General features: G+C 35.2%; 118 protein-coding genes and 2 pseudogenes. 89 read left to right on the top strand and 31 right to left on the bottom strand.

Features of this window, described 5'->3' with window-relative positions; translation table 11 throughout:
• Window positions 1–326, top strand: a pseudogene (locus MV589_RS08305) (insulinase family protein); the annotation flags it as partial.
• Between the two features lie 4 nt (window positions 327–330).
• A complete protein-coding gene (locus tag MV589_RS08300) occupies window positions 331–2571 on the top strand; it encodes an AAA family ATPase (protein ID WP_297433791.1) in 2241 nt (746 codons plus the stop codon).
• On the opposite strand, the gene MV589_RS08295 is transcribed toward MV589_RS08300, so the two are convergent.
• The gene (locus MV589_RS08295) at window positions 2564–3064 is read right to left on the bottom strand and encodes a hypothetical protein (RefSeq protein ID WP_297433790.1); all 501 of its coding nucleotides are present in this window, start codon (window positions 3062–3064) and stop codon (window positions 2564–2566) included. The genes MV589_RS08300 and MV589_RS08295 overlap by 8 nt on opposite strands.
• Before the next feature lie 270 nt (window positions 3065–3334).
• On the opposite strand from MV589_RS08295, the gene MV589_RS08290 reads away from it, so the two are divergent.
• Together MV589_RS08290 and aguB are read left to right on the top strand one after the other, a co-directional pair.
• A complete protein-coding gene (locus MV589_RS08290; RefSeq protein WP_297433787.1) occupies window positions 3335–3613 on the top strand; it encodes a peptidylprolyl isomerase in 279 nt (92 codons plus the stop codon).
• Window positions 3614–3616: 3 nt separating this feature from the next.
• Window positions 3617–4465, top strand: coding sequence for an N-carbamoylputrescine amidase (gene aguB / locus MV589_RS08285; RefSeq protein WP_297433785.1), 849 nt, complete (start codon window positions 3617–3619; stop codon window positions 4463–4465).
• Here aguB and miaA read toward each other — a convergent pair.
• From miaA to MV589_RS08265, 4 genes are read right to left on the bottom strand one after another with little or no spacing between them, the layout of a single operon-like run.
• Window positions 4462–5352 (bottom strand): tRNA (adenosine(37)-N6)-dimethylallyltransferase MiaA, encoded by an 891-nt coding sequence (gene miaA, locus MV589_RS08280; RefSeq protein WP_297433783.1) that lies wholly within the window; start codon window positions 5350–5352, stop codon window positions 4462–4464. The two genes, aguB and miaA, sit on opposite strands and share 4 nt — an antisense overlap.
• 17 nt (window positions 5353–5369) lie before the next feature.
• The gene (locus MV589_RS08275; protein WP_297433781.1) at window positions 5370–6107 is read right to left on the bottom strand and encodes an endonuclease/exonuclease/phosphatase family protein; all 738 of its coding nucleotides are present in this window, start codon (window positions 6105–6107) and stop codon (window positions 5370–5372) included.
• A gap of 2 nt (window positions 6108–6109) precedes the next feature.
• Window positions 6110–7525: a cardiolipin synthase gene (gene cls, locus MV589_RS08270; RefSeq protein ID WP_297433779.1), complete on the bottom strand. Its 1416-nt coding sequence runs from the start codon at window positions 7523–7525 to the stop codon at window positions 6110–6112.
• On the bottom strand, window positions 7525–8061 hold the full coding sequence (locus tag MV589_RS08265) for a hypothetical protein (RefSeq protein ID WP_297433777.1): 537 nt from the start codon (window positions 8059–8061) through the stop codon (window positions 7525–7527). Before MV589_RS08265 ends, cls begins: the two co-directional genes overlap by 1 nt.
• A gap of 109 nt (window positions 8062–8170) precedes the next feature.
• Here MV589_RS08265 and MV589_RS08260 point away from each other — a divergent pair, with 109 nt between their 5' ends.
• The 13 genes from MV589_RS08260 to bcp all read left to right on the top strand — a co-directional run bounded on the left by MV589_RS08260 (window position 8171) and on the right by bcp (window position 20263).
• Entirely contained in the window at window positions 8171–11272 is a 3102-nt protein-coding gene (locus MV589_RS08260; protein ID WP_297433775.1) for an FIST N-terminal domain-containing protein, read from the top strand.
• Between the two features lie 63 nt (window positions 11273–11335).
• Complete coding sequence (gene mqnP / locus MV589_RS08255; protein WP_297433774.1) at window positions 11336–12196, top strand: menaquinone biosynthesis prenyltransferase MqnP; 861 nt, start codon at window positions 11336–11338, stop codon at window positions 12194–12196.
• Window positions 12193–12717 carry a hypothetical protein gene (locus MV589_RS08250; protein ID WP_297433772.1) on the top strand — a complete coding sequence of 175 codons (525 nt, stop codon included), beginning with the start codon at window positions 12193–12195 and terminating at the stop codon, window positions 12715–12717. Before mqnP ends, MV589_RS08250 begins: the two co-directional genes overlap by 4 nt.
• Window positions 12714–13244, top strand: coding sequence for a hypothetical protein (locus MV589_RS08245; protein ID WP_297433770.1), 531 nt, complete (start codon window positions 12714–12716; stop codon window positions 13242–13244). The genes MV589_RS08250 and MV589_RS08245 overlap by 4 nt, the downstream gene beginning before the upstream one ends.
• Window positions 13245–13250: 6 nt before the next feature.
• Window positions 13251–14435, top strand: a complete 1185-nt coding sequence (locus tag MV589_RS08240) for an FtsW/RodA/SpoVE family cell cycle protein (protein ID WP_297433768.1) — start codon at window positions 13251–13253, stop codon at window positions 14433–14435.
• Window positions 14432–15460 (top strand): undecaprenyldiphospho-muramoylpentapeptide beta-N-acetylglucosaminyltransferase, encoded by a 1029-nt coding sequence (gene murG, locus MV589_RS08235; protein ID WP_297433766.1) that lies wholly within the window; start codon window positions 14432–14434, stop codon window positions 15458–15460. Before MV589_RS08240 ends, murG begins: the two co-directional genes overlap by 4 nt.
• A 29-nt stretch (window positions 15461–15489) precedes the next feature.
• Window positions 15490–15798, top strand: coding sequence for a nucleotidyltransferase family protein (locus MV589_RS08230; protein ID WP_297433764.1), 309 nt, complete (start codon window positions 15490–15492; stop codon window positions 15796–15798).
• The gene (locus MV589_RS08225; RefSeq protein ID WP_297433762.1) at window positions 15791–16138 is read left to right on the top strand and encodes a HepT-like ribonuclease domain-containing protein; all 348 of its coding nucleotides are present in this window, start codon (window positions 15791–15793) and stop codon (window positions 16136–16138) included. The genes MV589_RS08230 and MV589_RS08225 overlap by 8 nt, the downstream gene beginning before the upstream one ends.
• On the top strand, window positions 16131–17267 hold the full coding sequence (locus MV589_RS08220) for an McrC family protein (RefSeq protein WP_297433760.1): 1137 nt from the start codon (window positions 16131–16133) through the stop codon (window positions 17265–17267). The genes MV589_RS08225 and MV589_RS08220 overlap by 8 nt, the downstream gene beginning before the upstream one ends.
• A complete protein-coding gene (locus MV589_RS08215; protein ID WP_297433758.1) occupies window positions 17264–18697 on the top strand; it encodes an McrB family protein in 1434 nt (477 codons plus the stop codon). Before MV589_RS08220 ends, MV589_RS08215 begins: the two co-directional genes overlap by 4 nt.
• On the top strand, window positions 18687–19286 hold the full coding sequence (locus MV589_RS08210) for a DedA family protein (protein WP_297433756.1): 600 nt from the start codon (window positions 18687–18689) through the stop codon (window positions 19284–19286). The genes MV589_RS08215 and MV589_RS08210 overlap by 11 nt, the downstream gene beginning before the upstream one ends.
• Before the next feature lie 3 nt (window positions 19287–19289).
• Window positions 19290–19769 carry a DUF420 domain-containing protein gene (locus tag MV589_RS08205; protein WP_297433754.1) on the top strand — a complete coding sequence of 160 codons (480 nt, stop codon included), beginning with the start codon at window positions 19290–19292 and terminating at the stop codon, window positions 19767–19769.
• A 23-nt stretch (window positions 19770–19792) separates the two neighbouring features.
• Complete coding sequence (gene bcp / locus MV589_RS08200) at window positions 19793–20263, top strand: thioredoxin-dependent thiol peroxidase (RefSeq protein ID WP_297433752.1); 471 nt, start codon at window positions 19793–19795, stop codon at window positions 20261–20263.
• A 22-nt stretch (window positions 20264–20285) separates the two neighbouring features.
• Here bcp and MV589_RS08195 read toward each other — a convergent pair whose 3' ends face one another.
• Entirely contained in the window at window positions 20286–21818 is a 1533-nt protein-coding gene (locus MV589_RS08195) for a DUF3373 family protein (RefSeq protein ID WP_297433750.1), read from the bottom strand.
• Window positions 21819–22099: 281 nt separating this feature from the next.
• Here MV589_RS08195 and rpsB point away from each other — a divergent pair, with 281 nt between their 5' ends.
• Complete coding sequence (rpsB, locus tag MV589_RS08190; protein WP_297433749.1) at window positions 22100–22858, top strand: 30S ribosomal protein S2; 759 nt, start codon at window positions 22100–22102, stop codon at window positions 22856–22858.
• A 2-nt stretch (window positions 22859–22860) separates the two neighbouring features.
• Window positions 22861–23916: a translation elongation factor Ts gene (gene tsf / locus MV589_RS08185; protein ID WP_297433747.1), complete on the top strand. Its 1056-nt coding sequence runs from the start codon at window positions 22861–22863 to the stop codon at window positions 23914–23916.
• Window positions 23917–23948: 32 nt separating this feature from the next.
• Here the strand turns inward: tsf and MV589_RS08180 are convergent, their stop codons facing one another.
• On the bottom strand, window positions 23949–24377 hold the full coding sequence (locus MV589_RS08180; protein ID WP_297433746.1) for a hypothetical protein: 429 nt from the start codon (window positions 24375–24377) through the stop codon (window positions 23949–23951).
• Window positions 24378–24519: 142 nt separating this feature from the next.
• On the opposite strand from MV589_RS08180, the gene MV589_RS08175 reads away from it, so the two are divergent.
• The 7 genes from MV589_RS08175 (at window position 24520) to MV589_RS08145 (ending at window position 30603) form a co-directional block, all read left to right on the top strand.
• The gene (locus MV589_RS08175) at window positions 24520–25164 is read left to right on the top strand and encodes an ABC transporter ATP-binding protein (protein ID WP_297433745.1); all 645 of its coding nucleotides are present in this window, start codon (window positions 24520–24522) and stop codon (window positions 25162–25164) included.
• A gap of 9 nt (window positions 25165–25173) precedes the next feature.
• A complete protein-coding gene (gene fliR / locus MV589_RS08170) occupies window positions 25174–25938 on the top strand; it encodes a flagellar biosynthetic protein FliR (RefSeq protein WP_297433743.1) in 765 nt (254 codons plus the stop codon).
• A 46-nt stretch (window positions 25939–25984) separates the two neighbouring features.
• Window positions 25985–27151 (top strand): hypothetical protein, encoded by a 1167-nt coding sequence (locus MV589_RS08165; RefSeq protein ID WP_297433741.1) that lies wholly within the window; start codon window positions 25985–25987, stop codon window positions 27149–27151.
• A gap of 2 nt (window positions 27152–27153) precedes the next feature.
• A complete protein-coding gene (gmk, locus tag MV589_RS08160; RefSeq protein WP_297433739.1) occupies window positions 27154–27774 on the top strand; it encodes a guanylate kinase in 621 nt (206 codons plus the stop codon).
• A 60-nt stretch (window positions 27775–27834) separates the two neighbouring features.
• The gene (locus MV589_RS08155) at window positions 27835–28074 is read left to right on the top strand and encodes a twin-arginine translocase TatA/TatE family subunit (RefSeq protein WP_297433737.1); all 240 of its coding nucleotides are present in this window, start codon (window positions 27835–27837) and stop codon (window positions 28072–28074) included.
• A gap of 3 nt (window positions 28075–28077) precedes the next feature.
• Window positions 28078–29685, top strand: a complete 1608-nt coding sequence (gene argS / locus MV589_RS08150; protein ID WP_297433735.1) for an arginine--tRNA ligase — start codon at window positions 28078–28080, stop codon at window positions 29683–29685.
• Between the two features lie 294 nt (window positions 29686–29979).
• Window positions 29980–30603, top strand: a complete 624-nt coding sequence (locus MV589_RS08145) for a GNAT family N-acetyltransferase (protein WP_297433733.1) — start codon at window positions 29980–29982, stop codon at window positions 30601–30603.
• Between the two features lie 115 nt (window positions 30604–30718).
• Here MV589_RS08145 and MV589_RS08140 read toward each other — a convergent pair whose 3' ends face one another.
• Window positions 30719–31459 carry an exonuclease domain-containing protein gene (locus MV589_RS08140; RefSeq protein ID WP_297433731.1) on the bottom strand — a complete coding sequence of 247 codons (741 nt, stop codon included), beginning with the start codon at window positions 31457–31459 and terminating at the stop codon, window positions 30719–30721.
• The gene (locus tag MV589_RS08135) at window positions 31459–32748 is read right to left on the bottom strand and encodes a DUF4139 domain-containing protein (protein WP_297433728.1); all 1290 of its coding nucleotides are present in this window, start codon (window positions 32746–32748) and stop codon (window positions 31459–31461) included. The genes MV589_RS08140 and MV589_RS08135 overlap by 1 nt, the downstream gene beginning before the upstream one ends.
• Window positions 32749–32801: 53 nt before the next feature.
• Between MV589_RS08135 and MV589_RS08130 the strand changes: the two genes are divergently transcribed.
• The gene (locus MV589_RS08130; protein WP_297433726.1) at window positions 32802–33935 is read left to right on the top strand and encodes a DUF819 family protein; all 1134 of its coding nucleotides are present in this window, start codon (window positions 32802–32804) and stop codon (window positions 33933–33935) included.
• Between the two features lie 44 nt (window positions 33936–33979).
• Here MV589_RS08130 and MV589_RS08125 read toward each other — a convergent pair whose 3' ends face one another.
• Complete coding sequence (locus tag MV589_RS08125) at window positions 33980–36811, bottom strand: methyl-accepting chemotaxis protein (protein ID WP_297433724.1); 2832 nt, start codon at window positions 36809–36811, stop codon at window positions 33980–33982.
• A 2-nt stretch (window positions 36812–36813) separates the two neighbouring features.
• A complete protein-coding gene (locus MV589_RS08120; RefSeq protein WP_297433722.1) occupies window positions 36814–37221 on the bottom strand; it encodes a PAS domain-containing protein in 408 nt (135 codons plus the stop codon).
• A 137-nt stretch (window positions 37222–37358) separates the two neighbouring features.
• On the opposite strand from MV589_RS08120, the gene MV589_RS08115 reads away from it, so the two are divergent.
• Together MV589_RS08115 and MV589_RS08110 are read left to right on the top strand one after the other, a co-directional pair.
• Window positions 37359–37589: a hypothetical protein gene (locus tag MV589_RS08115; RefSeq protein WP_297433720.1), complete on the top strand. Its 231-nt coding sequence runs from the start codon at window positions 37359–37361 to the stop codon at window positions 37587–37589.
• Window positions 37586–38626, top strand: coding sequence for a dipeptide epimerase (locus MV589_RS08110; RefSeq protein ID WP_297433718.1), 1041 nt, complete (start codon window positions 37586–37588; stop codon window positions 38624–38626). Before MV589_RS08115 ends, MV589_RS08110 begins: the two co-directional genes overlap by 4 nt.
• Here the strand turns inward: MV589_RS08110 and nhaA are convergent.
• The gene (gene nhaA, locus MV589_RS08105; RefSeq protein WP_297433716.1) at window positions 38518–39870 is read right to left on the bottom strand and encodes a Na+/H+ antiporter NhaA; all 1353 of its coding nucleotides are present in this window, start codon (window positions 39868–39870) and stop codon (window positions 38518–38520) included. The genes MV589_RS08110 and nhaA overlap by 109 nt on opposite strands.
• An 87-nt stretch (window positions 39871–39957) precedes the next feature.
• Here nhaA and MV589_RS08100 point away from each other — a divergent pair, with 87 nt between their 5' ends.
• The 3 genes from MV589_RS08100 to MV589_RS08090 are packed head-to-tail and all read left to right on the top strand — an operon-like array spanning window position 39958 to window position 43363.
• Window positions 39958–41202 carry a hypothetical protein gene (locus tag MV589_RS08100; RefSeq protein ID WP_297433715.1) on the top strand — a complete coding sequence of 415 codons (1245 nt, stop codon included), beginning with the start codon at window positions 39958–39960 and terminating at the stop codon, window positions 41200–41202.
• A 3-nt stretch (window positions 41203–41205) separates the two neighbouring features.
• The gene (locus MV589_RS08095; protein ID WP_297433799.1) at window positions 41206–42201 is read left to right on the top strand and encodes an AAA family ATPase; all 996 of its coding nucleotides are present in this window, start codon (window positions 41206–41208) and stop codon (window positions 42199–42201) included.
• A 4-nt stretch (window positions 42202–42205) separates the two neighbouring features.
• Entirely contained in the window at window positions 42206–43363 is a 1158-nt protein-coding gene (locus MV589_RS08090; RefSeq protein ID WP_297433713.1) for a vWA domain-containing protein, read from the top strand.
• On the opposite strand, the gene MV589_RS08085 is transcribed toward MV589_RS08090, so the two are convergent.
• Window positions 43360–44616, bottom strand: coding sequence for a GGDEF domain-containing response regulator (locus tag MV589_RS08085; protein ID WP_297433711.1), 1257 nt, complete (start codon window positions 44614–44616; stop codon window positions 43360–43362). The two genes, MV589_RS08090 and MV589_RS08085, sit on opposite strands and share 4 nt — an antisense overlap.
• 57 nt (window positions 44617–44673) lie before the next feature.
• On the opposite strand from MV589_RS08085, the gene MV589_RS08080 reads away from it, so the two are divergent.
• The 4 genes from MV589_RS08080 (at window position 44674) to MV589_RS08065 (ending at window position 50335) form a co-directional block, all read left to right on the top strand.
• The gene (locus tag MV589_RS08080) at window positions 44674–45942 is read left to right on the top strand and encodes an ATP-dependent DNA helicase (RefSeq protein WP_297433709.1); all 1269 of its coding nucleotides are present in this window, start codon (window positions 44674–44676) and stop codon (window positions 45940–45942) included.
• On the top strand, window positions 45936–46820 hold the full coding sequence (locus tag MV589_RS08075; RefSeq protein ID WP_297433707.1) for a DMT family transporter: 885 nt from the start codon (window positions 45936–45938) through the stop codon (window positions 46818–46820). The genes MV589_RS08080 and MV589_RS08075 overlap by 7 nt, the downstream gene beginning before the upstream one ends.
• Window positions 46821–46890: 70 nt before the next feature.
• The gene (locus tag MV589_RS08070) at window positions 46891–48993 is read left to right on the top strand and encodes a GGDEF domain-containing protein (RefSeq protein WP_297433704.1); all 2103 of its coding nucleotides are present in this window, start codon (window positions 46891–46893) and stop codon (window positions 48991–48993) included.
• Between the two features lie 61 nt (window positions 48994–49054).
• On the top strand, window positions 49055–50335 hold the full coding sequence (locus MV589_RS08065) for a GGDEF domain-containing protein (protein WP_297433702.1): 1281 nt from the start codon (window positions 49055–49057) through the stop codon (window positions 50333–50335).
• Between the two features lie 162 nt (window positions 50336–50497).
• On the opposite strand, the gene MV589_RS08060 is transcribed toward MV589_RS08065, so the two are convergent.
• The gene (locus tag MV589_RS08060) at window positions 50498–51094 is read right to left on the bottom strand and encodes a peroxiredoxin (RefSeq protein WP_297433700.1); all 597 of its coding nucleotides are present in this window, start codon (window positions 51092–51094) and stop codon (window positions 50498–50500) included.
• A gap of 167 nt (window positions 51095–51261) precedes the next feature.
• On the opposite strand from MV589_RS08060, the gene metK reads away from it, so the two are divergent.
• The 7 genes from metK (at window position 51262) to MV589_RS08025 (ending at window position 55989) form a co-directional block, all read left to right on the top strand.
• Complete coding sequence (metK, locus tag MV589_RS08055; RefSeq protein WP_297433698.1) at window positions 51262–52419, top strand: methionine adenosyltransferase; 1158 nt, start codon at window positions 51262–51264, stop codon at window positions 52417–52419.
• Window positions 52420–52533: 114 nt separating this feature from the next.
• Window positions 52534–52818 (top strand): 4Fe-4S dicluster domain-containing protein, encoded by a 285-nt coding sequence (locus tag MV589_RS08050; RefSeq protein ID WP_297433696.1) that lies wholly within the window; start codon window positions 52534–52536, stop codon window positions 52816–52818.
• Window positions 52819–52976: 158 nt separating this feature from the next.
• A complete protein-coding gene (gene ndk / locus MV589_RS08045; protein ID WP_297433694.1) occupies window positions 52977–53390 on the top strand; it encodes a nucleoside-diphosphate kinase in 414 nt (137 codons plus the stop codon).
• A gap of 42 nt (window positions 53391–53432) precedes the next feature.
• A complete protein-coding gene (locus tag MV589_RS08040; RefSeq protein WP_297433692.1) occupies window positions 53433–53792 on the top strand; it encodes a hypothetical protein in 360 nt (119 codons plus the stop codon).
• A gap of 46 nt (window positions 53793–53838) precedes the next feature.
• Entirely contained in the window at window positions 53839–53988 is a 150-nt protein-coding gene (gene rpmF, locus MV589_RS08035) for a 50S ribosomal protein L32 (RefSeq protein WP_013326319.1), read from the top strand.
• Between the two features lie 3 nt (window positions 53989–53991).
• Window positions 53992–54990 (top strand): phosphate acyltransferase PlsX, encoded by a 999-nt coding sequence (gene plsX / locus MV589_RS08030; protein ID WP_297433687.1) that lies wholly within the window; start codon window positions 53992–53994, stop codon window positions 54988–54990.
• A complete protein-coding gene (locus MV589_RS08025) occupies window positions 54991–55989 on the top strand; it encodes a beta-ketoacyl-ACP synthase III (RefSeq protein ID WP_297433685.1) in 999 nt (332 codons plus the stop codon).
• A 15-nt stretch (window positions 55990–56004) separates the two neighbouring features.
• Here the strand turns inward: MV589_RS08025 and MV589_RS08020 are convergent, their stop codons facing one another.
• Both MV589_RS08020 and MV589_RS08015 read right to left on the bottom strand, forming a co-directional pair.
• Window positions 56005–56385: an HIT family protein gene (locus tag MV589_RS08020; RefSeq protein WP_297433683.1), complete on the bottom strand. Its 381-nt coding sequence runs from the start codon at window positions 56383–56385 to the stop codon at window positions 56005–56007.
• A 94-nt stretch (window positions 56386–56479) separates the two neighbouring features.
• Entirely contained in the window at window positions 56480–58003 is a 1524-nt protein-coding gene (locus tag MV589_RS08015; protein WP_297433681.1) for a DEAD/DEAH box helicase, read from the bottom strand.
• 228 nt (window positions 58004–58231) lie between these two features.
• Between MV589_RS08015 and MV589_RS08010 the strand changes: the two genes are divergently transcribed.
• From MV589_RS08010 to MV589_RS08000, 3 genes are read left to right on the top strand one after another with little or no spacing between them, the layout of a single operon-like run.
• Complete coding sequence (locus MV589_RS08010) at window positions 58232–59476, top strand: DNA recombination protein RmuC (protein ID WP_297433679.1); 1245 nt, start codon at window positions 58232–58234, stop codon at window positions 59474–59476.
• A gap of 39 nt (window positions 59477–59515) precedes the next feature.
• Window positions 59516–59716 (top strand): hypothetical protein, encoded by a 201-nt coding sequence (locus tag MV589_RS08005; RefSeq protein ID WP_297433677.1) that lies wholly within the window; start codon window positions 59516–59518, stop codon window positions 59714–59716.
• Between the two features lie 2 nt (window positions 59717–59718).
• Window positions 59719–60105, top strand: coding sequence for a DoxX family protein (locus MV589_RS08000; protein ID WP_297433675.1), 387 nt, complete (start codon window positions 59719–59721; stop codon window positions 60103–60105).
• Between the two features lie 16 nt (window positions 60106–60121).
• Here MV589_RS08000 and MV589_RS07995 read toward each other — a convergent pair whose 3' ends face one another.
• Entirely contained in the window at window positions 60122–60679 is a 558-nt protein-coding gene (locus tag MV589_RS07995; protein ID WP_297433673.1) for a CDP-alcohol phosphatidyltransferase family protein, read from the bottom strand.
• A 158-nt stretch (window positions 60680–60837) separates the two neighbouring features.
• Between MV589_RS07995 and MV589_RS07990 the strand changes: the two genes are divergently transcribed.
• Genes MV589_RS07990 through mltF form a run of 6 tightly spaced genes read left to right on the top strand, consistent with a single transcriptional unit; the run spans window position 60838 to window position 67899 of the window.
• Complete coding sequence (locus tag MV589_RS07990) at window positions 60838–62103, top strand: hypothetical protein (protein WP_297433671.1); 1266 nt, start codon at window positions 60838–60840, stop codon at window positions 62101–62103.
• Between the two features lie 12 nt (window positions 62104–62115).
• A complete protein-coding gene (locus tag MV589_RS07985; protein ID WP_297433669.1) occupies window positions 62116–62343 on the top strand; it encodes a FeoA family protein in 228 nt (75 codons plus the stop codon).
• Window positions 62340–64484: a ferrous iron transport protein B gene (feoB, locus tag MV589_RS07980; protein ID WP_297433667.1), complete on the top strand. Its 2145-nt coding sequence runs from the start codon at window positions 62340–62342 to the stop codon at window positions 64482–64484. Before MV589_RS07985 ends, feoB begins: the two co-directional genes overlap by 4 nt.
• A gap of 25 nt (window positions 64485–64509) precedes the next feature.
• The gene (locus tag MV589_RS07975; protein ID WP_297433665.1) at window positions 64510–65184 is read left to right on the top strand and encodes a response regulator transcription factor; all 675 of its coding nucleotides are present in this window, start codon (window positions 64510–64512) and stop codon (window positions 65182–65184) included.
• Between the two features lies 1 nt (window position 65185).
• Window positions 65186–66463, top strand: coding sequence for an ArsS family sensor histidine kinase (locus tag MV589_RS07970; protein ID WP_297433663.1), 1278 nt, complete (start codon window positions 65186–65188; stop codon window positions 66461–66463).
• 41 nt (window positions 66464–66504) lie between these two features.
• Window positions 66505–67899: a membrane-bound lytic murein transglycosylase MltF gene (gene mltF / locus MV589_RS07965; protein WP_297433660.1), complete on the top strand. Its 1395-nt coding sequence runs from the start codon at window positions 66505–66507 to the stop codon at window positions 67897–67899.
• Here mltF and rsfS read toward each other — a convergent pair.
• Together rsfS and nadD are read right to left on the bottom strand one after the other, a co-directional pair.
• Entirely contained in the window at window positions 67885–68202 is a 318-nt protein-coding gene (gene rsfS / locus MV589_RS07960; RefSeq protein ID WP_297433658.1) for a ribosome silencing factor, read from the bottom strand. The two genes, mltF and rsfS, sit on opposite strands and share 15 nt — an antisense overlap.
• Window positions 68174–68734, bottom strand: a complete 561-nt coding sequence (gene nadD, locus MV589_RS07955; RefSeq protein ID WP_297433655.1) for a nicotinate (nicotinamide) nucleotide adenylyltransferase — start codon at window positions 68732–68734, stop codon at window positions 68174–68176. The genes rsfS and nadD overlap by 29 nt, the downstream gene beginning before the upstream one ends.
• Before the next feature lie 61 nt (window positions 68735–68795).
• On the opposite strand from nadD, the gene gap reads away from it, so the two are divergent.
• From gap to fabI, 4 genes are read left to right on the top strand one after another with little or no spacing between them, the layout of a single operon-like run.
• On the top strand, window positions 68796–69803 hold the full coding sequence (gene gap, locus MV589_RS07950; protein ID WP_297433653.1) for a type I glyceraldehyde-3-phosphate dehydrogenase: 1008 nt from the start codon (window positions 68796–68798) through the stop codon (window positions 69801–69803).
• Window positions 69804–69812: 9 nt separating this feature from the next.
• Window positions 69813–71024 carry a phosphoglycerate kinase gene (locus MV589_RS07945; RefSeq protein WP_297433651.1) on the top strand — a complete coding sequence of 404 codons (1212 nt, stop codon included), beginning with the start codon at window positions 69813–69815 and terminating at the stop codon, window positions 71022–71024.
• Between the two features lie 2 nt (window positions 71025–71026).
• The gene (locus MV589_RS07940; protein ID WP_297433649.1) at window positions 71027–71737 is read left to right on the top strand and encodes a triose-phosphate isomerase; all 711 of its coding nucleotides are present in this window, start codon (window positions 71027–71029) and stop codon (window positions 71735–71737) included.
• A 12-nt stretch (window positions 71738–71749) separates the two neighbouring features.
• On the top strand, window positions 71750–72571 hold the full coding sequence (gene fabI, locus MV589_RS07935) for an enoyl-ACP reductase FabI (protein WP_297433647.1): 822 nt from the start codon (window positions 71750–71752) through the stop codon (window positions 72569–72571).
• Between the two features lie 18 nt (window positions 72572–72589).
• Here fabI and MV589_RS07930 read toward each other — a convergent pair whose 3' ends face one another.
• On the bottom strand, window positions 72590–72895 hold the full coding sequence (locus MV589_RS07930) for a hypothetical protein (protein WP_297433645.1): 306 nt from the start codon (window positions 72893–72895) through the stop codon (window positions 72590–72592).
• 108 nt (window positions 72896–73003) lie between these two features.
• On the opposite strand from MV589_RS07930, the gene MV589_RS07925 reads away from it, so the two are divergent.
• Together MV589_RS07925 and MV589_RS07920 are read left to right on the top strand one after the other, a co-directional pair.
• Window positions 73004–74344, top strand: a complete 1341-nt coding sequence (locus MV589_RS07925; protein ID WP_297433643.1) for a hypothetical protein — start codon at window positions 73004–73006, stop codon at window positions 74342–74344.
• Between the two features lie 84 nt (window positions 74345–74428).
• Window positions 74429–75388, top strand: coding sequence for an ABC transporter permease (locus tag MV589_RS07920; RefSeq protein ID WP_297433641.1), 960 nt, complete (start codon window positions 74429–74431; stop codon window positions 75386–75388).
• 21 nt (window positions 75389–75409) lie between these two features.
• Here the strand turns inward: MV589_RS07920 and nusA are convergent, their stop codons facing one another.
• Entirely contained in the window at window positions 75410–76543 is a 1134-nt protein-coding gene (gene nusA, locus MV589_RS07915) for a transcription termination factor NusA (RefSeq protein WP_297433639.1), read from the bottom strand.
• A gap of 180 nt (window positions 76544–76723) precedes the next feature.
• On the opposite strand from nusA, the gene MV589_RS07910 reads away from it, so the two are divergent.
• From MV589_RS07910 to MV589_RS07875, 8 genes are read left to right on the top strand one after another with little or no spacing between them, the layout of a single operon-like run.
• A complete protein-coding gene (locus MV589_RS07910) occupies window positions 76724–76969 on the top strand; it encodes an HP0268 family nuclease (protein ID WP_297433637.1) in 246 nt (81 codons plus the stop codon).
• A gap of 9 nt (window positions 76970–76978) precedes the next feature.
• Complete coding sequence (miaB, locus tag MV589_RS07905) at window positions 76979–78283, top strand: tRNA (N6-isopentenyl adenosine(37)-C2)-methylthiotransferase MiaB (protein ID WP_297433635.1); 1305 nt, start codon at window positions 76979–76981, stop codon at window positions 78281–78283.
• Window positions 78276–78896: a lysophospholipid acyltransferase family protein gene (locus MV589_RS07900; protein WP_297433633.1), complete on the top strand. Its 621-nt coding sequence runs from the start codon at window positions 78276–78278 to the stop codon at window positions 78894–78896. The genes miaB and MV589_RS07900 overlap by 8 nt, the downstream gene beginning before the upstream one ends.
• Window positions 78889–79344, top strand: coding sequence for a hypothetical protein (locus tag MV589_RS07895; RefSeq protein WP_297433632.1), 456 nt, complete (start codon window positions 78889–78891; stop codon window positions 79342–79344). Before MV589_RS07900 ends, MV589_RS07895 begins: the two co-directional genes overlap by 8 nt.
• Window positions 79325–80161, top strand: coding sequence for a tyrosine-type recombinase/integrase (locus MV589_RS07890; protein WP_297433630.1), 837 nt, complete (start codon window positions 79325–79327; stop codon window positions 80159–80161). Before MV589_RS07895 ends, MV589_RS07890 begins: the two co-directional genes overlap by 20 nt.
• On the top strand, window positions 80161–81183 hold the full coding sequence (locus MV589_RS07885) for a DUF8341 domain-containing protein (protein WP_297433628.1): 1023 nt from the start codon (window positions 80161–80163) through the stop codon (window positions 81181–81183). Before MV589_RS07890 ends, MV589_RS07885 begins: the two co-directional genes overlap by 1 nt.
• Window positions 81180–81716: a hypothetical protein gene (locus tag MV589_RS07880; protein WP_297433626.1), complete on the top strand. Its 537-nt coding sequence runs from the start codon at window positions 81180–81182 to the stop codon at window positions 81714–81716. Before MV589_RS07885 ends, MV589_RS07880 begins: the two co-directional genes overlap by 4 nt.
• Window positions 81706–82263, top strand: coding sequence for a hypothetical protein (locus MV589_RS07875; RefSeq protein ID WP_297433624.1), 558 nt, complete (start codon window positions 81706–81708; stop codon window positions 82261–82263). The genes MV589_RS07880 and MV589_RS07875 overlap by 11 nt, the downstream gene beginning before the upstream one ends.
• Here MV589_RS07875 and tilS read toward each other — a convergent pair.
• Window positions 82209–83195, bottom strand: coding sequence for a tRNA lysidine(34) synthetase TilS (gene tilS / locus MV589_RS07870; protein WP_297433622.1), 987 nt, complete (start codon window positions 83193–83195; stop codon window positions 82209–82211). The genes MV589_RS07875 and tilS overlap by 55 nt on opposite strands.
• Window positions 83182–84501, bottom strand: a complete 1320-nt coding sequence (gene rimO, locus MV589_RS07865) for a 30S ribosomal protein S12 methylthiotransferase RimO (protein ID WP_297433620.1) — start codon at window positions 84499–84501, stop codon at window positions 83182–83184. The genes tilS and rimO overlap by 14 nt, the downstream gene beginning before the upstream one ends.
• On the opposite strand from rimO, the gene MV589_RS07860 reads away from it, so the two are divergent.
• The 3 genes from MV589_RS07860 (at window position 84484) to MV589_RS07850 (ending at window position 88207) form a co-directional block, all read left to right on the top strand.
• Window positions 84484–85692, top strand: coding sequence for a BaiN/RdsA family NAD(P)/FAD-dependent oxidoreductase (locus MV589_RS07860; protein WP_367271584.1), 1209 nt, complete (start codon window positions 84484–84486; stop codon window positions 85690–85692). The genes rimO and MV589_RS07860 overlap by 18 nt on opposite strands.
• Window positions 85693–85804: 112 nt before the next feature.
• Window positions 85805–87607 (top strand): hypothetical protein, encoded by a 1803-nt coding sequence (locus MV589_RS07855; protein WP_297433618.1) that lies wholly within the window; start codon window positions 85805–85807, stop codon window positions 87605–87607.
• 12 nt (window positions 87608–87619) lie between these two features.
• A complete protein-coding gene (locus MV589_RS07850; RefSeq protein WP_297433616.1) occupies window positions 87620–88207 on the top strand; it encodes a hypothetical protein in 588 nt (195 codons plus the stop codon).
• Between the two features lie 9 nt (window positions 88208–88216).
• Here the strand turns inward: MV589_RS07850 and MV589_RS07845 are convergent, their stop codons facing one another.
• The gene (locus tag MV589_RS07845; protein ID WP_297433614.1) at window positions 88217–88432 is read right to left on the bottom strand and encodes a hypothetical protein; all 216 of its coding nucleotides are present in this window, start codon (window positions 88430–88432) and stop codon (window positions 88217–88219) included.
• A 30-nt stretch (window positions 88433–88462) separates the two neighbouring features.
• Here MV589_RS07845 and MV589_RS07840 point away from each other — a divergent pair, with 30 nt between their 5' ends.
• Entirely contained in the window at window positions 88463–89392 is a 930-nt protein-coding gene (locus MV589_RS07840; protein ID WP_297433612.1) for an esterase-like activity of phytase family protein, read from the top strand.
• Here MV589_RS07840 and trpA read toward each other — a convergent pair.
• The gene (gene trpA / locus MV589_RS07835) at window positions 89389–90129 is read right to left on the bottom strand and encodes a tryptophan synthase subunit alpha (protein ID WP_297433610.1); all 741 of its coding nucleotides are present in this window, start codon (window positions 90127–90129) and stop codon (window positions 89389–89391) included. The genes MV589_RS07840 and trpA overlap by 4 nt on opposite strands.
• Window positions 90129–90530 carry an Hpt domain-containing protein gene (locus MV589_RS07830; protein ID WP_297433608.1) on the bottom strand — a complete coding sequence of 134 codons (402 nt, stop codon included), beginning with the start codon at window positions 90528–90530 and terminating at the stop codon, window positions 90129–90131. Before MV589_RS07830 ends, trpA begins: the two co-directional genes overlap by 1 nt.
• Before the next feature lie 89 nt (window positions 90531–90619).
• On the opposite strand from MV589_RS07830, the gene panB reads away from it, so the two are divergent.
• The 3 genes from panB to MV589_RS07815 are packed head-to-tail and all read left to right on the top strand — an operon-like array spanning window position 90620 to window position 93492.
• On the top strand, window positions 90620–91411 hold the full coding sequence (panB, locus tag MV589_RS07825; RefSeq protein WP_297433606.1) for a 3-methyl-2-oxobutanoate hydroxymethyltransferase: 792 nt from the start codon (window positions 90620–90622) through the stop codon (window positions 91409–91411).
• Window positions 91412–91425: 14 nt separating this feature from the next.
• Window positions 91426–92439 carry a Holliday junction branch migration DNA helicase RuvB gene (gene ruvB / locus MV589_RS07820; protein ID WP_297433795.1) on the top strand — a complete coding sequence of 338 codons (1014 nt, stop codon included), beginning with the start codon at window positions 91426–91428 and terminating at the stop codon, window positions 92437–92439.
• A complete protein-coding gene (locus tag MV589_RS07815) occupies window positions 92440–93492 on the top strand; it encodes an AI-2E family transporter (RefSeq protein WP_297433604.1) in 1053 nt (350 codons plus the stop codon).
• 3 nt (window positions 93493–93495) lie between these two features.
• Here MV589_RS07815 and MV589_RS07810 read toward each other — a convergent pair whose 3' ends face one another.
• Both MV589_RS07810 and waaC read right to left on the bottom strand, forming a co-directional pair.
• Window positions 93496–94380 carry a lipid A biosynthesis lauroyl acyltransferase gene (locus tag MV589_RS07810; protein WP_297433602.1) on the bottom strand — a complete coding sequence of 295 codons (885 nt, stop codon included), beginning with the start codon at window positions 94378–94380 and terminating at the stop codon, window positions 93496–93498.
• Window positions 94380–95384, bottom strand: coding sequence for a lipopolysaccharide heptosyltransferase I (gene waaC, locus MV589_RS07805; RefSeq protein WP_297433600.1), 1005 nt, complete (start codon window positions 95382–95384; stop codon window positions 94380–94382). Before waaC ends, MV589_RS07810 begins: the two co-directional genes overlap by 1 nt.
• Window positions 95385–95435: 51 nt before the next feature.
• On the opposite strand from waaC, the gene MV589_RS07800 reads away from it, so the two are divergent.
• The 7 genes from MV589_RS07800 to MV589_RS07770 all read left to right on the top strand — a co-directional run bounded on the left by MV589_RS07800 (window position 95436) and on the right by MV589_RS07770 (window position 101561).
• Window positions 95436–96341 carry a PDC sensor domain-containing protein gene (locus MV589_RS07800; RefSeq protein ID WP_297433598.1) on the top strand — a complete coding sequence of 302 codons (906 nt, stop codon included), beginning with the start codon at window positions 95436–95438 and terminating at the stop codon, window positions 96339–96341.
• Between the two features lie 2 nt (window positions 96342–96343).
• Window positions 96344–96955, top strand: coding sequence for an imidazole glycerol phosphate synthase subunit HisH (hisH, locus tag MV589_RS07795; RefSeq protein WP_297433597.1), 612 nt, complete (start codon window positions 96344–96346; stop codon window positions 96953–96955).
• A gap of 12 nt (window positions 96956–96967) precedes the next feature.
• Entirely contained in the window at window positions 96968–97678 is a 711-nt protein-coding gene (gene hisA / locus MV589_RS07790) for a 1-(5-phosphoribosyl)-5-[(5-phosphoribosylamino)methylideneamino]imidazole-4-carboxamide isomerase (RefSeq protein WP_297433595.1), read from the top strand.
• 63 nt (window positions 97679–97741) lie between these two features.
• The gene (locus tag MV589_RS07785) at window positions 97742–98116 is read left to right on the top strand and encodes a chemotaxis response regulator CheY (RefSeq protein ID WP_297433593.1); all 375 of its coding nucleotides are present in this window, start codon (window positions 97742–97744) and stop codon (window positions 98114–98116) included.
• Window positions 98116–98949 carry a 50S ribosomal protein L11 methyltransferase gene (locus MV589_RS07780; protein ID WP_297433592.1) on the top strand — a complete coding sequence of 278 codons (834 nt, stop codon included), beginning with the start codon at window positions 98116–98118 and terminating at the stop codon, window positions 98947–98949. Before MV589_RS07785 ends, MV589_RS07780 begins: the two co-directional genes overlap by 1 nt.
• 1 nt (window position 98950) lies before the next feature.
• Entirely contained in the window at window positions 98951–100939 is a 1989-nt protein-coding gene (gene ftsH / locus MV589_RS07775) for an ATP-dependent zinc metalloprotease FtsH (RefSeq protein ID WP_297433590.1), read from the top strand.
• Entirely contained in the window at window positions 100929–101561 is a 633-nt protein-coding gene (locus MV589_RS07770; RefSeq protein ID WP_297433588.1) for a phosphatidylserine decarboxylase, read from the top strand. Before ftsH ends, MV589_RS07770 begins: the two co-directional genes overlap by 11 nt.
• On the opposite strand, the gene MV589_RS07765 is transcribed toward MV589_RS07770, so the two are convergent.
• Entirely contained in the window at window positions 101558–103909 is a 2352-nt protein-coding gene (locus MV589_RS07765; RefSeq protein ID WP_297433586.1) for a tetratricopeptide repeat protein, read from the bottom strand. The two genes, MV589_RS07770 and MV589_RS07765, sit on opposite strands and share 4 nt — an antisense overlap.
• 243 nt (window positions 103910–104152) lie before the next feature.
• Here MV589_RS07765 and MV589_RS07760 point away from each other — a divergent pair, with 243 nt between their 5' ends.
• From MV589_RS07760 to MV589_RS07730, 7 genes are all read left to right on the top strand, one after another.
• The gene (locus MV589_RS07760) at window positions 104153–104860 is read left to right on the top strand and encodes a response regulator transcription factor (RefSeq protein WP_297433584.1); all 708 of its coding nucleotides are present in this window, start codon (window positions 104153–104155) and stop codon (window positions 104858–104860) included.
• A complete protein-coding gene (locus tag MV589_RS07755; protein ID WP_297433582.1) occupies window positions 104857–106725 on the top strand; it encodes a CBS domain-containing protein in 1869 nt (622 codons plus the stop codon). Before MV589_RS07760 ends, MV589_RS07755 begins: the two co-directional genes overlap by 4 nt.
• A 78-nt stretch (window positions 106726–106803) precedes the next feature.
• Entirely contained in the window at window positions 106804–107655 is an 852-nt protein-coding gene (gene argB, locus MV589_RS07750; protein WP_297433580.1) for an acetylglutamate kinase, read from the top strand.
• A complete protein-coding gene (locus MV589_RS07745; RefSeq protein WP_297433578.1) occupies window positions 107652–107873 on the top strand; it encodes a hypothetical protein in 222 nt (73 codons plus the stop codon). The genes argB and MV589_RS07745 overlap by 4 nt, the downstream gene beginning before the upstream one ends.
• Complete coding sequence (locus tag MV589_RS07740) at window positions 107873–108907, top strand: phosphagen kinase (RefSeq protein ID WP_297433576.1); 1035 nt, start codon at window positions 107873–107875, stop codon at window positions 108905–108907. The genes MV589_RS07745 and MV589_RS07740 overlap by 1 nt, the downstream gene beginning before the upstream one ends.
• Window positions 108908–108944: 37 nt before the next feature.
• A complete protein-coding gene (locus MV589_RS07735; RefSeq protein ID WP_297433574.1) occupies window positions 108945–110021 on the top strand; it encodes an N-acetyltransferase DgcN family protein in 1077 nt (358 codons plus the stop codon).
• Window positions 110021–111100, top strand: a complete 1080-nt coding sequence (locus MV589_RS07730) for an alanine/ornithine racemase family PLP-dependent enzyme (protein ID WP_297433572.1) — start codon at window positions 110021–110023, stop codon at window positions 111098–111100. Before MV589_RS07735 ends, MV589_RS07730 begins: the two co-directional genes overlap by 1 nt.
• A gap of 2 nt (window positions 111101–111102) precedes the next feature.
• On the opposite strand, the gene MV589_RS07725 is transcribed toward MV589_RS07730, so the two are convergent.
• On the bottom strand, window positions 111103–112218 hold the full coding sequence (locus tag MV589_RS07725; protein ID WP_297433570.1) for a sensor histidine kinase: 1116 nt from the start codon (window positions 112216–112218) through the stop codon (window positions 111103–111105).
• On the bottom strand, window positions 112211–112858 hold the full coding sequence (locus MV589_RS07720) for a response regulator transcription factor (protein ID WP_297433568.1): 648 nt from the start codon (window positions 112856–112858) through the stop codon (window positions 112211–112213). The genes MV589_RS07725 and MV589_RS07720 overlap by 8 nt, the downstream gene beginning before the upstream one ends.
• A gap of 134 nt (window positions 112859–112992) precedes the next feature.
• Between MV589_RS07720 and MV589_RS07715 the strand changes: the two genes are divergently transcribed.
• Window positions 112993–113502 (top strand): PAS domain-containing protein, encoded by a 510-nt coding sequence (locus MV589_RS07715; RefSeq protein WP_297433793.1) that lies wholly within the window; start codon window positions 112993–112995, stop codon window positions 113500–113502.
• Window positions 113471–113813 (top strand): annotated as a pseudogene (locus MV589_RS07710) (hypothetical protein); the annotation flags it as partial. The gene MV589_RS07715 and the pseudogene MV589_RS07710, both read left to right, overlap by 32 nt.

The raw sequence follows: 113813 nt of genomic DNA, 5'->3' as shown, positions 1-113813 counted from the left end.
CAGGTTATTTGCAAACAAAACTTGATACTATGGATGAAGCAAAAAAGACTGTAAAAGATGTCATAGCCAAGTTTGTAAAAGAGGGTGTTACCGCGGATGAGTTGGAGCAGACAAAGAAATTTTTACTTGGTAGTGAACCGCTTCGAGTAGAGACAATGAGTCAAAGGCTTAACCGTACTTTTATGGACTACTACAAAGGTTTTGCACTTAATCACTCTGAGATAGAATTAAAAAAGATAAAAGAGTTAAAACTTAAAGATCTCAACAACTTCATAAAATCACACAAAGAGATACTCGAACAAAGTTTCGCAATAGTCACAGAGTAGTATCTTGACACTCATTGGACAGATTGACCGCATACTTTTTGAAGGTGATGACGGTTTTTTCATCGCAGTTTTAAAAAGTGGTGAGAGGGTAAGTGGAAGCTACTTTGAGAGTGATGTTTCAAACATTAAGGGTTCTGCCATTACTCTTGAAGGTGAGTGGCATGAGCATAAAAAATATGGTAAAACTTTTAAATTTGATGCCATAAAAGTCAATCAAAATGAACTTTTTTTCTTCTTAAATAAAATCATAAAAGGTTTTACAAAAAAACTTGCAGCTGACCTAATAGAGCATTTTGGCTCAGAAGAGCTTGTTAATATTCTTGACAATGATATTGAAAAATTGTTGGAATTTAAAGGCATAAAAGAGAAACGTCTTAAAAAAATTCAAACTTCATGGAAGCAGTTTCGCTCTATGCGTCGTTTGGGTGAATTTCTTACTCCCTATGAAGTCTCCCCTGTTTTACTCACCACTATAGCTACAGCGATGAAAGATGTGGATGAGCCTTGCACAAAGATTAAAGAAAATCCCTACATTCTTACAAATATTAATTCTATAGGTTTTAAACGTGCGGACGAACTTGCGCTTAAAATGGGTATAGCACCAGAGAATGAGAAACGCATAAGCTCTGCGATGGATTATGTTTTGCTTAACTATTGTGAGGCGCAGGGGAACTCCTGCATCGCAAAAGAGGTGCTTTTTGGTGGACTTGATGAGATGCTTGGGTTTACAGATAAGAGGCATCTTTATGAAGCGGCTTTGGTTGAGCGAGTGGCAGAACAGAGCATAGTGGTGATGAAAAATGAGAGAGTTTCACCTGCACGGCTCTATGATGCTGAGAAGTTTTTGTATGATGATTTTCGCACACGAGCGAAGCATGACAGTGGCGGTTTTGTGAAAAATCTTGATGCTTTTTTAGAAGAGAGTTCACTTAAACTTGGAGCTGAACAAAAAGAGGCAGTTCAGATGATAAACAATGGCGTAAGTCTTCTTTTTTTAGTGGGTTATGCGGGAACTGGAAAGAGTACAACAAGTAAAACGATACTAGAGATACTCAACACAAGATATGATGCAAAAGAGATAATGACCTGTGCCCTAAGTGGTATAGCCTCTCAAAGAATTAGCGATACAACAGGCTTTGAGTCTGCTACTATTCAGTCTCTTTTAGTCAAACATGAGGGAAGTGATATGTTTCCTTATTCGGTTGTCTTAATAGATGAAGCTTCGATGATAAACTCCTCTTTGTTTGCACGCTTAATGAGTAAGATTTCTAAAAAGGCTATTGTCATAATTGTAGGAGATGATGCCCAGCTACCACCTATTGGTGCTGGAAATGTTTTGAGTGATGTTCTTACTTTAGCGCTTGCCCCTATTGTAAAACTTACAAAGATTTATAGACAGAGTGAGGAGCAAGCCATTGCACTTATAGCCAATCAAATCCGTCAAGGAGAAGTGCCTGAGTATAGAGCCAAATATGATGACTTTGAGTTTATAGATTTGAGTATTGCCAACTACTATGCTCTAAAACAGCAACTCTCTCAAGAAGAGCTAAAAGAACTGCGAGAACAAAATTCTCAAAATATCATAGCAGAGATGCTGCATCGTGTTGTGGAGTCCATAGAAAAAGCGAGATACCGACTTAACAATAAGCAGATAAAAGAGTATTTGAACTATTTTCAAGTGATTACTCCTATGAAAGGTGGCTCTTTGGGTACCACAAATCTCAACAAAGTTTTGCAGGAGTATTTTAACCCTAATCCTAAAAAGTGCATCAAAAAAGGGGAGCAGGAGTTTCGTTTGATGGACAAGGTGGTACATACAAAAAATGAAAATATGACTGCATGGAGTGCTGATGGCTTTAAAATGGGTGAAGATGCAAGTGAGAGAAGAATTTTTAACGGGATGAGTGGACTGCTTTTTAAAATAGACTCCCAAGAGGAGCAGGCATTTGTTTTTTATCCAAATGAGGATGTGGTCGTGCAGTATGAGTATGATGAACTTCGCTCACATCTTATGCTATCATACGCACTCACCGTGCATAAAGTACAAGGAATGGAGTATGACATAGTTGTTATTCCTATGAGTTTTACGCACTTTATTATGCACAATACAAAATTAATATATACTGCAATAACAAGGGCAAAACATAAGTGTATCCTCATAGGAGAGGGCGCTGCGTTTGAATCTGCTTGTAGGCGTGTCGAAGTGACACGCAGAGACACTGTTTTGCTTGAACTTTCTATTTAAAGAGTTTCTCTAAAGCTTTTTCATCACTTAAGTTTTCTATACTAATAATTTTTTTATTCTCAAGATGCACAACTACAATTTTATCTTTGTTCATCCCTTTTGAATACTCAGCAGAGAGTTTATCATTGTTAATTAATAAGATTGGAAATTTAAGCTTTTTTAAATCAGGAAGAATAAATAGCTTCTTAATAAGTGAAGGTGCAGGGCTTACGTCTGCTACATAAAGAGCATTATGTTCTTGTAAAAAATTTGCAGGTTTTGACTCAAGAAATTTATTACAAATGTGACCAGTTGGCTTTGCAAATGAGAAAAAGACAATTTTTGTCTCTTTAGAGATGGTTTGTGGCTTTTCATTTTGATCATTAAGTTTAAGCTCAGAGAGACTTTTGCTTACAACAAGTTTAGGTGTGGCATTTGCTGCTTGTTCATCACTTTTAGAACTACATCCTATAAAGCTAAACGCAACGATAAGGGCTAAGATAATATTTTTCATATTTACTCCATTTTGATTTTTTGTATAATACAAAATTAATTACATGATTATAATATGAATTAGATTTACTTAAGTTGATTAATAAATTTTAAAGTAATAAAACTTAGTGTAGAATGACACAAACAAAAGCAGATACAATCGCACCAGTGCGATGAGCCTCCTGCTGAAGGAAACCAAGTGTTAACGTAGCCAATGGAATTACTTCCATTGGCGTGATGAAAAAGAAATAGGTTCCCTTCATTTTGTGAAACAAAATTAAGGAATAGTAGTATGGCATGGGCAACAGCAAGACATATATTAGTAGATAGTGAAGCAAAGTGTAATGAGTTAAAAACAGAGATAGAAAACGGAGCTGATTTTGCAGAGATTGCAAAACAGTACTCTACTTGTCCATCATCAAATAATGGTGGAGATTTAGGGCAATTTGGACCAGGGCAGATGGTGCCTGAGTTTGACAAGGCTGTATTTAGCGGTGATGTCGGCGTGGTTTACGGACCTATTCAAACGCAGTTTGGCTACCACCTTTTAGAAGTGACTGGTAGAGGCTAGAAAATGGCAACAGAGGTAAAAGTAGCAGCCGTGCAGATGTCAATGAGTGAGGATAAAGTCTCAAACATTGCAAAAGCAAAACGCCTTGTAGAAGAGGCGGCAAAAAATGGCGCGCAAATTATACTTTTACCTGAGCTCTTTGAGGGACTCTACTTCTGTAAAGATATGGATGAGAAGTACTTCTCATGGGCTGCGCCACTTCAAAATAATAGACTAATAGCCGAGTTTTCAGCACTTTCACGTAAACTTGAAGTGGTTGTATTGGTCTCTTATTTTGAAAAGGCGGAGAATGCTTACTATAACTCTTTGGTTGTGATTGACAAGGGTGATATGCTGCAAAATTATCGTAAAACACATATTCCCGATGGTCCTGGGTATGAAGAGAAGTTCTACTTCGAGCCGGGCAATACAGGTTTTCAACTCTATGATACAAGCTTTGGTAAAATTGGTGTAGGAATATGTTGGGATCAATGGTTTTGTGAAACAGCACGTGCTTTGACGCTAAAGGGTGCTGAGATTATCTTCTATCCGACAGCCATAGGAAGTGAGCCAGAGATTGGGCTGGATTCAAAAGAGCATTGGCAGCGTGTACAGATGGGGCATGCCGCGACAAATACAGTGCCTGTTGTCGTAGCGAATCGTTACGCAAAAGAGGTGGGAGAGAGCTGTGAGCTTATATTTTATGGCTCTTCATTTATTACAGATTATACAGGTGCAAAAGTAGCTGAAGCGAGTCGAGATAAAGAGGCAATACTTTACGCTGCGTTTGACCTAGAAGAGAATGCAAAACAGAGAGAGTACTGGGGACTTTTGCGAGATAGGCGACCTGATATGTATAAAGATATTTGTTAGATATTTTGTAAAATAATAGCTTCCAAATCCTCAAGCTTTGCAGAGGTGATGTCGCCAAATTGTGTACGGTTAAAGGTTTGTTGTCGTTTTGCAAGCTGGGCAGTATGAGTTGTGATGTTTTGAAGCATCTCCTCTCTACTCACCTTTGCATCAAGATACTCTAGAACCTCTACAATGCCAATAGCACCCATAGGATGAGGGGAGCGTGTGTACTTTTGTTCAAGGTAACAAACTTCATCTATTAACCCCATCTCATACATTTTCTGAGTACGTAGCGCTATTCTTTGTCGTAACACTTCACGCTCTACATCAATGTTAAAAACATGCAGGTTCTCTATAACAGGCTGTGGTGGATGCGTTTGAAACCACTCTGAGGGAGTGAGCTTGGAAGCTTCATAAATAAGCAGCGCTTTTTCAATGCGGTAGCGGTCATTTGGTGCTATTTTTTGCATATACTCACTATCAAGTGAAGAGAGAAGTCCATAACACTCTTCTAAATTTTGAAGTTTCCTTTCTACAATTCGCTGCGTTTGGCTTGTGATTTTAGGAAGTGGGGAGAGTCCATCAAGCAGAGATTTGAGATAAAAGGAGGTGCCACCAACGATAATGAGGTTCTTGTCATCTTTTTGGCATGCCGCTACTGTCTTTTTGTATAAATCTATAAAAATATCAACACTAAAGTATTCGTTAGGGTAGAGTTCATTAATGCCAAAATGTTTTACTGCGTTTAACTCACTCTTTGATGGTTTTGCCGCGACGATGTCTATCTCTTTGTAGATGCTGAGCGAGTCTATAGAGAGAATGTAGGCATCAGTTTTTTGTGCAACACTAATGGCTAAATCACTCTTTCCTGATGCGGTGGGTCCAATGATGGCAAGTTGTTTCATAAATGAATTATAGCATTTTAAGATTGTAGCTCAAAAAGTGCATAAAGTGGGTTGTGGTCGGAGATATTTTTTGTCTCTATTGCCGCTGCGTTTAGCGGGGTAAGACCTCTGTAATAAATGTGGTCAAGCTCATGTGAAAATATCTTTTTTACATGATGCTGCTGTTTAAATGCAAGTTCACACAAACCTAACTCCTTTTGAAAATCATTGAGTAAGTTAAGACGCTTTTTGTTCCAGTTATTAAAATCTCCTGCAACAATAAGAGGCTCTTTGATGGGCAAGAGCAGCTCTTTGATTTTAGAGAGTTCATCTGCAAAAGTTTTTAAAGGTACAAAATTAATAGCATGGATATTTACTAGGTAGAGTGTTTGTTTGTCACAGAGTTGATGTTTGGATATAAGAAAACTTTTATGTGTGCTAAATCCAAGCTCTTTTTTTGTGGAGAGGGAGCTTATGCTGTCGTGAAAGAGAGATTTTGTGGCGGTTAAAACGCCAAAAAGATTCTCTTGTGTTTGAATGTTTGCAGCAAGAGAAAAGGAGTACTCTTGGAAAAAAAAGCGACTCTTTTTTGGGTATTTTACTTCTTGAAGCAGAAGAATATCACTTGGATTGTTTTGCATAAGGGTAGAAAAACTTTTTTGAAACGCATCTGTTTGGTTCTCTTTATGAATATTCCATACAAGCAGAGAAAATTTACACGCCAAAGAATTTTTTTGATGCTGTAGATTTTTTGCTGACTCTGTTGGAATAAACATATTTACAGCACCGGAGAAGTGAGTCTTGCCAAGCGTGTTATGAGTTTAAAAAGAAAAGGTTCATGGCTTATTTGTGCAATATCAAGTGCATAGGAATTTTTAAAATCTTCTTCAAACATCATTTTTATCTCTTGTGCAAATGCTTTATCTGAGATAAGTGCTGCAATTTCAAAATTGAGTCTAAAAGAGCGGTTATCCATATTCGCTGTACCTACAGTTGCATGAAGAGAATCAATTAACATGACCTTTTGGTGTAAAAAGCCATCGTTGTAGCGAAAAAATTTCACACCTGTCACCGCAATGTTTTCAAAATAGGTAAATGCAGCGAGATAGACTAAAATATGATCCGCTTTTGCAGGAATTAAAATGCGAACATCCACCCCTCGAAGTCCTGCAAGTTGCAGTGCCTTAATGATAGCCCTGTCTGGAATAAAATAGGGGCTCGAAATCCATATACGCTCTGTTGCAGCATTGATGGCTTGGAGGTACATAAGTGAAGCAGTCTCGACAATATCAGAGGGAGAAGATGGTACTATAAGAACTTTTTTATTCTCTTTTTGTGAGAGTAGTGGCGTCCATCGTAGGTTTTCAATATGTTTTTCAGTTGCCCAATACCAATCTTCAATAAATGTTTTTTGAACGGCGATGGTGGAGGGACCAGTAATTTTTAAGTGGGTATCTCTCCAATGTCCAAATTTTTTCTTTTGAGAGAGATACTCATCACCAATATTAAGCCCGCCAAGCCAGCTTGTTATGCCATCGACTATGACTATTTTACGGTGATTTCTAAAGTTGATTTGAAATCTGTTTTTAATACCCTTTTGCGTATGAAAATTGTACACCTCAATCTTTGCTTCTCGCATTGTGTTGAGATAACTCTCAGGGAGTTGGTGGCTTCCGATCTCATCATATATGAAGTAGATTTTTACGCCCTCTTGCGCTTTTTTAATGAGGCTTTGTTGTACTTTTCTTCCAAGCGTATCATCACGGACAATATAAAACTCTAAAAGTACATACTCTTTTGCCTTGGCAATTCCCTCTAAAATACTTGCAAAAGTTTTCTCGCCATCAATGAGCAGTTCAAGTTCATTGGCTTGAAAATAGGGCATTTTTGCAAGATGTTGGAGACTCTTTTCAAATGATCCTAAAGAGGAGTCTTGTGGTACATACTTCTCTATTTTAGTAAGTCTGTTTTTGAGTTTATTTGCGACCACTTCTTCTGCCTCTTTACGCGCAGATGTATAGCCCTCAAATTTACTTCTTCCAAAAAACCAGTAGAGGGGAATGGCAACATAGGGTAGAGTAATAAGAGATATTACCCATGCAGTAGCACCTTGTGAAGTTCTTGCAGTCATTAAAGCATCAAGAGCTAAAATAAATCCAAGGAGATGAAAAAGAAGTAGCAGGCTAAGAAGCATTAGAGAATCTCAGCATCTTCAGTGGTGTCATTCAGGAGTTTTGGCTCTTGCGTTGGCGCAATGTTTCCACTCAGTGCTTTTATAAGTTCACTCTCTTGGGCTTTATCTAACTTTCCACTAGCAACGGTATCTATGATTTTTTCAGCAATACGCATTTTTGTCATATTCTCTTGTTGGTGAAAGTATTTGTCTAAATTGTCTTGATAAGAACGCAGTTTATCTTCATGACGCTTTTTAAAATAGTAGTAAATAAAAAAACTAATAATGATAAGTAGAAAAAACGCCATAATTAAAATGTATCGCTCTATTTCTGTATTGTTGTCATGTTGCATCTGCATCATTTGCATCTCTAAAAGTGTTTTATCTTTTTTCCCTTGCACTATGATTTTTTCTTTTTCAAGTTCTTTTTTAGTATCTATTTTTTTTAGTTCTATTGCTTTTGATTCTGCTAGTTTTGCTTCTAGCTCTTGTTGTGTTTCTCCAATATTACACGCGGAAAAAAGTAGGGTTATTGTTATTAAAATTAGTAATTTCATTCTTTTTAATACCTCGGTAAATTTTATAAATATTCTACTTAAAAATTTGTTTGATAGATATTAAGTTTCAGACTATAATAATTAAGCACAATTTGAATATAATTTGTCTATGAAGCAATATAATTATCTCTACGACGATTCTAAAAGTTTCCATAATTTTTTGCAAGCGTCTCAAATCAGTACAAGTCATACGGCTGTTTTAATACAACTCTTTAGTTCACAATCAAAAGAGATTCTTGAAGATATAGCTTCCCAAATCACTAAAGAACTTCCGAATGCTTTGCTAGTAGGCGCTTCAACAGCAGGTGAAATTGTTCATGGTGCAATTTATGAACACAAAACAGTTGTAAGTATTTCTGTTTTTGAAAAAACACTGTTGCATGCTTATTATGCAGTAGCAGATGATTCTTATACTTTAGGACAATCACTCTCAAAAAAAATTTTTAATAAAAATACAAAATGTGTTATTACTTTTTTAGATGGATTAAATCACAACGGAGATGAGTACCTTCAAGGCTTAGAGAGCCATAATTTTCAAAAGGCCGTTGTTGCTGGTGGTATGGCAGGTGATTTACTCGATTTTGAAAAAACATATACTATTTATAAAAATAAAATCTTTTCTGGCGGTGCTGTATGTGTGGCACTTGAGGGTGAAGAGTTGGAAGTTTTTGAAGATTATAACCTTGGTTGGCGACCAATTGGTTCTACATTTTTGGTCACGAAAGCAGATGGTGCAAGAGTTTATGAGATAAATAATCGACCTATAAAAGATGTATATACAGAAGTACTTGGAGATTTTGCAGTTGAAAATATGCCTGCTTCAACCATAGAATTTCCCTTACTTTATGAAGATAATGGTGTCCTTATCGCCCGTTCAATGTTTAAGCTAGATGATGATGGAAGTATTGTGTATGGTGGAAATATTGATGAGGGGCAAGAGGTTCGTTTTGGAATTGGAAGTCGTAATCTTGTAAACAAGTACAATCCAAAAAGTGAGATAGAAGATGAAGATACCTTGCAGGCTTGTTTCATCTACTCTTGTGTTGCTAGAAAACAGTTCTTAGGTAAAGATCTAGAAAAAACTTTTCGCATTATTGAGCAAAAAGCACCTGCAAGTGGTTTTTTTACATATGGAGAGTTCTTTTATTCTCAAGAGAAGTCCAAATTTTTAAATGTTACTACGACATTACTTTTTTTACGTGAAAAAAATACGCAACTTTTAGAGCACTCTATTTCAGAAAATCGTAAATTTTATGATAACTCTAAAACAGATAATGTACTGTTTCATTTTATGGATTATGTGACAGGAGAGCTCCGTGAACAAGAGAAAAATTTCAAAGCATCAAAATTTAAACTTGATGAGTTTTTAAAAGCCTTAGAGAGTGTTGTAATTATTGCACGAGTGGATGTTACGGGAAGTATTAAATATATTAATGGACAGTTTGAAGAGATTAGTGGTTATATGTCTAGAGAATTGATAGGAAAAAATTACACTATTTTAAAAAGCACCAGTACTTCAAAGGAAGATTTTGATGCAATTTTACATGAGATCCGAAAAGGAAAAATATGGAGTGGACAGCTAACACATGTCGCAAAAAATGGCACTATTTTTTATGTACATAGTTCTATAATACCTATTCACGATGAAAAGCATAATATTTTAGAATATATGGTCATTAGTGAAGATGTGACAGATTTGGTAAAGAGTAAGCAAAAAGCGCAAGAGGCAGAAGCGGCACAGTCTATGTTCTTAGCAAATATGAGCCATGAGATACGCACACCTATGAATGGGATTATTGGCTTTAGTGAACTCTTAGAAAAAACAGAGCTAAATCAAACGCAGCAAAAATATGTAAAAGTAATTGGGAGTTCAACAAAAGTTTTACTTGATATTGTGAACGATATTTTAGATTCTTCAAAAATAACACATAAAAAGATTGTACTTGAGAAATTATCTATCAATCCATATGATGAATTTAAAACTACATTTGAGCTTTTACAACTCTCTGCGGACGAAAAATCTTTAACATATATATTTGATATAGATACCAAAATTGCGAACTGTCTAGTGAGTGATTCTGTACGTTTACGTCAAATTATCATAAATTTGCTCTCTAATGCCATAAAATTTACACCAAGTTTTGGAACTGTTCATTTTAAAATAATGCTGCAAAGTGATGAAAAAGAGCAACAAAATATACGTTTTAGTATAAAAGATAGTGGGGTAGGCATAGTAGAGTCAAAAATTAAAGAGATTTTTAAACCATTTGCACAGGCGGATGCCTCAACTACTAGAAAATTTGGAGGAACAGGGCTTGGTCTTAGTATAAGTTCCGATTTACTCAAGGTTTTTGGAAGTGAACTTAAGGTGGACTCTCAAGAGGGAAAAGGGAGTGAATTTTATTTTAATATTGTTTTTCAAAAGTGCCATGAAAGTAGTGCTTCTTTAGAAAAAGATACAAATCTTTCTTTTTGCGAGAAAAATAATAATTGCAATGACTTATACTTAAATGTACTTGTTGCAGAAGATTATGATGTAAATAGAATGTTGATTGAGTCAATTTTTGAAAAATATGAAAATGTTACACTTACTTTTGCTGTTAATGGAGATGATGCGATACGTAAGGTAGAAGAAAAATCTTATGATTTGATTTTGATGGATATAAATATGCCTATAAAAAATGGTATTGATGCAACAAAATATATACGACAAGAGTTACATCTTAGTGTGCCAATAATAGCATTAACTGCAAATACGCTTGAGGATGATAAAAAAAGATTTTTAGAGTGTGGTATGGATGGGTATTTAAGTAAACCTATAGATATAAATAGGCTTGAAGAGATTTTGTGTAAGTACTCAAAATCGCAGAATCAAATGAATACAATCTATATAAAAGAGATAGTGAATAGATTAAGGACAAAAGTAGGGCTTAGCGAAGCGGTATCATTGAATCTTTTAAAAACTTTTTTATCAAGTGTTCACGAGATATTGCCAGAGTTGCAAGAGGCTATTGCGCTTAAAGATATGCAAAAAGTGTATGAAAAAGCACACAAATTAAAAGGTGCTGCAGGTGCTCTCTATATTGACAATATTTATGATGTTATGAAAGAGATTGAACAGAATGCTTTAGAAAAAAAAGTATTGGATTATAGTGCTGAATTAAACGCAGTCACGAAACATATTAAAATGATTGAGCAGGCACTAGGTTAATATCATCCAACTTTAAATCACTTTTAGCTAAAATGGCTCTTATTAATTTACAAAGGGAATTATTTGCAAAGAGTACTGAAAAAAGCGAAAGATTTTAATGAGCTTGTGATGTTTGAACACTCTATATTTTCACTGCCTTTTATTTTTATTGCCATGGTTGTTGCAGCGGATGGTTGGTTTGGCTATTGGTTGCTTTTGATGGGTGTTTTAGCAGCACTCAGTGCAAGAAACTTTGCAATGGGTGTAAATCGTTACGCCGATAGAGACATTGATGCACAAAATCCTCGAACTGCCTCTCGTCCTAATGTTGATGGGCGTTTGGATGCTATGAGTATTTTGATTTTTATTGTTGTAAACGCAGCGATATTTATCACCGTTGCATATATGATAAACAGCCTTGCATTTGCTCTAAGCATTCCTATTTTGGCAGTTTTAGGCTCTTACTCTTACTTTAAAAGATTCTCCTCTTTGGCACATGTTATTTTGGGCATATCTTTAGGACTTGCCCCTATTGCAGGTGTGGTTGCTGTCACTGCTACCATCCCTTTATGGTCGGTTCTACTCTCTCTTGGTGTGATTTTTTGGGTTGCTGGATTTGATTTGCTCTACTCTCTACAAGATATTGATTTTGATAAAGAGAAAAATCTTCACTCTATACCTTCAAAGTATGGAGCAGAGGCGACACTTTTCATCTCTGCTCTTTTTCATTCTCTTGCAGTGCTTTTTTGGATTTTGTTTGTTTGGGCGGCTCATCTTGGATTTTTCGCATTTGTAGCAGCAGTTGGAAGTGGGTTTGTGCTTTACTATGAACAGACTTTGGTGCGTCGTGATTTTACAAAAATAGATAGAGCATTTTTTACAGTTAATGGTTATTTGGGCATCGCTTTTTTCATCTTGATTGTAATAGATAGGATGCTCTCATGAGTACACCGCGTCTAGTTCCAGCACCAATAAGCATACAATTTTCTCAAGCTGATTTAGATAAAGCACTCTATGAGCGAGAATACCAACAGCTTAGTGAGAGTGATGATGATCCAATTAGCCAGTGGCTAAAACTTGCAAAAGCAAGAGGCGAAACAGCAGAGAGTGACCCTATACTGCTGAATCTAATGGTAGAGCTACATAGAAAAATAGATGCACTAGAGATGTTTTTAAAAAATGAAGAGCCTAAAAGAGTCTCTTTGACTTGTGAAGCTGCAATAAAAGCTATAGGTTTTGAGCACTTTGAATTAAAAGATGCTCTTTTAGAAGAGGGAGTACTTTACTATGGGCGCATAGATATGCCGGTACATCCTAGACGCGATATTGGTGTCTTTTTCAAAGCACTTTCACCCTCTCTTGTAGAGATTGTAAAAATGCATGAGAGAGATGAAAAAGAGTGGGCGGCATATATGACAGCTCGTGAGCGTGTGCTTATACGTGAAATGCGAGAGAAAAAATCGTGAATATAGCAAACCTAAATCTTTCGTTTAGTCTTGAATATATTGTTATCCTTATGGCACTAATCATTTTGTATCTGCTCTATTATGTTTTTACTAAAGATGCAAAATATACAAAGAACATCCGTTCCGTTGCTTCTGTTGTTGAAGATGCAAATCGTGAAATATATTATCTCAAAAAAAAGCTAGAGCAAACGCAGCAGAGTATTCAAAAAAATTCGCAGCGAATGAATGATGATGAGATATACCAAGAGATAGAGAGAAGTGTTTATGATATGCAGCAACCTCTAGCTCTTGCACTCAAACAGATGCAAAATAACATTGAATCTATTGAACTTGAGATAGATGCTCGAATATCACAACTTGAGAGTGGCGTTAGACAGATTTCCATTCCCTCTTCTTTGCATGCAAATGATGATGAAAAAATCATCTCTTTGTATAAGCAGGGTGTTGATATTGAAATAATTTCAAAAGAGCTTCATCTTGCCCAGCCTGAAGTTGAATTTGTACTTAAAATAAATAAGATAAAGTAGCCTTTAGTGTATAGTGCAGATAGAAAACTTTTTACTTTAGTGAGTATTTTAATAGGTATAGGAATTGTCCTCTCTTATACACTTACCCCATATACAACACTGCTTTTTGATGTAAGTCAATTTCATTTTGTTATTCGCCAATCTATTTTTGGTTTACTTGGTATTAGCATTATTTTTGGACTCTCTCAGTTAAATCCAGACAAATGGCTGAAGCCAATTGGTTTGACACTTTTTGCTGTTTCACTTATTTTAATGATTGCTATGCCTTTTTTACCAGAGAGTGTTGTTTCTGCTGTTGGTGGTGCAAAAAGATGGATAAAAGTTGCGGGATTTTCTTTAGCACCAGTTGAGTTTTTCAAAGTTGGTTTTGTCTACTTTTTGGCATGGAGTTTCTCCAGAAAACTTGGGCATCATGACGGTATGGGACTTAAAAATGAGTTTAAAAGATTTCTCCCTTATGCTGTAATATTTGTTATGGCAATGTTTATTATTGCTTTTTTACAAAAAGATATTGGGCAGGTCGTTGTTTTAGGTGCTACGCTTCTTTTTATGCTGATGTTTGCAGGGAGTAGCTTCCGTTTTTTCTTTACTATTTTAGGTGGAATTTTTACAGCTATTGTCATTTTTATATTGACAGCACATCATCGTATCTTGCGTATAAAATCATGGTGGGCGCTTGCTCAAAACTCTGTTTTGGGACTTTTACCAGATAGCATTGCAGACAAACTGCGTGTACCTGTTGAGGTAGAACCTTACCAGATAGGAAACTCACTAAACGCAATTCATAATGGTGGTCTTTTTGGAACAGGATTGGGTGATGGGACATTTAAGCTTGGTTTTTTAAGTGAAGTACATACCGATTTTGTTTTAGCAGGGCTCTCTGAAGAGTTTGGTTTTATTGGACTTTTGTTTGTTGTATTCATATTTCTTTGGATGATACAGAGAATTTTTAAGATTGCAAACCGTTCAGAAGATATGAGTATTTATCTTTTTAGTATGGGTATTGGTCTTGTTTTATCGTTTGAATTTTTAGTAAATGCGTATGGAATTAGTGGAATAACTCCAATTAAAGGTATCTCTGTACCTTTTTTAAGTTATGGCGGCTCGGCAATGTTAGGTGCTGCGTTTGGCGTTGGTATGGTTCTAATGGCATCAAAAAAAGCAAAAATGGATAAAGGGAAAAAGTTATGAAAATCTGCATAACAGGTGGGGGAACAGGTGGACATTTGATGATAGCCGAAGCTTTGGCAGAGGCGGCTGTTGCAGATGGGCATGAAATCATTTTCATAGGTTCAACAAGTGGACAAGATAGAAAGTATTTTGCTAAAAACAGCCTCTTTTCTCATGTCTATTTTTTAGAAACAACTGGTGTTGTAAATCAAAAAGGTTTAGGAAAAATAAAAGCTCTTTTTAAAGTGTTTCGAGCTTTTTTACAAGCAAAAAAGATACTAAAAGAGCAAGAAATAGATGCTGTATATAGTGTAGGTGGTTTCTCTGCTGCACCAGCTGCGTTTGCTTCCATCTTTAATGGAGTGCCACTTTTTATTCACGAACAAAACGCAGTGCAGGGAAGACTTAATGGGCTTTTAAAGAGATATGCAAAGAGTTTTGTATCTGCCTATGATGCAAATTCTCCTATCAAAGGCTATCCTATAAAAGAGATTTTTTATGAAAATGCAAGAGTAAGAGATGAACTTAAAAGTATAATATTTTTAGGTGGCAGCCATGGTGCAAGAGCCATTAATGAATTAGCTTTGAGTGTGGCAAAAGAGTTGCAAGATATGGGCATAAATATCATACATCAAGCGGGAGAGTTTGATTATGAGAGAGTAAAAAAAGCATACGAAGAGATGGGTGTAGATGTTTCACTCTATGCTTTTACAAAAGAGTTACCAGCACTTATAACGTGTGCAGATTTAGCTGTCTCACGTGCAGGAGCTTCTACTCTTTGGGAACTTACAGCAAACGGATGCCCCGCACTTTTCATCCCCTACCCATACGCCGCGGGTGATCATCAGTACCACAATGCCCAGTTTATAGTGGAGCATAATCTAGGCTGGTGTGCAAGAGAAAATGAGGATCTAAAATCAGTTCTGATGCAAATCATAAGAGAGCCTAAACTCAAAGAAAAGAGTGAAAAACTTTTGAAATATAGTACAAAAGATGTGGCTGCTACGATGATAAAAGATGTAAAGGCTATGATAAAAAATAGTTGATTTTGCTATAATACTTCAAAGGCTAAAGAATGAATGAACAAATGTTACAACAAATTAAAATTTTGAAAAAAAACTTAGTAGATGATGGTTTTGTTATTGACGGTATTTTCGGTTCATATGCTAGAGATGAATTTACTGAGCATAGTGATTTAGATTTGTTATACCATCTTGAAGATAACTTTTATAAGAAATACAAAGGTTTTATGGGATTTAAAAAACTTGATGAAATTAAGGAATTTATTTCAAAAAAAGTAAATAAAAAAATAGATTTAGCTCCAAAAAACAATCTCTCAGAAACTGCAAAAAAATACATTTTAAGTGAAGTGGTTTATGTCTAAAAAATCTATGCAGGCAAAAGTAGAATTTATACTTGAAATGATTGATAATATTGATGAAATTATTTGTCGTCATCATGGAATTGTTAAAACACTTGAAGATTTTGAAGGACAAATGGCTGTTCTTATGGGATTGTCTCAAATTGGTGAGACATTAAAGAAACTCGATGATGTCTTAGTCAAAAAGTATGATTTAAAAGACGATAGAGATGGTGCTTATTATACGCGTAATTATATTGTGCATGATTATGAAGGTGTGGATTTAGGATTTATTGAAAATATATTAAGAAGTTATCTTCCTGAATTAAAAGTAAAACTTTTAAAAATAAGCTTTGATGACTGAAAATATTTTTTATGAATATGAAAAAATTACTAATTCTCAATTTATTGAGTATGTTCAACAAAATCAACACTTACACAAATATTTTAAAAGTAGATGGGGAGAGATATATCCTTTACAGTATTGCGGGATTCTAAATTTTGATAGTAGTGATGTTTATATCTTACCAAAAATTAGTTCTCGTGAGGCAGAGAGAAATTTAGATATTTTTATTTATATGTTATTTTACTCTTATGATATTAGCATTGAAAATGAAGATATGGCTGCTGCGAAAAACAAGAAAAGTACAATTTTAGAAATTTTAGTACAGTTATTTGTAAAGAATCTTTTAAAAGAGTTGAAAAAAGGACTTTATAAAACATACATTACGCAACAAGATAATCTTACAAAATTACGAGGGAAGTATCTTCTCAATGAAAATGTAAAACATAATTTTACTCGAAATAAAATTTATTGTGAGTATGATGAATTTAGTGAAGACAATGAACTCAATAGATTTTTTCTTTTTGCTTTGCAGACACTGCTTCCTTTTGTGAAAAATAAAAAGATTTTAAAAGAGTGTGAACTTATATTGTGCGATGTAGGGACGAAAAAATTTGATATACAAAAGCTCAATATAGGTTTTGATAGAATAAATCATCGTTTTAAACAGAGTTATGAATTGGCATTATTATTACTGCAAAAGATGATACCAATGTTTACGCAAGAGAAAAAGAGCTTTGCTTTTTTATTTGATATGAATGAGTTGTTTGAAAATTTTATAGGTAAAATATATAAGAGTTTAGATAGGACGACGCAAACGCAGCGACAGAAAAATTATGGAAGTTTAGTGCTAAAACCAGATATTGTGACTTTTGATATGATTATTGATACTAAGTACAAGAAAATAGGAAGTAGAGCAGATTTAAGTGCTGCTGATAAATATCAGATGTTTGCTTATGGAACAAATTTCAAGATAAAAAATACAATGTTACTTTATCCAAAACATTTAGAAACTATTTTTGAAGATTTGAAACTTGGCAAAGATGATACAATAGTGGAACTAAAAATGAGAAGCATAGATTTGGATTTTGATGGTGGGTATGAAGAGTTTATAATTGAGATGAAAAAAAGAGTGGAGATATTGGGATGAGCGAAGAAGAATTAAGTATTATTTTAAAAAATTTGTATGAAAATGCTAAAACAAATGAACAGGTTGCGTCTATACATTTGTTTGGAATTGAATATGCTGATACCCTAAAAGGTAAAAATATTAAAAATATTGCAGAAAAAGCAACAGGAAAAGAATCTTACTATAGTGAAATTAATAAAGGTATGAGGCTAAAAAAATTATTAGAAAATAATAATTTATTAAGTGGGAAAACGAAAAATTTAAAGCAAGATGTCACTCATCAGTTAACTACGAAAAACATAATCCTCTACGGTCCTCCAGGTGTTGGAAAAACACATAATTATCAAAGATTAATTTCTATGATAGAAGAGGGAAAAGGACAAAAAGAGATTTTTGATACCATAACAGATAATGAAATAAAGCAAAAAACAGAACTTGGTAAAGCTAATTTTCAAAAGATAGAAGATGAGAAAAGAGTAGAGTTTATCAGCTTTCATCAGAGTTACTCTTATGAAGATTTTATAGAAGGATTTCGTCCAACTGAAAAGGGAAATATTGAGCTTGAGGATGGAATTTTTAAAAGAATTGTAGAAGAAGCAAGAGAAAATCTAAAAGCTTCTCAAAATAAATATATGAGTTTCAGTGAAGCATATGAAGAATTGCGAAATTTGTATTTTGAAGATAATTTTGAGCAGTTGAAAACTGTACGAGGTATTAATATTATTATTCAAGATTTTAGTGAACGTTCTTTGCGGGTGCTTTCTGAAGGTGCAAAAAATGAACAATATGTGAAGAAAAGTGACCTTGAAATTGTTGTAGAAGCTATTTTAGAAGGTAAGATAACAAAGCCTAGTGATATTAAAACGCTCAATGTAAAAAAAGATACAATATCTTTAGCCGGATATTATCTTCCAATTGCAAAAAAAATAGTTTCCATGATGCAAAAAACTCAAACAATAATAGAAAAGAAAAATTTTTATATTGTAATAGATGAAATAAACAGAGGCAATATATCTAAAATATTTGGAGAACTTATTACACTCATAGAAGAGGATAAACGAGATATTTATGAAGTGACACTGCCATATTCAAAAGATAAGTTTATGATTCCTTCAAATCTTTACATTATTGCTACTATGAACTCTACAGATAAATCAATAGCAACAATAGATATAGCACTACGAAGAAGATTTACATTTTTAAAAATGAAACCAAACAATAACTTGGTAAAGAATGTAGAAGCTCGTAATTTGATGGAGAGTCTCAATACAGAGATAAAAGGAAAACTAGGCGAAGATTTTATGTTGGGTCATAGTTATTTTATGGGCGAAACAATAGATTTAGACTTTTTAAAAGAGTATAAAATCCGCCCACTTTTAGAAGAATATTTTTATAGTGATGAAAGTGTAAATATAGATAAATTATTAAGAGGAAATAGCGATGCTTCATGAATTAGCACAAGATTTAGTAAATTTAATATTTGACTGGGGGTATGTTGGAATAGTGATTATGATGGCTATTGAGTCTAGTTTTATTCCATTTCCTAGTGAACTTGTTTTGGTACCTGCTGGGTATTTGGCTTCGCAGGGAAGTATGAGTATTTTAGCTATTATGGGAAGTGCTTTGGTGGGTAGTCTTATTGGTGCATTTATAAATTACTATTTGGCACTGACACTTGGGCGTAAGTTTCTTATTAAATTTGGAAAGTATTTTTTTATTAAAGAAGAGACACTTATAAAGATGGAGAATTACTTTGAAAAGCATGGGCATATCTCTACTTTTACGGGGCGTTTAATTCCAGGAATTCGTCAGCTTATCTCTATTCCTGCCGGAATTGCGAAGATGGATTTGGTGCAATTCTCTCTCTACACTACTTTAGGTGCAGGTATTTGGGCATTAGTGCTTACACTGTTAGGCTATTTCATAGGAACAAATGAAGCTCTTATTCATCAATACTTAAAAGAGATTACTATTGTAGTAGTTGTGCTGCTCGTAATTTTAGTCGCTGTATACTACCGTTATCAAAAGAGAAAGGCATAGTTTATGGACTATATGTTTGCACCGGGTTTTTTAGGGACGCGTGCTCCATTTTTTATGGATTTTGTTACTTTAATAGTTGTAATTTTACCGCTACTCGTTTACAGTGCAATTATATTTGCAAAGAAAAAATTCTATAAGATACATGGCTTTTTACAAAATCTCATCTTTGTGGTTTCTGTGATAGTGGTTGGTTATTTTGAATATGGTGTGCGTATTGGTGGGGGTTTTGATGCCTTTATGCAGGGAAGTAAAGTCTCTCATAGTTATGCTTCTATTGTGTTGATTGTACATATTATCATAGCTACTATTACGCTTTTGTACTGGGGTGTAACAGTGGTGAAGGCAAATTACCAATTTTCAAAAGCTCTTATTCCTGGTAGAAAATCTAATGCACACAAACTTTTGGCACTCAAAACATTTTTAGGTATTGTTTTTACCTCTTTTAGCGCTATTTGGGTTTATCTGCTATTATTCGTCTATTAAAAAAGTTACTAAAAGGAAAAAATATGTTAGAAATAGGTCAAAAAGCTCCAGAGTTTTGTCTGCCAAATCAAGATGATGTTGAGATGTGTTTAAGAGATTTAAAAGGCAAATGGATAGTTTTATACTTTTATCCTCGTGACAATACACCAGGTTGTACAACTGAGGCGTGTGAGTTTACAGAGGCTGCACCCGACTTTTCTTCTCTAAACGCAGTAATACTAGGTGTGAGTGCAGATAGTACGAAAAAGCATAGAAACTTTATAGAAAAAAAAGATCTTGGCATTACACTATTAAGCGATGAAAGTACTGATATGATGCAGAATTACGGTGTGTGGCAGTTGAAGAAAAACTATGGCAAAGAGTATATGGGCATTGTTCGTTCAACATTTATTATCGACCCAGAGGGGATTGTTCGTGCAAAATGGGAAAAAGTACGAGTAAAAGGACATGTAGAAGCTGTAAAAGAGAAGTTAGCAGAGTTACAAAACGCGTAAGCTAAAAAGAGAAAATCTCTTTTTAGTATCTATATCTAATATAAAAACGAATATCTTGAGCTGTATCTACTACGCTGTTCCCAAGGTTATTTGCAACTGCTTGCTCCATTGAGAGTGGTGTTCCGGTTGTGTCTCCAAAAAATCCATTACTTCCTGAAAATGCATAGTCAATATATGTATAACGAACTTGTATTGAGAGTGCATCTTCAATGATTGGTTCAGTAAAATAAGCTTCATATGCATCACCACGCGCTGCGAGTTTAGAACCTATATTTGTGTCTTCACCATAAGTTAAACTTCTCCAGAATTTTGTACCGTGGTTGTACTCAAGACCCCAACGTCCCTCTTCGCTTATAAGTGATGGAATCTGTACTCCTGTCCATACTGAATAGCCTTTTTTTCTCTCTGTGCACCCAAGCATTCCACCGCCACTCTTGTTGGGATTAGTGATACTCATAGCACCACTTACAAAGAAAATTGTATCATCTAAAAAGTCACTAATTTCATCTCCAATTCCATTTGCGACAATATTTGCAGTAAGTGAATGCAGCCCACCGACTGTTTTTAGTGTAGCATTATTATTGTCCGTGGCATCTATAAGGTTATTTGCATAGTAGTATTGTGTGTTTAGTGAGTATTGTCCATCATCATAAGGTACAAATATTAGACCTGCTAAATCAATATTTGGAGTTGTTGTCTTGTTTGTAGCAAAAGGCGTAGCAGAGAGTTTTGCCTGTGCATTACTCATACCTCGTCCTGCACAAAATTTTACATACATTCCCTCTATTCCCGTTAGATTTTCAAGTACAAATTTTGAACTTAGTCCGTCAAACTCTACATTAATAGTATGTGCCATCGGTGAAGAAGCATGGTCGTCATCTCTAAGATTTACAAGGTGTCCATTTGTAGATGGACGACGACCAATACTGAATGTCCAAGGAATATCAGTTGTTAAAAAAGTATCATTTTTATATAAAAAATATGCAGAGCGTATTCTCAGGGTATCATCATATGCATTCTCATTTGCTATCCAGTCAAAAGTCTCATAAGCACCATTGTTCGCTCCGCTTCTTGCACCAAAGGCTTTATTGTATGCAAGTTGTCCTGTAAAACTAAGGTGTTTTGTAGCTGCCCAGTTCATATTTAACCAGAGTCTATTTGTCATAAAGGCATCATTATTTACCTTTGAGCCATCTGCCATTTTGTATTGCATATTTTCAACTGCAAATCTATAATCAACATTAAATTTTAGATGAGAGCCATTTGTTGCTTTATTGAGATCTGTAAGGGACTCTTCAAGATCAGTAAGTCTTTCATTTACGCTCTCTTCATCTTCATCCTCCGCATCAGATTCTTTCGCTTTTTTAGCCTCTTCCTGAGCTTTGAGTGCATCTGCTTTGAGTTGTTTCTGTTCTGCTTTTAAGGCACTTATTTCATGTTGTAGTTTTTTCATATCAAGCTCCATAGTTTGAAATTTTGTGTACATTGTCTCTGCGTTTAGATTACTGCCTAGTAGTGCTACAGCTGCTAAGGAAAGGAGGAGAGGCTTGTTCATTGTGTCCCTTTTATTAAATTCTTGTGATACTATACATTAAGTTGTATAAATATAATTTTAAATTATAATTTAAGTTTTTTATTTATTTGTAAAAAGCTATAATTAAACTATGTTTTAGTATAATTCGCGGATTTTTCTTTAAAACTTAGGTGGAAAAGAAAATATTAACAGATTGTGTCAAAAAGTTAGTGCAACCCGTTTTTTAACGGTTATTGTTCGACACTCTCAAAGCCAACTAACGAAATTTCTTTGCACGAAATAATGCAATTTAAGGATACCCTATGGTAACTATGAAAGACCTCTTAGAATGTGGTGTACACTTTGGACACCAAACTCGTCGTTGGAACCCGAAAATGAAAAAATATATTTTTGGTGTTCGTAAAAATATCTATATTATTGATTTACAAAAAACTCTTCGTTATTTCCGTAGTACTTACACAGTTGTTATGGATGCTGCAGCTGAAGGAAAAACAATTCTTTTTGTTGGTACAAAAAAACAAGCTCGTAACTCAGTTCGTGAAGCTGCAATCGCTTGTAATATGCCGTATGTAGACAACAGATGGTTAGGTGGTATGCTTACTAACTTTCCAACTATTCAAAAATCTATTCGTAAACTTGATGTTATTAGTGAAATGCAAGAAAATGGTCAAATTGATCTTTTAACAAAAAAAGAAGCTTTAATGCTTTCTCGTCAAAAAGCGAAACTTGAGCAATATTTCGGTGGTATCCGTAATATGAAAAAACTTCCAGATATGCTTTTTGTTGTTGATGCAGTAAAAGAGCACATTGCAGTTTTAGAAGCTAGATGCCTTAATATTCCTATTGTTGCGCCACTAGATACTAACTGTGATCCAGATCTTATCACTTACCCAATTCCAGGGAATGATGATGCTATTCGTTCTATTCAACTTTTCTGTCGTGAAATGACAGCTGCTATTAATGAAGGTAAAGCACTTCGTGATGCACCAGCAGAAGAAGAACAAGTAGAAGAAGCTCCAGCTGAAGAAACAGTAGCACCAGAAGCTACAGAGGAAGCGTAATTATGGCAGCAGTAACAGCAGCAATGGTAAAAGAGTTGCGTAGTGCAACTGACGCGCCAATGATGGATTGTAAAAAAGTTCTTGTTGAAGCTGATGGCGATATGGACAAAGCAGCTGAGCTTTTAAAAGAGCGTGGTATTGCTAAAGCAGCGAAAAAAGCAGATAGAGTCGCAGCAGAAGGTCTTGTAGGTCTTAAAATTGCTGATGATTTCTCTAAAGCTACAGTAGCAGAGATTAACTCTGAAACTGATTTCGTTTCCAAAAATGAAGGTTTTCAAAATCTAGTACTTAAAACTACTGAAGAGATTTTCAATACTAATCCAAGTGATGTTGCAGCAGTAATGGGAAGTGAGTTTGGTACTTACTTTACTGAAACAGTTGCAAAAATTGGTGAAAAAATTGAGCTTCGTCGTTTTGGTACTTTAGAAGCTGAAGATGATACAGTTGCTATGAATGCTTATATTCACTCAAATGGTCGTATTGCAGTTATTGTAAAAGCAAAATGTGATAGCGCTAAAACTGCCCAAGGTCTTAGAGATACTCTAAAACAAGTTGCAATGCATGCATCTGCGATGAAACCTACAACACTTTCATACAAAGATTTTGATCCTGAATATGTAGAGAGTGAAACAAAAGGTAGAATTGAAGCTATCAAAAAAGAGAATGAAGAACTTTCACGTTTGAAAAAACCTCTTAAAAATGTTCCTCTTTATGTATCTATGATGCAACTTACTGAAGATGTAATGAAAAAAGCAGAAGAGAACATTAGAGCAGTACTCAAAGAACAAAACAAACCTGAAAAAATCTGGGATAAAATTATCCCTGGTCAATTAGCGCGTTTTATTGATGACAATACTACTCTTGATAAAGAGCAAGCACTTTTAGATCAATCTTATGTACTTGATGATAAAAAAACAGTGGCTGAAGCTGTTGAAGCGGCTGCCAAAAAACTTGGTGGAACTGCTGAAATAGTTGATTTTATTCGCCTTGAAGTTGGTGAAGGAATTGAGAAAAAAGAAGACGACTTCGCAGCAGAAGTTGCAGCACAAATGAGCTAAGCCCTTTGGCTTAACTCATTTATGAAGTAGGACTATCTTTTATCCCAGTCACGAACTAGGTTGTGACATTTGTAGCATTGCTCTTGAATTTGAATAAGTGCATTTTGTGATTCCATTTGAGCCTCAATATTTTTCAAGTGTTTATCTGCATAAATTTCATCAATTTGATCAATATATTGATTAATCATTCTTCCACTATTTACAGCAATTCTTGATTTGTATTTCAATTTATCAGGTAATAAACTGATAACTTTCTCTTTACTGCCTAATGTATGCTTAATATTTTTTTTCAAATCAGCCAATAATTGTACAGACATTTCTCTATTATTTAATAAAAACGCTCTTTGTACTGATGATAAACTTGTTGCTAAGACATCCATATCATGCTTTAATGTCTCTGCGTTTAAGCTTGAAACTAAACTTGCACCTAAAACTAAACCTACTAATGTTTTCTTTAACATAAAACTCCCTTTTTTATTCTAAATATACCCGAAAGTACTTATCTCATTATTTTATCATAAAATGCTTTTAAATTATAAGACATTTCAATAAAATAAACTTCTTTTAAAATTTTATGTTCTATAAATTTGATATAATTACTTTATGAATCTATTATCTGCACAAAATTTATCGCACTCTTTTGAATACAAACTTTTCTCAAATGTTTCACTTGACTTATATGAAAAAGAGTCTATAGCGATTATGGGTATGAGTGGTAGTGGAAAATCTACTCTTTTGCACCTACTTTCAACACTTCTAAAACCTGATGAGGGAACAGTTACAATCTTAGGTAAAGATATAAGTGGTATGAAAACAAAAGAGTCTGCACTTCTTAAACGCAATAAACTTGGACTTGTCTTTCAATCGCATTATCTTTTTAAAGGTTTTAGTGCCTACGAAAATCTTGAAGTCTCTGAGATTTTATCAGGACAAAAGATAGACGATAGCCTACTTCAAAAACTTGATATAAAAGAGTGCATACATCAAAAAGTGACACAACTCTCAGGGGGACAGCAGCAGCGTGTCTCTATAGCAAGAGTTTTGACAAAAAAACCTACTATTATTTTTGCAGATGAGCCTACTGGAAATTTAGACTCTAAAACTGCTCAAGAGGTTATGAAACTTTTCTTTGAATATTGTGAAGAGCATCAGGCTGGAATGATATTAGTAACACATGATAACCATTTGGCAAATATGTGTGACAAAGTATTTGAATTGCAAAACAGAGAATTAAAACGAATAAAATAGGAAAATAAAGTGGAGTTTGCAGAGATATTTAACGAAGTAAATATGGTAGGGTTTTTACTATTATTCTTTCGCTTTGCGGGACTTTTTCTTGCTGTTCCTATATTTGATCATAAAAATATTCCTATTAACATAAAAGCAACTATGGCTTTTTTCTTTACTGTCTTTTTTTACTCTTCAATGCCTGCCCCAACGATTGATATAAATATTCCAACTATAGTTATAGCAATATTGGGTGAGCTTATTTTAGGTTTATCTGTAGGTATAGTGTTGCAATTGGCATATAATGTAATAACTTTTGCAGGTGGGCAAATATCTTATATGATGGGCTTTTCTATGGCGAGTGCTATTGACCCTCAGTCTGGTGTCTCTATGCCTATTATCTCTCAGTTTCTCTCACTTTTGGGCTTAATGGTTTTACTTTCTCTTAATTTGCACCACTGGATTTTACTTTTTGTTGCCCGTACTTTAGATACAGTTCCCTTGGGTGGATTTATAGTAACAAAAAACTTTTTTCATTACATTATGCATGCTACATCAAATATGTTTATGGTTGGATTTATGATTGCTTTTCCTGTTATTGCGCTTTCTCTACTTGCAGATACTATATTTGGGATGTTAATGAAAACTATGCCTCAATTTAACCTTTTGGTCATAGGTTTTCCTATAAAGATTATGGTTGCGTTTAGTGTTTTAATTGCAACTTTAACTGCTATTATGCTTGTTCTTAAAGGACAAGTTCAAGAAGCATTTAATATGTTGGGGACTTTTTTTTAGTTTAATTTTGCTACAATGGTGCCAATAACCTCTCAAAGGAATATATGTGAAGATATTACTTTTAAATGATAACCCAGTAGTTACGAAGTTAGTTACTTTAAGTGCTCAAAAAACTAATGATGAAGTTACGACTGCGCATAGTCTAGAAGAAGTGCCAGCAGGAAACTATGACCTTTTAGTTATAGATGATGCTCAGTACGATGAAGAGGGCTATGCAGAGTTGCAAAATAAAATAGAGTTTAAAAAATCTCTTTTTATATGTTCTCGTGACAACGAAAATGAGGAGAGCTTTTCTGCAACAATTAAAAAGCCATTTTTACCAACTGATATGGTAGAGCTTTTTACAAATCTAAAGAAAAATTTAGATGCTGTCGAAGATGTATCAGATGAAGAACTACTTGATGGCCTTGATGGACTTGAGCTTGAAGGTTTAGATGATTTGGATGAGCTTGAAGATGTGGATGATGAGTTGATTTTAGACGATGAAGAGCTTGGTGAGAGTGTTTTGGATGATGAAGAAGCACAAAAAGTCAAAGAGTTACTTGATGAAACGCAAGATGAAGAAGCTGATGATGAAGATTTGGATCTCGACTATGATCTCTCTTTAGATTTAGAAGATGAAGCCGATGAAGCGATTGTAGCGGAGCCTTTAGTCGAAGATACTGAATTAGAAGAGTTGGGTAATGATGAGACTCTTGAAGATGTAGACTTGGATGATGAGGTAGATTTAGATCTTGCGGAATTAGGTTTGGAAGATGATGCCTTGGCTGAGGCTGAAACAATACCTGAGAGTGAAGATTTGCCTGAGGATATAATTGAAGCTGAGGAGTTTGAAGAGAATTTACAAACGCAGATTGAAGATGCGGTAGAGGAACTTTCTCAAGAAGATTTAGAGAGTGAAGTCGATGAAGATACCCTGCTTGAAATTGCTAGTAATGAAATAGACTCATTTGCTACATTAAACAGTAAAGATTTAAAAGTTGCCTTAGGTGAAGAAGTTGATGCTGATGATGTAGATGATGTAGATGATGTAGATGATGTAGATGATGATGTAGTCGCGGATACAGATATAGAAGAAGCTCCTTTAGGTAATGAGAGTGAGAATAGAGGTGTAGAAGCTTTAAAAACACTACTGGCTGCATTAGATAATGAAAATGTAGCTGCAGCAATGAAAGGTGCCAAAATTACAATTAATATAAGTTTTGAGGATTAATTATGAGTCAAATTAATGGCGCAATATTAGTTCTTTCTGGTCCAAGTGGTGCAGGCAAAAGTTCTTTAATTGCAAAAATTATAGATGATATTGGAGATACTTATTTTTCTATCTCTACCACGACAAGACCAATGCGTGAAGGTGAGAGAGATGGTGTTGATTACTATTTTGTAGATAAAGAGGAGTTTGAAAGGGAGGTTGAAGAGGAGCAGTTTTTAGAACATGCTTTGGTACATGGTAACTACTATGGAACATCATTAAAACCAGTAAAAAAGGCACTCTCTGAAGGTAAATTAGTAATTTTTGATATAGATGTTCAGGGTAATAGTGCAATTCAAAATAGACTAAGTGATATTACAACTTCTGTTTTTATCTCACCACCAACACTCTCAGAACTTAAACGCAGACTTATAAAACGATCTACTGATTCGCAAGAAGTTATAGATAGACGTGTAAATATGGCAAAAAGAGAGATTCAAAGAGTCTCTGAATATGAGTATTTGCTTGTAAATGATGACTTGGATATTGCTGCACAAAAGCTGCGTTTGATTGCACAAACTGCAAGACTAAAAAAAGCGAGTGAAGAGATAAATGAGTTTGTACAGCGATGGGAAGACTGTTAAAGAGAAGTCACAGCAAAGGTGAGATATACTTAACGACTTAATTTTATATAAGGATAAACTATGGGAATGCCTAGTGGAACAGAGTTACTATTAATATTTGGAATAATTGTATTGCTTTTTGGTGCAAAAAAAATACCTGAATTAGCAAAAGGTCTTGGTAAAGGAATTAAAAATTTCAAAGAAGAGATGAAAGAAACTGATGTAGTTGATGAAGTTGCATCTGATACACCTAAAAAAGTTGAAGGTTCTGAAGAAGTAGCATCTGCTTCTGAAACTCCTAAATCTACAACACAAGTATAAGCTTTGAAACAACGAGTATCGGCGTTATTACGCGAGAAATTAGGTCGTGAGCTTGTTTTAGAAAAGCCTCGTGACCGTTCTTTTGGTCACTTTGCTACTCCTATTGCTTTTTCTTTAGCAAAAGAACTTAGAAAATCTCCGATGATTATTGCAGATGAACTTGCTGCATCTTTTGGTGAGAGCGAAGAGTTTTCAAGTGTGGAAGCTGTAAAAGGTTACTTAAATTTTCGTTTGAGTGAAAACTTTTTAAGCGAATATGCTTCTTGGGCATTAGAGAATCCATCAGAGTACGCAAAACAAGAAAAAAATCAAAAAATACTTTTAGAATTTGTAAGTGCCAACCCTACAGGACCATTGCATATTGGTCATGCTCGTGGTGCTATTTATGGAGATACACTCTATAGACTTGCAAAACATTTGGGTTACAAGATTGACGCAGAGTATTACATTAATGATGCTGGAAATCAGATTGATTTATTAGGTCTTTCTATTCAATTACATGCAAGAGAAAATTTGCTTGATGAAACAGTTGAGTATCCTGAATCTTACTATCGTGGAGAGTATTTAGATGGACTCTCACGTGAGGCTATGGAAAAATTTGGAGTAGAAATTTTTCATGATGCATCACGTCAACGAGAGCTTGCTATGTGGGCAAAAGATGAAGTGATGAAAATCATTGTAAAAGATTTGGCAGATACGAATGTACATTTTGATACTTTTGTGTACGAATCAACGCTTTATGATGATTGGGACAGAGTTATGCAGAAGATGGCAACTACTGATGCAGGTGCTATTTATGAAAAAGATGGTAAAACCTGGATAGCTTCTGAGGCAAAAGGCGATGAAAAAGATAGAGTAGTGGTTCGTGAAGATGGACGACCAACTTATCTTGCTGGAGACATAGTCTATCATAACCAAAAGTTTGAAAGAGGTTATGAGCATTACATAAATATTTGGGGAGCTGATCATCATGGTTATATTCCTCGTGTAAAAGCAGCCATAGAATATCTTGGATATGATTCGTCTAAACTTGAAGTACTACTCTCTCAAATGGTAAGTCTTTTAAAAGATGGCGAGCCATATAAAATGAGTAAGCGTGCTGGTAATGTCATACTTATGAGCGATATTGTCGATGAGATAGGTGCAGATGCCTTGCGTTATATCTTCGCTTCAAAAAAGAGCGATACCGCTTTAGAGTTTGACCTCTCAGAGTTTAAAAAACAGGATAGTTCAAATCCTATTTTTTATATTCAGTATGCGCATGCGCGTATTCAAACACTCCTTTCAAAAAGTACGCTTAGTAGTGAAGAGATTATGAGTGCGAGTTTGAAAGATCTGGGTGAAAATGCAGATACACTTCTTTTTGATGCAATGTTGCTTCCTGAAGTTGTAGAAGATGCTTTTAATTCTCGTCAGATTCAAAAATTGCCAGACTACTTAAAAGCACTTGCAGCATCTTTACATAAGTTTTACTATGATGTTCGTATGATAGGAACGCGAGATGAAGCAAAACTTCTAAAAGTGATGCTTGTTGTAGCGCTTAGTCTTAAAACTGGTCTCTCTTTAATGGGAATAAAGGCAAAAGATAAAATGGTAAAAGAGGAAGATTAATTCTTCTCTTTTAGCCGATTTTTTAGTATTTATATAAATCATTATCTCTTCTCATATATTCAAAACTTTTGCCTCTATAATGAGTGATTTTGTAGCAACTAGATAAGGTGTTTTTTCATCACGAATATGTGAGTATCCAAATTTTGCAGTAGAACTGTTCATCTCATTTGCTACGACTAGGATTATTTGCTATGAGGAAAAGAGTAAATTTGAAAAACTTAGAAGAATTAAGAAACTTTTTATCATAAAGTATGGTACTATTACTAAAATACGATGTCAAGGGTAGGATGGATTATGAGTATTAAAATACGACAAGCAACACCAGATGATTCCTCTTTTTTAGCTGAGATGATTTTACAAAGTTCTCGTGCAGGTAAAAAAAGTGGGTTGTTTGATCTATTATTTACAGAAAGTAGTGATGCACAAATTTTAGAAAAACTAACAAGGCTCACAACAACAGAGGCTAAAAGTAGTTGTAACTATAAAAATTTTTTAATTGCTGAAATTGATGAAAATCGTGTGGGGACGCTTTGTAGTTATGAGCCCCGTATTGCAACAAAAGAGAGTTTTATTAAAGCACTTGATGAAATAGGCTGCACCAAAGATGTTGAGGCTACCTTAGATGTTTTTTACAGTTGTAGTTTCAAGCAGAACAAAAGCACTCTTATGTTTGATTTTATGGAAGAGGTTGCAGGTTTTATTGATGTGGGAATTTTAAAAGCATTGATGCATAAGAGTCTATTAACTGCTAGACTGAAGGGCTATAGAGTTGCTCAGACTATTATTGAAATAGGTTCTCTTGAATCAGAGCTCTTCTATAAAAAACTAGGGTTTAAAAAAATTGCCGAAGTAGAGAGTGAGAGATACAAAGAGACCTTTGGACGAGCTGGTCTTATGCTTATGTCCTTAGAGTTTTAGGAGTCCATATAGAACTCTCTGTTTTGTTCTTTTTATTTTTATATTTAACGGGTTATGGCAATATTTTATGTGTTTATTACTATTTAAAAGCCATAAAACTCAATTAAAGAGGCGCTTATGCCTCTAAATAGTAATTGATAGAGTAACGCAGGTCATCATCAAGATTATCCATACTTTTTAGCATCCATCTTAGGTATCCTGCATCTTCACGTGCGACCTCTTGGAGTGTTTTTCCCTTATGTTTACCAAATCTAAACGCAGTGACTAAAATGGGAGTATTTGTTAAATCGACCATTTTTTCTACAGGGTTTTCATTTGGAAATTTTTCTTGTACAATTTTTTTAAGTTGGCTCAAAAAGAGTTTGAGCACTAAAACATCCCCAATGGCATCATGTGCTTTTACCTCTATGCCAAGTGCATCAGCCTCTTTTTGTTCCTCTTTGTAAAGCTCCATTTTGTAGCGAAAATATTGCAGACGGTGTGCTTCTTCGTCTGGCATAACATGTTTTGCAACGCGCAGTGTGTCAATGACTTTCATTTTCGTCTCAAATCCCTCTTTTTCAAGCATCTTTATATCAAAAGGGGCATTGTGAATGATGAGGTAGTTCTCGGGAGTGTTAAGCTCTAAGAGTCTTTTATATGCCTGCGTTTGCACACATTCTGGTTTGCCTTCAAGCATATCAGGGATAATGCCATGAACTTCCATCGCACCAAATTTTATGGGAATATCGGTGCTGCAAAATTCGTTATGTACCTCTATCTCTTTTGCACCAAGTACCATGTATCCGAGTTGTATAACTCTATCTTCTTCATCCGTTCCTGTTGTCTCTGTATCTAAAATTATATATTTTGCCATTATTTTCTACTCTCAAAGTGTACATCAAAGCTCTTGCTTGTATTTGCTTTAATTTTAATGCTAAATGTAGCTAAATTTCCCTTAGTATCAACATATTTCTGCGCTGATTTTATGCGAGCATCTCTATTTTTGTTAAAGGGAATAAGCAGAGCTACTCTTTTTTCTTCATCCGAGTGGTTGCTTAGTGTGTAGCGTATATCTGCGCTGTAGTAGTTGTTTGAGTCACTGCGTTTGAGTATGCTTTGTTTTACTTTAATATCAAAATTTACACCTATTTTGAGTTTTAGAGCCTCATTTTTTGGAGTGTGTTTGATGCTGCTTTCTCCTAAAAGTATAGCAGTGTCATGCAGTTTTGAGTAGATGCGTACTATGCCACTTGGTAGGGGCGTGTCAAGTTTTTGTAGTGTGATGTATTGGTTTACATTTATGTTACTTTCACCATGAAAAAAGAGAGGATTGCTCATTTGTGCTTCATACTCTCTTTGCACTTTTATGTTTTGGAAGTTTTGAAAATTTATTTGCGTTTTCTCTTTGTTTGCCAAAGTGACTTTGAAAGGAATTTTATAAATATGGTAGCCCTCATGTGCGCTCTCTTGTACAATCGGTCTATTTTGAGCCATCATTTTGGAGTACATTATTCGTGGTTGTGGATTTCTTACTCTGTTAATAGTTCCTGCTAAGGTGTAGAGTGTGGTGTCTTTAAAACTTTTTCCAGAGTTGTTTGTCAGCGTAATAAATCCACGAAGATTTGCACGATTTTTTACAATGTCAAGCACATAATTTGCACTCCATTTAATATTTTTTATAAGGTAGTCAAGCTCTAGTTTTGCATTAATATTTTTGTCTGTTTTTACATTCCAAAGTAGGGAGGGTTTACTTAAAAGACGATTTGGAATTTTATCGAAGATGATTGCTTTGCTCTCTCTTGTTACAATATTTCCCTTTTTATTTTTGAGAATTGCCTCTTTGTTGTTTGCAGCAAGAAGGGTAAAGGAGTCTTTGCCCACTTTGACCTTTTTACCAATGTTATACTCCAAGAGTTTGGCAAGCGTGAGCTTGTCATATCGGTACTGTTGGGAGTAGAGTTGTACCCCTTTTGGAAGTTTGAGGTTTATAGACTCTGTTATGATGGAGCTTGCCACATCTTTGTAAATAATGCTATGTGCGTTTTTGTCTAAACGCAGCGGACGCTCTTCATGGACGAGACCAATGTTTGAGTTGTAAACAACAAGCGAAGAGCTAAAGAGCGAACTTGCCCCTACAAATAAAGATAATGCTAATGTTTTCATGATGAACTCCTATAAAACTATGATACACTTATAAAAAAAATAGAGAATGAATTTTGATAACAACACCCATGGGCTACCTTCTAACTATATCACTTATTGTAGCATTTTTCGCCTTTTTGGATTTAAAGACAAATTATAAGATTTTGAAGTATATTCCTGCTGTTGTGCTTATTTATGCGGTTTCTATGCTTTTGGCTTCATTTGGTATTTTTGAGCAAAACGCACAGATACATCATATTTATAAACTCACAAAGACAAATCTTCTGCCTGCTATGCTCTTTTTAATGCTGTTGCAAATTGATTTTAGACATTTTTTAAAACTTGGAAAATCCCTGCTTATCGCCTACGCTTTGGCGGTTTTTTCCATAGCTGCTGCGTTTATACTCACTGCATTTATGTTTCACTTTGATGCAAACATAAGTGCTGCGTTTGGCGCACTTGCAGGAAGTTGGATGGGTGGCACGGCAAATATGGTCGCAGTCGGTTCTGCTCTTGGAGTGCATGAAGATGCTTTTGCGTATGCACTTGTAGTAGATAGTGTAGATTATACATTGTGGGTGATGCTGCTACTCTTCTTAGTTCCTTTTGCAAAGTTTTTTAACAAGTTCACAAAGAGTGATGAAAATCTGGCATATTTGGGTGAAATTGGCTGTGCCTGCTCAATGGGCGCAAAAAGATACTGGCTACTTATTGGCTTTGCTCTGGCAGTTTCACTCTTTTGCCAAATTTTAGCGACAAAAGTTATTATTTTAAACGCAACGACATCCATGATACTATTTGCTACTCTTTTAGGCATAGCAGGCTCCTTTACAAAGCTTCGCACCATCAACGGTTCAAGTGAAGTTTCCACTACTATGCTCTACATTCTTATAGCGCTTATTGGTTCAAACGCAGTTATAGAAAATTTTTCAGGTTTGGGTATTTATGTCTTTGCTGGGTTGGTGATTTTATTTATTCACGCATTTATAATGATACTCGGAGCAAAAATATTTAAGCTCGATCTCTTTAGTATTTCAGTCGCATCACTTGCAAATATAGGAGGGGTGGCTTCTGCCCCTATTTTAGCAGCAACTTACAACAAATCACTCGTAAGTGTAGGTGTCTTAATGGCAATTATGGGTTACATTATTGGGACATTTGGTGGTTTGTTGATTGGAAACATTCTACTGCGTTTAGGCTCTATTTGATTCTTACACGATTTCGTCTAGGAAAGGGCTAAAAGAAGCTCCTCCTAAAATTTATTTTTCTTAAGGTTTTTAAGTGCTTGCGAAGCCATCTCCTGCACCTGTGTAGCAATTTCATTTACACTTGCTGCTGTATTTGCATTTGTTTTAGTGCTCTCATCTATTTCAGATACAGCGTTGTTAATTTGGTTGGCATTAAGACTTTGTTCTTTGATACTTGATTCTATATCTATAATAGATTGAGAAAGTACACTAATATTCGCATTTATTTCAGAGAGTGATTTTTGTGTTCCTTCTGCAAGTTTACGCACTTCATCAGCCACTACGGCAAAACCTCGACCATGCTCACCAGCGCGTGCTGCTTCTATGGCTGCGTTTAGGGCAAGTAGATTGGTTTGATCTGCAATATCACCAATGACAGTAATGACATTTTTAATGTCATTTGATTGAGAAACAACCTCTTGTGCTCTACTTGAAGTGTCATCTATTGACTCTGTTATCTGCATAACAGAAGTCGTTGTTAAATCAAGTTGAGAGGCTTGCTCACTAGCAGACTCTTGGAGTGTTTGCATCTGTGTTTGGAGAATGTCAGCTTGATTGAGCAGGTCTGTTGAAGTTTGGAATGTATTTTGTAAAAGTGCTACTATAGCTGCACCAAGGGCATTAATGCCATCTACCACAGCTTTTGTTTCGCCTGATATTTTACTATCAAGAGAAATGGTGTCGAGGTAGTTATAATTTTCATACTCATTAAGACCTGATAAAATATCACGCATAACTTGAGACTGTACATCAAGCATTTTATTGATGGTATTTGCAAGTGTTTGTATTTGAGAATTAGATGCCTCTGTTTGTACACGACAATTATAGTGTCCTTGTTGTACTTTGTTAAGCACTAAAATAGCCTCCCCAACGCAGAGCATATCATTTTCTATGCCTTCATTGATTTGGTCTGTCTGCTCATTTATCATCTTGGCAACGATTGCAAGTTCATCACTTCCTTCAAGGTCTATTTTTTCGATGACATTGTGGCGTCTGTTTAAAAATTCTAAAAATTGACTCATACCATAAGAGATTTTTTCAATAGAATTTGTAATGTTTTTACTGCTAATATACGAGAGTAAAACAGTTAGCATGATGACAAAAATCATCACTAGAGTATATATAATTAGACTCTCTTTTTTATTACTATATTTTGCATCAGCCATTGTTATAAGATTGTGACTCAAATGATCATCGACTTTTTTGAGAAGATTAATTTTTTGAGTAATTTCATCAAACCAATAAGATGCGTTTACACCAAACCCACCTATTGTTGTAGCATTTAGTGCAATTTTACGCATGCGATTAACTTCATTGATTGCTTTACCTTGCATAGTTTTGAAGTAATAAGTTCTTACATTGGTGTCAGATACAGCTAAAAATGAGTTAATGTAAGCATTTTGTTCTGTAACAAGTTTAACAAATGTGCTCTTCATACCAGGTAAAAATTTATTTCTTGCAAAACTATTTGTGAGTACTGCTCTCTCTATTCCAGCTCTCTCTTTTGACATTAAAAAGTTATAAAAGGCAGTTATTTTTCTTGTCTGTTTAGCAGTTTGTACTTTACTAATCAAATCTGCAACAAGATTTAAAAATTTTGCATTGTTACTAGTATAATAGGCAATAGCTTTTTTTGCAGGAAGGTTGAAATTATCTACACCTTTACGGATTGTGTCAATTTTATGAATGGACTTGAGTGCAAGTTTCATATCTTTTTGTAATTGGATGTCACTACTAAATACTTTTAATCTGTTTATTTTATTTAAGAGTGTAGTTATGCGGGTATTACTAAGTTTTCTTTGTTTTGGTAACACTTTTGTGAATTTTTTTCCTTTTGAACCAAGAAAACCTGCTGTAGCCCCACGCTCTTTTTGTGTTTCATGAATCATATTTGCGATGAGTTTAGTAATCAAAATGGCATTTTTCCCATTTTCAGTATTTGCCTGTAAATCTTTTTGCATATAATCTTCTACTTTTTTAAGTAGATTAATTTTTGCTGTTATGGTTTTAAACCAGTATGAGGCATTGACATTAAAGCCTCCTATCTCATTAGCATTTTCTAATATTTTTCGCATTCTGTTTACTTCATTGACTGCTTTGCCTTGTAAAGTTGCAGTTAAAAATAGTATGTTATTTTTTTGAGCAAGTGTTTTAAAGCTCTCTAAATAAGAGTCTTGTTCCTCTATAAGAGATTGTAACCTATCTTTTGCATTTCCAATAAATTTATCTTGTGCAAAAGTTACACTTCCGACCGCTCTTTCAACTCCTGCTCTCTCTTTTGACATTAAAAAGTTATAGTAAGCAATGGTAGCATCAGCGAGCTCGGCATCAGCTGCTTGTGTTGAAGTTTTCGCAATAAAATTTAAAAACTTAGAATTCATTTTTGTATAATAACCAATAGCTTTTTTTGCAGAAATATTATGAGAAACAACAGAAGAACGAATAGTTTTTATTTTTTGTAAATCTTGCATCGCTTTGTCAAAAAACAGTTTTGTATCTTTTGTTAAAATATTATTTATTGTATTGTTTTGAATGAAATTTTTGAGTGCAACTATTTTAGCATCAGTTAAATTCTTTTGTTTTGGAAGGCGTTTTATAAATTTTTTCCCTTTTGAAGTAAGAAAACCAGCTGTAGCACCACGCTCTTTTTGTGTTTCATGAAGTAAAGCAGATATTTGTGTATCGAGTTTTATGATAGTATCATATGTTGCGTAGGCATTTTTCTGTTTTACATTTGTATGAATGGCAAATGCTGCCATAATGACCATTGTAAGTGTTGGTAAAATAACATTAATAAGTAGTTTGTTTTTAATACTTATATCTTTTAAAAATTCCATTTCTATCTCTCCTTACTTCGCATCTCTTTATAGAGTTTTTCATATTTTTCTTTCTCTGCCTCAGAGATGACGCGTCTGCAAGAGATATACCCTTTTTTCCCATCACAATTTATAAATGGATAAACCGTAGCAAAAACCCAGTAGTAATGTTGGTGGTCTTTTGTATGGTTTTTTACAAAACCACGCCATTTTTTTCCACTTTTTACTGTATCCCATAAATCTTTAAACGCAGCCTTTGGCATATCTGGATGTCTCACTATATTGTGTGGTTTTCCTATAAGTTCATCAACTTCATAACCAGCATATTTACAAAACTCATCATTGGCAAAGTTAATAATACCTTTTTCATCGGTTTCAGAGACCAAGAAAGCTTGTGTATCTAAAACTATCTCATTTGGATCGTTCAGCATAAGTAATAACCTTTTTTTATAAATATTAAAATCATTTTACAATATTCTTTTAAAAAATTAAATTAAAGTAATTTATTTACTGAGCTGATTGTTTAAAATATATTGTTAAAATATTTCTTTTACAAGGATATAAACTGATGGGTAAATTTGCTAAATTTCTTTATTATAATATTATTGTCTATTTTCTCTATGTAATTGTAGATAAATTTTTTACTATGCTGCATCTTTACAGTTCTGATGCTCTTGGAACAGATTTATCTGTTATGCCTACAAATTCAGATTTGACTTTAATCATTATTAATGTTGTTATCTCTTCGGTTGGCGGGTATTTTTTACTCAAAAAACTTGAAGAGTATCTATCGTTATGAAAATAAAAGATATAACACTTGAAAAAAGGTACATTCCTTTAAAAACACCCTTCGCTACTGCTTTGCGGCGCGTTGAAAATGTAGAGTTTGTTCGTGTTCATATTCTCTTTGAAGATGGTAGCATCGCACAGGGAGAAGCACCTGCAACCAAGGCAATAACAGGTGAGGATTTAGAGGATATAATCCATTCCATCGAGTCTGTAAAAACAAAACTGCTTGGGCTAAACGCAGCGGATGCCCTAAGAAAGTTGCATCAGACAACTATAGGCTCTTCAGCAAAAGCAGCGCTAGATATGGCACTTTTTTTTCAAGTAAACAGGCTCGATATTGAAGATATAAGTACGATAAAGACAGATGTGACCATTAGTTTAAACGGTGTTGATGAAATGATGGCAGATGCCAAAAAAGCGCTTAGTGAGGGCTATGACATCTTAAAAGTGAAGCTTGGAAGTGACATAAAACACGCCATAGATGTGACGTTGCGTTTAGCCAAAGAACTTCCAAACGCAGTGCTGCTTATAGATGCAAATCAGGCGTGGAGTGTGGAGTCTGCAATGGAGTATTTAAACGCAGTCTATGGAGTAAAAATTGAGCTTATAGAGCAGCCTGTCAAAGCAGATGACTTAGAAGGGCTTAAACGCATTACAGAGGCTTCATCCATTGCTATTTTGGCAGATGAGGCTGCGTTTAGCCTTGAAGATGTGAAAAATATCTACACCTTAAACGCAGCAGATATGATAAACATCAAGCTTATGAAATGCGGTGGAGTGAGCAGGGCTATAGAAATCTTGGAGTATGCAAGAGAGAAAAATATAAGCTGTATGCTAGGCTCTATGCTTGAGGGTCCCATCTCCATAGAAGCAGCATACAAACTTGCCTTTGCCTACAGAGATGTTATAAAGTATGTCGATTTGGACTCGCCGCTGCTTTACGCTGAGACACCATCTTCTGTGGGAGATTTTGCGATAAAACGCAACCAGATAAAGCCTAAAATTCCCGCAAAGAGTGAGGCTGCTAAGATTCCTATTTTGGCTTGAAAAATAGCTGAGGCATTGCCATAAAATGCAAGTTCTGCGACAAAGATACTCATAGTAAAACCGATACCGCCGAGCAGTGCTACACCAAAGACCTGATTCATTGTGCTTCCCTCTGGGAGTTTTGCAATGCCAAGTTTTGTGGCAATGAACGCTACTCCAGCGATGCCAAGCACTTTTCCAAGAACAAGCCCTACTATGATACCAAGTGCAATAGGCTCTACAATGGCTTCATCAATGTGTGTAAAATCGATGCTGATACCTGCGTTTGCAAGGGCAAAAAGAGGAATGACTATGAGACTCACAGGCAGATGCAGTGCCTGTTCTAATCGTGCTGAGGGAGATTGGATGGACTCTATGCGCTCAGACATATTTATAAGTACAGCTTTTTGTTTTTCATGCAGAGAGTAATCTGTAGCTACAGGATAGTTGTCATACTCATCGAGAGAGTTTCGCATATGAGAGCTAAAGTCATCAGGAGTCTCTTTTGGTTTTGAAGGTATTGCCATGGCTGCTATAACACCTGCGATTGTTGCGTGCACGCCTGATTCAAGCATAAAGAACCATAAGAACATACCCACTAACAGGTAGGGTAAGATAGCGTGAATACCAAACCTGTTAAACGCAACCATTATAAGAAATGAACCACCTGCAAGTAGAAGTGGCAAAAAGTGGATCTGCTCTGTGTAAAAAAGGGCAATGACCACAACAGCACCAAGGTCATCGACAATAGCAAGGGCAATAAGAAAAGTAACAAGTGAAGGCGATACTCGGTTGCCTAAAAGTACAAGTGCAGAGATGGCAAAAGCGATGTCGGTTGCCATCGGAATACCCCAGCCGTTTTGTGAAGGAAGTCCGTGGTTGATAGCTATGTAGATAAGTGCCGGCACTACCATTCCGCCAAGTGCTGCCAAAATTGGTAGAATGGCTACTTTAATGTTTGAGAGCTCACCGACTAAAATATTTCTTTTTATCTCTAAACCTATAAGAAAGAAAAATATTGCCATAAGTCCGTCATTTATCCAGTGATGGATACTATGCGAGAGTTTCCATGAGCCGACATTTAAGGAGATAGTGAGATGAAATATTTGCTCATAAACATCATGTAAAGGAGAGTTTGCGAGTATGAGTGCAACGATGGTCATAAATATAAGCACGATTCCTGTCGTTGTCTGTGCATGAATAAAATGCTCTAGCGGCGTGGCAACTTTTTCAAAGGTCTTTTCCCATGGGGCGTATATTTTCATCTACTGTTCCTTGTGTTTTCTTTTATTTAAAGATTATAACGTAATTCTTAAACCAATACTTTTAAAAAAGTTGAGTATAATCACTCTATGAATTTAGAAACTTTAAAGAACCAAACACTTTTACTCTTAGGAAAAACACGAGCCTTTACTCACGAGGAGTTTGTATTGCAGCTTGAAGCGCATGGTATTGCATTGACACAAGAGATGACTGATGCAGTTCGCTTCATCATAGAGGGGCGGATGATGAGCCCGTATGAGCAAAACAGTAGTGATGCTCTTTATGAAGAGAGAAAGTATGAGTTTCTTAGCATTGATGTTTTAGAGAAACTTTTAGCCGATGCTATGGATGATGATGTGCTTTTAATGAGTTTGAAACTCTCAAATGACAAAGCAAAGCTTAAAGCATTTTTGCAAAATTCAATGCTGAGTGATGCACTCTTTTTTAAACTGCTTAAGATGTACTCATGGGGTGGTGAGGACTTTTTTGAAAATGATGATAACCGTGATGTCTCAGCCGCACTTATATTGCGCTTTTATGAAAATATAGAACGCAACCACAATGTCCAATACGCTACGACAGGTATTTATCATTTGATAGAGCAGACACAAAACGCAGCACTTTTAGAAGCACTTGGAGCACTTGAACCAGTCAGGCTGCATCCAAAGCTCAAAAAATCGCTTGCGATGCACAAAGATACTCCAAAGAGTGTACTTAAAAAGTTTCTCAAGCAAGATGATGCCGTGGCAAAAGAGGCGATGGCCTATAACCCGAGTCTTGATATGACGCTTATAAAAGAGCTCGTAAAGAGTAGGGATTTGGCAGAGATACTCGCACAAAATGTAAAGCTCGATGCAGCACTTTTTACGCTTTTAAAAGATTTTAAAACCGCTTTGGCGATGAATGAGACACTAAACGCAGAAATGCAAACGCAGCTCTTGGCACTAGATGATAGAGCGGTAAATCTTGCGCTCGCACATAACAGAGCCCTTACAAAAGAGAGTGTTCAAAAACTTTTGGCATATAATGATGCAAAGCTAAACGCAGCACTCTATGCAAACCCTGCAACACCAAAAGAGCTGCTAGAAGAGGCTTTTAAAGATGTGAACAATCATTCATATTTAGCAAAAAACCCCACAACACCGCCGCAACTACTTGAAGCGATGTTTCAGGAGGGTGATGCGGTGGTTTTAGATGCTTTGGCACGGAATGAAAATACACCTGTAGCTGTTTTGTATCAGTTGCAGCTTGACAGTAGGTTTGACAGAGCTGTAAAGACAAACGCTGCGTTTGGAAAACATATTCAGAGTGAAAATATAGGATGGATGGTATAAATGATGAGAGCAAGTGATCTGACAAAGAGTTTAAAAGCACTGGTGGTGCAAAAGGTGCCGACTTTTCTTTGGGGTGCGCCGGGTATTGGAAAATCTTCCATCGTTAAGCAGATAGCAGATGAAAAGGGACTTGATTTTATTGACCTGCGTTTGGCTTTGATGGATCCTACCGACCTTAAAGGTATCCCTTTTTATGACAAAGAGACACATACGGCACTCTGGGCACCGCCTGCATTTTTACCGCGAGAAGGCGAGGGCATACTCTTTCTCGATGAGCTCAACTCTGCTGCTCCTGCTGTACAGTCCTCAGCATACCAGCTCATACTTGACAGACGCATTGGCGAGTATGAGCTTCCTGATGGCTGGGCGATAGTTGCTGCTGGAAATAGAGAGGGTGATAGAGGTGTGACCTACAGAATGCCTGCGCCTTTGGCAAACAGATTTGTCCACTTCGAGCTTGAAGTGAATGTCGATGACTGGAGAGAGTGGGCATACAGAAGCTCTCTTGATGCGCGCATTATTGCCTACATCTCTTACAAAAATGAACACCTCTTCACTTTTGATGCAAAGAGTGAAGCAAAGAGCTTTGCAACGCCGAGAAGCTGGGAATATGTGGGAAATATTTTAAAAGCTGGCATTGAGAAAAACCTGCTGCTTGAGACCATCAGCGGAGCTATTGGACGTGATATTGCGGTGAGTTTTTTATCTTTTATAAAAGTGATGGAGAGGCTTCCTGATATTGATGGTATTATCAATGCTGCTGAAACGCAGCAGAGTGAGGAAATAGATGTTCTTTATGCTTTAAGTTCTGGGCTTGTAAGTAAGTACCTGCAAAATCCAACTAAAGAGAGTCTGGAAAATATTTTGGCATATACGCTTGATATGAAGAGTGAGTTTGCTGTGATGGTGGTGCAGGATCTGCAGCGAAGCGGCGTAGATATGCAGCACTCTGCAAACTTTAAAAAGTGGGTGAAGCAGTTTTCCTATCTATTGGATTAAGTAAATGGATAGTGTAAAAATTTCACAGGCAAAGGCAAAACTGCTCGTCTCTCAGCCCTATTTTGGAACACTTGCCACAAAACTTGAGCTTGTACTTAATGATGACATAGAAGCTTTTAAGAGCAATGGAGTAAGACTAGAAATAAACAGTGACTATCTTGAGGGCTTGGAGCTAAGTGAGATGGAGTTTGTCCTTGCAAATGGTGCGATGCATGCCTCTTTGGCGCATGAGCAAAGAAGAGGCAAACGCAGTGGTTGGCTCTGGCAGATGGCAACAGATATGGCTATTAACGATATGTTGCTGCAAAATGGTCTCGATATGCCCTACGGTGCACAGTATCGCAAACGCTTTAGCGGAATGTATGCTGAGGAGATATATGCTGAGCTCAAAGATGACATTCTTCGTGAAGATGAAAATCTGGAGTATGAAGCAGATGAAAGCGATGATGTAGAGCCGCAGGAGAATGAAAAGAAGCAAGAGCAAGAAGAGCCACGAGAACAAACGCAAGAGGAGTTAGAAGAGGAGTTAGAAGAGGAGATACTTCAAGAGCAGCTCTTGGCTGAAGAGGCGATTAGCGCTCTTGAGGCGAAGATGCAAAGTGATGAAGCACCGCAAAGCATCGAGCGTTTTTTTGAACTGGAACGCTTTTGCAAAATTGACTGGAGAGATGAGCTGCGTTTAGCACTCGATAGGTTTTTTCGTGATGATTATGTAGTGATGCCTCCAAGTAAAAAACTGCTCTATGAAGGTATCTATCTGCCATCGAACATTTCACAGACCTTTCGGCTTGTCATTGCAGTAGATAGCTCCGGTTCGGTGGATGAAGAACTTTTAAATGAGTTTATGAGCGAAGTGAACTTTTTGATGAGTCTGGTACCAAACTATGAGATAGAATTTTTGGTCTGTGATGACAAACTCCATTTTCATAAAACCTTTTACAGCGGTGAGCAGTTGGATGTGAGCTTAAAAGGCGGTGGAGGGACTGATTTTCGTCCTGTTTTTGAGTTTATTGACAATAATTTTGATGATGTGAAACTGCTGCTCTATTTTACAGATATGGAGGGAATATTTCCTAAAGAAATACCAAATTATGTAGTGAAATGGGTGAGTTCCAAAGAAGCTGAGCCACCTTTTGGAGAGCTGCTTCTTCTAAAAGACTAGCCCTCTTGAAATACCAAACGGTTACGTCCTGAGTTTTTCGCTTTGTAGAGAAGCATATCGGCTGCGTTTACACTCTCATCAAGTGTCTCGGCAGGGTCATGCAGTACGGCACCTATAGAGATAGTGAATTTAACAATAGTCTGCTCATTTATCTCAAGTGTGAAACTCTCCACACCCTCACGCAGACGTTCAAGTATTTCTGCTGTTGAGTAGCGGTTAATGTTTTTGAGCACTATACAAAACTCTTCGCCTCCAAAACGGGCAACAACATCATTTGGACTTGTTCCACTTCTAAGAATGTCTGCAAGAGAGACGATGACTTTGTCTCCAACATCATGTCCGTAGGTATCGTTGACCTTTTTAAAGTGGTCGATGTCTATCATGGCAATGGCACACTGCTCACCACTCTCTTTGCTATATTCTATATACTCTCCTACACTTTGGTAGAAATAACGACGGTTATAGAGTCCTGTAAGGTAGTCTCTATTTGCATACTGTGTAATTTTTTGGATATTTTCAAGTGCCTCTATGGAGTTGTTCACACGACAAGAAAACTCCTCTTTTGAAAAGGGTTTTTTGATGTAGTCATTCGCGCCGTGTTTGAGAAAAAGCGCACTTACTTCATCATCATCATTTCCTGAAAGAGCAAGAATGCAGAGCTCATCTTTTGAGTAGGTTTCTCGAATTTTGAGGGTGAGCTCAAGTCCGTCCATCACAGGCATATTGTAGTCGGTAATAACAAGTGAAATGTCCTGTTTGACACTAAGCATACCTAGTGCTTCTTCACCATGAGCCACTGTAATGACATCAAAGAAGAGGTTTTCAAGTATGTTTTGCATCTGTTTTCTAAAAACCATTGAGTCATCTACTACAAGTACCTTATGGCGTTGATTTCTGCGGAGTCTTTGGATGGTATGTACGATGTATTCTATATCATTTACACCGCCTTTATTTACATAGTCGACGATATTTTTGTTAAGCATTGACTTTCTAAACTCTTTGTCAATATTACCACTCAGAACAATGGCATGGTTCTTTTTAGAAATGACATAGTCCACTACCTCACCGTTTGGAGCATCAGGTAGATTGATGTCAAGCAGAGTGATAAAGTAGTGACCACGACTAAGAAAAAGCTTGGCTTCATGGAGTGAGTAGGCAACATCGACTTCCATATCAAGAGAAGTCTGTAGTTTTCTGGCGATGAGCTTTGCAAGCGTTTTATTGTCTTCAACAATTAAAATTTTTTCATTCATTTTGTTATTATAGTGTCATTAATTAAATTTTATATAAATTGCTGTTATTATGCGCGTATGAATTACGAAACTGTTACCTTTGATACATTACAAAATAAAAAGAATGTTTTTTTAACAGGTGGCGCTGGTGTGGGTAAAACGACCATTACTCGTCATGTTATAAAGATGTATGAAAATGAAGCAAAAAAAGTTGCTAAACTTGCTTCAACTGGTATGGCTGCTACTTTGATAAATGGACAGACACTCCATAGTTTTTTTGACCTTGGCATTGCTTCTGATGTGGATGAACTAACAAAAAATGGCAAATATGAGATAAAGAAAAAGATTAAAAAGCTTATTGTAAATATGGATTTAATAGTAATTGATGAGATTTCTATGGTAAGTGAATCTTTGTTTGAGATGATAGCGCTGCGCTTAGAACAGGCTGCGTTTGATGGAGTGCTTTTAGTCGTCGGTGATTTTTTACAGCTACCGCCTGTAGTGCGTGGATATGGTGAGGTGAAATTTGCTTTTGAATCTCCTCTATGGGCTGCGTTTGAGTTTACAAAAATAGAGCTGACACATATCTACCGTACCGATGACATCGAGTTTATTGAGTTGCTAAACGCAGTGCGTTTTGGGCATATAGATGAGCAGATACATAATCATCTTAATGAGTTCATTCATCCATTGCCAAAGGATTTAAGTGCTTTTACCTTTCTTTTTGGCAAAAATATCTCTGCACAAAGACATAACAAAACGCAGCTTGAGTTTATAGATGAAGTACTTCAAATAAAAGAAGTACAGATAGTCAAACACGTAAAATCAGTGCAAGAGAGAGAAATAGAGCGTTTTATGGATGATGCTAGAATAGAGAAAGAACTGCTCTTTAAGGTCGGTGCGCCCGTACTTTTTACAAGAAACTCATGGAACTACTTTAATGGTGAGCGCGGTATTGTAGTCAATGCCGATGAGAGCTGCGTTTATGTGCAAAAGAGTGATGGCAAAGTGATAAAACTAGAGAGCGTTGCACAAAGTAAAACGCAGTGGAAGGAAAAAACCATCAAGGGCAAAAAAGAGATGGTTGAAGAGGAGCTTTTTACTCTCTATCAGTACCCTATAAAGCTTGCTTTTGCCATTACAATTCATAAATCACAAGGAATGAGCATAGAGGATTTGATAATTGAGACAAATGAAATATTTGCCCCCTCACAGTTCTATGTGGCACTTTCGCGTTCATGTAATCCTGCAAGACTCACCCTCATTGCGCCGAAAAAACAGTGGTATGAGTTGGCATTTGTAAATAAAAAAGCGATGGAGTTTGTGGCGGAAAATAAAGCGTGTTAAAACGAGTAGATAGTGGTGTGCTTTTTATGCTTGCTTCGGCACTTATTTCTGCCTTTAATGGTGCTATTACAAAGATACTTGCGGAGGATATTTCTGCTTTAGAAATTGTCTTTTTTAGAAACCTTTTTGGGATATTTTTGATTTTGTATGCGCTTAAACATACCCCTCCTAAGCTAAGTGGTGGAAAGTTTCATCTACTTTTTTTACGGGGCTTTTTAGGCTTTAGTGCGATGATTTTGTTCTTTTATACCATCACGGTCATTCCTCTTGGTGAAGCCATTACTCTGAATAAAACTTCACCTTTCTTTGTTACTATTTTAGCTTTTTTTCTACTCAAAGAGCATTTAAGCAAGAGGGTAATAGCGGCTCTATTTATAGGATTTATGGGAACAGTTTTGATTACAAAACCATTTGCCATGAGCTTTTCGTATGTGCATTTTTTAGGGGTTTTAGGTGGTTTCTTTGCGGCTGCTGCCTATACGACTATTAAAAAAATAAAAGATATATATGATTCGAGAGTTATTGTTCTCTCATTTGTTATGGTTGGTGCTTTTTTGCCTTTTGTACTTTTTTTACTTGCAGGCTATGTTGATGTACCCAACTTTTTGGGTTTTTTATTTCCTTCGTTTATTGTGCCAAGTGGTTTGAAAATTTGGTCACTTATTTTACTAATGGCACTCATATCAACACTTTCGCAATGGCTACTTACTAAGGCATACAGTGCAAAAAATTTGAGTGTAATAGGGGTTATTAGTTATACAAATATTCCTTTTGCAATAGGTTTTGGATGGATGCTTGGAGATAAATTTCCAGATATGCTTACTTTTGCAGGTATTTGTCTAATAATTCTTGGTGGGCTTCTTGTGAGTAAAAAGTGATTTAGATCACATTTTATTAAGTAAAATTGTTATATACTAACAATTATTCTTTGATAAATGGGGAGAAGAAGTGTCACAACATTGTAAAAATATTGACATATCTATCAATGATCTGCCAGATAATGTTGTTATTTACAGATATATAGATGGGGATTTTGTATTTGTAGATTTGAATGAAAATGCAAAAAAATTAGATAATTTAGATTCTGATGTAATCGGGAAAAAAATTACAGATGTTTTTGATGTAAATATAGATGCTGGTCTGCTAGAAAAGCTTTTCTACGTTTATTCCTTGGGTGAAACACAAAAATTTGAGATAAAAGAGTACAAAAGTGGTAGTATAAAATTTTGGCGTTTTTATACAATTAAAAAACTACACAATGGTGATTTAGTTGTTTTTTATCAAAATAAAAATAGTGAACTTGTCAATAAACTGCAACAGATTAAAAAACAAAATAAACACTTTAAAAATGCTCTTGTAAAACTTGCACGGATAGAATTTTATAATCTTTCTAAAACTTTTAAAAAAATACTAAAAATTACAAATAAATCATTGTCTGTATCGCGCTCAAGTATTTGGCTCTATAAAAAAGAGAAGGGAGTGCTTGAGTGTGTTGGAGTTTATTCAAAGAAAAATAAATATGTTACAAACGATAAAACAATTCAGATAGAAATTCCACAAAAGTGTATTGAAAAATTTGAATTAAAACTTCCTATTTTATTGGACGCTAAAAATAAAAAGAATTTAGTATGTGCATCTTTTTATAAATACATGAAACTCTCTGAAACTTCTTCATTTTTACTTACTCCTTTTTTAACTAATGGCAAAGTTATAGGCATAATGGTAAATGCTTCAAAGAAAGATTCTCGTACATGGACTAAAAGTGAAATAGATTTTTCCGTATCAGTTGCTAGCACTATATCTTTAAATATAGAGGTACAAAAGCGTAAAGAGAGTGAGTTGAAATTTAGGCAAATTGCAGAGATTAGTTTTACGGGTTTTTTTATTTATAATGATAAGTTTATATACGCAAATAAGGCATTTGAATTAATGACTGGGTATAGTTTGTCTGAGTTGAAAAAGATAAATCCGTGGGAATTATGTCTTGAAGAAGACAAGCCAGAGATTAAAAATGCAGTAAGTCGACGTATTTTAGGGGAAAAGTTTTTTAAAGAGTATAGTGATGTGAAAATAATTAAAAAAGATGGTGAAATACGCTTGATGCGGATTGCTGTTAATACAATTATGCATAAAGGAGAGTATGTAGGCGCAGGTAGTGTTGTAGATATTACAGATATAGTGAAACAAAAAGAGAAAGTTACACTTTTGGCCAAAGCACTTGAATATATAGATAAACTTGTTTTAATTACAGATTTAGGTGGACATATTATTTATGTAAATGAGGCTTTGACTAAGCTCTCTGGTTATTCACGAGAAGAACTTATTGGCTCTAAGCCAAGCATGTTTAAATCTAAAGTAAAAGATGAGTCATCTTATAGAAAAATGTATCAAACTATACTTGCAGGTGAAATGTATCATGATGTAATAGTAGATAAGAGCAAAAGTGGCGAAGAGTTTTATATAGAGTTGAATATTGCACCTATTTTTGCTAAAGAAAACCAAATAGAATATTTTGTTTGTACAGGTTCTGATGTTAGCAATAGAATTAGAATTGAAAATAGATTGAAGCAGTTAGCTACTATTGACAGTCTCACAAAGATTTATAACCGTTATAAAATAAATGAAATAATAGAACATCAGATTGCTCGCTCTAAAAGATATGGGGAGGTCTTTTCTTTGCTAATGTTTGATATTGACTACTTTAAAAAAATCAATGATACACATGGGCATTATGTTGGAGATTTGGTTTTAAAGAAGTTGAGTGAACTTATTGTAAGTAATATTAGAGAAGTGGATAGTTTTGGTAGATGGGGTGGGGAGGAGTTTATGCTTTTACTTCATAAAGCTAATCAAGCTGAAGCAATGTATATTGGCGAAAAAATACGTAAAATTGTTGAGAATTTTAGTATAGATAATTTGTATAAAATTACAATTAGCGTAGGTGTTTGTACATTTGTAAAAAATGATACAAAAAAAACCCTTCTTGAGAGAGTTGATAAAGCTTTGTATGCATCAAAAGAAAATGGTAGGAATAGAGTAACTTTTAAGTAAAATTAGTTATATAAAGTTAGATTGTATACAAATATTATAATAACTATTGTATAATATTTAGATGAAAAATATTGTGCTGCAAAATTATACAGGTGATAATTGTAAACAACTTCTAGAATTAACTAAGCTTATAGAAGTCTCTAGTGTTATAGTATTTAGTTGTATAATTGATTATGAGTGTGAACTTAATTATATAACTGATAATGTTTCACAATTTGGTTACTCTGCAGAGGACTTTTTATTACATAAGGTTCATTACAAATCCATAATTCATGATGCAGATATAGATTTTTTTTCTAAATCTTTAGAAGATGGTCTTAGAAGTAATAAGAGAAAATTTTCTCTGCTACATAGAATTATAACAGCAGATGGCACTATTCGTTGGCTTGATGTTAAATTTTTAGTAGAGCGTGATGAACAAGGCTGTGCTAAAAGTCTTTATGGAGCTATTAATGATATTACTGAAATTGTTGAAAAAGAGAATAAAGCTAAACTTCTTGCACAGGCAGTAGAGCAGAGTGATAGTTTGGTCTTTATTACTGATTGTAATGGAATTATTAGCTATGTGAATGATTCTGTAATAGAAAATTCTGGTTACAGTAGAGAAGAGCTTATTGGTTCTAAAACGAGTATTTTTAAATCAGGAAAGCATAATAAAGAATTTTATTATAATTTATGGCGTACAATTTTATCTGGACAAAATTATAATAACATTATAATAAATAAGAAAAAAAATGGTAAACTTTATTACGTAGATACGAGTATTACTCCTATTGACGATGCATATACAAAGAGTAAAAATTTTGTAGTAAGGGCAACAAATGTCACAAGGCAGATGAAGCTTGAGAAAAAACTTAAAAATCTGGCTACAACTGATAGTCTGACACAGATTTATAATAGATATAAAATTAATACAGAGATAGAGTTACACATTGCGAGATCTAAACGCAGCAATACAACTTTTTCACTTCTTATGTTTGATATTGACCATTTTAAAAATATAAATGATAGTTATGGTCATTATGTAGGGGATCTTGTTTTAAAAGATTTGACGAGACTTATTCAAACAAGCATACGTCAAGTGGACTCTTTTGGTCGATGGGGTGGAGAGGAGTTTATGCTTATTCTTGATGATACTAAGAAAGAAGAAGCACTTAATGTCGCTCAAAAAATTCGCGCTCTTGTTGAGCAGACTGCTATGTCTGGTCATTATAATATTACCGTTAGCATAGGAGTTGGAGAGTATAAGATAGCTGAACGGAAATCTGCACTACTAGAGAGGGTTGATCAGGCTCTGTATGAAGCCAAAGAGGGAGGAAGAAACCAAGTTGTATACCGATAAATATATAAAATTGTTTTTGATTAGTTTTATGATGTTAATTGTATTTAGTGCCTGTGCATCTCATCAAGATAAGGGGTTCTACAATCGAGCAAACAAAGCGAGTGAAAAAGCTTTAGATAAATTAGACAGAGAATAAATTCTCTGTCTACAAAAAAGAGTCTCTTATAACTCTGATTCGTGTTTTGCAAGATACTCAGCAACACCTTCGGCGTCTGCTTTCATACCTTCATCACCTTTTTGCCAACCAGCAGCACATACTTCACCGAACTCGTCAGTAAATTGTTGTGCATCAATCATTCTTAACATCTCATCAACATTTCTTCCAAGTGGAAGGTCGTTTACAACTGCGTGACGAACAATACCATTGTTGTCAATTAAAAATGAACCACGAAGTGCAACAGCATCATTTAAAAGTACATCATAATCACGAGCGATGTTTTTTGTAAGGTCTGCAACTAATGGGAAGTTAATGTGTCCAATACCACCTTTTTCAACTGGAGTTTCTCTCCAAGCGAAGTGTGAAAATTGTGAATCTACAGAGATACCTACAACATTTACACCACGACTTTTAAATTCATCATGTCTATGTGAAAATGCAATGATTTCTGATGGGCAAACAAAAGTAAAATCTAGTGGATAAAAAAATACAACTGTACCTTTTTCACCGAAATTTTCACTCAATTTAAAATCTTCAACGATTGATCCGTCTGCTAAAACTGCAGTAGCTGTAAAATCTGGAGCTGGGTTTGTTACTAACATATATTTGTCCTTGTATATTAAATTTATAAGATGATTTTATCTAAAGTATCTTAACAAAGTTCTGAACGTAAAGAGGAACTTTTATATGTTAAAGAAAAGTTTTATATTTTTGGTTATAATTGCAACGATTTATGGAGCTTGACTCTGTACTTCAATAAGGAAAATCGATGACGAAAGAGTATATATTTACTTCAGAGTCTGTAACAGAAGGGCACCCTGATAAGATGGCAGATCAAATCAGTGATGCAGTTCTGGATTATATTATTGAAAATGATAAAAATGCGAGAGTGGCGTGTGAAACTCTCGTGTCTAATGGTTTTTGTGTAATTGCAGGCGAACTGAAGACTACGGCGTATGCGCCAATGCAAGAGATTGCAAGAGAAGTTATTCAAAGTATTGGATATACGGATGCAACTTATGGATTTGACTACCGCTCTGCGGCTGTTTTAAATGGAATAGGGGAACAATCTCCTGATATAAATCAGGGAGTTGATCAGGCAGGTGGAGAGACAGGTGCTGGTGATCAAGGTTTGATGTTTGGTTATGCTTGTCGTGAAACAGATGTTTTGATGCCGCTTCCTATTCATTTAGCACACCGTTTAACACAACGACTGGCTTATGTTCGTAAAGAGGGGATTGTCCCTTATCTTCGTCCTGATGGAAAAGCACAAATCAGTGTAAAATATATTGATGATAAGCCTGTATCTGTTGAAACTGTTGTTATTTCTACGCAACATCATGAGGGAATTTCACAAGAGTTGATTCGTGAGGATATGATTAAAGAGGTCATAAAAGAGGTCATTCCTGCAGATATGCTAAGCGAAGAGACTGTTTTTCACATTAATCCAACTGGAAAATTTGTAATAGGTGGACCACAAGGTGATGCAGGACTTACTGGGCGTAAGATAATAGTAGATACTTATGGTGGTAGTTGTCCTCATGGTGGTGGAGCATTTTCAGGAAAAGATCCGACCAAGGTCGATAGAAGTGCTGCGTATGCAGCTCGCTGGGTTGCCAAAAATCTTGTAGCTTCTGGTGCATGTGATAGAGTAACTATCCAAGTAGCATATGCGATTGGTGTTGTTCAGCCTGTTTCCATTATGGTAGATACACATGGTACAGGAAAAGTTTCAGAAGATAATATTGAGAGCTGCGTGAAGGATATTTTTGATCTCTCTCCTGCTGGAATAATTAAATCACTTGATCTATTGAAACCTATATATAGAAAAACAGCAGCTTATGGACACTTTGGACGTGAAGAAGATGGCTTTAGTTGGGAAAAAACAGATAGAGTTGATGAAATTAAAAGCTATTTAGGTATCTGATTTTTAGAATTATATGTAACTAAAAGCTACATATTTTAGATATATAAAGAGTTTTTAGCTATATTTAAAATTCTAAAGTGTATAGTTACCTTGATAAAAAATTAGGAGAAGATAATGGCAGTAATTATTGGTGATACTTGTATTAACTGTGGTGCTTGTATAGACGAATGTCCAGTAGAAGCAATTGTAGATGAAGATGATAATCCAACAGGTGAAGAAATTTACTACGTGTATGGTGATAAATGTGTAGAGTGTGTTGGTCATCATGACGAACCAGCATGTGCAACTGCATGTCCAACTGAGGGTTGTATTACTTGGGATGCTATTGGTGATTCTCCAGAGCATCGCGAAGATATTACTGATGAGCAACGCTCAAACCACGAACCAGTGGTAGAATAGTAATATTTTTATTTTGTAAAGTGCCAATTTGGCGCTTTACAACTCTTCTTTTTAAACTTCAAACAGAGTAAAATCAGCTCAATTTTCTTATTTAAACTAAAAACAATTTTTTTTCAGGTATAATTCCACTCTAATTTTATATTTTCAGAGGAGATTTGATGGAAAGAACACTATCAATAATCAAACCAGATGCAGTTGCAAAAGGTGTTATAGGCAAAATTTTAGACCGTTTTGAAAGCAATGGTCTTCGTATCGCTGCGACTAAAAAACTTCAATTATCACGTGCAGATGCAGAAGCATTTTATGCAGTTCATGCTGAGAGACCTTTCTTCAACGATTTAGTTGATTTTATGATCAGTGGTCCAGTTGTTGTTACAGTTTTAGAAGGCGAAAACGCAATGCAAAAAAATCGTGATTTAATGGGTGCAACAAACCCTAAAGAAGCTGAAGCTGGCACAATCCGTGCAGATTTTGCTGAAAATATAGATGCAAACGCAGTTCACGGAAGTGATTCTGTTGAAAATGCAGCAAATGAAATTGCATTCTTTTTCTCTCAAAGAGAAATTTCTTAAGTTTAATGAAAATTCATTTTTTCTTTTTTTTAGGATGATTCCATGAGAGTTGTGCTAAGAAAAGTAACATCTACACCATTGGATTTTTCATTAGAATCTAATGGGATAAGCTTTAAAGGTCATTTAGAGTATTATAAAGGGAAATTAATTTTACTTAGTGCAAATATTAAAGGTTCTCTTAAAACTCAGTGTGATATCTGTGGAGATGAATTTTGTATGGATTTAAGTGAAAAAGTAGAGTTCCTCATCAGTGATGGACTTTATGAAGATGATGGCAGCCTCAATTTGGATGTTGTTGAATCATTTGATGGGCAGGTAGATATGCAAGAGTTATTAAACTCTGAAATTGAGCTCATTAAAAGTGATTATCACTCGTGTGATAATTGCAAAGAACAAAATTAAGTGACCTAGTCGGTCTTGTAAAATTAAATAAAAGGAAAAAATTACTATGGCAGTACCTAAGAGAAGAGTATCTCACTCACGTTCAGCAAAAAGAAGAACACATTACAAAATTTCATTAGCACGTCCAGTTAAAGACAAAGATGGAACTTATAGATTACCACACCACATTAATCCAACTACTGGTGAGTATAAATAATTAATGGTTAAGATAGCCATTGATGCAATGGGTGGGGACTTTGGTCCCGAGCCAATTGTAAAGGGATGTGTTAAAGCACTTTCAAAGCGTCATTTTACACCTATTCTTGTAGGTAAAAAATCAGAAATTTTACCTCTGTTACCAAAACGTTATAGAGATAAGATTTTAATTGTCGAATGTGATGATGTTATATCTATGAGTGATGCTGCTACAGATGCAGTAAAACGAAAAGATAGTAGCATATATTGCGCTGTAGATCTCGTAAGAAATGGTGAAGCTGATGGTGTTGTTTCAGCTGGACACAGTGGTGCAACAATGACATTAGCTACTTTAAGACTTGGACGTCTAAAAGGTGTCTCTCGTCCTGCCCTTGTGACGCTTATGCCTACAAAATTAAACAGACGTTCAATTTTACTTGATGTAGGTGCAAATGTTGACTCAAAAGCAGTACATTTAGCAGAATTTGCCGTGATGGGTGGATGTTATGCTGAAGATGTACTTAGTATTAAAGAACCTTCGATTGGACTTCTTGCAAATGGGGAAGAGTCATCAAAAGGGAATGAAGTCACAAAGGCTGCGTTTAAACTCTTAGAGGGTTACCCTGGCTTTAAAGGGAATGTTGAAGGTGGCGATATATTCAACGGAAGTTGTGATGTTATTACTTGCGATGGTTTTATTGGAAATCTTGTTCTAAAAACGAGTGAAGGTGTTGCTTCTACAATTTCAGGACTTTTAAAAGATTATATTAAAAAATCACCTATTAGAATTACTGGGGCACTTTTAATGCGTAAAGTTTTCAAACTTCTTAAAAAAGAGATTGATTATGCTGAAGTAGGTGGTGCTCCACTTATAGGGATAAAAGGATGTGCAATCGTTAGTCATGGTAAAAGTAATGCCAAAGCTATTGAAAATGCAATTTATCAGGCTATCAGTTATGTTGATACGGGCGTAAATGAACATATTATTAAGCGTTTAGAAGAGTTAAAACAAAAGGATTTATAGATGGCTTATGCAGCTTTTAGATCAATTGGTGCTTATGTACCTGAGAAAATATTAACAAATAGTGATTTATCAAAAATGGTTGATACTTCAGATGAGTGGATTACAAAAAGAACAGGTATTAAAGAGCGTCATATCGCGGCTGACACTGAATTTACAAGTGATTTAGGCGTTAAGGCTGCACAAAAAGCATTAGATAGAAGTGGTGTTGCACTGGAAGATATTGATCTTGTTGTGACTGCTACAATTTCACCTGATTATTTTTGTATGCCATCAACTGCTACGGTTATTGCAAATAAACTAGGCATCAAAGGTGCGACTGCGTTTGATATTACTGCTGCATGTACTGGATTTATTTATGCTATCTCTATTGCTAAAGCATTTATTGAATCTGGAATGAAAAAAAATGTTCTTATTGTAGGTGCTGAAAAACTCTCTGCCATTACGGACTACACTGATAGAGGAACTTGTATTTTATTTGGTGATGGGGCAGGATCTGCTGTTATCTCCGCTACAAATAACAAAGATGAAGCTATTATTGATATTCACACTGGTGCTGATGGAGAGTATGCCGATCTGCTTATGACTCCAAATGGTGGTACAGGTTCGGCTCATGATTCTCTTGAAGGTGAAGCTGCTAATTGTTTCATGCAGATGAAAGGAAATGAGACTTTTAAAGTTGCAGTACGTACATTGACTAAAGATGTAAAAGAGATTTTAGAAGATAATAATATTAAAAGTGAAGATATTAAACATTTCATTCCGCATCAAGCAAACTTACGTATTATTAAAGCGGTTGGTGATGCCTTAAATATGAGAGAAGATCAAGTTGTAATTACGGTTGAAAAATATGGTAATACATCTGGAGCTTCTATCCCAATGGCGATAAATGACTTATATGAATCTGGTAAACTTCAAGCAGGTGAAATGATGCTTCTTGATGCCTTTGGTGGAGGGCTTACTTGGGGAAGTGCTTTGATTCCATTTGCACCAACTAAATAATTTAAAAAAAATTTATTAATTTTTATTGCTTAATGCATGGAACAGATTTTTATAAAATAGCTCCTCTTTTGGCAATTTTAAATTTGATTCTCGTAGCTTTTTTCCCCACATAGGGTTAGGAAAGTAACTATCTTCCTTATATCTTGCCATAACATGTATATGGACACGAGGAAGCATATTTGCAAATGATGCCATATTTATTTTATGGGGTTTGTAATATTTTTTCATCTCCTCCTCGACAATATAATATATTTCCCATAATTCTAAACGCAATGCTTTTGGCATATCACCTAGCTCTTTGTATGGTTCTTTAGAAAATATTTTAACCCAAGGGATTTCACTTTTCTCTTTTTCTATGTAAAAATGGGAGTTTTCGTATATAATTAAATTTTTCATAAGTTCATTATATCAAAATTTTATGGAGTTTATTGTATTTATTGAGTTTGGAGAAATGTTCCAAAAGAGGAACATTTTAAGAGTGGAGGAGTTTTTAGTCTCTGTTTCTGTTGCGGTTAGAATTACTTCTGTTACCTCTGTATCCACCGCCATCACGGCTAGAATTACTACGGCTACGACTACCGCCAGAACGGTTACGGTTGTTACCACGATAACTACCACCACGACCACCTCTTCTGTTGTCATTGCGTTTAGAAGCACGCTCCAAAATAGCTACAAGTTTATCAGCAGGAATACCGATGTTACTTGGTCCCTTAATGTCTTGTTTATCTAAAATCATAGAGATAAGTTTGAACATAATAGTCTCTTCATCAATATCATCTCTCAATCTTTCGATGACTACATGTGCTTCATCATAGATTTTTTGATTTTCAATATTTGTTACAATTTTATCAATTGTAGTTGCACGAAGATCTGTTTTACTAGGAACAAATGCATGCTCCATAGATGTACCAACTTTTTTCTTAATGCGTTGCAACTCTTTAAACTCTAATGGAGTTAAAAGTGTAATTGCTTTTCCTTTTGTACCTGCACGACCAGTTCTACCGATACGGTGAACATAACTCTCTGGGTCAAATGGAATATGGTAGTTAAATACATGTTCAATATTGTTTACATGAATACCACGAGCAGCAACATCAGTAGCAACAAGAACTTTTATAGAGTCACTTTTAAACCCTTTAATAACAGTCTCACGTTGACGTTGTTCCATATCTCCATGCAGACCATTTGCAAGGTAACCTGCATTGCTTAGAACATTTGAGAGTCTATCTACTTCAGATTTTGTACGACAAAACACTACTGCTTTTTTTGTTTGTTCTGAATCCATAAGACGGATAATAGCATCATCACGTTCATGCTCATCAATTACATAGTAGAGTTGTTCGATGTCTGTATTTGTTGTTTCACCTTTAGTGATAGAGATAAACTCAGGATCTTTTAAAATTTTTGCAGCAAGTGTTTTAATTGGTTGTGGCATTGTTGCTGAAAAAAGAAGTGTTTGACGATTTGTTGGAAGATATGAAAATATTTCATTAATATCATCTAAAAATCCCATATCAAGCATCTCATCAGCTTCATCAAGAACAACCATACTTGGTGCAAAGTTATTAAGCATACCGCGTTTAAGAATGTCGAGCATTCTACCAGGTGTTGCAACAACAACTGATGCACCTCTACCTATAAGGTCAAGTTGGCGTTTGTATGAGCTACCGCCATAAACAGTAACAGTTTTTACACCTAAGTTACGACCATATTTGAAAATTTCATCACTTACTTGTGTTGTAAGTTCACGAGTTGGTGTGATTACTAAAAGCTCAACGCTTCCGTCTAGTTTCATATTATTTAGTGCAGGAAGACTAAACGCAGCTGTTTTACCAGTACCAGTATGTGCTTGTCCAACCATATCACGACCTGCTAAAACAACAGGAATAGCTTGTTCTTGAATTGGTGAAGGTACAGTAAAACCTGCAAATTTTACGCTTTTTAATATCTCTGGTTTTAAACCTAATGAATCAAAAGTGATTGTCGGTTCTTCTATTTGTGCATTTTCTTGCATCATTATCCTTTGTGGCTTTAAGTAGCCTTTTTATATATAAGGAGATGACGCAAGTTCTCTAAAATGTACTCAGGTCTATCAGGGCATCTTCCCCTTAAAATATTTGTGGAATTATAGCGAAATATTTCTAAATTTTCATTAAAAATAGAAATGTTATTAATTAAATTAATTTATAATGTTACAAAAGACAATAAAAGATATAATAAAGAAAAAATATTAGGATGATGTATGGATCTGAATCTTCTGTTAATTGCAGGTGCTTTGCTTCTTGTTATATTGCTGGTGTTTGTGATTCTTTATGTAAAAGAGCTTTCGGTAAATAAAATATTAATTAAAAAAGTACAAGAGTTTAAAGAGCTTGAGCAGGAGTATAAGAGTTTAGAAATAGATTATGCTGTGTTAAATACAAGATATGAAAATGAAATGTACTACTCAAAAGAGAAAATAGAGACACTTAAACGCACAAAAGAGGAGTTGTCTTTAGAGTTTAAAATGCTTTCCAACAAAATTTTTGATGAGAAATCAAAAGAGTTTGGAGCCTTAAATAAAGAGCAAATTGAGTTGCTTTTGGCACCTTTTCGGGAGCAGGTGGCAAATTTTTCTAAACAGTCACGCCAGCAGTTTGAAGTAGATATTAAAGAGCGTTTTTTACTTAAAGATGAACTACTGCGTTTACAAAAGATGAATGAGCAACTCTCACAAGAGGCGCTTAACCTTACTAAAGCACTAAAATCTGAAAACAAAATGCAGGGAAACTGGGGTGAGCTTGTTTTAGAAAATATTTTGGAACAATCAGGCTTGAGAAAAGGTGTGGAGTATGAACTCCAAGCAACACTAAAATCAGATGAAAATAGAACATATAGACCAGATGTTATTATTCATATGCCGCAAAATAGAGATATTATTGTTGATTCAAAAGTTTCACTTGTGGCGTATGAGCGTTTTGTAAACGCAGAGGATGAGGCAGCCAAAAAGAGAGCACTTCGTGAGCATATAGCAAGTATTTCTGCGCATATTAAAGAACTTTCTAACAAAGAGTATGAAAAATTGCAAGGGGTAAATACACTTGATTTTGTACTTCTTTTTATGCCAATTGAAGGAGCATTTTTACTTGCGCTTGAAGAGGATGGTGAATTTTTTAAGCATGCATATGAGAGTCAAATACTTGTAGTCTCTCCTTCGACTCTACTTGTTACGCTACGAACTATAGAACATATTTGGCGTACACAAAGACAGGAAGAACATGCACAAAAAATAGCTAAAGAGGCTGAAGCGATGTATGACAAACTAGTGCTTTTTGTGGAGGAGATGCAAAATATAGAAGCGCATCTAAACAAAGCTCATGATGCTTATGATAAAGCGATGAATAGACTTAGCAGCGGAAAAGGGAATGTTATAAAAAGAGCACAAACAATGAAAGAGTTAGGCTTGAAGCCTAAAAAAGAGCTTTCACTTAAGAGTGAGAAATTTTGAGTTTAATTTTGCTATGATTGTGAAGTTAAAAGGATAAATATGCAAATTCAAACGCGCTACAATTATGAAAAAAAATGGACTTTAACAGATGAGAATGAGCTTTTAAAAATTATTGAAGAAGAGATAGGTGATGCAGATGTGCAAGGAACACTGCGCTATGTAAAAGAGGTTATTTCTAAGGGTAAAGAGATAACTATTGGTTCGTGTAAATTTAGAAAACAACAAGCACAGGAGAAATAAAAATGCCTACATATCCAGATATTGCGAAACTGCTTTTACGTGTGACACTTGGATCTTTGCTTTTAGCGCATGGTATTCATAAATTAATCCATGGCATAGGTGGCGTACACGCTCTAGTTATTTCTGCTGGCTTACCCGCATTTTTTGCCTATGGTGTTTATGTAGGAGAACTTATTGCTCCTTTGTTTATTATTTTAGGACTTTATGGGCGTATCGCTTCAGGTATTGTTGCGTTTAATATGTTGATGGCTATCTATCTTGCTTATGGATTTCATCTCTCATTTACAAAATATGGTGCATTTAGTTTTGAAACGCCGCTTATGTTTTTTGTAATGGCATTAGTGATTGTGCTAATAGGAACTGGGCGCTATGGGGTAAACTCAAAGTAAAATGATAAAAGTAAAACTAGGGATGTTTTACTTTTATAGTTGAATTAAGGCTCCATCCAATGACAAGCATAAATAAAATAACACCGCCAGCAGGTAAAATAGCGTAGGTGTTGAGTAAATATGTCAGCCATAAAAGTATAGCTCCAAGAGGAGTAGGAACACCTGTAAAATAGTTTTCAACTTCTCCTGCATCTGCATTTATATTAAAATGTATAAGGCGGCGTAGTCCTGAAATAACATAGTATATACTTACAACTGCAGCAATAATAAGCCAAAATCCGCTAAGTGTTGGAGCATAAGATGCTTGAAAGATTAAAAACACAGGAACAAGGACAAAACTTAAAAAGTCTGCAAAGCTGTCTAGTTGAATACCAAATTCATTTGAAAGATTATATTTACGAGCAATTTTTCCATCAAAAATATCAAATGCACCACCAATCCACGCTAAAATAATTGCAAGAACAAAATTATTTTGTGTGATAAAGTAAGTTGCCATAAGCCCAGCTGCTATATTTACAAAAGTAAAAAGATTGGCTAGATTAAAATGCGAAGTGGGTGTCCATAAAAATTTCATACTGTTCCTTAGTAATTATTGAAAGGTAATTATAGCAAATGGATATAAACAGAGAAATAAAATAGATACAGTAATGATATTTATTATCATTACTAAGTAAAATATAAGTTGATAATGGTTACTATTTCTGAAAATTATTTAGGGGTATATGGATGAAGATGGCTAAAAGTGTATTGACAATGCTTTTTATAACTTCTCTTAGTGTAGCTTTAACTGCTGGGGAAGTTGCACCAAGAAAGCGCTTGCACTCTGTAAAAGAGGTAATGGGACAAGTCTCAAAGATGCAAGATAAGAATGTATCTATGGTAGATAATTTTAAACATATGTTTAAAGATGGAAAAGTTTCAGGACAATTTAAAACCATGTATGCCGGATATAAGCAAAAAGAGAGTGGAGTCGCAAACGACTATGCAACAGCTATAGGTGGAATATTAAAGTATGAGTTGGCAGAGTTTAATGGTTTCAATGCTGGTGTAGCGGTTTATACTTCGCATGACATTCCTCTTGCAAGTGGGAAAAATGAAGTACATAATGATGAGCTCTCTTCATCAAAAGGGGAATATACAACAATAGGAGAAGCATACATCAACTATATGCATAAAAATTTTAATTTTAGAGCTGGTCGACAGCAGCTAGACACTCCACTTGCGGATAGTGATGATACTAGAATGATTCAAAATAGTTTTGAAGCGTATGTGGCTAGTTATAAACTTAGTGGATTTAACTTAATGGCAGGACGCATAAATAATTGGCAGGGTATTGATGCCGATTTGGATAAGGGTTGGAGTGCTATTGTAAAAAATGGGATAAATTTTGCTGGAGTCAGTTATGATGATGTTTATGAGCTTAATACTTGGTTTTATAATTTTACAGATACCACAAATGCAATTTATTTTGACACAGGTATAAATTATCCTCTTACAAAAAGTGTGAATCTGCACGCAATGGTACAACTTTTAAAAGAAGATGAACTCTCAAGCAGTGGATATGATGCAGATGTTTACGGTGGAATGTTGGAATTTATATTTAGTGGTCTTGGGGTAAACTTTGCCTACAACAGTTGTGATGCTTCTCATGGTAATAAATTCTATTTAGGAGCAGGTGGAGGTTCCCTTTTTACAAGTATGGATACGATGACAATAGATGTAATAGCAATAGATAGAAAAGCTCAGGCTATTGTTAGTGGAATGTCGTATAATTATGATAATTTTAACCTTCTTTATGCATATGGTAATTTTTTTGGTGGCAAGGACAGTTTAAATATTAAAGCCCATATTAGGGAACAAGATATTGGGCTTGAATACAATGTAAATGATGAGTTTATTGTAAGTGGTGTGTATGTGATTGAAGAGGATAGACAAAGTAGTGCAAAAACAGCTAATGACTGGAACCGTGCGCAGGTAATGCTACATTATAATTTTTAAAAAGAGAGTCAAATGAAAAATTTGTTAGATTGTGACAGAGGTGAAAAAGTAAAAGTTTCTAAGCTAAATGCAGCGTATGATTTGAAACAGAGACTTATCTCTTTTGGTATTATGAAAGATGCTGAGTTAGAAGTATTGGCACAGGCTCCACGTAAAAAGACTATTGAAATTAAGGTGGGGAAGATGCGTTTGGCACTTCGTTCTGAAGAAGCTGCACAAATAGAGGTAAAAGAGATATGAAAGAGAGTAATGAAAAAATAATTTGTCCAATAACTGCCAAACATATTAAAGTAGCACTTGTCGGACAACCAAATGTTGGAAAAAGTATGCTCATTAACTCGGTGAGTAATGCACATCTACATGTTGGAAATTTTTCTGGTGTAACGGTTGATAAAACAGAAGTGCTTTTTGATTATAAAGATTATAAATTTACAGTTGTTGATTTGCCAGGAACCTATGCTTTTACTGATTATACAATAGAAGAGAGAGTTACACATAACTATTTGTGTGCTGAAGAGTATGACATTATTATTAATGTTATGGACTCTACCAATTTAGAAAAAAATCTTCAACTTACTTCTGAACTGCTCACAATGAGTAAAAAACTTGTAATAGCGCTAAATATGAGTGATGAAGCGGATAAAGAGGGCATAGAAGTAAATGCACAATATATGAGTGAACTGCTCAATATTCCTTGTGTAAAAGTTTCGGCAGCTGCAAAAACAGGGATTGAAGAGTTAATTGATACTGTTGTGAAAAAGTTTGAAGGGGAGAAAAAAGAGCCTAAACTTATTTTTAGTGAAGCAGTTGAAGAGGAGATAGAAAATATTGTCTCTTATTTACAAAAGCATAATTTTCAAGCTGTAAACAGTTATAGAAATATAGCGATTAATCTACTTAAAGAGAATAAAAAAACTTATGAGAAACTGCATGAAGAGCCTATATGGACAGAACTGCAACCTATTGTCATAGAAGCTTCAAAACATATAGAATTGCATCATAATACTGATGATATAAAAGAGGCATTTGCAGAAGAATATGCTGCGTTTAACCGTGGTATAGTCGCAGAAGTTGTGAAGCAAACAACAACAAAGCATGAGGCAAAAACATTAACAGAGAAAATAGATAGGCTTCTAATCCATCCTATTTTCGGTATTCCCATATTTTTATTTTTTATGTGGAGTCTGTTTCAGTTGACTTTCACACTTGGAAATATTCCAATGGATTGGATAAGTGCCTTTTTCACATGGCTTGGAACCACTATAGCTCCAACAATATCAAATGACGATGTACGCTCTTTAGTTGTTGATGGAATTATTGGCGGTGTTGGTGCTGTTGTGCTTTTTACGCCAAATATTATTATTTTATTTATTGGTATTGCACTACTCGAAACAACGGGTTATATGAGTCGTGTTGCCTTTTTACTCGATGGATTTTTTCATAAGTTTGGCTTGCACGGGCAGAGCTTTATTCCGCTTGTAACAGGGTTTGGTTGTTCTATTCCAGCATATATGAGTGCGAGAATTTTGAAAAATGACAGAGATAGACTCTTAACGCTTTTTATCATTGGATTTATGTCATGTGGAGCAAGGCTTCCTGTATATGTACTTTTTACTGGGGCGTTCTTTGCTCAAAGTATGGCAGGAAATGTCCTTTTTGGTATCTATATTTCAGGTGCGATTTTAGGGCTTATATTTGCAAAAGTTTTGAAGATTACTGCGTTTAAGGGTGTAGATGAACCATTTGTTATGGAAATGCCAAAGTATAGACTTCCTACGTTGAAGCTTATTTGGCATACTGTTTTAACGCAGACTATTATGTATCTTAAAAAAGCAGGTACTTTCATTGCTGGTGCTGCAATATTAGTTTGGTTCTTAAGTAACTATCCTCATGATGTAAATCTCGATAAAGTTTATGCTGCAAAGATTGAAAAAAGTGTCAGTGTCAAACAAAAAGCACTTTTAGAAAATCAACTTGCAGAAGCACAACTAGGAGAGAGTTATTTAGGAAGGTTGGGCAAATTTACACAACCTATTGTCGCACCACTTGGTTTTGATTGGAAAATGAATGTAGCACTACAAGCTGGTTTGGCAGCAAAAGAGGTGGTTGTTTCTACTTTAGGTGTTCTTTACTCTATTGGTGGAGATGTAGATGAATCATCAAAATCTTTGGCAAATAATATTCGTAAAAATATTCCTTTTGCTTCCGCTGTTGCGTTTATAATTGTCATTATGATATATCTGCCGTGTTTGGCAGCAACAACGGTCTTTGCTAAAGAAGCAGGAAGTTGGAAATATGCATTTTATCTTTTTGTTTTTACTTCTGTGGTAGCATATAGCTTAGCATTTATAGGCTATAGAGTTACACTAATGTTAATGTGATATAATATTAAAAAAAGGTTAAAAAATGTCAGATAAAAAACAAAAAATATTAATGATAGAAGATGATTTAGAACTTGCTGAGATACTTACTGAGTATCTTGAGCAGTTTGATTTTGAAGTAATTACTGAAGATGACCCTTTTAAGGCAGTAAGTATTTTAAAACTTGAACCTTTTGATTTAGTTATTTTGGATTTGACACTACCGGGAATGGACGGACTTGAAGTGTGCGAGGCTATTCGTGAACGTCAAGATATTCCTATTATCATTTCAAGTGCTAGAAGTGATGTTACAGATAAAATAAAAGCACTTGAACTTGGTGCAGATGATTACCTTCCAAAGCCTTATGATCCACGAGAACTTGAAGCGCGTATTCACTCAGTACTTCGTCGTTATGAAGCAAAAACGGAAGCAAAAGAAGAGAATAAAAGTGACTTTAAATGTGATAAAGAGACAATGACCATCACATATAAAGGACGCAATATTGAGCTTACAAACGCAGAGTTTGGAATTTTATCATATATGATAAGTAAACAAGGGCTTGTAGTTTCTCGTGAAGATTTGATTCATAATGTAAACGCAATCAATGAGGACTCTTCAAATAAAAGCATAGATGTTATGGTGGGGCGTATTCGCAATAAACTTGGAGACAAGTCTCTTATAGAATCAGTTCGTGGTGTTGGTTATAAACTTTTAAAATAATATGAAACGCCATGCAGTCCTCATCACTATACTTTTTGCACTTATAGTCTCTCTAGTAAGTGTCAGTATAGTTTTCTTTGAATTTTACAAACTCAACCGCGAACAGTACATAAACCATATATTTACAAAATATTCGGTGATTACACAAATTTACCGTGAACACCAACAGCGTTTAAGTTCTGAAATTATGCTTGAAGCAAATTTGGCTGTATATGATCTTGATGTTGTAAAAGATGAAGCAGTTTCCAAAAAAATACTAAGCAAAGGTAAAATCCTTAAGCGCGAAGGTTTTAATAGCTTTAATACCTCTTTAATGATAAATGCAAAGGGAATGTATACGAAAAATACCGTAAGTAAACTCCGTGCAACTATGTTGAAATTTGGACATAAAATATACTTTCAAATTGAGACACCAAAGGGTGATATACTCATAAAAGATAACCAACTCCGCCCATACAGCTGGGTGAATATATTGTATGCATATGCAACAACTTTTGCCATAATTTGTCTCTCTTTTATTTTAGTTTTAAGAAAATTAAGTCCTCTTATCCGTCTGCGTACAAAGATTGCTCTGTATGGAAGAGGTAATATGGATATCTCCTTTAAAACACGTAATGAAGATGAAATAGGCTTAGTCTCAAATGAGATGGAAAAAGCAAGGGTTCGTATTAACAATATATTAGAATCCCGTACTCTTTTTTTACGCAATCTTATGCATGAACTTAAAACACCAATTGCCAAGGGGACTATTGCGACACAGATGTTGGATTCTCAAAAACAGCGCGATAGATTTAGTTCTATTTTTAAACGTCTTGAAGCACTTGTTACTGAATTTGCGATGATAGAAGAGGTGACGAGTGTTGATGATAAAAAAGAGTTTAGTGAGTATAGGCTTGTTGATATTATTGATGGTGCTATTGATATGGCGATGGTTGAGAGAAGTAGAGTTAGCTCTGAGATTAGTGGTGAGGTAAAAATGCATGCTAACTACAGACTCTACACAACTGCTATAAAAAATATGATAGATAATGCAATGAAATACTCAACAGATGGACATATTAGAATCTATATAAATGAGAGAAAAGAGCTCTGTTTTGAAAACAAAGGTGAAAGACTTTCTCATCCTTTACACTATTATATAGAACCATTTACAAAGGACAACCCTTCAAAAAATAGTTTTGGACTGGGGCTTTATCTTGTTGATTCTATTTTAAAAGCACATGATCAGGTCTTAGCTTATGAGTATGAAGATGGGGTAAACCGTTTTATATTTGCATAAGAATAAGAATGTAAACTTATAAAATGAATAAGTTCCTTTATATGTTACTTATCTTTTCTCTGGCATTTCTCTCTTTTGCCATAGGGTGGGTAAGTCATCCTGCGCCAGTGCCAAAACCTAAAATTCAAAAAAAAGTCTCTCTTTTAGAAAAAATAAAAAGAAGAGGGATGTTAAATGTAGTACTTTTGAATGCACCTTCAACATATATTATAGGTGCTGATGGTCCACAGGGATTTGAGTATGATTTACTCAAATCTTATGCCAAGCATTTGGGCGTTGAGCTAAATGTTACGGCAGCACATACAGTTCAAGAAGCTTTAGCACTCTCTAAACGCAGTGATATTGACATCACCTCTGCATCTTTAGCAAAAACTGCCCAAAGAAAAGCAAAATATAATTTTGGACCCTCTTATTTTGAGGTACAAGAGCAGGTAATCTGTAACAGAGATATGTTAAAAGGTGATAAATTTCCACGAGATGTAGAGGACTTAGAAGGGCTCAATATAATGGTTGGGGCAGATACAAGTTATGCAGAGACAATTACATCATTAAAAAAAGATGGCTTTGACATAAATGCAGTCATTAATTCTGATAACTCTACAGAAGAGTTACTAGAGATGGTGGCAAAACATCAAATTGATTGTACCATTGCTGACTCAAATATTTACTCTATAAATCTACGCTATTTTCCAAATATTGCTTTAGCATTTTCTATTAGTGCCAGGGAGCAACTTGCTTGGATACTTCCAAAAAATAGACCAAAATTAGCGATGGATATGTACGCATGGCTGAATGACTATAACCAAAAAGGAAAAATGACACAATTAAAAGATCGCTATTATGGTTATATTCTCTTTTTTGATTATTATAATGCAAAAATGTTTTATAAGCGTATAAAAAGTAGATTACCAAAATATAAAAAATATTTCGTAACAGCAGGAAAAAAATATGCGATACCATGGACACTCTTAGCTGCTGTTTCTTATCAGGAGTCTCACTGGAATCCACGAGCAAAAAGTTTTACTGGTGTGCGTGGGCTTATGATGCTTACAAAAAAGACAGCAAAAATGTTAGGTGTAAAACATAGACTAGACCCTAAAGAGAGTGTTAATGGAGGAACAAGACATCTTATGCAGATGATCAAACATATTCCTCCCGAAGTAGAGAATGAGAGTAAGTTAAAATTTGCACTTGCTGCTTATAATATTGGATTTGGTCATATACAAGATGCTCGTAAACTAGCACAAAAGTTAGGGTTAAATCCAAATGTTTGGAGTGACATGAAGATAGTGCTTCCACTTCTCTCTCATAAAAAATATTATAGAAATCTAAAATATGGTTACGCAAGAGGGGAAGAACCTGTGAAGTATGTAGAGTCAATCTACAACTATAAAGATATACTAGAGAAGTTAAATGAGAAGTTAGTGACTCCCTAACTCACTCAAAAATGTTTCCATATCATACTTAACTCTATATTCAGGAGTCATTATATGAATAAGAATATCACCTAAGTCAATCACAACCCAGTCTCCACTCTCATCAACATTGTTAAAATACTCTTGAGGTTTGAGCTCATCTTTAAGATGGTTTAGTAGCGCTAAAGTGTGTTTTTGTCCGAGTGATGATGCAATAACCGCATAATCAACGATGTAGTTTTTATCATTAAGGTCAAAAACTTCTATTGCTTCTGCTTTGTTTTTGTCGAGTGAATCAGTTATTTTTTGTATTCTGTTTTGCATTGTGTTCCTTGTAGTATTGGGCAATTTGTTTAGCAACTGCCTTTGGTAATTTTTTTATATCCATATTTTTTCGTAAAGATGAAGAAGAAATATTCTCGTCAATCTCTAACTTGATAAAGTCATCAGAGACTGTAACTGCATCTCTTTTTGCTATTATAAAGTGGACTGACTCTTTCAATTCATCATAATCCTGCCACTTATGCAGCGATTTTAGATTATCTGCACCTATTACGAGGTAAATTCTAGAATATTTTTTTTTCAAATATTTAATCGTTTCAACAGTAGCCACTTCCCTTTGTAAATCCACCTCAAAAGAGCTAATTTGTACATTTTTATAAGAAGAAAAAATATTTTTCAACCATTTCAAACGCAGCTCTGGTGGGGCAAAGAAAGCTCTTTTAAATGGATTGAGATAGGTCGGCATTACAATCGTTTTATCAATAAACGAAAGTTCGCTAAGTGCTTTTACAACCGCTTCATGACCAATATGTGGAGGGTCAAAAGAACCTCCATAGAGTGCTACTGTTTCCATTTAATACGAATTATAACTAATTTTGGATAAAATAATCCAATTAAATTTTTTAGGATAAATAATGGCATTGAAAATAGCTATTAATGGCTTTGGTAGAATAGGGCGTTGTGTTACTCGTATTGCGTCGAAACGAGACGATGTACAAATCGTTGCCATTAATGACTTAACAGAGATAGATATGATGCTCTATCTTTTACAAAATGATTCTGTTCATGGAACATTTGATGTTTTGGTCTCTAAAATTGATGAAGAGCACATCTCTATAGATGGAAAAAGTATTAAAATTTTCTCAGAATCCCAGCCAAAAAATCTTCCCTTTTATGAGTGTGGTGCTGATTTGGTGCTTGAGTGTACAGGGCTCTTTTTAACTTCTTCAATTGCTCAAACATACATAGATAATGGTATAAAAAAAGTTTTGCTCTCTGCTCCTGCAAAAGATGAGGTAACACCTACATTTGTAATGGGTGTTAATGAGCAAGAGTATGCGGGGCAGAGCATTGTCTCTAATGCTTCATGTACGACAAATTGTTTAGCGCCTGTAGCAAAAATTCTTGATGATGCTTTTGGCATTGAAAAAGGTTTAATGACGACCATTCACTCCTATACAAATGATCAAAATCTACTCGATGTAAAGCATACCCGTGATAAAAGGCGTTCTCGTGCGGCAGCTGTAAATATGATACCAACAACAACTGGTGCAGCAAAGGCCATTAACCGCGTTATGCCACAGCTTGAAGGTAAATTACATGGACAGAGTGTGCGTGTACCAACCCCTGATGTCTCTATGATGGATTTGAATGTTGTTGTCGGTAAAAATACAACAGAAGCAGAAGTTAGAGCACTTTTTAATAAAAAAGCAGAGAGTGAGTTTGCAGGTATTTTACTCATAGACAAAGAGATGCGTGTTTCGCAAGACTTTGTTGGATGTAATTATAGCTCTATTGTTGCAGAGGATTTGATTCAAGTAATAGGTTCAAATATGATAAAAATAATGTCATGGTATGACAATGAATGGGGTTACTCTTCACGCCTTCTTGATATGGCAATTCATATAAGTAAAAAAAATTAAAGGATAATAGTGGAATTATTAAATATAAAAAAGTTAGATTTGGCAGGTAAAAAAGTTTTCATAAGATGTGATTTTAATGTACCAATGGATGAGTTTGGAAATATTTCAGATGATAGACGTATTCGTTCAGCAATTTCAACAATTCATTATTGTCTTGACCAAAATTGTGCAGTAATTTTAGCTTCTCACCTTGGTCGTCCAAAGGGCGAAGTGGTTGAAAAGTATTCACTTGCACCTGTAGCACGTCGTTTGCAACATCTTTTAAAGCGTGATGTAACTTTGGCTAAAGATGTAGTTGGTGAAGATGCTATGAGTAAAGCAGCAGCTCTTAAAGATGGAGAAGTACTACTCCTTGAAAACCTTCGTTTTGAAGCTGGTGAGACAAAAAATGATCCTGTTTTAGCAAAGACTTTGGCATCAATGGCTGAGTTTTATGTTAATGATGCTTTTGGTGTAAGCCACCGTGCTCATGCTTCTGTAGAAGGTATCACGCACTTTTTTGACAATGAACATAAAGCAGCAGGCTTTTTACTTGATCGCGAGATTAACTTTTTTGGAAAACTTATAAATAGCCCAGTACGTCCCTTTGCTGCAATAGTTGGTGGTAGTAAGGTTTCAGGAAAACTTGAAGCACTTGTAAATCTTTTACCAAAAGTAGATAAAATCTTCATTGGTGGAGGAATGGCATTTACATTTTTAAAGCAGATGGGCTACAACATAGGTGCATCACTAGTTGAAGATGATTTGTTGCAAGAGGCACAAAGCATCATGGATGAATCGAAAAAACTTGGTGTGAAACTCTATCTTCCTGTAGATGTAGTTGCTGCTGAGAAGTTTGCAGAAGATGCTGTAAGTAAGATTGTAACTGCACAAGAGATTCCAAGTGGTTGGATGGGGCTTGACATTGGACCTGCAACTGTAAGACTCTATCGCGAAGGCTTAAACGATGTTCAAACAGTACTTTGGAATGGACCAATGGGTGTTTATGAAATGGACAAATTTGCAAGAGGTAGCTCAAAAATAGCACATTTTGTAGCCGATTCGTATGCGACAACAGTTGTTGGTGGTGGTGATACCGCAGACCTAGTGCAGCGTGTTGGTGTTGATGATGAGATGAGTTTTATTTCAACTGGTGGAGGGGCTTCACTGGAGCTTCTTGAGGGTAAAATTCTTCCGGGTGTGAAACCTTTGATGGTTGAAAAAAGTAAAGAAGAGAGTTAGAAATGATAATAGCAGCGAATTTAAAAACAAACCTGACACGCAGTGCTACACACAGTTATATACAAGAGTTGCAAAAATTTGCAGATGTCTCATCTTCTGATGTTTTGGTTTTTCCTGCTATGACATCTTTAGATAGTTTCCAAACAAAAAGCATAACTATTGGTGCTCAAAATGCATACCCAACACAAAATGGAGCATTTACAGGTGAAACAGGACTCGAACAACTTGATGAATTTGGTATAAAAACGATTTTAATCGGACATAGTGAACGCCGTCATATTTTGGGTGAAAGTCAAGAATTTTTAGTACAAAAGTTCAATTATTTTAAAGAAAAAGGTTTTAAAATTGTCTTTTGTGTGGGCGAACCTAAAGAGATTCGTGAAGCATCCAAGCAAACAATGCTTACATATATAAAGAAACAATATGAAGGCATAGACAGTGATTATGAAAATCTTGTTGTTGCGTATGAACCTGTATGGGCAATTGGCACAGGACTTACACCTACACTTGAAGATATTGAAGACATTCATGCAGAGTTGAAAAAAATATCTTCTGCACCACTGCTTTATGGTGGCAGTGTAAAAGTAAACAATGCAAAAGATGTTTTGAGTGTGAAAAATGTTGATGGTATTTTAGTGGGGAGTGCAGCCTTATATGCAGAACACTTTGGCAAAATGATTCAATACGCCGATGAGCTTGATAAAACTAAATAAAGGAAAAATTAGATGTTAATGAAAGGAAAAAAAGGACTTATTGTAGGTCTTGCAAACAATAAATCAATAGCGTATGGCATAGCAAAAGCATGTGCAGCACAAGGTGCAGAGATGGCATTTACTTATCTTAATGATGCACTTAAAAAAAGAGTCGAACCAATAGCAAAAGAGTTTGGCAGTGAATATGTGTATGAGTTAGATGTTTCAAATGAAGAGCATATGGCTGGCATCGCTGCTAAAATAGAAAAAGATTTTGGAAAAATTGACTTTTTGGTACACTCTGTTGCATTTGCTCCAAAAGAGGCACTCTCTGAGCCTTTTATTAAAACGACTAAAAGTGCTTTTCAAATTGCTATGGACATCTCTGTTTACTCTCTTATTGATTTAACAAACAGATTAGAATCTGTTTTAAGTGATGATGCTTCTATTTTAACACTTACTTATTTAGGTGGACCAAAATATATTGTAAATTATAATGTAATGGGTGTAGCAAAAGCAGCACTTGAATCAACTGTAAGATACATGGCAGTGGACTTAGGTAAAAAAGGACAGCGTGTAAATGCGATCTCTGCAGGACCTATTAGAACATTAGCAGCAGCAGGCATAGGTGACTTCAAGCAGATACTAAACTGGAATGAAGTAAATGCACCACTAAAGAAAAATGTAACGACTGATGAAGTTGGAAACTCTGCAATGTATCTTTTAAGTGATCTAAGTTCTGGTGTGACTGGTGAGATTCACTATGTAGATGCAGGGTATAACATTATGGGAATGGCAGCTGCTGAGACAAATGAAGATGGTAAAACAGTTCTTGCTTGGGATTTAGTAGATTAGTAAGTGCTTTGCACTTATCTACTTACCTATAACGGGAAGCGCCTCTAACTTTTTTACATTTGAATTATTGTAATCACTTGGATGTGCTTTCATATAGAGAGAGGCTTTATCTACATAGTCTTGTAGTCTAAATCGCTCAGAAGTCTCTTTATCTTTCTCTTTCACTGCAGGTTCCCAATCCTTTTGCAGCCAGTTATCTAAATGTTCTTGTAAAAAACCACTCTTTTTATCACTTCTTTGTGATGAGTTTGTTACCTTAGGTGCACTACATGCTGTCATAAATAGCATAATGGTTGTTAAAATTAGTTGTATAGGTTGTTTCATAATAAGAATTATAGCTGAAAACTATATAAATATACTGAATTTAAGCAAATTGCAAGAGTATGCTGTGCTATACTGATGATGAAATTTGTAAAACGATAAGGAGAATATATGAAATTTACAAAAATGAGTTTAGTGGCAGCACTATTAATAGGTTCAAGTGCATTTGCTCTTGAAAATGTAAAAGTAAGTGGTGATGCTAACCTTTTCTACAATACTACTGATGGCGCATCTGGTTATGATGCAGTAAAAGGGCGTACAAGTGGTACTCTTTTTTCAAAAGACTCAAGTGCAGCTGATGTTGCAGTAAACTTAAATGTAAGTGCAGATTTAGTAAAAAATGATTTAGTATCTATTAGTGCGGGTGCTGGTTATACAGTACTTACAACTTTAGGTTTAGAAAACAATTTGGTATCTAATGTATGGGCTGGTTCACATACTGCAACTGCTCCAACTGGTGCTAGTTATGGTAAAGTACTAGGTGGTGCGAAAGTTGAAAATGCTAGTTGGATGAAAGAAGCATGGGTAGCTGCAACAGCAGGTAAAACTACTGCTAAACTTGGTCGTATGGCTTTAGATACTCCACTTGCATTTACTGAAACATGGACTGCTGAAGAAAATACTTTCGAGGGTGCAGTATTAATCAATCAAGATATTCCTGATACTACTTTAGTAGGTGCGTATATTGGTAATGGTAATGGTACTGAAACTTTTGGACAAAATGCACAAAGCGCAGTACAAAAAACTTATAATTTAGCAGTAGCTCCTGTTGTAAATGCAAATGGTGATTTTACTACTTATGGTACAAACGGTGCATATGCAGCGGGTGTTATCAATAACTCTTGGAAACCACTTACTGCGCAAGCATGGTACTATGATGTTACACAAGTTGCAACTGCATACTGGTTACAAGCTGATTTGGATGCATCTTCTTTAGGTGCTAAAGGTCTTACTCTTGGTGCACAATACTCTGGTGTAACTGCAGCTGCTAGTGGAAGTAAAGAAGATAATGTTTATGCTGTAAAACTTGGTTACGGTATGAAAGATATGTTCGCTGCAAGCGTTGCATACTCTCAAACTAATAAAGATGGTTCACTCGGATTTGCTGGCTTTAATACTGCTACAAATACGGATGTTACAAATCACTCATCAACTGCACAGTCTAAACTTTATACTGAAGCATGGTGGAACTATGGTTTTGTAACAAGAACTGATACTACAGCTTATAATGTAACTGTAACTTCACCTGTAAATGGTCTTTTTGACTTAGGTGCATATTATACTAATGCTGATCATAATGCAGCAAATGATGCTGGTGATCTTCAAGAAGTTACTTTGACAGCTTCTAAATCGTTTGGTCCACTTGATACTACTTTAGCGTATATTAACTCTACAGTTGGTAATGGTGATAACACAAACAGTGTTCAAGTATATGCAAAATTAAACTTCTAGTCACTGATTAAGTTCAAACTAAACCTTATCTCCCTTTATGGGAGATAAACTTTCTCATCTCTTCTTTTATGCTATAATTTTTTTATGATAACATTTTTGAAAAAACTCTCTTACATATTTTTTATGCTTTTACTCATTTCTATTGTCTCATTTTTGGCAATTCATGCAGCACCTAACAGTTTTTTTGGTGCAGGACAACTTAATCCAAATATGACGCCTCAAGCGATAGAAAAACTTAAAGCCGTTTATGGTTTAGATAAATCACTTTTTATACAGTATATTGAGTGGGTAAAAAATATTGTAACACTTAATTTTGGTATCTCTTTTGTCTCTGGGCAGGATGTTAGTGCTGAAATACTTAAACGGCTACCTATTACACTCTCTATGAATCTTATTGCTTTGATTGTGGTATTTGTTCTCTCTCTGTATTTAGGTATTAAAGCAGCACTAAGTTATGAAAAGAAGAGTGATTATATTATTCGCCAAATCTCTTTGGTCTCTTTTTCTATGCCCTCGTTTTATTTGGCACTTCTTTTTATCATACTTTTTTCCATTAAGCTCTCTTGGTTTCCTATTGCAGGCTTGCATTCTGTGACTCCTAAAGAGGGATTTGCTGAGCTTTTAGATATGGGATGGCACTTGGTTTTGCCAATAGGTGTGATGATATTTGTAGGGCTTGGAAGTATGATAATTTATGTTCGTTCTCTTACTTTAGAGATACTCAAGAGCGATTACTATTTCTTTGCACGCTCTCGCGGAGTGACGCAAACGCAGCTATTGCGTTTTTACATCTTACCAAATCTAATGCCGCCAATTATTACGCTACTAGGACTCTCTTTGCCAGGTCTTATAGGTGGGAGTGTTATTTTAGAGTCTATTTTTAGCATTGAGGGGATGGGACAACTCTTTTATATGAGCGCCCTAAGTAGAGATTACCCAATAATTATGGGGATTTTAATGATTACTGCATTATTAACACTGCTTGGAAATATTATAGCAGATTTGATACTATTAAAATTAAATCCTTATGCTAATCGCGCATAAGGATTTGTTTTAATAAATGAATTAATTAAAGAGTGCCTCTAGTGCATCAACACCATCTTTTTTCTCTTGAATCTCACCATCTTCATTTGTTACAGAGTCATTTTCTACAAGCTCTATCTGCATTCCTGTTAGCATAGATGCAAGACGAATATTTATACCACTTTTTCCAATTGCTTTTGACTTTTGGTCTGCTGGAAGGGTAATGATGGCTTTTTCATTTTCACCCTCTTCATTTTTTACAATCTCTACATGAGAGATAATGGCAGGACTCATGGTACGTGAGACAAAAAGTTCAGGAATATTTGTGTATTCAATACAGTCGATGTTTTCGCCTATTAGCTCTTCACTCACTGCGTTTATACGTACACCTTTTACACCAACAGTAGCACCAACTGCATCAACTTGAGGATGTGTGCTCAGGAGGGCAATTTTTGCACGCTCGCCTGGAATACGTGCTGCTTTTTCGATGATAACAGAACCCTCTGCTATTTCAGGTACTTCAAGTGCTAAAAGTGCTTCTAAAAATTTAGGAGAAGTTCTGGAGAGTTCTATTTGCATACCATTCTCTTTGTCCATATTGACACGGCGAACTACTGCCTTAATATGGTCACCAACTTCAAAAATTTCACCTTTTATACGACTCTTCATCGGTAGTACAGCACGAATTTCATCAACTTCTATATAAGTGTTGTTTTTAGAATCCACACGTGTTACTCGTCCACTTACAAGTGTGCCTATTTTTGATTTGTATTTGTTGAATATTTCATCTTCAACAAGACGTTGAATATGGTACTCAATTTCACGGTGCAAACCAGAAGCTGCAGTACGTCCATAATCTTCTAAATCATGATCAATTTGAAGCTGATCTCCAAGCTCTACCTGATCATCATACTCTCTAGCTTCTGTAATAGAGATATATGCAGGAGCTAGCTCTTCATCTTCAAGTTTTGCATCATCATCTGCTACGACTGTAATCGTCTGAACGATTTTAAGATTTTTTGTATCTTCATCAACATAGGCCTCAAAAGCGAGGTTGTGTCCAATAACTCTTTTTGCAGTCTGTACAAACGCAACTTTAAGTGCTTCCATCACTTTTTCTGGTTGTAGACCTTTTTCATGTCCAATTGCTTCAGCAATATCTAAAATTTTTTCCATAATGTATAGTTTCCTTTTTTTGAAGAAATCTGACAATGATAATAATGTTGTGGGGATTTCTTACGAAGTGTGTAATTATACCTAAAAAAGTGATAAAAATATAGAGTAGCTCTTTAACCCTATTTTTATTAGTTTTTTACTATAATGCAAGACTTTTAATATATTAAATGAGGAAATGAAATGGATTTAAAATTTGCCAGAACTGATTTAGATGCAAAACCTAAAAAGGTTGACTTGAGCAAGCTAGATGCAGAAGTAGAAAAAAACGATAGTATAATATTTTATTTTGATAAAGATAATTCACATAAAGATCTGCTTGCTTTGCAAGATCATTATGAAGCTATGGGTAAAAGTTTTTATATGAGTGAAGTGAAGTACGGACTAGCCGATAATGACTATATGTACCAAGTTCACATAATGAGCTAAAGAGAAGTTATGAGTAAAAAGTTATTTATTGAAACTTTAGGGTGTGCTATGAATAGTCGTGATTCTGAGCATATGATAGCACAGCTTCGTGAAAAAGAGGGCTATGAAACAACTCAGACACTAGAAGAAGCCGACCTTATTTTGATAAATACCTGCTCAGTAAGAGAACGCCCCGTGCATAAGCTCTTCTCAGAGCTTGGCGGCTTTAACAAAAAGAAAAAACCATCGGCTAAGATTGGTGTATGTGGTTGTACAGCTTCACATCTTGGTGAAGAGATTATTAAACGCGCTCCTTATGTAAACTTTGTATTAGGTGCAAGAAATGTCTCTAAAATTAGTGAAGTTTTACATAAAGATAAAGCAGTAGAGATAGATATAAACTATGATGAGAGTGAATTTGCTTTTGATGATTTTCGCTCATCTGCATATAAAGCTTTTATAAATATCTCTATTGGATGTGATAAAAAGTGTACATTTTGTATTGTTCCAAAGACACGAGGGGATGAGATTTCCATTCCTGATGATTTGATTATTAATGAAGCAAAAAGAGCTGTTGGCAAGGGTGCAAAAGAGCTCTTTTTACTTGGACAAAATGTCAATAATTACGGTCGCCGTTTCTCATCAGATAAACATGAAAAGGTGAACTTTACAGAGTTATTGCGTCGTCTTTCAAAGATTGAAGGCTTAGAACGAATTCGTTTTACCTCTCCACATCCTTTTCATATGGATGATGAGTTTATTGAAGAGTTTGCACACAATCCAAAAATCTGTAAGTCTATGCATATGCCGCTACAAAGTGGCTCTACAAAAGTGCTTAAAGAGATGAAACGTGGTTATACAAAAGAGTGGTTTTTAAATCGTGTTGCAAAACTGCGTTCAGTCTGTCCTGAGGTAAGTATTTCAACAGACATCATCGTCGCATTTCCAGGTGAGAGTGATGCAGACTTTGCTGAGACCATTGATGTTATGAAACAGGTGAAGTTTGACCAAATTTTCTCTTTTAAATACTCTCCTCGTCCTGAGACAGAAGCACAACACTTTACAAATGTTGTAGATGAAGAAGTCGCATCTGATAGACTTAGCTACCTGCAGTCACTCCATAATGAGATTATGGACGAGAAAAACGCAACACTTATGGGGAATGTTTACCGAGTATATTTTGAAGATTTACATAGAGATGGCTATGTCGCTGGTCGAAGTGATAATAATCTTGTCTTAAAAGTAAAAGGTTCAGAAGAACTTTTAGGAGAATTTAGAGATGTTAAAGTCACTGCTATTGGCAGAACAATTTTAACAGGCGAAGTAGTTGCTTAAAAAAGTCAGCCGCGCTCTTGCTCTTATATTTGTCCCTTTTATTGGCTCTTTGCTGATACGCTTTCTTTACTACACAAACAAAAAAGTTTTTCATGCACCGCAAAAAATAACTGATGAGAGTGTTATTTTTGCCTGTTGGCATGGAGAGCTTTTAATGCTTCCTTATCTTTACAAACATTACAGACAAAAACCGCATGCAAAAGTACTTATTTCTAACCATTTTGATGGAGAACTTATTTCACGTACCATTAAGTATTTTGGACTTGGTACTTTAGCGGGTTCTACTAATCGAAACGCAGCAAGGGTTCTTATTCAAGCAATTAAGACTATAAAAGAGGGGTACGACATTGGAATTACACCCGATGGACCAAAAGGACCTCGCCATGAAGTTGCAGATGGTATAATAGTAATGGCGCAAAAAGCGGGTGCTAAAATAGTCTTAGTTGAGATAAAACCAACAAAATTTTGGCAGTTACACTCTTGGGATAAATTTATAATTCCCAAACCATTTGGAGTTTTGCACTATTATGCTTCATCAGAACTCGATGTGAGTTCTATGGAACTCGATGTTGCACGAGAAATGATACAAAAAGGATTGTTGGCTCATGAATAGTAAATACTTTTTTCCAATTACTGCGTTAATCCTTGTTCTTATAATGGTTATTTACTTTCTATCTCATCCCTCTTATGAAAAATCTCTTGAAGCAAAATACTACTATGAAACTGGTCAATATAATAAAGCATATAAGAGTGCAAATGAAGCTTTTTCTATGGATTTGTACAATCGAATGGCAGCTACAGTAATGGCACAGTCAAAAACCGCTCTTAAATATGTGAAGTATATTGATGAGGCAAAAAAATATATGCTTGATATTAATGAGATTGCCAATAAAACAACTATTTCAGATGCTGATAGAGCAAAAATAAAGATGATGAGTGAGATAGTAGTGGACTCTTATACGAAATTAGCTCCGAGTGTTATGACCAATAAATCTTTGGTTAATGAAGCACGAAAATATCATGATAATTTTGAGAAATTGCTTGAGAAAGTTAATAGATAATAAAAGAGTAGATTTTTTGGATTATCTCAAAGATGTGAGAGGTTATTCTGATTTGACACTTAAAAGTTATGATGAAGCACTCCGTGAAGCATTTACCTTTATAGAAATAGCAGAAGAGGATGGACGCGAAATATTTAATCTTATGCCCTATAGACATCACATAGCAGCATTAAATGCTAAAACAATCAGTAAAAAATTGAGTGCAGTACGCAGTTTTACAACATATCTTAATGAGAATGGTATGAGGATTTTACTTAAAGGCGATGCCAGTATAAAAGTAGCCAAAACACTGCCTAAGCCTATTTCACATGAACATATTTTAGAGGCTTTGCAAGAGGCTGATTTATTTGAACGGGTTGTTGTTTTGATGCTTTATACTTTTGGTCTGCGTATTTCTGAACTTTCTCATATCGCGTTGCAAGATATTTCTTTGGAGTGGCTAAGAGTGACAGGTAAAGGAAATAAACAACGAGATATACCAATGTTACCCTCCACAAAAAAGATTCTTGATGAGTATTTGGCCGTTTATTCTCCAAAAAGATTTCTTTTTGAGAAAAAAGGCGAAAAATTAAGCGAAAATAGTTTAAGATATGTGATTACTAAAGTCTTTAGGCGCATTGGCTTGCAGGTAACACCTCACCAGTTGCGCCACTCTTATGCAACTTCACTTCTAAATGGTGGAGCGCCCATAACAGATGTCAGTGAATTGTTGGGTCATTCATCTATGGCAACAACACAAATATATACAAAATTAGGTAGTGCATTGAAACAACAAAATTATAACAAAGCACATCCTCTTTGTGGCGGAGAGAAGTAGTGCTTGGCAAAATATTTGAAGCTATATATTTAAAGATATTTGTAAATATTGTCCCAAAACGTTTTAGTACTGTTGTATATATTGAAAAACATTCAAGGAAGGGTCTTTTAAGTAGTCTTGAAAAGGAGTTTGAAACTCTGGAATGTGATGAAAATATGTATGAATTTATAACTGCTCATACTTCTGAATCTCCTTACTCATATATTTCTGTTTTAGATATGTCACACTCACAAGGCGCTCTACCTACCTGCTCAAAAGAGAGAATGAAATTTTACGCAAACATTGATAATGGCGAGTATAAATGTACGAACAACTGGGCATACTATACTGAAAAAGAGAATCTTTTAGTGATTAAAAAACGCTATGCTGCTGTAGGTGTTGATTATATTTTTTCACCTTTTACTCTTTTAGCTTATTTTTTTAAAGATAAAATAGATAGTAAATTAGCAATGTATATTCTCGTTCAAGAAAATTTTTTATCTTTAGCTATTTTTGAAAATTCTCAACTTCTTTACGCACATCATTTAGATATGATGACAAAAGATGATTTTGATGGAATTAGTTTGGAAGAGGAACACGAAAATAGTGATCTGCTTTTAGCTGATGATGGAGCTATCGAGCTTGATGATATATCTGCAATAGATGACGAAAATGCAGAGTTGGAAGATTTTGCAAATATTGAAGATTTAGATTCTTTAGAGGATATAGATGAATTTTCAGACTCTAAAGATATAGAAGAAGAGTTGCTAGAGTCGACTGATGCTCTTGAAGAGGCCGATGATAATAAGTTTAATGAAGATTATCAGCGTTTTACACTTATTCAAGGTTCTGTGGGACAATTTTATAAAGATGCACGCTTTGAGAGCAGGTTTGTAGAAAATGTCTATGTAGCTGATTCCGTTGGAGTGACTAATGATTTTAAAAAGTATCTTGAAGAGGAGATGTTTTTTAATGTCTATATACGACGAACAGACTTGGCTCTTGAGCTGTGTGAGCTTGCAAAAAGAGAGTTAAAATTATGAAATACAGCTACATACAAGCACGCAAAAAAACGCCTTTTACAGAAGAAGTACAGCTTGTAATTGCATTTTTTTCTATCACAATTATTATGCTATTTACAACATATATTTTTCTTCTTTATAAAGATTATAATTTTCAAAAAGATAAAAATCATATTTTATCAACACAGGTGGAACTTAAAAAAAGTATTGTTGATATGAAAAAGAAGATAGCATTTGTTCAAAGGCAAGAGGCATTGGGAATGAAAATTTATACACAAAATAGCGTTTTAAAAGATTCAATAGCAAACCTGTTTGACCTTGTACCACAAAGAATTACGCTCTCTCAAGCAAAACTCCTAAAAAATGGACTTATTTTATATGGAATAACACCTAATAAAGATGTTTATAATTTTATGCTTCAAGCACCACTACGTTCAATATTTCAAGAGACTTACAGTAGTTTTTATCCTACAAAAAATGGTTGGTTGCGTTTTGTCTCTACAAACTATATGAAAGATGATTTTAGTAGTGAGGTGGGTTCTGATGAAAATTAATATCTCTCGCCATTATCTCTATATTTTACTCTCATCATTGTTTCTTTTTTTATTCGTGTTACTTTTTTCTTTTCTTGTTCTTATTCCAAAAGGGAAGCAGTATAGAGAGGAGCGCATGGAGCTTCAAAAAAGTAGTGCTAAGTTACAAAAATATCAAAATTATCATGATAAGGTTTATGATACCTTGAAAAACTTGCAGAGTAAAAATAGACATATTATTACTGCGTTTGAGAATAAGTTTGATGCAAAAAGATTTCAAAAAGAGCATAAAAATTACTTCTCATCTCTGCATCTTGCAAAAATTTCAAAGTCAGGTCAAGAGGATGGGTTTGATGTTTATGAGGTTAATACAACTTCAAGTATAGCTTCTCCTAAAAATTTCTATAATTTCTTAGATGCTATTAATAAAAGTGACTGGATAATAGGCGTTAATTTTCCTATTACATTTAAACGCAAAGGGGATTCTATAGCCTCTTCATTTACAATGAAAGTTTATTGCAATAAAGAAGATACCAATGCAACTGCCTCTGTATCAAAAGCCAAATAGCCTCTGAGTTTTGGATCTATTTTTAAAATACGCATCTGCTCTTTGAATTTTTTATCCATTTTCTCATTTTTTACAAAGGGCGCAATAAACACAAACTCCTTGTAAAACACAACAACATATTTACGTCCTATAACAAGAGAACTCTCCTCTTTTAAGAGTAGTCGTTCTGCAGCTGTAATGATATGCCCTTGTGATTTAAGGTATTTATCTATAGTATAAATATCGTTGCGTTTGGAGTGGGTAGTTTGAAAATAGGTAAGCTGATTGCAGGTGTGTATCTCCTGCGTTTGGATGAGTGTTGCAACATCTTCATCCATATAAGCAAAACTGCGTTTAATTCCCTCTTTATACTCTGCTAAAAGTGGTGTTGTATGGAGTTTACGGAAGCTATTGCGTTTGTACTTTGCATCGCTGTTGCTCTCATCTTCAAAATATTGTATATTTTTTTTATGCAGATACTCTAAGAGGTCAGATTTATCAACTTGCAGCAGTGGACGATAAAGCGTATAACTGCTGCGTTTAGCAATGCTCTGCATTCCTGTGAGTTCTGCACAACCTGCACCTTTACAAAACTGCATCAACATCCACTCAAATCTATCGCCTAAGTGGTGTGCGGTGAGCAGAGCAGTGTAGTTGTGTTCTTGTATAAGTTTTTCAAAAAAGTCGTAGCGCACCTTGCGGGCATTTGCTTCAAAGTTTGACTCTATATTTTCGGCATTATGTACAAAACATTTCAAATCGTACTTTTTTGCAAGCTCTTTAGCATAAGCGACTTCTTCTTTACTTTGCAAACGCAGCCCATAATCAATGATGGCAATGTCAAAGGAGATGTTATTTTCAAGTAGAAGAAAAAATAGGGCGGTGGAGTCTCCTCCGGCAGAGAATGCCAGAAGATTTTTACTGCGTTTGAGTGCTTCTTTATTCTGCAACATTATCAACAGTCGCTGTAAGGATGTTACCTACAAGCTCCGTGATTTTTGCGTTATAGATTTTACCAAACTCTAAATCTGTATCTACACTTCTGTCATTTACATAGATTTCGCCGTCTATTTCTGGTGCCCACAGCAACTCTCTTGCACTCAAGAGATACTCATGCTCATCACTTTCACCATCTATGACTATTTGGCGCATTTGACCTACCTCTTTTTGGAGTGATTTTTTTGTAGCCTCAGCAACGATATTTCCTAAAATTTCTGCACGCTCCGCTTTTACTTCATCGGAGATTTTATTTTCCATTTCATAAGCAGAAGTTGTCTCTTCATCGGAGTATGCAAAAACATTGACACGGTCAAAGCCAAAGTTTGCGGCAAATTCACACATCTCATCAAACATCTCCTGCGTTTCATGTGGATGCCCTACTATGAAACTTGTACGCACAAATGAGTTTGGAAGTGAACGCATAAAGTCCAATAACTCCAAAGTCTTCTCTTTACCAAATCCACGCTTCATAATACGCAGCATATCATCATTGACATGTTGTATAGGCATATCAAAATAGTTGTGAAAGATTTTACTTTTTGCAATGTTTTTAAGCAGCGACATAGTTGTCGTAGATGGGTATAGGTAGAGAATCCTTGCTGATTTTACACCTTCAATGAGCTCTATTCGTTGCATTAAAAGACTTAGACCATCTTTGACATTTTGGTCACGAAGAAATGAAGAGGAGTCTTGAGAAACAAAAGAGAAGTCCCAGTAGCCTTTTGCTACGAGTGATTCGACCTCTTTTGCGATGGAGTCTAAATTACGCGAGTGGAGTTTTCCTTTAAATGATGGAATGGCACAAAAGCTACAAGTCTGGTTACACCCCTCACTCAGTTTAATGTAGGCGTGATAAGTTGAACCGGTAACAACACGCTCTGCCCCATCTATGAGGTAAACTTCATCAGAAAAACGGCTCTTTTTTTCTTGTAATAGTTCATCTATTCTCTCATAATCACCCACGCCTGTAAAGATGTCTACTTCTGGAATCTGCTCCATAAGCTCCTCTTGATAACGCTCACTCAGACATCCCGCCATCACAAGCAAAGAGTCCTCTTTTCGTGCTTCATGCAAAGAGAGAACAGTGTTAAGAGACTCCTCTTTTGCTGCATCAATAAATCCGCAGGTGTTTACGATGATAACATCCGCATCTTCGTTGTTGTCAGTGAGTTCAAAGTTTTTTAGTCTGCCCATCATCACTTCAGTATCTACCAGATTTTTTGTACAGCCGAGTGAGACTATATGGAGTTTGTTGCTCATAGTTTTTCTTCTTTAAATGTTTTTGTAATTATAGCGTATAATGTCGTTATGAAAATATATGACATAATTATTTTGGGAGCAGGGGCTTCAGGCTTGATGTGTGCTGCAAATTTGAGTAAAAAAAAGAGTGTAGCCATTATTGATGTGAATGAAAAGCCTGCAAAAAAGCTTAAGATCTCTGGTGGTGGAAAGTGTAACATCACAAATGCAAGTGTAAAGTTGGAGAATTTTGATGGTGAGAGCGAGCTTATAGCAAAAGTATTGAAAAAGTTTTCACGCGATAAGCTGCTTGAGTGGTTGGAGAGAAACCGAGTAGAATTGGAGCTGCGAAAGGGGCGATACTACTTCTGTAAACACAGTGCGGATGATATTATAGAGCTACTTAAACGCAGTGCGAAACACTCTGAACTCATCTTAAACCATAAAGTAATCTCTGTGAGAAAAGATAATGATATTTTTACTGTTGCAACTGATAAAGGAGCTATGCAGGCGAAAAAAGTAGTTGTGGCAACAGGTGGAGAGAGTTTTAAAAGTATAGGTGCAAGCCGTATTGGACTTGAAATAGCAAAAAGTTTTGGACTCAATGTTAAAGAGTTTACCCCTGCACTTGTGGGACTCACGCTGCAAAAAGAGCAGTTTTGGATGAAAGAACTGAGTGGTTTGAGCTGTTATGTGCAGATAAAAGTAGAAGATAGAGTAATAGATGAGGAGATGCTCTTTGCTCATAAAGGCATAAGCGGTCCTGCTGTGCTTTCGGCTTCACTTTACTGGAAAAAAGGGGAGATAAGCATAGATTTTTTACCAAATAAGAGCGTCCTAGAGCTTACAAAGGCAAGTAAAAAGCTTATAAGCTCTGTATTGCCTCTGCCGAAGCGACTTGCAAAAGCACTTCTAAACGCAGTAGGGTGCAAAGATAAAGAGTGCAATAAACTTACAAAAGAGGAAAAAGCTTTACTGAATAATCTGCATAATTATACCTTTGCTCCTGCTGGAAACTTTGGCTTTACAAAGGCAGAAGTGAGCCGTGGCGGTGTTTTAGCAGAGGAGTTGGATTTTGCAACGCTTGAGGCAAAAAAAGTAAAAAATCTTTACTTCATAGGGGAAGTTGTAGATGTGACAGGTGAGCTTGGTGGATATAATTTTCAGTGGGCATTTTCGAGTGGATACTGTTGTGCTAAATCTATAAATTAAATTAATAGCTCCATTGGTCGATTTAACTTTAATGGTTTTAATTTGTAATTTATAAATATTCAAGTACAATAGTAGTATTTCTTAATTGTGATTGTAAAAAAGGGGAAGGTATATGAATTTACTAAGATTAACGGTTGTAGCACTGGTTACTCTACTAATGTTGAGTGGGTGTCAAGGAAATAATAGTGACACTCCAAATAGTGGTGCGAATAGTAACGAAAATGTTGTGGAGAGTAATGTTACAAACCCTGCAGTGACAGTTGTCTTACCAGTTTCAAGTACAGTTCTTACTACAAATAGTCAGGTTGTTACTATTGATGTACGTGTGTTTGATAGTGCAAATAACCCCTACTCCGAAGGAGAAGTAAAACTTATAAATTCTCCAGATGTACGACAAGGCAGAGATGTCGGTACGTTTGATAAATATGCATCAAAATTGACTAATGGTGTTGCAACTTTTACATATACTGCTCCAAAAGATTTAAGTGCTGATACATCTAATATCTATTTTGGCTTTTATCATGATTCTGACCCATCTAATATTAAACAGTATACGATGTCAATTGTCCCTGAAACAAATCAGACAATAGTTTCAAGTTATAAGCTTGTTTCTAGTAATGGTGAAAATGTTAAGTTGGCTTTAAACGCAACAAAGGCTATATCTTATAATGTAGAAGATTCAAATAACAATAAAGTTGCTGACGATGATATAATTTCATTAACAGTTAGCTCTTTAAACCCTGGTCTAGCAACACTTTCAGATAGTTATGGAAATGAAAATTTAAGTACACTCACTGTAACAGATAAAAATAGAATTACAGTTAACGTGAATACTAATACAAAATCTGGTCTTATTCCATTAAAGGTAGAAGCTCACTTTTTCGATGCTAATCACGAGGAAAAAGATCTTATTAAAATATATAGTGTGGTTGTTTTGTCAGGTCCACCAACTGCGTTTAGTCTTTCATATGCAGGTACATCACAAGATAAGGAACATGCTAAATTTATTGATCATTGGGTACTTACAGCAACAGATAAATATAGTAATCTTATTAATACAAAACCTACTATTTCTACAGGTATGATTACAGGCTATGTCCAAAGTGGTGCATCGACAGCAACTAACAGTATGAATTATCTTTACTCTATTCCACCAAGAGGCGGAAGTATTGAAAATGCAACGCCAAATGATATATTTCATACCTCCGAAAACTTTTTTTCAAATGTGGATCCTGAACATGATTATTTGGTAACATTTGGAAATGGATATACCTATGATGCTTCAGGAAAATGGGATATTAACAAAAGTAGTAATGGTGATACTGACCTACTATTAATTGAAAATTATTATGGAAAGAATGTGTCAAAATTAGGTTTTGCAGTGGGAAATAACTATAGACAAGATACTTGTCAATTTGGGGAAGAATGGGTAGGTAATGTTTATCCAAAAAATAATAATTATATTTTAGATGAGAATGCAAGTACAGTTTTGGATATGGAATATGATTATTATCTTACTGGTAAGTCAGTTATATTTTGGATAAATTTAATAGGTTCTGCTAATGGGAAAGATACAAGAGTTGGAGAAGCGCGTAAGATATTATTGCGTGGTATGGGATTTAAAGATATAACAAAAAGTATTCCTGCTGGAACTACTGATGCAACATACTTCATTCCTATTTCATTGAAAAATACTTCTGAATGGTATAGAAATGGTAACTTCAGGGCAGAGATAGTTACGACTGATAATATTGTATATAAAAAAGCTATATTTCATGGACAAGTTGGTACTTGTGATAACCTTGCACTTAGTCGACATGGTGGTGCCTATGTTGAATTGGAAGATGTAAATGAAACACAAAAAAAAGCGGGTAGTATAACAATTACAGATATTATTGTTGTAGACGAATTTTAAAAGGTGAAGATAATGATAAAAAATAGATTAGGTAAGGCTCTTGTTGCAGCCGCGATGTTAAGTAGTGCTGCAATGGCAGATACGGTAATTTACCCAGATTATTCACTTATTGGAATTGAGGGTGGGATGACGAGTATTAATAGTGATGTTGATACTGCTACTATGAGTGATTCAGTAAACAAAACTGTTCAAAATATCGGTATAAAAATTGGTGCAGAGTCTTATAACTATAGAATATTCTTAACAGCAGATTATTATACTAATCCAGATAGCTCTTATGATTACATAGGAACATATGGTGGAGAGTTGGATTATCTTTTAAATGTATCTACTAAAATGAATCTTTATATTGGGCTAAATGCAGGTATTGCAAATATGAAATTTAAAGCACCAAATGAGACAACTAAGCGATTGATTTCAAATCCATATTATGGAGCTGATGCAGGACTTAATTTTCATGCAAGTAAACTTATTGACTTAGAAGTGGGAGCACGACTTATGATGCTTGACGCTACAAATACAAAAGATAATGTGACTTATACATTTAATAATTTTATTACAGGGTATGCAAGTATTATCTTTAAATATGAAATGCATTAGGCTTTTTTCTTAGCCTTTTTGCGTTATAAAAAGATGTAAATACCCATAGTAGTGTAAGAGTTTGATATTTTTAGCAACATCAAGATTTTGTTGTTCACTGAGGAGAAACTCTTTCAGTTCTTTATCATCTAAATCTCCCAAATATACGTAATTACTGTGCTGTTCACAATGTAGTTTTATTAGTTTGTAGCTTGGTGTAACTGTTTTTGATATCCATATTTTCATATTTAGATTATAGCATACAAGAGGTAGTATTTGAAAAATTCAATAGATAAAACTATTTTTTTACTTTTATTCTCTTGGCAACTTCTTTTTGCAGGTATGACTGCGTTTGAGATCAAACCTAGCTCAATGAAAGAGAGCAGCTATGAAAAAATTAAAATTCTTGATAGCAAGCGTCTGAAATTTGATGATATTTCTGGTGTGAAAATTAGCGAATTATCTGGACTTGCATATAAAAATGGTTACCTCTATGCAGTGAGCGACAAGGGCTATCTTGTTGTTTTTCGGCTGCTTATAAAGCATAATAAAATTATTAAGTTAACATTTGTTCATAAGTATAAATTGCGTAAAAAATACTCTAAAATTCATCATCATGACTCTGAAGGTTTGGCTTTAAAAGGAGATGATTTACTCATTTCATTTGAGGGGAAAGAGAGGGTGAATCTTTTCACACCTGAAGGTGTTAAAATAAAAAAGATACACATAAATAAAGCCTTACAAAATTTAGAGCTATATAAGAGTAAAAACAAAGGACTTGAAGCTGTAGCTTACAATAAAAAGTACGGTATCATTACAGCACCTGAAGAGCCTTTGAAAAATGTTGATAAAAAATACCATAGACTCTATTCAAATACAAATATTTATAAGTTTCAAGCATATGGGAATATTACAGGTCTTGAGTTTATAGATGAAAATAATATAGTTGTACTTCTTCGTAGCTATCACTATTTTTTGCCAAGACGATATACTGCACTTGTAAAAGTAGATCTCTCCTCTTGCAATAAAAATCATCTCTGTAAAAGTGAATTACTCGCTGCGTTTGACTCAAATAAAGGGTGGAATATAGACAACTTTGAGGGTGTGACAAAAGTAGGAAAAAATAGATTTATAATGGTGAGTGATGACAATAACAATATGTTTCAAAAAACACTTTTAGTGCTTTTTGAAATTAAGGAAGATTAAGCGTTTATTTCGTTTTTGATGACTTTTGCAAGCTCGCTGCATTGTGCTATTTTTTGGCTTAATGATAGCTTTTCGTTTAAAAGGATGTTTATAAAAGCACTTCCAACGATGACACCATCAGCCCCTTTTACCTTCTCTTTTGCGGTCTTTTCATTAACTCCAAAACCGACATATACGGGTGTTTGTGTATATTTTTTTATAGAAGCTAAAAATGGCTGTAAATCTTCTGCCACTCCTGCTCCTGTTATGCCAGTGTAAGCTACCATATAGATGAATTTCTGTGCATCGCTTACAAGCTCTTCTATTCGTTTTTCAGAGTCAGTAGGTGCTACAAAAGAGATATTTGCAATACTATTTGCAGCAAAAAGCTCTTTATAGAGTTTTGCCTCTTCATGCGGTACATCAGGAATAATAAGCCCATTTACTCCAAGCTCTTTTGCAAGTGGCAGTAATTTATGCAGATCTTGTTGGTAGAAGCTGTTAAAGTAACCCATCCAGAGGGTGTCCACTTTTGGTGCTACGACTTTTGAAATTTCCAAAAGGTCTTTAAATTTAAAACCAAGTTCCAGTGCCTTATGGTTTGCATCTTCAATGGCAGGACCATCTGCTACTGGGTCAGAGAAAGGAACACCGAGTTCGAGAGTGTCAACACCATTCTCTCCAAGAGAGAGTGCCAAATCAACACTAAAAGATTTTTCTGGGTATCCAGAGGTTATATATGCTACGAGTTTTTTCATTATTTATCCAAATCGGGAGTTTTAAGTAGGGAAAATTTTATTTTACTAAGTTCGCTGTCTTGTTTAAGATCATCTTGCCAGATGGCAAACATATCACTTATTTGTAAAAGCCAATCAACTGTTTCTTGATTAATCGAGGTGCTGTTATTGCGTAAATCTTCAAGTGCATCTTCGACAAATGATGCCAGTTTATTCATAGGTAGTATTTGCAAGTATCCAGAAGCTGATTTTATATTGTGAAATACACGAAAAAGTTCATTAATACTTCTCTTGTACATATTAGGTTTTGTTAGGTCAATAATCATCACTTCCATGCTTTCAACCATCATAGAGTAGTGGTCTAAAAACTCATCAACGATTTCATAATCAAAGTTTGTTTCTAAATCACTGCGTATACCCATTAAACAATTCCCCTTATAATAGAAGTCTATTACCAAATTATAGCAATTTTTAGTTAAAATACTTTTATTAAACTACAAAGAGTTTTCAAATGAGCAAAAAATTAACAATATCTTCCATAAAACAGGCTAAAGGTGTAAAATCATTAGTCATGATTACGGCTTACGATGCGCTGTTTTCTAAACTTGTCAGCGAAAGTGCAGATATGATTTTGGTAGGCGATAGCCTTAACATGAGTTTTGCAGGTAAGAGTGATACCATCTCTGCAACTTTAGAGCAGATGATTTACCACACAAACGCAGTATGTATGGGCGCACCAAATAGTTTTGTTATATGTGATATGCCTTTTGGTACTTACATTGACAAAGAGAGAGCACTGGACAATGCTATAAAAATTTTTCAACAAACGCAGGCTGATTGTGTAAAAATAGAGGGTGGTCAAGACAAAGCTGATATTATTGCACATTTGAGTGCAAATGGCATTGCTGTATGTGGGCATATAGGACTGCTTCCCCAGTCTGTTCGCAGTGAAGGCGGATATAAGGTCAAGGGGAAGACGGAAGAGCAAAGAGAGTCTATCATTGCTGATGCAAAAGCAGTAGAAAAAGCGGGTGCGTTTTGTATGGTGATAGAGGGAACAAAAGCAGATGTTGCAAAAGAGGTCGCAGAGGCAGTGAGTATCCCTGTTATTGGCATAGGTGCAGGGGCTGATGTTGATGGTCAGGTACTTGTTTTTTCAGATATGCTAGGACTTTTTGAAGCGTTCACACCAAAGTTTGTAAAAAAATATTTGGATGGTGCAACTTTGGTGAAAAATGCAGTTAAAGAGTATGCTGATGAAGTTGCAACAAAAGCATTTCCAGCTGAGGAACATACATATTAATGGGTGAAATCTTAATGGATCGTGTTGTTGATATTGAAACTTTTAGTATTGAAGATGAAAATAGTGAGGTTACACTTCGCCCAGATGCCTGGAGTGAATACATTGGACAAGAGCAGATTAAAAAAAATCTTTCTGTATTTATTGAGGCTTCAAAAAAACGCCAAGAGGCACTTGACCATGTTCTTTTTTATGGACCTCCTGGACTTGGAAAGACAACTTTAGCACTTATTATAGCAAATGAGATGAACGCTAACATCAAAGTGACAGCCGCACCAATGATAGAGAAGAGCGGTGATCTAGCAGCAATTTTAACAAACTTAGAAGAGGGTGATATTTTATTTATAGATGAAATTCATCGTCTCTCTCCTGCTGTTGAAGAGATACTCTACTCTTCTATGGAAGATTACCGTATCGACATTATCATAGGGAGTGGCCCTGCTGCACAGACGGTGAAAATTGATTTACCACGTTTTACACTTATTGGTGCGACAACGCGTGCAGGAATGCTTTCAAATCCACTTCGTGATAGATTTGGAATGAGTTTTCGTATGAACTTTTACTCAAATGATGAACTTGCCCGAATTATTGCGCAGGCTTCAGAGAAACTTGAAAAAGAGATTATTTATGAAGCTGCGTTTGAGATAGCTAAACGCAGCAGGGGTACACCACGTATAGCGCTGCGTTTACTCCGTCGTGTAAGAGATTTTGCAGATGTAGCGGATGAAGCAGACATCAGCCATAACAGAACAAAATATGCGCTTGATGAGCTGGGTATAAACTCTCATGGCTTTGATGAGATGGATTTACGTCTTTTAAACCTTCTTGTATCTGCAAATGGACGGGCGATGGGACTGAGTACCATTGCAGCAGCTTTGAGTGAAGATGAGGGGACTGTTGAAGATGTACTAGAACCTTATCTTATTGCAAATGGATATTTGGAGCGAACAGCAAAGGGGCGTAGGGCAACACCTGCTACTTATGATGTTTTAAATATGAGTTGTGTAAACGCAGACGGGACACTTTTTTAGATGAGAACACAATACTTTATTGCTATTTTATTTGGCGTTGCCCTTTACTGGATGTATCTTCTGTATGCACCTTTTTTAATGGTGATTACAATAGCTGCTCTCTTGTCAATTTCAACATCAAATATACAAGATTATTTTGAAAAAAAATTCCACTCAAAAATGGCAGCAGCACTCTTGTCAAGCCTTTTGCTTGCCATACTGTTTTTCGCACCATTGAGTTATTTTTTGACAAATTTAACTATAAAATTAAACCATCTAAACCCCAATACTCTTAAAAATGTCGAGATGTATGTAAAACATTTTATTGAAAATCCTCCTGAATATTTACGCTTTGTAAAACCCTATTTTGCAGACAGTTTAAAAGATATAAATATTAATGCTTTTACGGCTCATAGCTTAGATATTGCAGGTAAAATTGGTGCTTTTAGCGCAGGGTTTGTTAAAAATGCTTTTTTAGTAATTGTATTTTACTTTTTTGCCAATTATAATAGTGCAAGTATGGTTGATTTTTTAAAGCGTATTGTACAGATGTCTGTTGAAGATGCACAGCTGCTTATACGAGAACTCTCTTCTGTTATGAGTGTTGTTTTTTACTCTATCATTGCAACTGCAATGTTTGAGGGCGCACTTTTTGGAATTGCAATCTCTTTTATGGGCTACAATGGCTTACTCTTTGGAATTATGTATGGTTTTGCTTCTTTAATTCCTGTTATAGGTGGTGTACTAATGTGGTTGCCATTTATGATTTATGAGTTCTCTATTGGGCATAACAGTAATGCAATTTTTATTGCACTCTATTCAGTAGTTGTTATTTCCATTGTTGCGGATACTTTTGTTAAACCTCTTATTATTAGAGAAATTAATCAAAAAATACATAAAGATGGTGTAACTAAAATGAATGAGCTAGTTATCTTTTTTGCCATTATAGCGGGTCTTACAACTTTTGGATTTTGGGGAATGATTTTAGGTCCTGCAATTACTGCATTTTTTCTAACAATTTTAAAGTTGTTTGAAGCACGCTCAAGAGAATATGATTCAAAAAAAGAGTGTTAAAATCTACTTTTTGTAGATTTGAGGATTATCACTCTTCCATCTTCTATGTAACCAAAACCAAAATTTTGGCTCTTTTGTGATGATAGAAGTGAGCCAGTCCGCTTGGAGTTGTGTCGCTTTTTGAATGTCATCTTCTTCATTCTCAGTTTTAGGAACTTTAATTTCATCAAAAAGCATAAGTGTGTAGTGCTCTTCATCATCAGTGCGAATAGTAACGGGAATGATTGCTGCGTTAAATTTTCGTGCTAAGTAGGCAGGCGTTGCCGTTTGTCGAATGGGTTTACCCATAAAATTAACAAGAACCCCTTCTCTCTTATTAATATTTGTATCGATTAAAATACCACTTGCTTTGCCGTTTTTTATAAGGCGAATAAGTGGTTTTAGCACATTTGTTTTTTCCAAATTACTATTTCCAAATCGAGAACGAGCATCTAATAACCACTCTTCATAAACACTGTTTTTCATCTTTTTATATACTGCTGCAGTAGGCTCAATAAAGGCACCTACAGATGCCCCTCCAAGTTCCCAAGCACAGTAGTGAGATGTGACATAAATGACAGCACGCCCTTCTTTATGCACTCTATCAACTGCTTCTTTATTGACAACTGTAACTTTATCTGCAAGTTCCTTTTTTGTCATATGGCGCAGTTCCATTAGGTGCATAAAATTAAAAAGTAAGTTTTTAAAAGAGTATTTTGTTATTGTTTTTATCTCTGCTTCACTCATACTGTTATCAAATGCATAGTCGAGGTTTTGTTTGACAATGTTGCGGTATTTTTTACTTGAAATATAGCCAATGAACGCTAAAAAAACAAAAAAGTTCTTACGAGCACTTTTTGGTAAAGCCATAAGAATTTTTTCTAAGATAAGAAGAGATTTATAGCCCATTATTTTAGTAACTCCCTTGCCTCTTTGAGGATTTTTTCATAAGGTATATCTTTTATAGAAAAATCATTTTTATCTATCTTCATTATATTGACAGTAGAGGGCGACTCTATTGCCACATTTTTTTGTGTTTCATAAAGCATACGTCTGTTTGTTGGTCCAAGTAGCGTAATAGATGGAATGTTTTGTGCCCATGCAATATGCGTAGGACCGGTGTCATTACCTATGAGCAGATCAAGATGTGATATAAAAGCAATAAGTTCGCTTAAATTCATAGCAGGTGCTAGTGCTGCATACTCTGAGTGTTCACAAATCCACGCTGCATCAGCTTTTTCACTCTCACTTCCCCAGATAATGAAAGCTTGCTCTTGTAGTGCATTACAAATTTTTACAAGCTCCTCTTTTGGATAAATTTTAGATTTCCAAGATGCCCCAACAACAAAGGCAATATTTTTTTTCTCGCTGCGTAGTTGGTACTCTTTTGTAACTTGAAATAGAGGTTTTTTATTTAAAATCATTGCATCTGTAATGGTAAAATCTAGCGCATCTGCAACTACAAAACAGTTGCGTTTGACAACATTTTCACTGTAAGCAATATGAGAAGTTGTTTTGTAAAAAAGAGCAGCAAGAGACTCTCTGGTTGAATCTTTGTCAAAACCATGTGTATTTTTACCTATGAGCCTTGCAACTATGGCTGATTTTATAAGTCCCTGCATATCAATGATGATGTCATACTCACCTAAAGCGCGGAGTTTTGAGATGTTTTGTTGTAAAAGTTTAAAACTCTTCTCTTTTTTGAGCTGTTTAAGGTTTATTGTATGCACATGTTGAACATCTTCAAGAAGGCTCACCGCATCACTAAACATCTCTTCTGTAACCCAATCTATCACTGCGTTTGGATATTTTTGTCTGATGAATTGCACGACAATTGCACTGTTGACTATATCGCCAAGTGCAGAGAGTCGGACAATTGCTAGTTTTTTGATCTCTTTATTCATTGATGACATTATAGTGAATCTTTGATATAATTAGAATAAAGTAAAATAAGGGGTAGATGAATGGTTCCATCAGATATACAACGCTTTTCTGAAAGTCGCACAAAAGCAAGAGCATATTTTTGTTATCTTTTTTCAAAAAATATTCCAAACCGACTCCCCTCAATTACCCGTGAAATGATTGTACCCCGCCTTTTGAAAATAAAATCGGAGTTAGATAGCTGCGAGGGTGTTTACCTCTTAGATGAGAAGGGTGTGCAGGTTAGTCCTACATTTACCAAAACAGAGCAAATTGATGATGATATTGGAAAAATTAGGGCGGATAGGGCGTACTATTATCGTGCTGTAAGAGAAGAGAGATGTACACTTACTGACCCGTATCCTTCATTAATTACAGGAGATTTGAGTGTTACTACCTCTTCACCAATATTTAATGAAGATGGAGAGTTAAAGTATGTGGCATGTATTGATATGCCTCTTGAAGAGGTGTTAAAAGTTGCGCATCCTACTACTTTAGACACTTTTACAAAAGAATTTTTCAAGTACAGTTATGCTGCTTTTTCAATAGCACTTATTTTAGTAGCACTGCTTCTTTTTGTTAAAGGTGTACAGAGCTTTTTTGTTTATGAAATTTCTACTGCTCATTTTAAAATAAAAGATGTCTTTGAAGCAACGATTCTTTTAACTCTTTCTCTGGCTATTTTTGATCTCTCTAAAACTCTTATTGAAGAGGAGATACTGGGACGGCATAAAGAGCATAATATTTCAGGACCGCATAAAACGATGGTACGCTTTTTAGGTTCCATTATTATTGCACTCTCAATTGAAGCTTTGATGCTGGTGTTTAAGTTTGCAATAACCGACCCAGATAAATTGATATATGCCATTTATATTATTATAGGTGTGGCTGTATTGATTGTGAGTTTGGCAGTATATATAAAATTTACAAAATTAAAAATAGATGAGTAAAAATGATAGCAATTATTGATTATAATATGGGAAATTTGGCGAGCGTTAAAAACGCATTTGCCAAACTAGGGCAAGAGACAGTAGTAGAGAGTGATCCTGCAAAATTTCAGGAATACGATAAACTTATACTCCCTGGTGTTGGTGCGTTTGGTGATGCTATGGAACATCTGCAAGAGCGTAATATGGTAGATGCCATCAAAGCCTTTGCAAAAAGTGGCAAGCCGATGTTAGGTATCTGTCTTGGTATGCAGCTGCTTTTTGAGAGTAGTGAAGAGTTCGGTGCACACAAAGGTCTGGCTCTCATCAAAGGAAAAGTAGTTAAGTTTGAAAAGAAAAATTTTGATGAAGCCTTAAAAATTCCTCATATGGGATGGAACAGAATGTTCACAAAAAAACATCCTCTTTTTGAAAACTTAGATGATGAACATTACCTTTACTTTGTACATACTTATCATGCAGTTTGTGATGATGAGAAAGACATTATAGGTGAAACATATTACGGATACAAATTCACATCAGCCGTAGCGCATGGCAACATCATGGGCATCCAACCCCACCCTGAAAAGAGTCAAGATAACGGACTCAAAATTTTAGAAAATTTTATACAACTATAGAGAAGGAAAAAAATGACTTTATACCCAGCGATTGATTTAAAAGATGGAAAAGCGGTACGCCTTACCAAAGGCTTGATGGATAGTGCGAAGATTTACTCAAATGAGCCGTATGAACTTGTAAAAAAGTTTGAAGAAATGGGAGCTGAGTGGGTGCATCTTGTTGATCTTAATGGTGCTTTTGCAGGTGAGCCGAAAAATCTTGAGCAGATAGTGAAAATACGAGAGAATTGTAATGTAAAGCTGGAACTCGGTGGTGGTATTCGTGATGAAGAGACTATTCAAAAGATGCTAGAAATTGGCATTGACAGAATTATTTTGGGTTCAATTGCTGTAAAAGATCCGCAGTTTGTAAAAGATATGGCGGCGAAGTATCCTATTGCAGTGGGTATTGATGCTATTGATGGATATGTTGCGGTTGAGGGTTGGGGTGAAGTAAGTACGATGAAGGCTACTGACTTGGCAAAAGAGTTTGCAAATGCAGGTGTTGAGGCTATTATTTGTACTGATGTTTCAAAAGATGGAACGCTGAGTGGTGTAAATGTTGCCTTTACCTTAGATATAGCGCGTGCAAGTGGGGTGAGCACAATTGCAAGTGGTGGTGTTAAGGATGAAGATGATATAAAAGCACTTATAGCTACTAATGAAGTTGATGGTGTTATTATTGGTAAGGCATATTATGAAGGAAAATTAGATTTAGAGAAGATGTTTAAACTCCTAGATTAATAGTAATACAAACAAAATTTTGATATTATAAGCAAAATAAAATATATATTTAAAGGATTTCATTTGAAATTACTTGTTGTTGATGATAGTTCTACAATGCGTCGTATAATTAAAAATACTCTGGCTCGTCTTGGATATAAAGATATACTTGAGGGTGCAGATGGAGTCGAAGGATGGGCTCAGATGGATGCAAATCCAGATATTGAGATGCTTATTACAGACTGGAATATGCCTGAAATGAATGGACTTGAACTTGTAAAAAAAGTTCGTGCTGATGCACGTTTTAAAGATACTCCTATTATCATGGTAACAACTGAAGGTGGTAAAGCTGAGGTTATTACTGCACTTAAAGCAGGTGTAAATAACTACATTGTAAAACCTTTTACTCCTCAAGTATTAAAAGAAAAATTAGCTGCTGTGATGGGTGTTTCCCAATAATGCAGGAGCATTATTACGAGCTTAGTGTAAAAGTCTCGTCACACCATGATTTGTATGCAGATTTTTTAGCAGACACTCTTCCTATTGGTTTTGAAGAGATTGATGGTGGTTTTGTCATTCGTAGTGAAGATAATTTAGAGACTATTGTTTGGGGCTTAGAACAGTTTACTGAGGCTCTACAAAAGGCACTTGATGAAGATATTGAGCTTGAGTGTCAGCAAAAACAGCTTGAAAATAACGACTGGGTAGAGTCTTATAAAAACTCTATAGAACCTTTAGCTATTGATAAATTTTATATTCATCCAACTTGGAGTGAACCAAATCCAAATCTAATTAATATTGCAATTGATCCTGCTCTTGCCTTTGGTACGGGACATCATCCAACAACTGCTTCTTCACTCCGTGCGATTTCTAAATATGTACAAGAGGGTGATAAAGTTTTAGATGTTGGTTGTGGAAGTGGCATACTTGGCATGGCAGCTATGAAACTTGGTGCAGTAGTTGATGCTTGTGATACTGATCCAATATCAGTTGAAAACTCTATAAAAAATGCAAAATTAAATAATTTGGAATTTCACTCTATTTGGGAAGGTTCCGCTACTAATTTAGATCAAAAATATAAAATTGTTGTAGCAAATATTGTTGCAGATGTATTGACATTTATTGCAAACGATCTTAAAAATGCACTAGATAATGATGGGGTTTTGGTTCTATCAGGTATTTTAGATAAATATGAAACGAAAGTGCTGAATTACTACAAAGATTGTGAGATTATAGAGAAGATAGCACAAGAAGAGTGGGTAACACTCGTATTAAAAATAAAAGAGAAATAAAATGGCTAAAAACGAAAATAATAATAACAACAATAACAACAATAATTTTTTTAACCAAAATCCACTTATTACATTTGCGATTTTTTCAGTTGTAGTTATATTACTTTTTAAGGTAATGGTTGGCGATGGTGCTGGTATGACTAGCGGGACTATGGGTGGAAATGGTGCTACTAAAGTAGAAAAAATTGACTACTCTGAATTGAAATCTTTAGTAAAAGACAAATCTGTCAAAAAAGTGGAAATAGGGCAAAGCTATATTAAGGCTGTCTCTTCTGATGGTTCCAAAATTTATACAACTCGAGTTATAAAAGGTGATCCAGAGCTTGTAAAACTTTTAGATAAAGAAAAAATTGAGTACACAGGTTTTAGTGAAACAAACTGGTTTACTGATATGTTTGGATGGCTCTTTCCTTTTCTTATTATTATTGCCATTTGGATGTTTTTTGCTGGGCGTATGCAAAAAAGTATGGGTGGTGGTCTTCTTGGAATGGGAAATTCTAAAAAGCTTATTAGTTCAGAAAAACCAGATACAAAATTTGAAGATGTAGCAGGCGTAGAAGAGGCAAAAGAAGAAGTGCAAGAGATAGTTGACTTTTTAAAATACCCTGGACGCTATGTAGAAATCGGTGCAAAAATTCCAAAAGGGGTGCTGCTTGTTGGTAGTCCTGGTACTGGTAAAACACTTCTTGCAAAGGCTGTTGCAGGTGAAGCAGAAGTTCCTTTCTTCTCAGTGAGTGGTTCAAGTTTTATTGAGATGTTTGTAGGTGTTGGTGCTGCTCGTGTGCGTGATCTGTTTGAGCAGGCAAAAAAAGACGCTCCATCTATTATATTTATTGATGAGATTGATGCTATTGGTAAAAGCCGTGCATCTGGTGGTCCAATGGGTGGTAATGATGAGAGAGAACAAACTCTGAATCAACTTCTTGCAGAGATGGATGGTTTTGGAACAAACACTCCTGTTATTATTTTAGCAGCTACAAATAGACCAGAAATTTTAGATCAAGCACTTTTAAGACCTGGACGTTTTGATAGACAAGTTCTTGTTGATAAACCAGATTTTGAGGGACGTGTTAAAATTCTAAAAGTACATGTGAAAAATGTAAAAATTGATGATGATGTTGACCTAGAAGAGATTGCACGTTTAACAGCAGGTTTGGCTGGGGCTGACTTGGCAAATGTTATTAATGAAGGGGCACTTTTAGCAGGGCGTAAAAGTCAAAAAACAGTGAAACAGCAAGATATGTTTGAAGCGGTTGAGCGTGCTCTTGCCGGACTTGCTAAAAAATCACGTCGTATCAATCCAAAAGAGAAAAAAATAGTGGCATATCATGAGAGTGGACATGCACTTATGGCAGAGACAACTGATGGTGCTAAAAAAGTATCTAAGGTTTCAATAGTTCCTCGTGGACTTGCCGCTCTTGGGTATACTCTAAATAAACCAGAAGAAGATAAGTTTATGATGCAGATGCATGAACTCTGGGCAGAAGTAGATGTTCTTCTTGGTGGTCGTGCTGCTGAGAGAGTTTTTATTGGTGAGATTTCAACTGGTGCAGGAAATGATCTTGAACGTGCAACAGACATTATAAAATCTATGGTACAAACTTATGGTATGACTGATATTGCAGGACTGATGGTACTTGAAAAATCACGCCAATCTTTCTTAGGTACAGGACAACAAGCATCTCGTGAATATAGTGATAAAATGGCACAAGAGATGGATGACTTTATTAAACAGTCTCTTGATGAGAGATATGCTGCTGTTGTGGCACGTCTTGAAGAGTATAGAGATGCTATAGAAGGTATGGTGGCTCTTTTATATGAAAAAGAGAATATTACAGGTGATGAAGTTCGTAAAATAATTATAGACTTTGAAAAAGCAAACAATATAAAATCAAAAGTCGTAGAGGGTGCTGAAACGATAGAAGAAGAGCTGAAAGAAGATGCAAATATGAGTAAAACTATAACAAATGAGTTGGATAATGGACAATAATCTTTTTATTCTACATAAGCATGCTCTAAAATATATTGCATATGCTTTTGTTGCAGCTATTATTTTCCTAATTTTAGATTTGGAGTTACTCGCTGTTGCTGCGTTTGTATTTATGCTTTTGAGTGCATATGTTTTTAGAAATCCTGAGAAATCTATACAGGATTATGAAAAAAATGCTTTTGTATCTCCTGTTGATGGTGAAGTCTTGAATATAGAGTACCTTGAAGATGATATTTTCGCTTATAAAGTGACAATTGCATCTCGTTATCAAGATGTTTCTGTTTTGAGAGTTCCATACAGTGCAAAAGTGCAAAATCTAACTTTTGTAAAAGGTGCTCGTCTTGCAAAGGATGCAAAGCTTTTTGATGCATTAAATGAATATGCTAGTTTTGAGCTTGTAGATGAAGATAATCATATAGTAAAAGTGGTACATAAACTCTCAAGAAGTTTTGCTCCTATTTTTCTTGATATAAATGAGAATGAAGAGCTTATAAAAGGTTCGAGATATGGGACAATGCTTAGTGGTGTTAGCACTATTTATTTGCCAAAATCATTTAAACTACATCTTACGGCCGGCACAAAAGTTAGCGCAAGTGAGACACTTTTAGGCTATCTTTTTTAAGGTTGTGTTTGGGGATGTTGCTTCTTATAAAGTAGCTCATCTTCGTTGATACTAAAATTAAAATAGTTTGATGTAAAGTTATTACTCTTTATTTTCCCCAGTTGAATTGTAGCGCCCTCATTATTTTTTGTTTCAAGATATAAAAGTGCTAACGCATATCTACTCTCATAAAAACTTCTATTTTTCAAAATTGACAACTCAAGTAGTGCGATAGCATTGGCATGATGATTCGCAGCAGTAGATGCTACTGCACCAAGATAAAGAGTATATGCATCCTGAACTTTCAATGTATCTATAAGATGGTTGTAAAGCATATAAGACTCTTCATACTGTTTATTGTACAGTGCAGTCAATGCCAAAGCACTTTCAATTTCGTGCGTCTCTTGTGTCGTCGTATCGAGTTTAGCCTCAAGCTGTTTGCGTAAATAGTAGAGTTGCCCTGTAATGAGATTTTCTTGAATATAGAGATACCTTGTAACATAAGGACCATAATAGAGATCTGTAAAGCTAAATGATTGCTTTTTTAAGTAACGATTGACATCTTCAACATATTTTGCAGGTGTATCATTATAAAAATGTGTCTCTATATAGATAAGGTGTGGAAGAATATCATGTGGAAACTCTATTGTTAATTTTTGCGCGGCTTTTTGAGCTTTGTCATAATGGTGTAACTTCATACCTATAAGTGTGGAAAGTACCAGATATAGAGGTCTTGGTTTATAGCTATTTTCTGTCCATTCTACAGCAGATAGATAGTCATTTGCACTTATTTGAAGAAGTGTTTTATAAAGATCACTCTCTTCATTATCATCCTCCAAGCTTACAGAGTCTGCAATAATTGATTTAAGCTTTCTTGTATTTTTATTTATCATTTTTCCTGTCATAACGGCATAAATACCAGAAAGATAATTTTTTGCATCAAGATGATAAGAGCGTAAAAAATGTTTATATGCCTGATTGATGTTCCCTAATTGTGCATAAGTAAGTGCAAGATTGTACTGCAAAATTGAGTGCTTTGGTTGGATTTTAGCGAGTTTTTGCAGCTCTTTATTTGCTTCTCTTATTTTCATAGAGAGCGCTTTTTTTATGGCGCGTGTAATCCCTGCGTTTACACTAGAAGAAGATGCGCTGTGTTTAAGATATTTTTGTGCAGATGCTACATTGTCTATATAGATGTTCGCATTCCCTTTTCTAATGTAACTAATAGTCTGATTAGCATTAAAAATTTTGTATGGTGAAAAATAAAAGATTTTTTCAAATGCAATATTTTGAGATTTAATTATTTTTAATCGGTAAAGTTTTTGTGCTTTTTGTGGATCAAAAAGAGAATTTTTTAATTTTACTGTAATAGGGTAGTAATTGTAGACTTTATTTGGGTGTTTTTTTGTAACGCTATTTATCTCTTGCGTAGCGTTCTTAATATGTCCAGCTTTTAGATTAATTAAACCAAGTGCCAACTCTGCGCGTATTGGATGTATCTCTTTTAGCAGGGCATCTTGAAAATGATTAACGGCTAAATTAAAATCTCCAATGCGTGCATAAAGAAGTCCTAGGCTAAAAGTATCAGTTGGATCAGATAATTTTTCAAGTGCATCAATGGCATCATAATTATTATTGTAAAGAGCATTTATTTTTGCACTTAGATGATCTTGTGCTTCAGGATAGGTATTTGATGAAGCGTGTTTTAGTGAATTTAGTGCAGAGAGATAATTCTTTTTATAATAATTTACAAGTGTATAATAATAGGAGTATAGAGGTGAATTTATTTCATAAGGAAGATATGCGTAGGCTAGATTTATGTAGTATTTAAAGCTTTTTTCATCATTTAGGTGCAAACAGCATACCGCTGCGTTTATAGCGCTTACGCAGCGTTTTTCATTGTTTTTTATGGCATCTTGAAAAGTTTTTAAAGCTATTTTGTACTGTCCACCTTTGAGTTGTGCAACACCTAAATTGTACACTGATATAGCTTTAGAGTATTGTGCTATGTCTTCATAAAGTGTGAGTGCTTTCTCTTTTGAACCATTACTGTAGAGGTAGTTTGCTTTTGCTATCATATTTTCCAGTTTTGTTGGTGCAATGACAACTGTTTTATTTGTATCAAGCTTTTTATCTAAAATGGAAAAGTCAATATTTTGCTGCTCTTTTGAGTGTTTAAAAAGTAGAAGAAGTACAGTTGTAACAATAAGTAGTACAATAATAACAGTAATTCCACCAAAAAGAATTATTTTTTTCTTTCTAGCCTCTTCTTCCTCATCAAAATCAACTATTTGTTGCGCTACATCTTCATTATCTAAAGCGGCATCACTATCTTCAATGATGATAATATCGTCGTTCGCTTTAGCCATTGAGTACCCTATATAATCTATTTATTCTTACTTAAGCAAAAAAAGTGCCAAGCAGAAGTAAATGTTTACTTTAGTATATCACAAAGTATTTTAGTTAAACTTGTTATAATTTTAAAAGAGAATTGTATTGCTAATTTTGTGGAGGGAGTAATGAATATAAGTATAACAAGAACTTTTTGTTTTATAGATTTTGTACAGAGTTTTGGTGCCTTTGATTTTGATAGAACTCCAAGATTTTAAAAAATGAACCACTCTCTTTTTGCCTCCACAATTAAAAATTTAACTATTTTATATGTTGAAGATGATGAAAATATTCAAATGCATATTGCAGAGTTTTTAAAAAGATATACCTCTCGTTTGTATTTGGCCAATAATGCAGAAGATGGCTTGAAACTGTATGAAAAAATAAAACCTGATATTCTTCTTTTGGATATAAATTTGCCAGGTATGAGTGGTATTGATTTAGCAAAGATTGTGCGAAAGAATGATTTAAAAACTCGTATTATTATATCGACTGCATATACAGATAAAGAGTTTTTACTTACAGCTGTTGAGCTGACACTTACTCGCTATCTTGTAAAACCTGTTACTAGTATTGAGTTGGTTAATGCTCTTAGTAAAGCTGCTTTAGAGTACAACAATGATGAAAATACTCAGCTCATAGATCTTGGCAAAGGCTACTTTTATAATAAAGCTTCAAAGTTAGTTTTACTAGAAAAAAAAGAGATACATCTGCGTCGAAAAGAGATGCAGTTACTGGAGTTTTTTATAGCAAATAAAGAGCAGACCCTCTCTTATGATGTCTTAGAGTATGAAGTGTGGCAAGAGAGACCAATGAGCAAAGATGCTATTCGTGCACAAATAAGAAATATCCGTAAAAAAACACATTCTGATATTATTGAAAACATAAGTGCCATCGGGTATCGTCTTTATGATGGGATAAATAAATGAACACTCTTTCTAATATAGCTCACAAAAAAAACTTTTCTATTGTAGATACCGCTACAATATCTCAGGCAATGGATTGTATGCTAAAAAACAACAATGGTTCTGTAGTAATTCTAAACAAAAAATTTCCTGTTGGAATAGTTACTGAGAGTATGATATTAGAGCTACTTCAAAAAGGTATTTGTTTTGATGAAAAAATAGTACCATATGCAAAAAAACCTGTTATAACGGCTCATTGTAACAGACCTGTAGAATCAGCTTTTGAACTTGTAGTGACAAATAATATACGCCGTTTGGTTCTTGTAGATGATGCAGGAAAATATGCAGGTACCGTGTGCCAAGAGGATCTTTTTTCTTTTTTGGAAGAGGATGTTTATAAGGTTGATTTGAAGGTTAGTGATCTTTTAAATCATGATGTAAGTATTGTCGCTGTATCTCCAAAAACAACTCTTTTTGATGCTCTAAAGCAGATGTCAGATTCTAAGATAGGCTCTGTTATAGTTGCAAAAGAAGCCAAGGTAGTAGGAATTGTTACTGAAAAAGATATTCTCAATGCAAGTTATAAACATATTGATTTAAATACATCTGTTGAGAGTTTGATGTCCTCCCCTGTTGTGAGTGTATCTATTGATGAGGCAATAACAACGGTCATAGCACTAATGCGAAAAAAAAGTTTAAGACGCGTACTTGTAACTAATGAACAAGGCGAGATGTATGCACTTTTAACTAACAGAGATATTTTTAAACATGTCAAAGGTAATGTTGCTCGTATGTTGGAGATAAAACTTCGTCATGCAAAAGAGATAATGGATTTTCTTCCTGAAGCTATTATTGAGATTTATGATGCACCAAAACAACAGGTTATTCATTGGATGAATCGTAAAGCATATGAATATTTTGGTAGTGAAGCAGTTGAAAAACATCCAGAGTATTTATTTCATGAGAGCTGGAAAAAACTTTATAGCACTCTCAACAAAGAGAAAAAAATCATTAATTTCGCTCTGAAAATTAATGGGTACAACTTTGAATTTTCAGGTTCTCTCTCAAAAAATATCAATAGTAACTACATTAAGTTGATTGCTAAAGATGTTACAGAACATGAATCTATTAAGCAACAACTTAAAAATGAGATAAAAGAAGAAAATAAATTAAGAGTTGAACAAGAGTACCTTATGATGCAACAATCAAAAATGGCTTCTATGGGTGAGATGATAGGACATATCGCCCATCAATGGCGTCAGCCATTGGCACAACTTGGTGGTATCTTTATGAATTTAGAATCTGCATATGCCTTTGATGAACTTGATGAGAAGTATTTAAAGGTGCGTCTGGACAAAGCAAATGAAATAATAAAATATATGTCAACGACTATTGATGATTTTAGACTTTTTTTTAGCCCTAACAGAGTTGATGAAAAATTTGATTTAGTTCTCTGCATACAAAAAGCTATTCAAATAGTTTCAGCAGCACTTGATTATTACCATATTAGCGTTCATTTTGATGCAAAACCAAACACTTATTTTATACAAGGTTCTGCTAGTGAATTTTCGCAGGTCATACTTAACTTGCTTAATAACTCTAAAGATGCACTTGCCAGACAAACGCAGCAAGGTAGAATAAATATAGATATAAGTTCTGAAAATGGTATGCTTAATGTGCTGTTTTGCGATAATGGTGGTGGTATTGAGTTAAGTATATTGCCAAAAATATTTAAACCTTATACCAGTACAAAATATAAGGATGGTGGTATAGGTATAGGTCTTTATATGTCGCAACTTATTGTAGAACAGAAAATGAATGGCAAAATTATTGCATACAATACAGATAATGGAGCCTGCTTTAAACTTACTCTTCCACAAAGAAAATAAAACTACATTTCACAACTCTTACATTTTTATCAACTATAATTAAACAACTGAAAAGATTTTACTATTTAAAGAATATATATGAAACAAAAAATTAACCAAGTAAGAGTATTGCTTGATGCTTTGCCATACATAAAACGCTATGCAAATCAAATATTTGTCATTAAGTATGGTGGTTCAGCGCAGATAACTCCCGAACTTAAAGAAAAGTTCGCAAGAGATATTGTGCTGATGTATTTGGTGGGTATTAAGCCTGTTATTATACATGGTGGTGGTAGAGCTATTGGAGATATGTTAGAGCGTCTTAAAATCGGCTCTCATTTTATAGATGGACTGCGTGTAACAGATGAAAAGGTGATGGAAGTAGTTGAAATGGTTCTCTCTGGAAGTATTAACAAAGAGATTACTGCTTTGCTGAATGAATATGGTGCAAAGGCTATAGGTATAAGTGGTAAAGATGCTTCAATGCTTGAAGCCAAACCGATAGATATGCAAAAATATGGCTACGTAGGAGAACTGACAAAAGTAGACCCTCAAGTGATTAATAATTTAATAGCTGAAAAATTTATTCCTGTCATAGCACCTGTAGCATCATCAAATCAAAATGGACATCCTGGATTTAATATAAATGCAGATATCGCTGCAGGTCATATTGCTGCTAGTCTTAAGGCACGAAAAATTATTTTTATGACAGACACGCCAGGTGTAATGAACAATAAAAAAGAGATTATTCATACACTAAATGAAGAACAAATCAAGACTCTCAAAGCTAATGGCGTTATAGATGGAGGTATGATCCCAAAGGTAGATGCTTGCCTTGATGCCGTTAATGGTGGTGTCATGAAAGCTCACATAATTGATGGGCGAATTGAGCATGCATTGTTACTTGAAATCTTTACAAGTGAGGGGGTTGGAACGGTGATAAAATCATGAGTCAAACTGTACTTTTACAGCAATGCGAAGCTATCATTTCTGATGAGATGCAAAACTTGCAAAAGCTTTATAAGGCTTTTGAAGTAATTCAAGAGATGGAGCTTTATAAGCAAGGATATGAGGATTTTTCAAGCTACTGCATAGAGCGTTGGAATATAAATACTACTCAAGTGTTACAAAACAACTTGATGCTCAATTTTACTAAAAAGGATATATAATGAACTACCCAAATTTTCCAAAAGATTGCAAATCTCTTCTTTGCAAATATCTAACACCTGAGGTGTTTGAAGCACTTAAAAATAAAAAAACTTCTAATGGTTTTACGCTTGAACAAGCTATTAATTCAGGTGTGAAAAATATTGATAGTGGCATAGGTGTCTATGCAGGTGACAAAGAGTCTTATGATGTTTTTGACAAACTTTTTGATCCTATTATTGAAGAGTATCATGGATTTGCTAAAACTGATTCTCATAAAAGCAATCTTAACCCAGATGATTTGAATGCTCCAAATCCTGACCCTGATAATGAGTTTATTTTATCTACTCGTATTCGTGTTGGAAGAAATATGGACAATATGCCTCTTGGCCCTGCTATATCAAAAGAGCAGCGTGATCATGTAGAATCAAGTGTTGTTGCTGGTCTTAAGAGACTTGATGGTGAACTTAAAGGAGAGTATTATCCTCTTCTTGGGATGTCAAAAGAGGTGCAAGATTCACTCATCAAAGATCACTTTTTATTTAAAGAGGGAGATCGCTTTTTAGATGCTGCTGGACTCAATCGTGATTGGCCTGCTGGTCGTGGAATTTATCACAATAATGATAAAACATTTTTAGTTTGGGTCAATGAAGAGGATCAGCTTCGTATTATCTCCATGCAACAGGGTGGAGATATAAAAGAGGTCTTTACTCGTCTTGTAAATGCAATTAAAAGTATTGAAACTAAAGTACCTTTTTCATATAGTGAGCATATAGGTTACATTACAAGTTGTCCAACGAATTTAGGAACTGCCATGAGAGCTAGTGTTCACATCGCCTTGCCAAAACTTGCAGAAGATATGGACAGATTTAAAGCTATTACAGACAAGTACCATCTTCAAATCCGTGGAATTAATGGTGAACACAGTGAAAGTGAGGGTGGAGTTTATGACATTAGCAATCGTAGACGCTTAGGTATAACAGAAGTTCAAGCTGTTCAAGATATGCATGATGGTGTCGTTGCATTGATAGCAAAAGAGAAAGAACTTAGAAAATAAGATTCAAGAAGAAGATATATAAATCTTAAGGATAAGAATGAAAAAAGCAACAGCAGTTGTGTATAGTGAAGGATTTTTTACTCAGATGGACGGAAAGACAGCCAATGGGCTTGTCCGTCACTCTGAACGATATGAAATAGTTGGTGTTATAGATAGCCAATTTGCTGGACAAGATGCGGGTGAAGTGTTGGATGGCATTGCAAATGGTATTATGATTTTTAAAAATTTAGATGATGCTCTAAATTCTCTCTCAAAAAAACCACAAACATTTATTTATGGTATTGCACCATTAACTGGTGATTTTTCTGAGGGTGATATTACTCTGATGGAACAGGCGATGAGCAAAGGATTGAGCATTGTAAGTGGTATGCACCATTTTTTAAGTGATGATAAGGCATTTATGAAAAAGGCTAAGCAACATGGTGTAACTGTTACAGATGTAAGAAAATATGAGGGAAAAAATTTGCGTCGTGTTTTTACAGGAGAAATTCTCAAAGTAACTGCACCTCGAATAGCTGTACTTGGAACAGACGGTGCCATTGGTAAACGAACTACAGCAACTATTGTAACAAAAGCTCTTATAAATGTAGGTTATAAAGCAGTGATGATTTCAACAGGGCAAACAGGTCTTATGCAAGGAGCTAAATACGGAGCACCTATGGATGCAATAGCAGGACATTTTGCTGCTGGCGTTGTCGAAGGGGAGATACTTCGTGCTTGGGATGCAGAGCAATCCGATATTTTCATTATTGAAGGGCAGGGTGCTTTGACACATCCAGCTTATCTAAGTTCATGTGCCATCAGTCGTGGTTCACAGGCAAATGGCGTTATTTTACAACATGCACCAATGCGTAAAATAATGGGTGATTATCCAGATTTTCCAATACCAAAACTTGAAGATGCTATTAAACTCAATGAGATGTTTACTAATGCACCAGTAATAGCAATTACTTTAAATCATGAAGATATGGATAATGCTATGATTGATAAGACAATTGAGGAGTATAAAAAAAGCTACAAAAGAGCGGTAACAGATGTTCTTAAGCGAGATACTAAATGCATCATAGATGCTATTGAGAGACAATTTCCTGAACTTTTGAAGAAAAAGAAATAGTGAGAACACCTTATATTGAAATAGATTTAAACAAAATTGCTCACAATGCATCTCGCATCAAAGAGATGTGGGGAGAAGTTGGTATTGAAGTGATGGGGATCGATAAAGTGAATCTTGGGGAAGCCCATATTGCACAGACACTTGTAGATGCTGGTATCAGCCTGCTCGGTGATTCACGTATCGAGGATATTATTCGTATGAAAAAAGCTGGAGTCGATGCAACTTTTTGTCTGATTCGCACTCCTTTTCTCTCGGATGTCAAACGGGTAGTTCGTTATGTAGATATCTCTCTTAATACAGAGTTTGTAGTTATAAAAGCCTTGAACAAGGAAGCAATCAAACAGAAAAAAAAGCATCAAGTCATTCTTATGGTGGAGATGGGCGATAGAAGAGAAGGGATTCTCCCTGAACACCTTCACGACAATGTAGAAAAAATTCTTCGACTTCCTAACATCGAACTGATTGGTATTGGTGCAAACTTTGCTTGCTTTGGTGGTATAAAGCCCAATCAGGAAAAAATGAACCATCTCTCGCTTCTAGCTGATATGATTGAACAGCAATTTAGTATTAAACTCTCAATAATTTCAGGTGGAAATTCTGCTAACTTTATCTGGCTTCAGGAAAATGGCCGTCCAGGAAGAGTGAATAATGTGCGACTGGGCGAATCCATTTTTTTAGGAGTTGAAACTCTTTATAGACATAAAATAGAGGGTCTTTATCAAGATGCTTTTAAAATTGTGGCAGAAGTGATAGAGGCAAAACGAAAACCTTCTTTACCAAATGGAGAGATGGCACTGAATGCCTTTGGCGAAATACCACACTTTGAAGATAGAGGAATAATCCCCCGTGTTATTCTTGGACTTGGTCGAGAAGATGTTGCTATTGATGGATTAACACCCCAAATTGATGTTGATATTTTGGGTGGTAGTAGTGATCATATGATTTTAGATGCTAAACAAAGTGGACTTAAAGTAGGAGACACAGTTACTTTTTCTCCAAATTATTCTGCATTGCTTTCTGCCATGACTTCACCGTTTATACACAAAAAATTTAAAAGTCAGGTGCTTGAACTGCTATGAGCTTAAGGGAAGAAGAGTGTAAACTCACTTCCCTTTTCAAGTTCGGAGCTTACAGTTACTTTGATGTTGTACGCATCGCAAATTTGTTTGACAATGTTTAGCCCCACTCCAAAGCCTCCTGCAATATCAGATTCTCGTTTGTAGAGTTCAAATATAGCTTCGAGTTTCTCTTTTGATATGCCAACTCCCTCATCTTTTATAGTGAAATACTCCGGTGTGAGTGTTATGCTTATGGTTGTGTTTGGCATGGAGTATTTAATGGCGTTTGAGATGAGGTTGGAAAAGAGCAGCTCGGCACGCGCAGGGATGATGTTAAATGTTACATCTTCAAGTGAACTTTTTATCTCTATATGTTTCGCGTTGGTGAGCTCTTCGTAGTAACTGATATTTTTCTCTAGTATTACTTTTAGGTTTACCTGTTCACTCTCCTGCATTTTTTGCTTGAAGTTTAAAAAGGTGAGTGATTTGTAGATGCTTTCAAGCTGTTTGGTACTTATAGAGATATTGGTGAGTATTTTTTTATCATAAACCTCTTTTTTTATTGCTCTGCTCGCACTCATTTTTAGCGCCGTTATTGGGGTGTTAAGCTCATGTGAGACATCTTGAATGAAGCCCTCTATTTGACTCATTCTGTTATGCAGTGGTTTCATAAAGAGTTTGGCGAGAAAAAAGGAGATAAGTACGATAAGCACAAAACTGATGCCCATTACAGTAAGTACCTGCGTTTGGAGTTTATGCAGCTTCGTAAAGTAGGTGTTAGTGCGTACTACAACGTACTCGATGTTAAGATGTTCTTGGGGCGCAGCAGATACTAAGACCTTTTGAGCATCTTTTTCAAAGTAACCGACATGGTAATTTGCGCGATCTTGTGTAGGAATGAGACTGTACTCAAAGCCTTTTTGCTCTGGTAATTGAAGGACAGTTCCTTTCATCTGCGCATTGATAATGCTTCCTGCAAGTTTATCAGCAAGGTGTTCGAGTTTGTAGTAGGTTTCACTCTCAAGTGCATTTTTTTGCGCATCGTAGTACCAGTAACCAAGCAATAGAATAAATATAGCAGAAGAGCTTAGATAAAGCGCTAAAAATGAGTAAAATGATCTCTTTTCTAACTCATTCAAACTTATACCCCTCTCCCCGAATGTTTACAATATGCTCTTTTCCTATATGTTTACGAAGATTTTTTACAATAGTACGGATGGCATCATCTCCTGGCATCTCATCAAACTCCCAAAAATTTTGTAGCAACTCATCGGAGCTAACAACACGATGGCGATTTTTGTAGAAGTAGTGCAGGCATTCACTCTCTTTATGTGTGAGACGCACTCTCTTGTGAGCATCAAAAATGGTATGTGTTTTAACATCAAATTCCAGTGTTGGGGTTATTTTGAGAACTCCTTCAAGTCCAAAGTGGCGTTTGATGTTCTCAATGCGCTGGGTAAGTTCTTCAAGGTCAAAAGGTTTTCGTATAAAGTCATTTGCACCTGATTCAAAAGCAGATTTGAGGTACTTGGTACTCTCAAACGCAGTGATAAATATGGCAGGTGTTTCATTTTGAAAATCACGCAGTTCTTTTAAAAGTGAAATGCCGTCTCCATCAGGAACATTGATGTCAAAAATGTAGAGATCAAAATTTTCCTCTTCGCTTAAACGCAGTGCTTGTTTCATGCTGTATGTTTGTGTGACTTCATATTCATCTTCTAAGTAGTCCACTAAAATGCTTGCGAGTGCCGTGTCATCTTCTAATAATAGTATTTTCATATATGTATTGTATCAAAATAGATAGCTATCACAAAAAAATCAAATTATTTAAAAGTTTGGTAAAATTTTAAACTATCTTTTAGACTTTTAGGACTAATATTATTATATTTTGTAATAAACATGTAGGAGTATAACTGGCTAAAATAGCACCAAATAACAACGAAAAACAGCTTTCGGCAGATGAGTTCATTGTCTCGAAAACTGATGCAAACGGACGCATAATTTATGGGAATAAAATCTTTATAAAAATATCGGGATATTCTGAATCGGAACTGCTTGGAAAACCCCACTCGATTTTAAGACATCCTGACATGCCAAAAATAATCTTCAAATATCTATGGGATAGAGTAAAGGCAAAAGGGGAGATATTTGCCTATGTAAAAAATATGTGTAAAGATGGCTCTTTTTACTGGGTACTTGCCAATGTGACGGTCACGCTTGATAAAAATGGCAATGTCATCGACTTGCACTCAGTCAGACGAAAACCCTCTGCAAAATCAATGCAGGTTATTCCTGAACTCTATAAGCAGCTTTTTGCAGTAGAGCAGAGTGGTGGAATGGAAGCTTCTGAAAAATTACTCAATACTATACTAAAAGAGAAGGGAGAGAGTTATGACGATTTTGTCTTCAATTTACAGCACTAAACAGCATAGTGGGCTTTATGCACTACTCTTAGCTATTATTATCTACTTTGGGTATGAAGGAGAATACATTGCAGCAGGATTGGTATTTGTAGGTACCATTGCAACACTACTTCTAACACTGTTACAAGCAGATGATGTTTGCGACAAGATTTTTAATGATGCTCTTATTCGTCAAGTGCGTGACGTGCTCATTAAAGCAGGACGAGGAGAGCTCTCTCACCGTATTACAGATATAGATGAGACACATACGATGCAGGCAGTTGCATGGGGTGTAAATGACATGCTTGACCAAACAGAGCAGTTTATACGTG

Source organism: Sulfurimonas sp., assembly GCF_026991475.1.
Lineage (GTDB): Bacteria > Campylobacterota > Campylobacteria > Campylobacterales > Sulfurimonadaceae > Sulfurimonas.
The sequence above is the reverse complement of the archived record's forward strand: the minus strand, read 5'-3'. Positions and strand labels throughout refer to the sequence as shown.

What these genes read in the sequence shown, in the direction of transcription:
- MV589_RS08295 (WP_297433790.1), bottom strand. Translation starts at nt 3,064, where the DNA reads ATGAAAAATATTATCTTAGCCCTTATCGTTGCGTTTAGCTTTATAGGA.
- MV589_RS08290 (WP_297433787.1), top strand. Translation starts at nt 3,335, where the DNA reads ATGGCATGGGCAACAGCAAGACATATATTAGTAGATAGTGAAGCAAAG.
- aguB (WP_297433785.1), top strand. Translation starts at nt 3,617, where the DNA reads ATGGCAACAGAGGTAAAAGTAGCAGCCGTGCAGATGTCAATGAGTGAG.
- miaA (WP_297433783.1), bottom strand. Translation starts at nt 5,352, where the DNA reads ATGAAACAACTTGCCATCATTGGACCCACCGCATCAGGAAAGAGTGAT.
- MV589_RS08275 (WP_297433781.1), bottom strand. Translation starts at nt 6,107, where the DNA reads ATGTTTATTCCAACAGAGTCAGCAAAAAATCTACAGCATCAAAAAAAT.
- cls (WP_297433779.1), bottom strand. Translation starts at nt 7,525, where the DNA reads ATGCTTCTTAGCCTGCTACTTCTTTTTCATCTCCTTGGATTTATTTTA.
- MV589_RS08265 (WP_297433777.1), bottom strand. Translation starts at nt 8,061, where the DNA reads ATGAAATTACTAATTTTAATAACAATAACCCTACTTTTTTCCGCGTGT.
- MV589_RS08260 (WP_297433775.1), top strand. Translation starts at nt 8,171, where the DNA reads ATGAAGCAATATAATTATCTCTACGACGATTCTAAAAGTTTCCATAAT.
- MV589_RS08250 (WP_297433772.1), top strand. Translation starts at nt 12,193, where the DNA reads ATGAGTACACCGCGTCTAGTTCCAGCACCAATAAGCATACAATTTTCT.
- murG (WP_297433766.1), top strand. Translation starts at nt 14,432, where the DNA reads ATGAAAATCTGCATAACAGGTGGGGGAACAGGTGGACATTTGATGATA.
- MV589_RS08230 (WP_297433764.1), top strand. Translation starts at nt 15,490, where the DNA reads ATGAATGAACAAATGTTACAACAAATTAAAATTTTGAAAAAAAACTTA.
- MV589_RS08225 (WP_297433762.1), top strand. Translation starts at nt 15,791, where the DNA reads ATGTCTAAAAAATCTATGCAGGCAAAAGTAGAATTTATACTTGAAATG.
- MV589_RS08220 (WP_297433760.1), top strand. Translation starts at nt 16,131, where the DNA reads ATGACTGAAAATATTTTTTATGAATATGAAAAAATTACTAATTCTCAA.
- MV589_RS08215 (WP_297433758.1), top strand. Translation starts at nt 17,264, where the DNA reads ATGAGCGAAGAAGAATTAAGTATTATTTTAAAAAATTTGTATGAAAAT.
- MV589_RS08210 (WP_297433756.1), top strand. Translation starts at nt 18,687, where the DNA reads ATGCTTCATGAATTAGCACAAGATTTAGTAAATTTAATATTTGACTGG.
- MV589_RS08205 (WP_297433754.1), top strand. Translation starts at nt 19,290, where the DNA reads ATGGACTATATGTTTGCACCGGGTTTTTTAGGGACGCGTGCTCCATTT.
- bcp (WP_297433752.1), top strand. Translation starts at nt 19,793, where the DNA reads ATGTTAGAAATAGGTCAAAAAGCTCCAGAGTTTTGTCTGCCAAATCAA.
- MV589_RS08195 (WP_297433750.1), bottom strand. Translation starts at nt 21,818, where the DNA reads ATGAACAAGCCTCTCCTCCTTTCCTTAGCAGCTGTAGCACTACTAGGC.
- rpsB (WP_297433749.1), top strand. Translation starts at nt 22,100, where the DNA reads ATGGTAACTATGAAAGACCTCTTAGAATGTGGTGTACACTTTGGACAC.
- tsf (WP_297433747.1), top strand. Translation starts at nt 22,861, where the DNA reads ATGGCAGCAGTAACAGCAGCAATGGTAAAAGAGTTGCGTAGTGCAACT.
- MV589_RS08180 (WP_297433746.1), bottom strand. Translation starts at nt 24,377, where the DNA reads ATGTTAAAGAAAACATTAGTAGGTTTAGTTTTAGGTGCAAGTTTAGTT.
- MV589_RS08175 (WP_297433745.1), top strand. Translation starts at nt 24,520, where the DNA reads ATGAATCTATTATCTGCACAAAATTTATCGCACTCTTTTGAATACAAA.
- gmk (WP_297433739.1), top strand. Translation starts at nt 27,154, where the DNA reads ATGAGTCAAATTAATGGCGCAATATTAGTTCTTTCTGGTCCAAGTGGT.
- MV589_RS08155 (WP_297433737.1), top strand. Translation starts at nt 27,835, where the DNA reads ATGGGAATGCCTAGTGGAACAGAGTTACTATTAATATTTGGAATAATT.
- MV589_RS08145 (WP_297433733.1), top strand. Translation starts at nt 29,980, where the DNA reads ATGAGTATTAAAATACGACAAGCAACACCAGATGATTCCTCTTTTTTA.
- MV589_RS08140 (WP_297433731.1), bottom strand. Translation starts at nt 31,459, where the DNA reads ATGGCAAAATATATAATTTTAGATACAGAGACAACAGGAACGGATGAA.
- MV589_RS08135 (WP_297433728.1), bottom strand. Translation starts at nt 32,748, where the DNA reads ATGAAAACATTAGCATTATCTTTATTTGTAGGGGCAAGTTCGCTCTTT.
- MV589_RS08125 (WP_297433724.1), bottom strand. Translation starts at nt 36,811, where the DNA reads ATGGAATTTTTAAAAGATATAAGTATTAAAAACAAACTACTTATTAAT.
- MV589_RS08120 (WP_297433722.1), bottom strand. Translation starts at nt 37,221, where the DNA reads ATGCTGAACGATCCAAATGAGATAGTTTTAGATACACAAGCTTTCTTG.
- MV589_RS08115 (WP_297433720.1), top strand. Translation starts at nt 37,359, where the DNA reads ATGGGTAAATTTGCTAAATTTCTTTATTATAATATTATTGTCTATTTT.
- MV589_RS08110 (WP_297433718.1), top strand. Translation starts at nt 37,586, where the DNA reads ATGAAAATAAAAGATATAACACTTGAAAAAAGGTACATTCCTTTAAAA.
- nhaA (WP_297433716.1), bottom strand. Translation starts at nt 39,870, where the DNA reads ATGAAAATATACGCCCCATGGGAAAAGACCTTTGAAAAAGTTGCCACG.
- MV589_RS08100 (WP_297433715.1), top strand. Translation starts at nt 39,958, where the DNA reads ATGAATTTAGAAACTTTAAAGAACCAAACACTTTTACTCTTAGGAAAA.
- MV589_RS08095 (WP_297433799.1), top strand. Translation starts at nt 41,206, where the DNA reads ATGAGAGCAAGTGATCTGACAAAGAGTTTAAAAGCACTGGTGGTGCAA.
- MV589_RS08090 (WP_297433713.1), top strand. Translation starts at nt 42,206, where the DNA reads ATGGATAGTGTAAAAATTTCACAGGCAAAGGCAAAACTGCTCGTCTCT.
- MV589_RS08085 (WP_297433711.1), bottom strand. Translation starts at nt 44,616, where the DNA reads ATGAATGAAAAAATTTTAATTGTTGAAGACAATAAAACGCTTGCAAAG.
- MV589_RS08080 (WP_297433709.1), top strand. Translation starts at nt 44,674, where the DNA reads ATGAATTACGAAACTGTTACCTTTGATACATTACAAAATAAAAAGAAT.
- MV589_RS08065 (WP_297433702.1), top strand. Translation starts at nt 49,055, where the DNA reads ATGAAAAATATTGTGCTGCAAAATTATACAGGTGATAATTGTAAACAA.
- MV589_RS08060 (WP_297433700.1), bottom strand. Translation starts at nt 51,094, where the DNA reads ATGTTAGTAACAAACCCAGCTCCAGATTTTACAGCTACTGCAGTTTTA.
- metK (WP_297433698.1), top strand. Translation starts at nt 51,262, where the DNA reads ATGACGAAAGAGTATATATTTACTTCAGAGTCTGTAACAGAAGGGCAC.
- MV589_RS08050 (WP_297433696.1), top strand. Translation starts at nt 52,534, where the DNA reads ATGGCAGTAATTATTGGTGATACTTGTATTAACTGTGGTGCTTGTATA.
- ndk (WP_297433694.1), top strand. Translation starts at nt 52,977, where the DNA reads ATGGAAAGAACACTATCAATAATCAAACCAGATGCAGTTGCAAAAGGT.
- MV589_RS08040 (WP_297433692.1), top strand. Translation starts at nt 53,433, where the DNA reads ATGAGAGTTGTGCTAAGAAAAGTAACATCTACACCATTGGATTTTTCA.
- rpmF (WP_013326319.1), top strand. Translation starts at nt 53,839, where the DNA reads ATGGCAGTACCTAAGAGAAGAGTATCTCACTCACGTTCAGCAAAAAGA.
- plsX (WP_297433687.1), top strand. Translation starts at nt 53,992, where the DNA reads ATGGTTAAGATAGCCATTGATGCAATGGGTGGGGACTTTGGTCCCGAG.
- MV589_RS08025 (WP_297433685.1), top strand. Translation starts at nt 54,991, where the DNA reads ATGGCTTATGCAGCTTTTAGATCAATTGGTGCTTATGTACCTGAGAAA.
- MV589_RS08020 (WP_297433683.1), bottom strand. Translation starts at nt 56,385, where the DNA reads ATGAAAAATTTAATTATATACGAAAACTCCCATTTTTACATAGAAAAA.
- MV589_RS08015 (WP_297433681.1), bottom strand. Translation starts at nt 58,003, where the DNA reads ATGCAAGAAAATGCACAAATAGAAGAACCGACAATCACTTTTGATTCA.
- MV589_RS08010 (WP_297433679.1), top strand. Translation starts at nt 58,232, where the DNA reads ATGGATCTGAATCTTCTGTTAATTGCAGGTGCTTTGCTTCTTGTTATA.
- MV589_RS08005 (WP_297433677.1), top strand. Translation starts at nt 59,516, where the DNA reads ATGCAAATTCAAACGCGCTACAATTATGAAAAAAAATGGACTTTAACA.
- MV589_RS08000 (WP_297433675.1), top strand. Translation starts at nt 59,719, where the DNA reads ATGCCTACATATCCAGATATTGCGAAACTGCTTTTACGTGTGACACTT.
- MV589_RS07995 (WP_297433673.1), bottom strand. Translation starts at nt 60,679, where the DNA reads ATGAAATTTTTATGGACACCCACTTCGCATTTTAATCTAGCCAATCTT.
- MV589_RS07990 (WP_297433671.1), top strand. Translation starts at nt 60,838, where the DNA reads ATGGCTAAAAGTGTATTGACAATGCTTTTTATAACTTCTCTTAGTGTA.
- MV589_RS07985 (WP_297433669.1), top strand. Translation starts at nt 62,116, where the DNA reads ATGAAAAATTTGTTAGATTGTGACAGAGGTGAAAAAGTAAAAGTTTCT.
- feoB (WP_297433667.1), top strand. Translation starts at nt 62,340, where the DNA reads ATGAAAGAGAGTAATGAAAAAATAATTTGTCCAATAACTGCCAAACAT.
- MV589_RS07975 (WP_297433665.1), top strand. Translation starts at nt 64,510, where the DNA reads ATGTCAGATAAAAAACAAAAAATATTAATGATAGAAGATGATTTAGAA.
- MV589_RS07970 (WP_297433663.1), top strand. Translation starts at nt 65,186, where the DNA reads ATGAAACGCCATGCAGTCCTCATCACTATACTTTTTGCACTTATAGTC.
- mltF (WP_297433660.1), top strand. Translation starts at nt 66,505, where the DNA reads ATGTTACTTATCTTTTCTCTGGCATTTCTCTCTTTTGCCATAGGGTGG.
- rsfS (WP_297433658.1), bottom strand. Translation starts at nt 68,202, where the DNA reads ATGCAAAACAGAATACAAAAAATAACTGATTCACTCGACAAAAACAAA.
- nadD (WP_297433655.1), bottom strand. Translation starts at nt 68,734, where the DNA reads ATGGAAACAGTAGCACTCTATGGAGGTTCTTTTGACCCTCCACATATT.
- gap (WP_297433653.1), top strand. Translation starts at nt 68,796, where the DNA reads ATGGCATTGAAAATAGCTATTAATGGCTTTGGTAGAATAGGGCGTTGT.
- MV589_RS07940 (WP_297433649.1), top strand. Translation starts at nt 71,027, where the DNA reads ATGATAATAGCAGCGAATTTAAAAACAAACCTGACACGCAGTGCTACA.
- fabI (WP_297433647.1), top strand. Translation starts at nt 71,750, where the DNA reads ATGTTAATGAAAGGAAAAAAAGGACTTATTGTAGGTCTTGCAAACAAT.
- MV589_RS07930 (WP_297433645.1), bottom strand. Translation starts at nt 72,895, where the DNA reads ATGAAACAACCTATACAACTAATTTTAACAACCATTATGCTATTTATG.
- MV589_RS07925 (WP_297433643.1), top strand. Translation starts at nt 73,004, where the DNA reads ATGAAATTTACAAAAATGAGTTTAGTGGCAGCACTATTAATAGGTTCA.
- MV589_RS07920 (WP_297433641.1), top strand. Translation starts at nt 74,429, where the DNA reads ATGATAACATTTTTGAAAAAACTCTCTTACATATTTTTTATGCTTTTA.
- nusA (WP_297433639.1), bottom strand. Translation starts at nt 76,543, where the DNA reads ATGGAAAAAATTTTAGATATTGCTGAAGCAATTGGACATGAAAAAGGT.
- MV589_RS07910 (WP_297433637.1), top strand. Translation starts at nt 76,724, where the DNA reads ATGGATTTAAAATTTGCCAGAACTGATTTAGATGCAAAACCTAAAAAG.
- miaB (WP_297433635.1), top strand. Translation starts at nt 76,979, where the DNA reads ATGAGTAAAAAGTTATTTATTGAAACTTTAGGGTGTGCTATGAATAGT.
- MV589_RS07895 (WP_297433632.1), top strand. Translation starts at nt 78,889, where the DNA reads ATGAATAGTAAATACTTTTTTCCAATTACTGCGTTAATCCTTGTTCTT.
- MV589_RS07880 (WP_297433626.1), top strand. Translation starts at nt 81,180, where the DNA reads ATGAAATACAGCTACATACAAGCACGCAAAAAAACGCCTTTTACAGAA.
- MV589_RS07875 (WP_297433624.1), top strand. Translation starts at nt 81,706, where the DNA reads ATGAAAATTAATATCTCTCGCCATTATCTCTATATTTTACTCTCATCA.
- tilS (WP_297433622.1), bottom strand. Translation starts at nt 83,195, where the DNA reads ATGTTGCAGAATAAAGAAGCACTCAAACGCAGTAAAAATCTTCTGGCA.
- MV589_RS07860 (WP_367271584.1), top strand. Translation starts at nt 84,484, where the DNA reads ATGGAGTTTGTTGCTCATAGTTTTTCTTCTTTAAATGTTTTTGTAATT.
- rimO (WP_297433620.1), bottom strand. Translation starts at nt 84,501, where the DNA reads ATGAGCAACAAACTCCATATAGTCTCACTCGGCTGTACAAAAAATCTG.
- MV589_RS07855 (WP_297433618.1), top strand. Translation starts at nt 85,805, where the DNA reads ATGAATTTACTAAGATTAACGGTTGTAGCACTGGTTACTCTACTAATG.
- MV589_RS07850 (WP_297433616.1), top strand. Translation starts at nt 87,620, where the DNA reads ATGATAAAAAATAGATTAGGTAAGGCTCTTGTTGCAGCCGCGATGTTA.
- MV589_RS07845 (WP_297433614.1), bottom strand. Translation starts at nt 88,432, where the DNA reads ATGAAAATATGGATATCAAAAACAGTTACACCAAGCTACAAACTAATA.
- trpA (WP_297433610.1), bottom strand. Translation starts at nt 90,129, where the DNA reads ATGAAAAAACTCGTAGCATATATAACCTCTGGATACCCAGAAAAATCT.
- MV589_RS07830 (WP_297433608.1), bottom strand. Translation starts at nt 90,530, where the DNA reads ATGGGTATACGCAGTGATTTAGAAACAAACTTTGATTATGAAATCGTT.
- panB (WP_297433606.1), top strand. Translation starts at nt 90,620, where the DNA reads ATGAGCAAAAAATTAACAATATCTTCCATAAAACAGGCTAAAGGTGTA.
- ruvB (WP_297433795.1), top strand. Translation starts at nt 91,426, where the DNA reads ATGGATCGTGTTGTTGATATTGAAACTTTTAGTATTGAAGATGAAAAT.
- MV589_RS07815 (WP_297433604.1), top strand. Translation starts at nt 92,440, where the DNA reads ATGAGAACACAATACTTTATTGCTATTTTATTTGGCGTTGCCCTTTAC.
- MV589_RS07810 (WP_297433602.1), bottom strand. Translation starts at nt 94,380, where the DNA reads ATGGGCTATAAATCTCTTCTTATCTTAGAAAAAATTCTTATGGCTTTA.
- waaC (WP_297433600.1), bottom strand. Translation starts at nt 95,384, where the DNA reads ATGTCATCAATGAATAAAGAGATCAAAAAACTAGCAATTGTCCGACTC.
- MV589_RS07800 (WP_297433598.1), top strand. Translation starts at nt 95,436, where the DNA reads ATGGTTCCATCAGATATACAACGCTTTTCTGAAAGTCGCACAAAAGCA.
- hisH (WP_297433597.1), top strand. Translation starts at nt 96,344, where the DNA reads ATGATAGCAATTATTGATTATAATATGGGAAATTTGGCGAGCGTTAAA.
- hisA (WP_297433595.1), top strand. Translation starts at nt 96,968, where the DNA reads ATGACTTTATACCCAGCGATTGATTTAAAAGATGGAAAAGCGGTACGC.
- MV589_RS07780 (WP_297433592.1), top strand. Translation starts at nt 98,116, where the DNA reads ATGCAGGAGCATTATTACGAGCTTAGTGTAAAAGTCTCGTCACACCAT.
- ftsH (WP_297433590.1), top strand. Translation starts at nt 98,951, where the DNA reads ATGGCTAAAAACGAAAATAATAATAACAACAATAACAACAATAATTTT.
- MV589_RS07770 (WP_297433588.1), top strand. Translation starts at nt 100,929, where the DNA reads ATGGACAATAATCTTTTTATTCTACATAAGCATGCTCTAAAATATATT.
- MV589_RS07765 (WP_297433586.1), bottom strand. Translation starts at nt 103,909, where the DNA reads ATGGCTAAAGCGAACGACGATATTATCATCATTGAAGATAGTGATGCC.
- MV589_RS07760 (WP_297433584.1), top strand. Translation starts at nt 104,153, where the DNA reads ATGAACCACTCTCTTTTTGCCTCCACAATTAAAAATTTAACTATTTTA.
- MV589_RS07755 (WP_297433582.1), top strand. Translation starts at nt 104,857, where the DNA reads ATGAACACTCTTTCTAATATAGCTCACAAAAAAAACTTTTCTATTGTA.
- argB (WP_297433580.1), top strand. Translation starts at nt 106,804, where the DNA reads ATGAAACAAAAAATTAACCAAGTAAGAGTATTGCTTGATGCTTTGCCA.
- MV589_RS07745 (WP_297433578.1), top strand. Translation starts at nt 107,652, where the DNA reads ATGAGTCAAACTGTACTTTTACAGCAATGCGAAGCTATCATTTCTGAT.
- MV589_RS07740 (WP_297433576.1), top strand. Translation starts at nt 107,873, where the DNA reads ATGAACTACCCAAATTTTCCAAAAGATTGCAAATCTCTTCTTTGCAAA.
- MV589_RS07735 (WP_297433574.1), top strand. Translation starts at nt 108,945, where the DNA reads ATGAAAAAAGCAACAGCAGTTGTGTATAGTGAAGGATTTTTTACTCAG.
- MV589_RS07720 (WP_297433568.1), bottom strand. Translation starts at nt 112,858, where the DNA reads ATGAAAATACTATTATTAGAAGATGACACGGCACTCGCAAGCATTTTA.